This is a genomic window from Roseovarius faecimaris (genome assembly GCF_009762325.1).
Taxonomy (GTDB): domain Bacteria; phylum Pseudomonadota; class Alphaproteobacteria; order Rhodobacterales; family Rhodobacteraceae; genus Roseovarius; species Roseovarius faecimaris.
Map to the genome: position 1 here is coordinate 3,744,339 of NZ_CP034348.1, position 113,416 is coordinate 3,857,754.

General features: G+C 61.3%; 108 protein-coding genes, 1 tRNA gene and 1 pseudogene (1 of these 110 running past the window's edge). 66 read left to right on the forward strand and 44 right to left on the reverse strand.

What is annotated here, in order from left to right; translation table 11 throughout:
- Together coaE and dnaQ are read left to right on the forward strand one after the other, a co-directional pair.
- Positions 1 to 283: the 3' end of a dephospho-CoA kinase gene (gene coaE / locus EI983_RS18625; RefSeq protein WP_157708830.1), read on the forward strand. The gene continues 311 nt to the left of window position 1, outside the view; 283 of the gene's 594 nt are visible here — the last part of the coding sequence; its start codon lies beyond the left edge, outside the window; its stop codon occupies positions 281 to 283.
- Positions 276 to 962, forward strand: coding sequence for a DNA polymerase III subunit epsilon (dnaQ, locus tag EI983_RS18630; RefSeq protein ID WP_157708831.1), 687 nt, complete (start codon positions 276 to 278; stop codon positions 960 to 962). Before coaE ends, dnaQ begins: the two co-directional genes overlap by 8 nt.
- Before the next feature lie 49 nt (positions 963 to 1,011).
- Here dnaQ and secB read toward each other — a convergent pair whose 3' ends face one another.
- Both secB and EI983_RS18640 read right to left on the reverse strand, forming a co-directional pair.
- Positions 1,012 to 1,533: a protein-export chaperone SecB gene (gene secB, locus EI983_RS18635; RefSeq protein ID WP_157708832.1), complete on the reverse strand. Its 522-nt coding sequence runs from the start codon at positions 1,531 to 1,533 to the stop codon at positions 1,012 to 1,014.
- A 76-nt stretch (positions 1,534 to 1,609) separates the two neighbouring features.
- On the reverse strand, positions 1,610 to 2,107 hold the full coding sequence (locus EI983_RS18640; protein WP_157708833.1) for an FxsA family protein: 498 nt from the start codon (positions 2,105 to 2,107) through the stop codon (positions 1,610 to 1,612).
- Between the two features lie 123 nt (positions 2,108 to 2,230).
- On the opposite strand from EI983_RS18640, the gene EI983_RS18645 reads away from it, so the two are divergent.
- Genes EI983_RS18645 through EI983_RS18655 form a run of 3 tightly spaced genes read left to right on the forward strand, consistent with a single transcriptional unit; the run spans position 2,231 to position 4,508 of the window.
- Positions 2,231 to 2,893 (forward strand): Tim44/TimA family putative adaptor protein, encoded by a 663-nt coding sequence (locus tag EI983_RS18645; RefSeq protein WP_157708834.1) that lies wholly within the window; start codon positions 2,231 to 2,233, stop codon positions 2,891 to 2,893.
- A complete protein-coding gene (gene mltA / locus EI983_RS18650) occupies positions 2,890 to 3,918 on the forward strand; it encodes a murein transglycosylase A (protein ID WP_157708835.1) in 1,029 nt (342 codons plus the stop codon). The genes EI983_RS18645 and mltA overlap by 4 nt, the downstream gene beginning before the upstream one ends.
- Positions 3,918 to 4,508, forward strand: coding sequence for a Smr/MutS family protein (locus EI983_RS18655; RefSeq protein ID WP_157708836.1), 591 nt, complete (start codon positions 3,918 to 3,920; stop codon positions 4,506 to 4,508). The genes mltA and EI983_RS18655 overlap by 1 nt, the downstream gene beginning before the upstream one ends.
- Before the next feature lie 30 nt (positions 4,509 to 4,538).
- Here EI983_RS18655 and EI983_RS18660 read toward each other — a convergent pair whose 3' ends face one another.
- The 12 genes from EI983_RS18660 to regB all read right to left on the reverse strand — a co-directional run bounded on the left by EI983_RS18660 (position 4,539) and on the right by regB (position 21,019).
- Positions 4,539 to 5,753, reverse strand: coding sequence for an MFS transporter (locus EI983_RS18660; protein WP_198389344.1), 1,215 nt, complete (start codon positions 5,751 to 5,753; stop codon positions 4,539 to 4,541).
- A gap of 149 nt (positions 5,754 to 5,902) precedes the next feature.
- Entirely contained in the window at positions 5,903 to 7,213 is a 1,311-nt protein-coding gene (gene hslU, locus EI983_RS18665) for an ATP-dependent protease ATPase subunit HslU (RefSeq protein ID WP_157708838.1), read from the reverse strand.
- Positions 7,214 to 7,215: 2 nt separating this feature from the next.
- Positions 7,216 to 8,277 (reverse strand): hypothetical protein, encoded by a 1,062-nt coding sequence (locus tag EI983_RS18670; RefSeq protein WP_157708839.1) that lies wholly within the window; start codon positions 8,275 to 8,277, stop codon positions 7,216 to 7,218.
- Complete coding sequence (gene hslV / locus EI983_RS18675) at positions 8,274 to 8,837, reverse strand: ATP-dependent protease subunit HslV (protein ID WP_157708840.1); 564 nt, start codon at positions 8,835 to 8,837, stop codon at positions 8,274 to 8,276. The genes EI983_RS18670 and hslV overlap by 4 nt, the downstream gene beginning before the upstream one ends.
- Before the next feature lie 311 nt (positions 8,838 to 9,148).
- Entirely contained in the window at positions 9,149 to 9,469 is a 321-nt protein-coding gene (gene trxA, locus EI983_RS18680; RefSeq protein ID WP_157708841.1) for a thioredoxin, read from the reverse strand.
- A gap of 60 nt (positions 9,470 to 9,529) precedes the next feature.
- Positions 9,530 to 12,886, reverse strand: coding sequence for a double-strand break repair helicase AddA (addA, locus tag EI983_RS18685; RefSeq protein ID WP_425500889.1), 3,357 nt, complete (start codon positions 12,884 to 12,886; stop codon positions 9,530 to 9,532).
- Positions 12,886 to 15,831, reverse strand: a complete 2,946-nt coding sequence (gene addB, locus EI983_RS18690) for a double-strand break repair protein AddB (protein ID WP_157708842.1) — start codon at positions 15,829 to 15,831, stop codon at positions 12,886 to 12,888. Before addB ends, addA begins: the two co-directional genes overlap by 1 nt.
- Positions 15,832 to 15,835: 4 nt before the next feature.
- Complete coding sequence (locus EI983_RS18695) at positions 15,836 to 16,516, reverse strand: nucleotidyltransferase family protein (protein ID WP_157708843.1); 681 nt, start codon at positions 16,514 to 16,516, stop codon at positions 15,836 to 15,838.
- Positions 16,492 to 17,517 carry an aminoglycoside phosphotransferase family protein gene (locus EI983_RS18700; RefSeq protein WP_157708844.1) on the reverse strand — a complete coding sequence of 342 codons (1,026 nt, stop codon included), beginning with the start codon at positions 17,515 to 17,517 and terminating at the stop codon, positions 16,492 to 16,494. Before EI983_RS18700 ends, EI983_RS18695 begins: the two co-directional genes overlap by 25 nt.
- Positions 17,510 to 17,986 (reverse strand): tRNA (adenosine(37)-N6)-threonylcarbamoyltransferase complex ATPase subunit type 1 TsaE, encoded by a 477-nt coding sequence (gene tsaE / locus EI983_RS18705; RefSeq protein WP_157708845.1) that lies wholly within the window; start codon positions 17,984 to 17,986, stop codon positions 17,510 to 17,512. Before tsaE ends, EI983_RS18700 begins: the two co-directional genes overlap by 8 nt.
- A 40-nt stretch (positions 17,987 to 18,026) precedes the next feature.
- The gene (locus tag EI983_RS18710; protein WP_157708846.1) at positions 18,027 to 19,535 is read right to left on the reverse strand and encodes a PAS-domain containing protein; all 1,509 of its coding nucleotides are present in this window, start codon (positions 19,533 to 19,535) and stop codon (positions 18,027 to 18,029) included.
- A gap of 92 nt (positions 19,536 to 19,627) precedes the next feature.
- Entirely contained in the window at positions 19,628 to 21,019 is a 1,392-nt protein-coding gene (gene regB, locus EI983_RS18715; protein WP_157708847.1) for a sensor histidine kinase RegB, read from the reverse strand.
- An 88-nt stretch (positions 21,020 to 21,107) separates the two neighbouring features.
- Between regB and EI983_RS18720 the strand changes: the two genes are divergently transcribed.
- Positions 21,108 to 21,737, forward strand: coding sequence for an SCO family protein (locus EI983_RS18720; RefSeq protein WP_157708848.1), 630 nt, complete (start codon positions 21,108 to 21,110; stop codon positions 21,735 to 21,737).
- A gap of 73 nt (positions 21,738 to 21,810) precedes the next feature.
- Positions 21,811 to 22,362 carry an ActR/PrrA/RegA family redox response regulator transcription factor gene (locus EI983_RS18725; RefSeq protein WP_157708849.1) on the forward strand — a complete coding sequence of 184 codons (552 nt, stop codon included), beginning with the start codon at positions 21,811 to 21,813 and terminating at the stop codon, positions 22,360 to 22,362.
- A gap of 103 nt (positions 22,363 to 22,465) precedes the next feature.
- Here the strand turns inward: EI983_RS18725 and EI983_RS18730 are convergent, their stop codons facing one another.
- Positions 22,466 to 22,951 (reverse strand): GNAT family N-acetyltransferase, encoded by a 486-nt coding sequence (locus EI983_RS18730; protein ID WP_157708850.1) that lies wholly within the window; start codon positions 22,949 to 22,951, stop codon positions 22,466 to 22,468.
- Positions 22,948 to 23,547, reverse strand: a complete 600-nt coding sequence (locus EI983_RS18735) for an HD domain-containing protein (RefSeq protein ID WP_157708851.1) — start codon at positions 23,545 to 23,547, stop codon at positions 22,948 to 22,950. The genes EI983_RS18730 and EI983_RS18735 overlap by 4 nt, the downstream gene beginning before the upstream one ends.
- Before the next feature lie 153 nt (positions 23,548 to 23,700).
- On the opposite strand from EI983_RS18735, the gene ahcY reads away from it, so the two are divergent.
- From ahcY to EI983_RS18750, 3 genes are all read left to right on the forward strand, one after another.
- Positions 23,701 to 25,089 (forward strand): adenosylhomocysteinase, encoded by a 1,389-nt coding sequence (gene ahcY / locus EI983_RS18740; RefSeq protein ID WP_157708852.1) that lies wholly within the window; start codon positions 23,701 to 23,703, stop codon positions 25,087 to 25,089.
- A complete protein-coding gene (locus EI983_RS18745) occupies positions 25,055 to 25,549 on the forward strand; it encodes a DUF922 domain-containing protein (protein ID WP_157708853.1) in 495 nt (164 codons plus the stop codon). The genes ahcY and EI983_RS18745 overlap by 35 nt, the downstream gene beginning before the upstream one ends.
- Before the next feature lie 268 nt (positions 25,550 to 25,817).
- Entirely contained in the window at positions 25,818 to 26,159 is a 342-nt protein-coding gene (locus tag EI983_RS18750) for a DUF2853 family protein (RefSeq protein ID WP_157708854.1), read from the forward strand.
- A gap of 242 nt (positions 26,160 to 26,401) precedes the next feature.
- On the opposite strand, the gene EI983_RS18755 is transcribed toward EI983_RS18750, so the two are convergent.
- From EI983_RS18755 to tsaD, 5 genes are read right to left on the reverse strand one after another with little or no spacing between them, the layout of a single operon-like run.
- Positions 26,402 to 26,794 carry a DUF1761 domain-containing protein gene (locus EI983_RS18755; protein ID WP_157708855.1) on the reverse strand — a complete coding sequence of 131 codons (393 nt, stop codon included), beginning with the start codon at positions 26,792 to 26,794 and terminating at the stop codon, positions 26,402 to 26,404.
- 57 nt (positions 26,795 to 26,851) lie between these two features.
- Positions 26,852 to 27,271 carry an EVE domain-containing protein gene (locus tag EI983_RS18760; RefSeq protein ID WP_157708856.1) on the reverse strand — a complete coding sequence of 140 codons (420 nt, stop codon included), beginning with the start codon at positions 27,269 to 27,271 and terminating at the stop codon, positions 26,852 to 26,854.
- Between the two features lie 3 nt (positions 27,272 to 27,274).
- The gene (locus tag EI983_RS18765; protein WP_157708857.1) at positions 27,275 to 27,544 is read right to left on the reverse strand and encodes a YciI family protein; all 270 of its coding nucleotides are present in this window, start codon (positions 27,542 to 27,544) and stop codon (positions 27,275 to 27,277) included.
- Entirely contained in the window at positions 27,544 to 28,500 is a 957-nt protein-coding gene (locus EI983_RS18770) for an NAD(P)H-dependent glycerol-3-phosphate dehydrogenase (protein WP_157708858.1), read from the reverse strand. Before EI983_RS18770 ends, EI983_RS18765 begins: the two co-directional genes overlap by 1 nt.
- The gene (gene tsaD, locus EI983_RS18775; RefSeq protein ID WP_157708859.1) at positions 28,497 to 29,594 is read right to left on the reverse strand and encodes a tRNA (adenosine(37)-N6)-threonylcarbamoyltransferase complex transferase subunit TsaD; all 1,098 of its coding nucleotides are present in this window, start codon (positions 29,592 to 29,594) and stop codon (positions 28,497 to 28,499) included. The genes EI983_RS18770 and tsaD overlap by 4 nt, the downstream gene beginning before the upstream one ends.
- Positions 29,595 to 29,666: 72 nt before the next feature.
- Between tsaD and EI983_RS18780 the strand changes: the two genes are divergently transcribed.
- The 6 genes from EI983_RS18780 (at position 29,667) to EI983_RS18805 (ending at position 36,951) form a co-directional block, all read left to right on the forward strand.
- Positions 29,667 to 30,398, forward strand: a complete 732-nt coding sequence (locus EI983_RS18780) for a uroporphyrinogen-III synthase (protein ID WP_157708860.1) — start codon at positions 29,667 to 29,669, stop codon at positions 30,396 to 30,398.
- Positions 30,399 to 30,447: 49 nt separating this feature from the next.
- Positions 30,448 to 31,752: a COG4223 family protein gene (locus tag EI983_RS18785; RefSeq protein ID WP_157708861.1), complete on the forward strand. Its 1,305-nt coding sequence runs from the start codon at positions 30,448 to 30,450 to the stop codon at positions 31,750 to 31,752.
- A 19-nt stretch (positions 31,753 to 31,771) separates the two neighbouring features.
- Positions 31,772 to 33,271, forward strand: coding sequence for a heme biosynthesis protein HemY (locus tag EI983_RS18790; protein WP_157708862.1), 1,500 nt, complete (start codon positions 31,772 to 31,774; stop codon positions 33,269 to 33,271).
- 182 nt (positions 33,272 to 33,453) lie between these two features.
- Positions 33,454 to 33,529 (forward strand) — tRNA-Thr (locus tag EI983_RS18795).
- 216 nt (positions 33,530 to 33,745) lie between these two features.
- Positions 33,746 to 35,683, forward strand: a complete 1,938-nt coding sequence (locus EI983_RS18800) for a DNA cytosine methyltransferase (RefSeq protein WP_157708863.1) — start codon at positions 33,746 to 33,748, stop codon at positions 35,681 to 35,683.
- Positions 35,680 to 36,951, forward strand: a complete 1,272-nt coding sequence (locus EI983_RS18805; protein ID WP_157708864.1) for a hypothetical protein — start codon at positions 35,680 to 35,682, stop codon at positions 36,949 to 36,951. Before EI983_RS18800 ends, EI983_RS18805 begins: the two co-directional genes overlap by 4 nt.
- A gap of 128 nt (positions 36,952 to 37,079) precedes the next feature.
- On the opposite strand, the gene EI983_RS18810 is transcribed toward EI983_RS18805, so the two are convergent.
- From EI983_RS18810 to EI983_RS18860, 11 genes are all read right to left on the reverse strand, one after another.
- Positions 37,080 to 37,439, reverse strand: a complete 360-nt coding sequence (locus EI983_RS18810) for a hypothetical protein (RefSeq protein WP_157708865.1) — start codon at positions 37,437 to 37,439, stop codon at positions 37,080 to 37,082.
- Positions 37,439 to 38,239, reverse strand: coding sequence for a hypothetical protein (locus EI983_RS18815; RefSeq protein ID WP_157708866.1), 801 nt, complete (start codon positions 38,237 to 38,239; stop codon positions 37,439 to 37,441). The genes EI983_RS18810 and EI983_RS18815 overlap by 1 nt, the downstream gene beginning before the upstream one ends.
- Positions 38,240 to 38,251: 12 nt before the next feature.
- The gene (locus tag EI983_RS18820) at positions 38,252 to 39,610 is read right to left on the reverse strand and encodes a phage terminase large subunit (RefSeq protein ID WP_157708867.1); all 1,359 of its coding nucleotides are present in this window, start codon (positions 39,608 to 39,610) and stop codon (positions 38,252 to 38,254) included.
- Positions 39,607 to 39,831 (reverse strand): hypothetical protein, encoded by a 225-nt coding sequence (locus tag EI983_RS18825; protein ID WP_157708868.1) that lies wholly within the window; start codon positions 39,829 to 39,831, stop codon positions 39,607 to 39,609. Before EI983_RS18825 ends, EI983_RS18820 begins: the two co-directional genes overlap by 4 nt.
- Positions 39,815 to 40,282, reverse strand: coding sequence for a hypothetical protein (locus tag EI983_RS18830; protein WP_157708869.1), 468 nt, complete (start codon positions 40,280 to 40,282; stop codon positions 39,815 to 39,817). Before EI983_RS18830 ends, EI983_RS18825 begins: the two co-directional genes overlap by 17 nt.
- A 463-nt stretch (positions 40,283 to 40,745) precedes the next feature.
- Positions 40,746 to 43,322, reverse strand: coding sequence for a primase-helicase family protein (locus EI983_RS18835; protein ID WP_157708870.1), 2,577 nt, complete (start codon positions 43,320 to 43,322; stop codon positions 40,746 to 40,748).
- Between the two features lie 6 nt (positions 43,323 to 43,328).
- Positions 43,329 to 43,604 (reverse strand): helix-turn-helix transcriptional regulator, encoded by a 276-nt coding sequence (locus EI983_RS18840; RefSeq protein ID WP_157708871.1) that lies wholly within the window; start codon positions 43,602 to 43,604, stop codon positions 43,329 to 43,331.
- A 148-nt stretch (positions 43,605 to 43,752) separates the two neighbouring features.
- Positions 43,753 to 45,063, reverse strand: coding sequence for a tyrosine-type recombinase/integrase (locus EI983_RS18845; protein ID WP_157708872.1), 1,311 nt, complete (start codon positions 45,061 to 45,063; stop codon positions 43,753 to 43,755).
- A 325-nt stretch (positions 45,064 to 45,388) separates the two neighbouring features.
- Positions 45,389 to 46,468, reverse strand: coding sequence for an ABC transporter permease (locus EI983_RS18850; RefSeq protein ID WP_246162230.1), 1,080 nt, complete (start codon positions 46,466 to 46,468; stop codon positions 45,389 to 45,391).
- Positions 46,469 to 46,513: 45 nt separating this feature from the next.
- Complete coding sequence (gene rbbA, locus EI983_RS18855; protein ID WP_157708874.1) at positions 46,514 to 49,207, reverse strand: ribosome-associated ATPase/putative transporter RbbA; 2,694 nt, start codon at positions 49,205 to 49,207, stop codon at positions 46,514 to 46,516.
- Positions 49,204 to 50,199 (reverse strand): HlyD family secretion protein, encoded by a 996-nt coding sequence (locus EI983_RS18860; RefSeq protein WP_157708875.1) that lies wholly within the window; start codon positions 50,197 to 50,199, stop codon positions 49,204 to 49,206. Before EI983_RS18860 ends, rbbA begins: the two co-directional genes overlap by 4 nt.
- Positions 50,200 to 50,582: 383 nt before the next feature.
- Between EI983_RS18860 and EI983_RS18865 the strand changes: the two genes are divergently transcribed.
- From EI983_RS18865 to EI983_RS18945, 17 genes are all read left to right on the forward strand, one after another.
- Positions 50,583 to 51,050 (forward strand): GtrA family protein, encoded by a 468-nt coding sequence (locus tag EI983_RS18865; protein ID WP_157708876.1) that lies wholly within the window; start codon positions 50,583 to 50,585, stop codon positions 51,048 to 51,050.
- Positions 51,047 to 52,633 (forward strand): NAD(P)/FAD-dependent oxidoreductase, encoded by a 1,587-nt coding sequence (locus EI983_RS18870; RefSeq protein WP_157708877.1) that lies wholly within the window; start codon positions 51,047 to 51,049, stop codon positions 52,631 to 52,633. The genes EI983_RS18865 and EI983_RS18870 overlap by 4 nt, the downstream gene beginning before the upstream one ends.
- A 406-nt stretch (positions 52,634 to 53,039) precedes the next feature.
- On the forward strand, positions 53,040 to 54,509 hold the full coding sequence (locus tag EI983_RS18875) for a hypothetical protein (RefSeq protein ID WP_157708878.1): 1,470 nt from the start codon (positions 53,040 to 53,042) through the stop codon (positions 54,507 to 54,509).
- Between the two features lie 146 nt (positions 54,510 to 54,655).
- Positions 54,656 to 55,168 carry a tetratricopeptide repeat protein gene (locus tag EI983_RS18880; protein WP_157708879.1) on the forward strand — a complete coding sequence of 171 codons (513 nt, stop codon included), beginning with the start codon at positions 54,656 to 54,658 and terminating at the stop codon, positions 55,166 to 55,168.
- 13 nt (positions 55,169 to 55,181) lie between these two features.
- Complete coding sequence (locus EI983_RS18885; protein ID WP_157708880.1) at positions 55,182 to 55,676, forward strand: prepilin peptidase; 495 nt, start codon at positions 55,182 to 55,184, stop codon at positions 55,674 to 55,676.
- 70 nt (positions 55,677 to 55,746) lie between these two features.
- Complete coding sequence (locus EI983_RS18890) at positions 55,747 to 57,453, forward strand: TadE/TadG family type IV pilus assembly protein (RefSeq protein ID WP_157708881.1); 1,707 nt, start codon at positions 55,747 to 55,749, stop codon at positions 57,451 to 57,453.
- Positions 57,454 to 57,841: 388 nt separating this feature from the next.
- Positions 57,842 to 58,060 (forward strand): Flp family type IVb pilin, encoded by a 219-nt coding sequence (locus EI983_RS18895; RefSeq protein WP_157708882.1) that lies wholly within the window; start codon positions 57,842 to 57,844, stop codon positions 58,058 to 58,060.
- A 215-nt stretch (positions 58,061 to 58,275) separates the two neighbouring features.
- Positions 58,276 to 59,403, forward strand: coding sequence for a Flp pilus assembly protein CpaB (gene cpaB, locus EI983_RS18900; protein WP_157708883.1), 1,128 nt, complete (start codon positions 58,276 to 58,278; stop codon positions 59,401 to 59,403).
- 166 nt (positions 59,404 to 59,569) lie between these two features.
- Positions 59,570 to 60,919 carry a type II and III secretion system protein family protein gene (locus EI983_RS18905; RefSeq protein ID WP_198389345.1) on the forward strand — a complete coding sequence of 450 codons (1,350 nt, stop codon included), beginning with the start codon at positions 59,570 to 59,572 and terminating at the stop codon, positions 60,917 to 60,919.
- Positions 60,897 to 61,100 carry a hypothetical protein gene (locus tag EI983_RS18910; RefSeq protein ID WP_157708885.1) on the forward strand — a complete coding sequence of 68 codons (204 nt, stop codon included), beginning with the start codon at positions 60,897 to 60,899 and terminating at the stop codon, positions 61,098 to 61,100. Before EI983_RS18905 ends, EI983_RS18910 begins: the two co-directional genes overlap by 23 nt.
- A gap of 109 nt (positions 61,101 to 61,209) precedes the next feature.
- A complete protein-coding gene (locus EI983_RS18915; RefSeq protein WP_157708886.1) occupies positions 61,210 to 61,680 on the forward strand; it encodes a TadE/TadG family type IV pilus assembly protein in 471 nt (156 codons plus the stop codon).
- The gene (locus EI983_RS18920) at positions 61,674 to 62,312 is read left to right on the forward strand and encodes a TadE/TadG family type IV pilus assembly protein (RefSeq protein ID WP_157708887.1); all 639 of its coding nucleotides are present in this window, start codon (positions 61,674 to 61,676) and stop codon (positions 62,310 to 62,312) included. Before EI983_RS18915 ends, EI983_RS18920 begins: the two co-directional genes overlap by 7 nt.
- A 19-nt stretch (positions 62,313 to 62,331) precedes the next feature.
- The gene (locus EI983_RS18925) at positions 62,332 to 63,477 is read left to right on the forward strand and encodes a P-loop NTPase family protein (protein WP_157708888.1); all 1,146 of its coding nucleotides are present in this window, start codon (positions 62,332 to 62,334) and stop codon (positions 63,475 to 63,477) included.
- Complete coding sequence (locus tag EI983_RS18930) at positions 63,474 to 64,049, forward strand: L,D-transpeptidase (protein ID WP_198389346.1); 576 nt, start codon at positions 63,474 to 63,476, stop codon at positions 64,047 to 64,049. Before EI983_RS18925 ends, EI983_RS18930 begins: the two co-directional genes overlap by 4 nt.
- A 15-nt stretch (positions 64,050 to 64,064) precedes the next feature.
- Positions 64,065 to 65,474 carry a TadA family conjugal transfer-associated ATPase gene (locus EI983_RS18935; protein ID WP_157708889.1) on the forward strand — a complete coding sequence of 470 codons (1,410 nt, stop codon included), beginning with the start codon at positions 64,065 to 64,067 and terminating at the stop codon, positions 65,472 to 65,474.
- A gap of 3 nt (positions 65,475 to 65,477) precedes the next feature.
- Positions 65,478 to 66,440: a type II secretion system F family protein gene (locus tag EI983_RS18940; protein ID WP_157708890.1), complete on the forward strand. Its 963-nt coding sequence runs from the start codon at positions 65,478 to 65,480 to the stop codon at positions 66,438 to 66,440.
- Positions 66,441 to 66,470: 30 nt separating this feature from the next.
- Positions 66,471 to 67,394, forward strand: coding sequence for a type II secretion system F family protein (locus EI983_RS18945; protein ID WP_157708891.1), 924 nt, complete (start codon positions 66,471 to 66,473; stop codon positions 67,392 to 67,394).
- A gap of 18 nt (positions 67,395 to 67,412) precedes the next feature.
- Here EI983_RS18945 and EI983_RS18950 read toward each other — a convergent pair whose 3' ends face one another.
- The 3 genes from EI983_RS18950 to EI983_RS18960 form a co-directional block, all read right to left on the reverse strand.
- Entirely contained in the window at positions 67,413 to 69,878 is a 2,466-nt protein-coding gene (locus tag EI983_RS18950) for a spermidine synthase family protein (RefSeq protein ID WP_157708892.1), read from the reverse strand.
- Between the two features lie 41 nt (positions 69,879 to 69,919).
- Entirely contained in the window at positions 69,920 to 70,885 is a 966-nt protein-coding gene (locus EI983_RS18955) for a hypothetical protein (protein WP_157708893.1), read from the reverse strand.
- A 358-nt stretch (positions 70,886 to 71,243) separates the two neighbouring features.
- Positions 71,244 to 73,040: a hypothetical protein gene (locus EI983_RS18960; RefSeq protein ID WP_198389347.1), complete on the reverse strand. Its 1,797-nt coding sequence runs from the start codon at positions 73,038 to 73,040 to the stop codon at positions 71,244 to 71,246.
- Positions 73,041 to 73,265: 225 nt separating this feature from the next.
- On the opposite strand from EI983_RS18960, the gene EI983_RS18965 reads away from it, so the two are divergent.
- Positions 73,266 to 74,534, forward strand: coding sequence for a P-loop NTPase family protein (locus EI983_RS18965; RefSeq protein ID WP_157708895.1), 1,269 nt, complete (start codon positions 73,266 to 73,268; stop codon positions 74,532 to 74,534).
- Here the strand turns inward: EI983_RS18965 and EI983_RS18970 are convergent.
- On the reverse strand, positions 74,531 to 75,580 hold the full coding sequence (locus EI983_RS18970) for a LacI family DNA-binding transcriptional regulator (RefSeq protein ID WP_425500909.1): 1,050 nt from the start codon (positions 75,578 to 75,580) through the stop codon (positions 74,531 to 74,533). The two genes, EI983_RS18965 and EI983_RS18970, sit on opposite strands and share 4 nt — an antisense overlap.
- Positions 75,581 to 75,755: 175 nt before the next feature.
- On the opposite strand from EI983_RS18970, the gene EI983_RS18975 reads away from it, so the two are divergent.
- The 15 genes from EI983_RS18975 to EI983_RS19045 all read left to right on the forward strand — a co-directional run bounded on the left by EI983_RS18975 (position 75,756) and on the right by EI983_RS19045 (position 89,135).
- Positions 75,756 to 75,938, forward strand: coding sequence for a hypothetical protein (locus EI983_RS18975; RefSeq protein WP_157708897.1), 183 nt, complete (start codon positions 75,756 to 75,758; stop codon positions 75,936 to 75,938).
- Positions 75,939 to 75,968: 30 nt separating this feature from the next.
- Positions 75,969 to 77,114 carry a TRAP transporter substrate-binding protein gene (locus EI983_RS18980; RefSeq protein ID WP_157708898.1) on the forward strand — a complete coding sequence of 382 codons (1,146 nt, stop codon included), beginning with the start codon at positions 75,969 to 75,971 and terminating at the stop codon, positions 77,112 to 77,114.
- Between the two features lie 107 nt (positions 77,115 to 77,221).
- A complete protein-coding gene (locus EI983_RS18985; protein ID WP_157708899.1) occupies positions 77,222 to 77,737 on the forward strand; it encodes a TRAP transporter small permease in 516 nt (171 codons plus the stop codon).
- A gap of 15 nt (positions 77,738 to 77,752) precedes the next feature.
- Complete coding sequence (locus tag EI983_RS18990; RefSeq protein ID WP_157708900.1) at positions 77,753 to 79,084, forward strand: TRAP transporter large permease; 1,332 nt, start codon at positions 77,753 to 77,755, stop codon at positions 79,082 to 79,084.
- Positions 79,085 to 79,096: 12 nt separating this feature from the next.
- Positions 79,097 to 80,404, forward strand: coding sequence for a histidinol dehydrogenase (hisD, locus tag EI983_RS18995; protein ID WP_157708901.1), 1,308 nt, complete (start codon positions 79,097 to 79,099; stop codon positions 80,402 to 80,404).
- 2 nt (positions 80,405 to 80,406) lie between these two features.
- Positions 80,407 to 81,150, forward strand: coding sequence for an SDR family NAD(P)-dependent oxidoreductase (locus EI983_RS19000; protein ID WP_157708902.1), 744 nt, complete (start codon positions 80,407 to 80,409; stop codon positions 81,148 to 81,150).
- Positions 81,147 to 82,118, forward strand: a complete 972-nt coding sequence (locus EI983_RS19005; RefSeq protein ID WP_157708903.1) for a zinc-dependent alcohol dehydrogenase — start codon at positions 81,147 to 81,149, stop codon at positions 82,116 to 82,118. Before EI983_RS19000 ends, EI983_RS19005 begins: the two co-directional genes overlap by 4 nt.
- An 18-nt stretch (positions 82,119 to 82,136) precedes the next feature.
- Positions 82,137 to 82,442: a UxaA family hydrolase gene (locus tag EI983_RS19010; RefSeq protein ID WP_157708904.1), complete on the forward strand. Its 306-nt coding sequence runs from the start codon at positions 82,137 to 82,139 to the stop codon at positions 82,440 to 82,442.
- A 12-nt stretch (positions 82,443 to 82,454) separates the two neighbouring features.
- Positions 82,455 to 83,633 carry a UxaA family hydrolase gene (locus EI983_RS19015; protein ID WP_157708905.1) on the forward strand — a complete coding sequence of 393 codons (1,179 nt, stop codon included), beginning with the start codon at positions 82,455 to 82,457 and terminating at the stop codon, positions 83,631 to 83,633.
- Between the two features lie 88 nt (positions 83,634 to 83,721).
- A complete protein-coding gene (locus EI983_RS19020; protein WP_157708906.1) occupies positions 83,722 to 84,138 on the forward strand; it encodes a universal stress protein in 417 nt (138 codons plus the stop codon).
- Between the two features lie 32 nt (positions 84,139 to 84,170).
- Complete coding sequence (locus tag EI983_RS19025; RefSeq protein ID WP_425500910.1) at positions 84,171 to 85,085, forward strand: lysophospholipid acyltransferase family protein; 915 nt, start codon at positions 84,171 to 84,173, stop codon at positions 85,083 to 85,085.
- Positions 85,086 to 85,222: 137 nt separating this feature from the next.
- Positions 85,223 to 85,684, forward strand: a complete 462-nt coding sequence (locus EI983_RS19030; RefSeq protein WP_157708907.1) for a (2Fe-2S)-binding protein — start codon at positions 85,223 to 85,225, stop codon at positions 85,682 to 85,684.
- 3 nt (positions 85,685 to 85,687) lie between these two features.
- Positions 85,688 to 87,985, forward strand: coding sequence for a xanthine dehydrogenase family protein molybdopterin-binding subunit (locus tag EI983_RS19035; RefSeq protein ID WP_157708908.1), 2,298 nt, complete (start codon positions 85,688 to 85,690; stop codon positions 87,983 to 87,985).
- Positions 87,986 to 87,993: 8 nt separating this feature from the next.
- Positions 87,994 to 88,359, forward strand: coding sequence for a hypothetical protein (locus EI983_RS19040; RefSeq protein WP_157708909.1), 366 nt, complete (start codon positions 87,994 to 87,996; stop codon positions 88,357 to 88,359).
- Positions 88,360 to 88,430: 71 nt separating this feature from the next.
- Positions 88,431 to 89,135, forward strand: coding sequence for a hypothetical protein (locus tag EI983_RS19045; protein WP_157708910.1), 705 nt, complete (start codon positions 88,431 to 88,433; stop codon positions 89,133 to 89,135).
- 96 nt (positions 89,136 to 89,231) lie between these two features.
- Here the strand turns inward: EI983_RS19045 and EI983_RS19050 are convergent, their stop codons facing one another.
- Positions 89,232 to 89,879 (reverse strand): response regulator, encoded by a 648-nt coding sequence (locus EI983_RS19050; protein ID WP_157708911.1) that lies wholly within the window; start codon positions 89,877 to 89,879, stop codon positions 89,232 to 89,234.
- 140 nt (positions 89,880 to 90,019) lie between these two features.
- Between EI983_RS19050 and EI983_RS19055 the strand changes: the two genes are divergently transcribed.
- Positions 90,020 to 90,307, forward strand: coding sequence for an EF-hand domain-containing protein (locus tag EI983_RS19055; protein WP_157708912.1), 288 nt, complete (start codon positions 90,020 to 90,022; stop codon positions 90,305 to 90,307).
- A 120-nt stretch (positions 90,308 to 90,427) separates the two neighbouring features.
- A complete protein-coding gene (locus tag EI983_RS19060) occupies positions 90,428 to 90,835 on the forward strand; it encodes a hypothetical protein (RefSeq protein ID WP_157708913.1) in 408 nt (135 codons plus the stop codon).
- A gap of 80 nt (positions 90,836 to 90,915) precedes the next feature.
- Here the strand turns inward: EI983_RS19060 and EI983_RS19065 are convergent, their stop codons facing one another.
- Positions 90,916 to 91,353, reverse strand: a complete 438-nt coding sequence (locus tag EI983_RS19065; RefSeq protein ID WP_157708914.1) for a hypothetical protein — start codon at positions 91,351 to 91,353, stop codon at positions 90,916 to 90,918.
- Between the two features lie 176 nt (positions 91,354 to 91,529).
- Here EI983_RS19065 and EI983_RS19070 point away from each other — a divergent pair, with 176 nt between their 5' ends.
- The 10 genes and pseudogenes from EI983_RS19070 to EI983_RS19530 all read left to right on the forward strand — a co-directional run.
- Positions 91,530 to 93,482, forward strand: a complete 1,953-nt coding sequence (locus EI983_RS19070; protein WP_198389348.1) for a sensor histidine kinase — start codon at positions 91,530 to 91,532, stop codon at positions 93,480 to 93,482.
- Between the two features lie 42 nt (positions 93,483 to 93,524).
- A complete protein-coding gene (gene dld / locus EI983_RS19075; RefSeq protein WP_157708916.1) occupies positions 93,525 to 95,219 on the forward strand; it encodes a D-lactate dehydrogenase in 1,695 nt (564 codons plus the stop codon).
- Positions 95,220 to 95,241: 22 nt separating this feature from the next.
- The gene (locus EI983_RS19080; protein WP_157708917.1) at positions 95,242 to 96,024 is read left to right on the forward strand and encodes a (Fe-S)-binding protein; all 783 of its coding nucleotides are present in this window, start codon (positions 95,242 to 95,244) and stop codon (positions 96,022 to 96,024) included.
- A complete protein-coding gene (locus tag EI983_RS19085; RefSeq protein WP_157708918.1) occupies positions 96,021 to 97,430 on the forward strand; it encodes a lactate utilization protein B in 1,410 nt (469 codons plus the stop codon). Before EI983_RS19080 ends, EI983_RS19085 begins: the two co-directional genes overlap by 4 nt.
- Entirely contained in the window at positions 97,427 to 98,077 is a 651-nt protein-coding gene (locus EI983_RS19090) for a LutC/YkgG family protein (protein WP_157708919.1), read from the forward strand. The genes EI983_RS19085 and EI983_RS19090 overlap by 4 nt, the downstream gene beginning before the upstream one ends.
- A gap of 140 nt (positions 98,078 to 98,217) precedes the next feature.
- Positions 98,218 to 99,081: an FAD binding domain-containing protein gene (locus EI983_RS19095; RefSeq protein ID WP_157708920.1), complete on the forward strand. Its 864-nt coding sequence runs from the start codon at positions 98,218 to 98,220 to the stop codon at positions 99,079 to 99,081.
- Positions 99,078 to 99,554, forward strand: coding sequence for a (2Fe-2S)-binding protein (locus tag EI983_RS19100; RefSeq protein ID WP_157708921.1), 477 nt, complete (start codon positions 99,078 to 99,080; stop codon positions 99,552 to 99,554). Before EI983_RS19095 ends, EI983_RS19100 begins: the two co-directional genes overlap by 4 nt.
- A 1-nt stretch (position 99,555) precedes the next feature.
- Complete coding sequence (locus EI983_RS19105; RefSeq protein WP_157708922.1) at positions 99,556 to 101,796, forward strand: xanthine dehydrogenase family protein molybdopterin-binding subunit; 2,241 nt, start codon at positions 99,556 to 99,558, stop codon at positions 101,794 to 101,796.
- Between the two features lie 5 nt (positions 101,797 to 101,801).
- Positions 101,802 to 102,047 (forward strand): MoaD/ThiS family protein, encoded by a 246-nt coding sequence (locus tag EI983_RS19110; protein ID WP_157708923.1) that lies wholly within the window; start codon positions 101,802 to 101,804, stop codon positions 102,045 to 102,047.
- Positions 102,048 to 102,138: 91 nt separating this feature from the next.
- Positions 102,139 to 102,237: pseudogene (locus EI983_RS19530) on the forward strand (chemotaxis protein MotB); the annotation flags it as partial.
- A gap of 206 nt (positions 102,238 to 102,443) precedes the next feature.
- On the opposite strand, the gene EI983_RS19120 reads toward EI983_RS19530, so the two are convergent.
- Both EI983_RS19120 and EI983_RS19125 read right to left on the reverse strand, forming a co-directional pair.
- A complete protein-coding gene (locus EI983_RS19120; RefSeq protein WP_157708925.1) occupies positions 102,444 to 102,803 on the reverse strand; it encodes a flagellar protein FlgN in 360 nt (119 codons plus the stop codon).
- Complete coding sequence (locus EI983_RS19125) at positions 102,796 to 103,032, reverse strand: rod-binding protein (RefSeq protein ID WP_157709166.1); 237 nt, start codon at positions 103,030 to 103,032, stop codon at positions 102,796 to 102,798. The genes EI983_RS19120 and EI983_RS19125 overlap by 8 nt, the downstream gene beginning before the upstream one ends.
- 1,062 nt (positions 103,033 to 104,094) lie before the next feature.
- Between EI983_RS19125 and EI983_RS19130 the strand changes: the two genes are divergently transcribed.
- The 3 genes from EI983_RS19130 to EI983_RS19140 all read left to right on the forward strand — a co-directional run bounded on the left by EI983_RS19130 (position 104,095) and on the right by EI983_RS19140 (position 106,186).
- Entirely contained in the window at positions 104,095 to 104,856 is a 762-nt protein-coding gene (locus EI983_RS19130) for a flagellar hook-length control protein FliK (protein WP_157708926.1), read from the forward strand.
- Positions 104,857 to 104,866: 10 nt separating this feature from the next.
- Positions 104,867 to 105,541 (forward strand): flagellar hook capping FlgD N-terminal domain-containing protein, encoded by a 675-nt coding sequence (locus EI983_RS19135; protein ID WP_157708927.1) that lies wholly within the window; start codon positions 104,867 to 104,869, stop codon positions 105,539 to 105,541.
- Between the two features lie 402 nt (positions 105,542 to 105,943).
- Positions 105,944 to 106,186, forward strand: a complete 243-nt coding sequence (locus EI983_RS19140; protein ID WP_157708928.1) for a hypothetical protein — start codon at positions 105,944 to 105,946, stop codon at positions 106,184 to 106,186.
- Between the two features lie 185 nt (positions 106,187 to 106,371).
- Here EI983_RS19140 and EI983_RS19145 read toward each other — a convergent pair whose 3' ends face one another.
- From EI983_RS19145 to ubiE, 4 genes are all read right to left on the reverse strand, one after another.
- Positions 106,372 to 107,052: a YjbF family lipoprotein gene (locus tag EI983_RS19145; RefSeq protein WP_157708929.1), complete on the reverse strand. Its 681-nt coding sequence runs from the start codon at positions 107,050 to 107,052 to the stop codon at positions 106,372 to 106,374.
- Between the two features lie 2 nt (positions 107,053 to 107,054).
- Complete coding sequence (locus EI983_RS19150) at positions 107,055 to 109,169, reverse strand: YjbH domain-containing protein (protein ID WP_343038619.1); 2,115 nt, start codon at positions 109,167 to 109,169, stop codon at positions 107,055 to 107,057.
- Positions 109,170 to 109,303: 134 nt separating this feature from the next.
- Entirely contained in the window at positions 109,304 to 110,836 is a 1,533-nt protein-coding gene (gene ubiB / locus EI983_RS19155; RefSeq protein ID WP_157708931.1) for a 2-polyprenylphenol 6-hydroxylase, read from the reverse strand.
- A 3-nt stretch (positions 110,837 to 110,839) separates the two neighbouring features.
- Positions 110,840 to 111,583 (reverse strand): bifunctional demethylmenaquinone methyltransferase/2-methoxy-6-polyprenyl-1,4-benzoquinol methylase UbiE, encoded by a 744-nt coding sequence (gene ubiE / locus EI983_RS19160; RefSeq protein WP_157708932.1) that lies wholly within the window; start codon positions 111,581 to 111,583, stop codon positions 110,840 to 110,842.
- A gap of 98 nt (positions 111,584 to 111,681) precedes the next feature.
- Between ubiE and mutM the strand changes: the two genes are divergently transcribed.
- Positions 111,682 to 112,533 (forward strand): bifunctional DNA-formamidopyrimidine glycosylase/DNA-(apurinic or apyrimidinic site) lyase, encoded by an 852-nt coding sequence (gene mutM / locus EI983_RS19165; protein WP_157708933.1) that lies wholly within the window; start codon positions 111,682 to 111,684, stop codon positions 112,531 to 112,533.
- Between the two features lie 64 nt (positions 112,534 to 112,597).
- Positions 112,598 to 113,374, forward strand: coding sequence for an enoyl-CoA hydratase (locus tag EI983_RS19170; RefSeq protein WP_157708934.1), 777 nt, complete (start codon positions 112,598 to 112,600; stop codon positions 113,372 to 113,374).
- Positions 113,375 to 113,416 lie beyond the last annotated feature (42 nt).

The following is a 113,416-nucleotide window of genomic DNA, read 5'->3' on the forward strand; positions in this document are numbered from 1 at the left end:
TATCACGGTTCTGGACATCCCGTTGCTTTTCGAGACCGGCGGCGAGGCGATGATGGACGCGGTGGCCGTGGTGAGCGTGGACGCGGCCGAACAGCGCCGCCGCCTGATGGAGCGGGGACAGATGACGCCGGAACAGTTCGACCAGATCATCGCCAAGCAGATGCCGGATGCGGAGAAGCGCGCGCGGGCCGATTACGTGATCCTGACCGATACGCTTGAACATGCGCGCGCACAGGTGCAGGCTGTGGTGCGAGAGATCAGGGCGGGGCTGTCAGATGCGTGAGATTGTGCTTGATACCGAGACGACGGGGTTTGAGCCCGAACAGGGCGACCGGATTGTCGAGATCGGCGCGGTCGAGCTTTACAATCACATGCCCACGGGCCGGACCTATCACCAGTATATCAACCCCGAGCGGGCCATGCCGCAGGAGGCGTTCGAGGTGCATGGTCTGGGCGATGATTTTCTGCGCGACAAACCGGTTTTTGCCAGGATCGCACAGGAGTTTCTGGAGTTCGTGGAAGACGCGAGACTGGTGATTCACAACGCCAGCTTTGATATGAAATTCCTCAATGCCGAGCTGGGCTGGCTGAACCTGCCGCGCCTGCCGATGGACCGGGCGATTGATACGCTGGCGATGGCGCGGCAGAAATTTCCCGGCTCGCCTGCGTCGCTCGATGCGCTGTGCCGCCGCTTCAACATCGACAATTCGGCGCGCACGCTGCATGGGGCGCTGCTCGACTCGGAAATCCTGGCCGAGGTTTATCTGGAACTGATCGGTGGACGGCAGCCGGATCTGGTGCTGGCCGGGGTCAGCGGGTCGGGTGCGGCGCAGGGTGGCGCAGAGTGGCGGCCGATGCCGCGGCCAACGCCGTTGCCCCCACGCCTGAGCGATGCCGAAGCCGCCGCGCATAAGGCGATGGTCGAAAGCCTGGGCGACGCAGCACTGTGGAAGAAGGTCTGAGCAGGGGCGGCGGCCCCGGATCAGGTCCGGGGCCAGCGCGCTTTGGCGATCAGGCCTGGGGCTTGTCGGCGCCTTCGGCGGCAGCCGCGGCCTGCTGACGCCGGGCAAGCTCGTTGCGGTAGAGCGCCATGAAGTCGATGTTTTCCAGGTTAAGCGGCGGGAAGCCACCATCACGGGTCACATCCGAGACGATCCGGCGCAGGAACGGAAAGAGCAGGCGCGGACATTCGACCAGAAGGAACGGATGCAACTGCTCATCCGGCAGGCCTTCGATATGGAAAACGCCGGCATAGTCGAGCTCCATCAGGAACAAGGCCTGACCGTCGCCCTTGTTCTTGGAATCGACCTTCAGCTTGATGTCGACCTCGTATTGATGATCGGGCTGGCGCTTTTTCGGCTCCAGATTGACCGAGACGGTGACATCGGGGGTGACTTCGCCACCCTGACCGCGCTGGGCCATGATGTTTTCAAAGGACAGGTCGCGGACATATTGGGTCAGGATGCTCATCTTGACCTGGGGCGGTTGCTGCTGCTGTTGCGGCTGCGCGGCACCGTTTTCTTTTTCAGCCATCGGGGTCTCCAGAGGAATGCTTCGTTTGGCGCAGAGCCATAGCAGGATGGCCGACGAGCCTCAATGCCTGTAGGGCTTAATGCTTGGTCCAGCCTGATGGCGTATGGGTGGGGCGTTTCTCGGGCGGAACCTCGGTATACTCCGCCTCGATGATATCGTCGTCCGATCGTGGAGGATGTGGAGGATACGGGTCGCGCGGACCATCCGGGCCCATCTCGAAGCGCTGCACCTTGACCCGCTTGCGCAGCCAGGCAAACACAGCACTGCGCACCGGCGGCATCAGCAGAGCAAAGCCGACCGCGTCGGTGAAAAATCCAGGCGTAAGCAGAAGGGCGCCCGAAACAAGGATCATCGCGCCATGGGCCAGTGGCTCGGACGGGTCTTCGAGCCGGGAAAAAGAGCCGCGCAGGTTGTTCATGGCCAGCGCGCCCTGGGTTTTCACCAGAACTGTCCCAAGAATGGCGGTCAGAACCACGATCCCAAGCGTGGGCCAGAGGCCAATTGCCCCGCCGACCTGAATGAACAGGGCAATCTCGATCAGCGGCACGGCGAGAAACGCCAGAAAGAGCCACATAAGCACATCTCCTTGCGATTGACCGCGCATTTGCCACTGTCGCATGGTGGACTTGGCCCGGTCCCTCACCTACATAAGGGCCAACCGGGCATGTTTCCATGCCCTGCCTGAAATGAGGTCCAAATGAACTCGCCCCTTTTGCAGCTCTTGGTGCTGGCTGGCATCGCTGTTTTTCTGATCCTGAGGCTGAAAAGCGTGCTGGGCACGCGGGACGGCTTTGAAGGCCCGCCGCGCAGCGCAGGCCAGGGCGAGGCGCAGGAGCGCCGCGCCGGTTTCGAAGTGGTCGAAGGCGGGCCGGATCTGGATATCACGGATCACATTGCCGAAGACACCGATGCCGCTGGTGCGCTGGCCGATATGAAGCGGGCCGATCCCAGCTTTGGCGTGGCGGATTTTCTGCAGGGCGCGCGCGGCGCTTATGAGTGGATCCTGATGGCGTTTGAAAATGGCAAACTTGATGAGGTGATGCCGTTTCTGTCGGAAGACGTCTATGACGCCTTCGTGCAGGTGGTCGATGCCCGGCAGGAGCAGGGCCTGACCATCGATGCCGAGTTTGTCGGCGTGCGTGAGATCACGCTGACCGACGCGCATTTCGACCAGTCCAGCCAGCGCGCGGAGATCACCGTCCGGTTCGTGGGTGAACTGATCTCGGTGGTACGCGATTCCACGGGGGAGATCGTCGAAGGCAAGCCGGGCAAGTCGAAGCGCCAGAAAGATACCTGGACCTTCGAGCGGATCATGGGATCGGACGATCCCAACTGGCGGCTTGTCGCCACGGGCGAATGATCCGGGTCTGGGCAGCGGCGATATTGATTTGGGGGAGTGTTACAGCTCCCCTTTTCGCATCCGATCTGACCCATACGCTTCTGAGTTTCGAAGAATTGCAGGGCTGGGACGAAGACCGCCACGAAGAGGCGCTTGAGGTCTTTCTGAACACCTGCCCCGACATGCGTGACCCCGACTGGCGTTCGCTTTGCGCATTGGCGCAGCAGCGCCCGCCGGCCAAGTCATTTTTTGAGCTGTTCTTCCGGCCGGTGAAAATCGAAGACGATCGCCGCCCGTTGTTCACCGGCTATTTTGAGCCCGAGCTGAACGGGTCGCTTACTCCAACCGTGCGCCATCGCTATCCGATCTATCGCGAGCCCGCAGAGGCCAAGGCCGCGAACCCGTGGTACACGCGGCAACAGATCGAGACCGGCGATTTCATGCGCGGCTATGAGATTGCCTGGGTGGATGACCCGGTGGAGCTGTTTTTTCTACAGATCCAGGGCTCTGGCCGGATCCGGTTGCCCGGGGGGCGGATGATCCGGGTGGGGTATGGCGGCTCGAACGGGCATGAGTACCGCTCGGTCGGGGTCGAGCTGGTGCGGCGCGGGGTTTACAAGGCGCATCAGGTTTCGGCGGAAGTCATCAAGAACTGGGTGCGGCGCAACCCGGTGGAGGGTCAGGCGCTTCTGTGGCACAACCCGTCCTTCGTGTTTTTCCGCCGGATTGACGATGTTCCCTCTGATCAGGGGCCGAAAGGGGCGATGAACCGCTCGATCACGACGATGCGCTCGATCGCGGTGGATCCGGCCTATACCCCGCTAGGCGCGCCGGTTTGGATCGAGAAGGGGGGCGCGACCCGGATCAACCGGCTGATGATCGCGCAGGATACGGGCTCGGCCATCAAGGGGCCGCAACGCGCGGACATTTTCTTTGGCACCGGCGCCGAGGCCGGACGTCAGGCGGGCAAGCTGCGCGATCCGGGAAGGATGGTGGTTCTGCTGCCGATCCAGAGGGCCTATGCGATGTTGTCGGAGCAGCTCTGATGACCCGGAGGAAACTGCGCCCGGACGAGGTGGAGCTGTGGCGCAAGGTGGCCCAGACCACGCAGGCGATGCACCCCGAGCGCAAAGCGGGCGATTTGCCCTTGCCCAAGCCGACGCCGGTGAAAGCGCCGCGCGCGCCGGTGGAGCGGTTTACCCTGGGAGAGCGGGCGGTGGCGCGCCTGCCCGGGCACGATGTGGCCCCCGATTTGCGGGCGCAGGTGGCGGCCAGCCCGTTGCAGATGGACAAGAAAACCTTCGGGCGGCTCAAACGCGGTAAGCTGAGCCCCGAAGGCAAGCTTGACCTGCACGGGATGACGCTGGACCAGGCGCACCCGGCATTGACCCGGTTCATCCTGAGCGCGCAGGCGAGCGGTAAACGGCTGGTTCTGGTGGTCACTGGCAAAGGCAAGCCGCGCGACGATGGCGGGCCGATCCCGACGCGGCTGGGCGTGCTGCGGCACAATGTGCCGCACTGGCTGGCGCAGCCGCCGCTGGCGCAGGCGGTGTTGCAGGTGAGCGAGGCGCATCTGAAGCATGGCGGCGGCGGGGCCTATTATGTCTATCTGCGGCGCAATCGGGGCGGTGCGTGAACCTGCATTGACATGCAGAACCACGGCACCCTACGCCAGGTCGAGACGGTAACGCCCGACACCGATCGCCATCATGACCGTGGTGAAGATGAAGTATCCGGCGACAAGGATATACTGCGCCTCAATCCCCATACCGAGGTCGATGCCGAGGCCGGTGATGCCCGGTCCGAGAGCCGAGCCAAGCACCATGACCGCGGCGGCCATCGCCTTGATCGATCCAAGATGCCGTGTGCCGAAGAACTCGGCCCAGAAGGCATTGGGCAGGGTGGTGTTGGCCCCGGTGGTGAGCGCCAGGCAGAAGAAGCCGAGCAGCATCGCGCCATAGCTCTGCGCGAAGGCGAAGACGAGGAAGGCCGCGACCATCGGCAACTGGAACCAGGGGATCAGACGGGGTGTGCCGAACTTGTCCAGAGCAGCGCCGGAGAGGACCATCGCGCCAATGCTGATGCCGGTATAGAAGGGGAACATGGTGACCAGCTCTATATGGGTCATGGCTTTGACCTCGGCGAAATGGACCTGGTGGAAGAAAAACGCGGTGTTGAAGGCCCCGGGCCCGAGAAGCGCCGGCACCATGAACCAGAAGAGCGGGTGGCGGAAGGTCTGGTTCCGGGTCCAGTGCAGTGCGGACATGCCGAGCGCCTGGCTGCTTTCGGCCATGGATTGCGGGGTGCGTTCCTGCCGCAGCAACAGGAGCAGAACCGGTACGCCCGCGATGGCGATCACCCCGGCCACGACCCACAGCAACCGCCAGTCGATCCAGACCAGGAGCGCCACGAAAATGAGCGGCAGGAGCGCCTCGCCCAATGCAAAGCCGAGCGTGGCGACCGAGAGCGCCCTGCCGCGGGTGGCGATAAACCAGCGGGACATGGCGACAACGGCGATATGGCTCGTCATACCCTGCCCGGTGAAGCGCAGGCAGAAGATGACCAGCGGCAGCAGCCACCAGACCGGGTTTAGCGCCATGAAGAGGCAGGCCCCCATGAGCATGGCCAGAATAACGGTGCCCAGCGCGCGGACGCGGAACCTGTCGGTCAACCCCCCGGCCCAGACCATCGTGATGGCCGAGGCGGTGGTGCCCAACGCATAGATGCCGCCCCACTGGCCATGGGAGATCTGAAAGGTTTCGCGGATCTCACCGGCGAAGATCGAGATGAAGAAGGTTTGGCCGAAGGAACTGAGGAATGTCAGCAACACCCCTGCAGAAAGCCAGGGGGCGTTTTCGCGGAGGAAAGAGAGCACGGCCATGATCCTCTGTCGCGTGAAACGCAGGGAATGGGAAGGAAATTCAGCTGGTGCGGATAAGAGAGTAATGCCTCCGGCGGGAGTATTGTGAGAACAATGAAAGCATGGGCGAACAGGCTTTCATTGTTCCTCAAATACTCATGCCCGGCCTGTCACAGAACGTATCGGCTGAGATCGGCGGATTTGGCCAGATCCCCCAGATTGGTTTCGACGAAATCCGCATCAACGGTCACCTTTTCGCCGGAGCGGTCCGGGGCGGTGAAGCTCAGCTCTTCGAAGACGCGCTCCATCACCGTGTAGAGCCGCCGCGCGCCGATGTTTTCGACAGATTGATTAACCTCTGCGGCGATGCGGGCCAGGGCGGCGATCCCGTCTTCGGTGAAGCTGACCTCAACCTCTTCGGTGCCCATCAGCGCGGTGTATTGGCGGGTCAGCGCGTTATCCGTTTCGGTCAGGATGCGCACGAAATCCTCTTCGGTGAGCGCGCGCAGCTCGACCCGGATGGGCAGGCGGCCCTGAAGCTCGGGCAGAAGATCCGAGGGTTTGGCGATGTGGAAGGCGCCGGAGGCGATGAACAGGATATGATCGGTTTTGACCGGGCCGTATTTGGTGGACACGGTGGTGCCTTCAATCAGCGGCAGCAGGTCACGTTGTACGCCTTCGCGGCTGACATCGCCGCCGCGCGCGTCCGAGCGGGCGCAGACCTTGTCGATCTCATCGAGAAAGACGATGCCGTTCTGTTCGACCGCTTCGAGTGCGGCCTTGTTCACGGTTTCATCGTCCAAGAGCTTGTCGGCCTCGTCCGAGATCAGCACGTCATAGCTTTCGGCGACAGTCATGGATTTGCGCACGGTACGCCCGCCAAAGGCCTTGCCGAAGAGATCACCGAGATTCATCATGCCCATCTGGCTGCCGGGCTGGCCGGGGATATCCATCATCCCGCCCATCGGGTTGGAGCTATCGGCGACGTCCAGCTCGATCACCGTGTCGTCAAGCAACCCGTCCTTGAGCTTTTTGCGGAACATTTCGCGGGTAGCGTCGCGGGCGTCTTCGCCGGCGATGGCGTCGATCACGCGTTCTTCGGCCTGTTTGTGGGCGCGGGCCTTCACATCCTCGCGCATCCAGTCGCGGGTCTCGACGATGGCGGCATCCACGAGATCGCGGATGATCTGCTCGACATCCCGGCCGACATAGCCCACTTCGGTGAACTTCGTGGCCTCGACCTTGATGAAGGGCGCGCGCGCCAGTTTGGCGAGGCGGCGGCTGATCTCGGTTTTGCCCACGCCGGTTGGGCCGATCATCAGGATGTTCTTCGGGTAGACCTCATCGCGCAGATCGTCGGCCAGTTGCTTGCGCCGCCAGCGATTGCGCAGGGCGACGGCGGTGGCACGCTTGGCGTCCTTCTGGCCGATGATGAACCGGTCCAGTTCGGATACGATTTCGCGGGGGGTGAGGTCGGTCATGGTCACTCCGAATAGGGGGGCAGGCGGTGCTTGCCGGGGAAGTCGGGCAGGGCGCGCATCAGGCGCACACGCAGGTTGGTCCAGAAAGTGCCGAGATAGGTGACGATCGCCCCCAGCACAAGCATCAGGGTCGGGATCGACAGGTCGGCTTCGCCGTAGTTCAGGAAACTGAAGATCACAGCGGCGAGATAGCCCAGACCGGCGGTCAGGAACGAGCGGCGGTCGATGATCAGGGCGAAACAGGTGACGAGGGTAAGCCCGATAATCGTCAACAGCATGCCCAATGCGCCCTGCACGTTATAGGCCGTCATCATCACGGTGTTGACCAGAGCGGGGGCGGCCAGAAGATGCAGCCAGAAGGCCGAGCGCGCCATGCGGCCGACGCGATGCGGGTCACGCAGGTCGAACCAAAGGCCCGCGAGGAAGGCAAGCAGGCCGAAGATCAGCGTGGCGATGGCAAAGCTGCTGCCCTGGCGCAAATCGAGCAGGGTTTCCAGATCGTCGGTAAACAGGTTTTCAAGACTGACCTCGGCGGTGAAGCCGAAGACGACCAAAAGGCCGTATGTGCCCGCTATAAACATGGAAAACGGCACCCGGAACGTCCGAAAATGCAAGAGCATGGCCGCAATTCCGAGCAGGCCCAGAAGCACGATTCCAAGCCCCGAAGACCCACCGATTCCGATCATCTCGATCGCCCAGGCGAGAAACCCGCCGATGCCGGTGGAATAGCCCGAGACCAGCACGATGGACGGCAGGGTCATCCGGCGTTTGAGGGTGAAATAGGTGCCCGCGAACCAGCAGAGCGCGGCAAGGCCCAGGGTGATGGCAAACACCCCGCCGATGGCCGCGGCAAAGGCCATGGCGCTGCCAATCAGCAGGATCAGCCCGAGTGAGACGAAGATTTCGGAAAACCCCTTGAACAGCTCGAACGGCTCGTCCTCGGGCAGACCCCTGGCCAGTCGGCCGGCGCGCTGATGCGCCAGCGTGGTCAGGCGGGCGGCCTGGGCATCGTCAATAATGCCCGCGGCGGCGGCGGCGCGCAGGTCGTCTTCGGTCAGGCTCATGCGCCGGGCCCGATCCGTTCCACGGTCAGGTTGCCGTTGGTGTAGACGCAGATATCGGCGGCGATGGCCATGGCGGCGCGAGCCACCTCTTCGGCGCTCTTGTCGCCGTCCATCATGCCCCGAGCGGCGGCCAGCGCGAAGTTGCCGCCCGAGCCGATGGCGGTGACGTCATGCTCGGGCTCCAGCACGTCGCCGGCGCCGGTGATCACGTAAAGCTCGGTTCCATCGGTGACGATCAGCATCGCTTCGAGCTTTTGCAGGTATTTGTCCGTGCGCCAGTCCTTGGCGAGCTCGACGGAGGCGCGTTGCAACTGGCCGGGGGTGGCTTCGAGTTTCGACTCGAGCCGTTCCAGCAGGGTGAAGGCATCGGCGGTGGAGCCGGCAAAGCCCGCGACCACGTCATAGCCACCGGGGGAAAGGCGGCGCACCTTGCGGGCGGTGCCCTTGATCACGGTCTGACCCAGGCTCACCTGACCGTCGCCTGCAATGACAACTTCGCCGCCCTTGCGCACGCCGATAATGGTGGTGCCGTGCCAGCCGGGGAATTGATTGTCTGCCATGGATGTGCCTTTCCAATAGGTTTGGCCCTATATGGCGTTTGGCGGGAAGGGTCGCAAGGGAAACGGTTGAGCGCGAAGATCAACAGGCCGGTTAACAGCCGCGCAGCGCCCGGCCCATAGCTCGCACTCCTACCTGGGCTGGCTATTGGGTGACGCTGGGCGCATCGCTCGTTCTGCGCGCGGATTTGACAGGGATAAAGTGCACTAGAACGCCCGTCAGGATCGCCATCCCGGGGGCTGACTATGGACCTCGCGGTGTGGAAAAGAAAAGGGCGCCCGGAGACGCCCCTTTTTAGCGATGGTTTGATCCATCAGATCGATTCTTCGATCCAGCTTTGCAGCGCGGCCTTGGGGGCGGCGCCGGCGCGGTTCGACACGACTTCGCCATTCTTGAAGATGAAGAGCGCAGGGATGCCGCGCACGCCCATGGCGACGGCCGAGTTGGGGTTGCTGTCGACATCGACCTTGGCAATCTTCACCTTGCCGCCCAGCTCTTCGGACAGCTCTTCCAGGGCCGGGCCGATCTGTTTGCAGGGGCCGCACCATTCGGCCCAGAAATCCACCACGACGGGGACATCGGAATTTTTGACTTCGGCATCAAAGGTTTCGTCGGTGACGGCAACGGTGGCCATGGGAATCTCTCCTATAGGGGGCGGGCAACGGGGAGAACCTAGGAAGGCCAGCCCGGAACGTCAAGATATATGGGTGCTGACAAGGGCATCAGTCACAAGATCGTGTGGCAGCACCATAAGGCTGGCGGTTTTGGTCCAGAGGAAAGCCGTCTCGACCGGGCGGTCGGGATAGATCTGTTGCAGGGCGTCGGCATAGGCGCCCATCTGCTGCAAGAGGCCCAGGGGGCAGGCGTCGGGGGTGTCGGGCACCAGGGCGTTCGACTTGAAATCGACCGCCAGCACGCGGTCGGCCGAGATATGCAGAAGGTCGATCACACCGTGGATGCGTCTGCCGCCAAGGGCGGGCAGATCGGCGGTGACCGGAACCTCGGCAAGAATGTTGCCGCGGAAAAGCCAGGCCAGGTCGGGCCTGGTGAGCACATGCGCGACTTCGGGCAGAAGGGCCGCGCTGTCGTCTCCGATCAGAGCGGCGGCGATCTGGGGCCATTCTGCCGGATCATGCTGTGGCAGGATTTCGAGCAGCTCATGGATGCGCCGCCCGCGCGATTTGGCCTCGTCTTCATCAAGCCCTTCCTCACCCGGCAGCGCCTTGGCCCCGCCAAGGTCAGAGGGGCTGAGTGTTTTGACGGGGGCGGCGGGCATCGGCGCGGGGCTGAGGAACATGGCGGGCAGGTCAGGCAGATCTTCGGCCCTGGGCGGGGTGGAAACAGGCTCTGTTTCAGCCCAATTGCCATGCGACAGGCGCAAACCTTCGCCTCGGGCAAAGGCATGCGGACGGGCGCCTGCGGCCTGCATTCCGGCGGTGATCTTCTCATACCAGCTTTCGCCCTTGGTGCCCGGTTCACCGGCGGCGGCGACAATCAGCCATTTCTCGGCCCGGGTCATGGCGACATAAAGCAGACGGTCACGTTCAGCGCGTTCGGCGGCCTTAATCTCTTCCGTTGCGGTGATGATCGCGCTGGGCGCGCTTTCGGCGCGGGAACGCCAGAGCGGCGTATCGCCAGACTGGATCACCTGGTCGCGCAGTTCGAGCTTGCGCGGACCGGTATCGGGCAGAATGACGATGGGCGCCTCCAGACCCTTGGCGCCGTGCACCGTCATCACCCGGATGCGGTTGCCCGCGCTGTCCATCTGTCGCTTGATCTCAAGTTCATCCGCTTCGAGCCAGACGAGAAACCCGGTGAGGCTGTCCACGGCGAGCCGCTCATAGGCCATCGCCTGCGCAAGCAGCGCGTCAATCCCGTCTTCGGCTTCGGGTCCGAGCCGTGCAAGGATGCGCCGCCGCCCGTCATGGCGGGTCAGGATGCGCTCGATCAGCTCGTAAGGGCGCAGGAAATCCGCCTCATCGCGCAGATCCTGCAAGATCGCGACGGTATCCGGGAAATCCGCGGCCCGGTTGCGCAGCTCGGCCCAGAGATAGGCGTCCTCGCGGCCCTGGGCGAGGTCGTAAAGCTGCGCTTCGCTCCAGCCGAAAAGCGGGGATTTGAGTGCCACGGCAAGGGACAGGTTATCCTCGGGCGTGGCCAGGAAACTGAGCACCGCCGCAAGGTCGCGCACAGCGAGTTCCGCACCGACCTTGAGCCGGTCGGCGCCTGCAATCGGCAGGTTGCGCGCCTTGCACTCGCGGATGATCTCGTGAAACAGCTCTGAACGGCGCTGCACGAGGATGAGGAAATCGCCCGGCTGCACCGCACGGCTGAGATAGGGGCCGCCGTGTTCCGGTTCGGCCGGGATGGGGTGTTTGCTGTCGATCAGCTCCCGAATATGCCGGGCGATGTCCTGGGCCAGAAGAACCGCCGGATCGTTCGACGCCTTGACATCGACCGGCATGTGCCAGGCCGGTTTGTCCTCTTTCTCGGGCTTTGGGATGATGGGCCAGAGATCGACCCGTCCGGGCATGTCGGCCTTGAACGCTTTGTGGCTCTGTTCCTGCGCAAAACCGCTTTGTTCGGCGTCGCTGAACGTGTGATCCACCAGACTGAGGATCGCGTGGGAGGAGCGGAAGGAATACCCCATCTCCATCTCTTGCAGGGGAGAGTTTCCGCCTGACAGACGCGCGGCGAACTCGGCGCGCATCTGGTCGAAGGCACGCGGATCGGCGCCCTGGAAGGAATAGATCGACTGTTTCTTGTCGCCCACCACGAAGATGGTGCGCAGCACGTCGCCGCGCGCACCCTGCCCCGAGGTGAATTCCTGTGCCAGACGTTCGATCACCTGCCATTGCACGGGGCTGGTGTCCTGCGCCTCGTCGACAAGGATATGGTCGATCCCGCCATCGAGCCGAAACAGCACCCAGGCCGCAACATCGCGATCGGTCAGCAGGTCGCGGGCCTTGAGGATCAGATCGTCAAAGTCGAGCAATCCGCGCCGCTGCTTGGCCGCGGCATAGGCGGGCAGGAAGACATTGGCGAAGGCGTGCAGGGCGCGGGTGCGGGCAATGACGCTTGCGGTGAGGCGTTTCTCCCGGTTTGTTTCGACACGGGCCATCCACTGCTCCAGCTCGGGCATGATATGCGCCAGCCCCTTCTGACAGTTTTTGGTTGGAAAGCTGCCGATCTTGGCCGTGAACGGCTCGTTTGCGCCTTTGCCGGTCAGAAACACATCCTCCAGCAGCGGCAGTGCGCGATGATCGAGCGCAGAGATCAGGCTGAGTTTTCCGGCGGCTTTCTGGTCATTTGTGCTGCTTGCGCGCAGCGCCGGAAGAAGTGTGGTCAACAGGGCCTGTTCTCCGCCCAGAAACACCTGCGCGGCAATGTCCTTTTCACTGAGCGACGGATCCTGACCGAACCGCGCGGCCAGGGCGTCATCGGTCAACGGGAGGGCGAATTGCGCACGGTGGCGGCTGATCTCGGCGGTGAGCGCCTCGAAACTGTCGCCGCTGTAATGCCGCGCCACGTCATAGAGCAACGGGGCCTGGTCACTTTCGGCGATCCGTTCGGTGATCTCGGACCGCAGAAGGGCGGCGTCGCGCTCTTCCATCTCCTTGAATTGCGGGGTCACCCCCGCCTCCAGCGGAAAGCGGCGCAGAAGGGCGGAGCAGAAGGAGTGGATCGTCTGGATCTTCAGCCCGCCCGGGGTTTCGATCGCGCTGGCGAAGAGGCGGCGGGCACGGCTGAGGGCGTCAGCATCGACCGGGCCGTCAAGCCCCAGCTCGCGCAATTCGGCGCTTAGGCGGTCATCGGGCAGCATTGCCCATTCGCCCAGACGCTTGAAAAGCCGGTTCTGCATCTCGCTGGCGGCGGCCTTGGTATAGGTCAGGCAGAGGATATGCTGTGGATCGACCCCGCCCAGAAGCAAAAGCGCCACGCGGTTGGTCAGCACACGCGTCTTGCCCGAGCCGGCATTGGCCGAAAGCCAGGTGGAGCGGTCGGGTTGCGCGGCCTTTAACTGGGTCAGGGTGGCATCATCGCGCTGCATCAGCCCACCCTTTCCTTGTTGGGATCGGTGGTGATGTCCCACTCGCCGAACCGCGCAAGCTGATCGTAATCGCCCGCATCCTTCTTTGATTTCATGGCGCGGCGCGATGTGAAGCCCATGGCCGGGTCGAGATAGGCGGCGATCAGCTCTTCGAACTCGGCCCAGACTTTGGCGGGCGGCTCATCGGCAAGCGGTGCCTCGATCTCTTTCGGGTCGGAGGTCAGGCCGATAAAGACCGCGCGCGCCACGGGGCTTGGGGGCAGCTCTCCGAACCCGGCCTGCTCGGCGATGATGGCTTCGAGGAGGAGCTGCTTGTCGAAATAGGTTTGTTCATCTTTCGACGGGGGCGCGCCGGTCTTGTAATCATAGATATGCATCTGCCCGTTGGCGTCGATGTCAATCCGGTCGGCCTTGGCGGTCAGGGTGAAGCCCAGCCGTGACAGGTTTGCCTGGCCCCCGGCCTCGTACCCGGCGGGCCGGGCGATGGCACGGCGGGCGCGCTCGGTCTCGACAAACCAGTCGGCGACGCGTTCCAGCCGCGCGAGCCAAGTGGCGCGGGTTTCAGCCCAGGGGACATGTTCGGTCAGGTGATCAAGCGCGATCTGCATGAGCCTCTCGCGGGTGCATTTCTCGGGCGCCTCGGCGCTTTCCTTGATGAACTGCTCCAGCACGCCATGCAGGACGATCCCGCGCAGCAGGGCATCAGGCGCACGCATGAGCGGATCAAGCGGGCGCAGGCGCAGGACATGTTTGGCATAAATCGCGTAAGGGTCGCGGATGAGCCGCTTGATCTCGGTCACCGAAAGCTGCCGGGGCCGCACATCGGCGGGCGGGCAGGGCGCGGGGCGTGGGGCCGGGTCGGCCTGGGGCGGTGTTTCCAGAGCCCGGGCAAGGTCCTGCCAGTGTTGTCCGCGGCCACGCATTGCCTTCAGCGCCTGCGGCCCGTCCTGGCCGGAGAGCCCGTCCATGAGGTTCGTCAGACGGTTCAGCCAGCGCGACGGGACCGTTTCGGCATCATCTGACCGGACCGAGCGTGTGAGCCACACCTCTTTCGCCCCGATGGCCTGTTGGAAATCATGCGCCGAGAGTCCGATACGCCGCTCTGGCAGTAACAGCCCGGCCTGATGCCGCAGGGCGCGGTTGAGCCAGGGGTCGGGACTGGGTGCGGAGGGCCAGCTGCCTTCGTTCAGCCCGGCCAGGATCACCAGATCGGCCCCCTGGACACGCGCCTCCAGCGTGCCCCAGATCAGGATACCGGGGTGAACCTCTTCAGGGTTGCGCACCTCGTTTTGGGACAGAATAGCGTGAAACAGAGCCGCATAATCCTGTGAGGAGATCATGCCGCCATGCGGCGCATGTTCCGAGAGGTTTTGCACCGTGTCCGAGGCTTCGCGCCCGGCGGCCTTCAGCCAGAGTTCGCTGACATGCTCGGGGGTGGCCCCGTTGGCGATATGCTCGGCAAGCGCGAGATGCCGGGTGACAAGATCGCTGAGCGACATGTCGCCTTCGAGCTGCTGACCGGCAAAGCAGGCGGCAAGCCACGCCGCCCATTCTGGGGCAAAGGGATCTTTTTCGGCGGCAGCCCATGCGTTGAAATCATCGGCGCCGGGGTAGGGCAGTGCCTCGCGGCGCAGGTGCAGTTCCAGCTCGCGGGTCAGGCGCAGATGCGCACCGCGCCGGCCGCCCGTATGGGTTAGCGGGTGTTTGAGCAGGGTCAGCAGGTGCTCGGCGGTCAGCGGCGCACGGAACAGATCGGCCACGTGCCGCAGGAAACGGCCGGGCGGTGACAGGTGTAGCGGCTGCCCGGCGCTGTCGTCGGGCCGGATGTTCCAGCGGTCGAGCGCGGCACTGACCTGACGGGTCAGTGTGCGGTCGGGCGTGATCAGCGCGGCGGTCACGCCGTTCTCGGCCGCGTCGCGCAGGCGCAGGGCGATGGTGAGGGCCTCGATCCGGGTGGAGGGTGCCTCGACAAGGGTCATGGTGTCGGTCGCGGGGGCGAGCGGGCCAAGCGTAGGGCCGTCGCGCAGCCATTGGTCGGTGACAGGCACAGGCCGCAGCGCGAGGGACATCAGCCGGTTGCGCGCGGGGTTTGGCGCGGGCTGGTCATGCCAGGGGGCAATATCAGCGCGGCCGAGATCGAGCACCTGCATCAGACGGTGAAACCGGAACTGGGGGTGGTCCTCGATCGGCATCGCCTTGTCCGAAGCGCTCATCGCGGCCCAGGTTTCCGGCGGCATCTCGAAGTCGAAGCCGGGCAGGACAACGGCACCCTGCGGCAGCCGCGCCACCGCTTGCATGAGCAACAGCGTTGTCCCGCGCGACCCGGTGGACCCGGCGACGATCACCGGGTGCGCGGGCGGATTCTGCTCCCAGCGTTCGATCAGGCGCAAGACCGCGCTCCGTTGCCTGGCTTCGGGGTCCGGGGCGTCGCTGCTATCGTCAAAATAGTGTCTAACTATGCCCAAAAAGGCCAGAATGCGCGCCCAATGGCCGGACTGGTCCGAGATATCCAGCTGCGAGATCACATCGGGCGAAACACCTTCGCCCTGCATCTCGTCCATCAAACCGGCGAGGCTGTCGGCAAGATCGTAGAGCGCCGCGCGCGGGGCGAGGTCGGGCTGCTGGTCCAGCAGACGGGCGATGAGCTGGGTCAGTTCCAGCCGCCGCCGCAGGGGCGGGACCGCTTCGGGCAGGTCCCAGAGGCCGAAGGGCTGGACGAGATCGGTGACGAGGCTGATCCGGGGCAATAACCGGGCCGGGCCGCTGTCATAGAGATCGCGGATGCGCCGGGCCATGCGCCTTGTGTTGACGATAAGCTGCACCCGCGCGCGCGCCTCGGCATCCGCGCCGTGCAACCGCGCCTCCAACCCGTCGATCAATGCGCGCGGAAAATCCACGCCGGGCGGCAGGCCAAAGAGGCGGTGCTGATCGGAGGGGGCAAACATCCGTCTATTCAAGCATGTCTTCGGCCAGAGCGATACCGCCGGGATGTCCCACATCGCACCAGTGTCCGGGATATTCCGCGCCGAAAAGCCGACCCTGCGACAGCATCTTGTCCCAGACCATGTTGAGCGAGAAAACCCGGTCCTCGATCTCGTGCAGCAGGTCGGGCTTTATGATCTGCACGCCGGTATAGATCAGCCCCGGACCGCGGGTGATCCGGCCTGCGTCGCCGAGCACAAAATCACCGCCGCCCTTGTGGCCGACGGCCTGCGCGGGCGGCACGCAGAGCAGAAGGGCGTCCATTTGCCCGGGGTGCCAGAGCCTTGCCAGATGGGTCAGCGGGTTTGGCCCGCGCCAGACCGCATCGGTGTTCATGGTGAAATGTGGGCCCTCGCCCAGCAAGGGAAGGGCGGCACGCAACCCGCCGCCGGTCTCCAGAATATCCGGCGTTTCATGGGAAAACAGCACGCCGGTGCCCGCCAGGTGTTGTTCCAGCATGTCGGGCTTGTAATGCAGATTGGCGACGATCCGCGTGGCGCCATACCCCTCGATCAGTGCCAGAGCATGATCGATCAGCGGCTTGCCCGCCACCTCGATCAGCGGCTTGGGCCGGTCCGCGGTGAGCGCGCCCATCCGCGTGCCGAACCCGGCGGCAAAGAGCATCACTGAACCCGGAGTGTCGCGCATTTGTCTTTCAGGTCCTTGCAGAGGTCGGCGCCGGGCGGGGGCAGGTCCGAAAGCACGATCCGGCGAAGCTCCTCCAGCGCGGGATGGGCGAGGTCGCGCAGCAGAAGGCCCCAGACACGCGGGATAAGATCAACATAATGCGCCTTCCCGTCGCGTAGGCAGAGCCGGGCGAACACGCCCAGAATGCGCAGGTTCCGTTGCGCCCCGAGCGCGTGATAGGCGGCATCGAAGCGGTCCTTGTCCTGACCTGTGGCGGTGCAGTAGCGGGCGATCATGGCGCGTTCGATCTCGGGCGGGACATCACGGCGCGCATCCTGCAGGAGCGACACCAGATCATAGGCGCGGTGCCCGAGCATGGCATCCTGAAAATCGAGCAGGCCGACACGGGCGACCCCTTCGCGGCCGGACAGCCAGAGCAGGTTTTCGGAGTGGTAGTCGCGCTGGATGAGAACATCCTGTTCCGGAGCCTGGGCCGTGAGGCACGCGCCCATTGCCCGAGCAAAGCGCGCCCTGGCGGCATCATCCGGGCCGAGGCTTGCCGTGCGGTACCAGTCATAGGACAGCGCGGCCATCTCGGTCATGACCGAGATGGAATAGGTGGCCAGACCATCCGGCGGAGGCGTGTCGTGCAGCCTCACCAATACGTCAGTTGCGCAGGAATAGAGACTGTTTTCTAGTTCTGGCTCGGATGGGATCACACGGGCGAAGAGGTCATCGCCAAGGTCTTCGAGCAGGAGAAACCCCTGCCCTTCATCGGCGGCATAGATCACCGGCGCGCTGAAGCCGGCGCGCGCCAGATAGGTGGCGATGGCTATGAAGGGGCGCACGTCTTCGCCCTTGTCTGACGGGGCGTCCATCAGAACCGCGCGGCCCGGCGGTGCGTCGCGGGTCAGGCGCAGATATCGGCGGTTGGACGCATCGCCCGCAAGCGGGGCGAGGGTGGCATCGGACCATCCGGCATCTTCCACAAAGGCAGCAATGGCCGCATCGCGGTCAGGCATCTGCAAGCTCCTTCATCAGAGAGGACCAGCGGTCACTGTTCCAGTCAAAACGGATCTGGCGAGCGTCATCCGCAGCGCCCTGTGCAAAGCTGAGCGACAGGGCCGAGGCAGGGGCGAGATCCCCCAGGCGGTCGGGCCATTCGACAAGGCAGATTGCGGTGTCGAAGGCATCGAGCAGGCCAAGCTCCTCGATCTCGGACACATCCGAGAGCCGGTAGAGATCGGCATGCCAGACCTCTCCGCTTGCGGTCTCGTAGCTTTGGATGAGCGTGTAGGTGGGTGACGGGATATCCTCGGGCACCGTCAGCAGGGACTGGATCGCCGAGCGGGCGAAATGGGTTTTGCCAGCGCCGATATCCCCGGACAGAAGCAGCACATCGCCGGGCTTCAGATCGGCGGCGAGGTGCCGCGCGATCCGGGCGGTATGATCCGGGCTGTGAGACAGAAGAACTTGGGGCGAGGCGGTCATAGCGCGACAATATACGCGCCGGTCCGGCCTGCAAGCGGGTTTACTCGGCCGCGTTGACCGATGCGTCCATGGCCTGTTTCGAGCGGACCGAAAACGACAGGAGCCGCGCGCCGCCGGTGAGGGGCTTGATATCATAACAAAGCCGCTCTCCCGCTAGGGTGGAGAGGTAGCGGCCCGGGCCTTTTTGATGGGAGGCGCCGTCCCGCAGGTCGGCTTCGAAAACGCTCCAGAGTGCATCACCGGCAAACCGCAGTTTGCAGGCTCGAAGCAGATCCTGCAACGCCATGTCGGCAAAGCTTGCGCCCGGGTCGATCCCGAGCAGCTTTGACGCCGCCGTATTGCACATCAGCACAAGGTTGGTGGAGGAAAGCACGACAATTGCCTGATCGAGCCCGTCGATGACCGATTGGCTCAACTCAAGTTGCGAGCGGAACGTCCGCGTCTGCATCACTTCGGCTGAAATGTCCTGGAACAGGAATGCGACGGCGCCGTCGGGATGGGGCCGACCCGTGACGCGATAGGTGACGCCGGCCGGCAGGTTCCAGATCTCTGTATAGGTGCCGTCATGGGCCTGGACGATCACATCGCGGATCTGGGCGCGCCAGTCGCCATAGTTCTTCGGCTCCGGCAGGACCTGACGCTCGCGCAGTTCATCGAAGAACCGGATCACGTCGGGGCGGGCGCTAAGGAAGGTGACCGGCAGGCCCGAAAGGTCGATTAGTGCCGGATTGAACAGCGCGAGCCTGCGGTTTTTGTCGAAGACGGCAAGGCCGGTGGTCAGGTGGGCAAAGGTCTTGGCCAGGGTTTGCACGAAATCGCGCTGGGCCGATTCAGCCTGGATGACCGATGTGATATCAGTGGCGCAATGAAGTTCGCCTTCGTCCAGCGGCAGCCTGGTCAACTCAAAGCAGCGCGGCAGACCGGCCCCATCGTCCGGAACGGTGAAGCGACGGCTGTTTTCGTCGGGTTCGGGCGGTCCGCCGAGCATCTGCTCGATTTCGCGGCTTTTGGCATTGCGCCAGATCACGCGGCCCGTGTCATCGGTTTTCCATAGGGGCAACGGTGCCTGGTCCAGCAGGTCGCGGGCCTGATGGCCGCTATCCCCCCGGGTCAGGGCCTCGAACCAGTCGAAGGGCGACGGCATGGTCTCGGAGTGCATGGTGACCAGAACGGCGCTTTCGGTTCTGTGCAGAACAAGCTGGAAGGACGCGCCGCTGATCTGCGCGTCGAATGTCCGGGGCTCGCCGACAGGGAGGTTGGTGAGGCTATGCGGCAACCCGTTGAACCGATGGTCCAGAACATGCCGAAGGTCGGTCCAGGTGACGAGGGTTTCAGTGAAACCCGGGCGGTCTTCAGGCGCGGGGATGTCATGGTGAACGAGGGTGTCGCCATGAAACAGGAAGCTGCTGATACGAGACCCCTCGTCGGGGTTTGGCGAAACCAGGCGGGCAGACCGGCTCATCCGGCTCAGTCCCCAAAGCACCGCCAGCGAGGCCAGTATCGACACCGCCAGCACGGCAAAAAGCTCTGGCACCGTCAGCGCGGTCATGGGCGTGCCCTCATCGTCCGTGTCACGGCACCAGACTGCGATGAGGGGGTTAACGTTGAGTTAACGGATGGTTAATCGGGGGGCGTTGACGGTCATTGGAAGGGGCGGTTTTCGCCCAGGGCCATGCGCGTGCTTGTGCCCTGCCCTTCGAGCCGCGCGCGGGGCCATTTGAGCTCGACCACGGCGCCGAAGCTGTCGGCGCTGGCCTCTTTTCCGCTGGCCGTGTCGAACCCGTTGGCAAAACTCAGCTCGGCACCGGAGCGTTCCAGCAGCGTCTTGGCGATGAACAGGCCAAGGCCCATGCCCTCGTATCCCGGTCGGCGGTGTTCGTTATCGGCGCTGCGGCGGCGCACGAACGGGTCCCCGATCCGGCCGATCAGGCTGGGCGGATAGCCGGGGCCGTCATCCATGATGCGGATGGTGATCTCGTTCTCGGTCCAGTCGGTTTCAACCCAGATCATCTTGTCGGCGAAATCCACCGCGTTCTGGATCAGATTGCGCAGCCCGTGGATGATCTCGGGCTGGCGCAGGATGGTGGGCGGCCCGGATTGCTCTCCGGGCTGAACACCATGGTTGAAGTGGATCTGGATACCGCGGTCCATATGCGGCTCTGCCGCTTCTTCGATCACGGCGGTCAAAGGCGCCTTGCGCACCAGAAGATCATCCTTTCCGGCCCGGCCCATCGAGCGCAGGATGTCGCGACAGCGGTCGGCCTGTTCGGAAATCAGCAGCGCATCCTCATGCAGCTCTTCATTATCGGCAAGCTCATGGGCAAGCTCGGCGCTGGTCAGTTTGATCGTGGCGAGAGGCGTGCCCAGCTCATGCGCGGCGGCGGCAACCACCCCGCCCAGGTCGGTCAGTTTCTGCTCGCGGGCGAGCGCCATTTGCGTGGCTTGCAGTGCGTCAGACATGGAGTGCATCTCGGTGATGATCCGGCGCGAATAGGCCCCGAGGAAAACGACCGAGATCACGATCGCGGCCCAATTGCCAAAGAGGAAAACGTCAGGCACCCTCAGGATGAACCCCTGTTCTGTGCGCAGGGGCAGGTGATACTCCATCAGCACCGAGACGATCATGATCGTCAGCGCCCCGAGAAAGAGCGTCGCCCGCGTGGTCAGTGCCGTAGCCGAAACGGTGACAGGCCCGACGATCAGGATCGAGAACGGGTTATGCAGACCGCCGGTGAGATAGAGCATCAGCCCCAGTTGCAGCATGTCGTAGAGCACGAGAAAGAAGGTCTCGGTTTCGCTGAGCCGCTTGGTTTCGGGATAGACAAAGGTGGCGATGATATTGGTGATGACCGTCACACCGATCACCAGATAGAGCAGGCCCACCTCGAGTGTCAGGTTGTAGAGCCATTGCGCCACGATCAGCGCCGAGACCTGGCCGATGATCGCCCACCAGCGCAGCATGACCAAGGTGCGCAACCTGATCCAGTTGCGGTGGGGGGCTGCGCCGAGCAGCCCTTCTCGTATCTCGGCCATGTGCGCGCTCGGGTCCCATTGCATGTTCTATCGGCGATGTTAGATGTGCCATAGACCAAGCGCCAGCCCCAGAGCGAAGGAGAGCGAGATGACCCGGACAATTGCGATCATTGCGGCGCTGGCCGCGATTGGCCTCATGGGTGCTCTCTATGTGCTGACGATGCGCAGCGGCGGCGCGGATCAGTTTGCCCAGTGCCGTACCGCGCAGGTGGCGGGTGGGGCGTCTGCCATTGGCGGGCCGTTCACGCTGGTGGATGAGAATGGGCAGACGGTGACCGACGCCGATGTGATCGATCAGCCGGCATTGCTGTATTTCGGGTTCACTTACTGCCCGGATGTCTGCCCGCTTGATTCCGCGCGCAATGCCGAGGCGGTGGATATTCTCGAAGAGCGCGGCACGATGGTGAAGCCGGTCTTTATTTCCATCGACCCGGACCGGGATTCGCCTGAGGTGATGAAGGAGTTTACCGACAACCTGCACCCGCGGATGCTGGGCCTGACCGGAACGCCCGAACAGGTGAAGGCGGCAAGCCAGGCCTACCGGACCTATTATCAGAAGCAGGAGCCGGAAGAGGGCGACGAGGAGTTCTATCTCGTCGATCATTCGACCTTCACCTACCTGGTGCTGCCCGAGCATGGATTTGTCGAGTTCTTCCGCCGATCCACCTCGGCCGAGGAGATGGCCGAACAGGTCCAGTGCTTTATCGATGCGAGCTGATGCGCTGCGGGTTTGACGGGTTCCGGTACGCGGGCTAAAGATTGGATAACCCAAGCGCGCGACAGGAGAAATCATGAGCGATGTAACAGCTGAGATTGGCCCTGACCGGTCCCTATTGCTGATTGACGACGATGAGCCTTTCCTGCGCCGTCTGGCCAAGGCGATGGAGAAACGCGGCTTTGAGGTTGAAACGGCCGCCTCGGTGACGGCCGGAAAGGCCATCGCCACGGCGCGCCCGCCGGCCTATGCGGTCTGTGACCTGCGGCTGGAGGATGGCAACGGGCTGGATGTGGTCGAAGTGATCCGCGAGAAGCGGCCCGACAGCCGGATCGTGGTGCTCACGGGCTATGGCGCCATTGCCACGGCGGTGGCGGCGGTCAAGATCGGGGCGACGGATTACCTGTCGAAACCCGCCGATGCGACGGATATCACCAACGCGCTGCTGGCAACGGGCGATGACATGCCGCCGCCGCCCGAGAACCCGATGAGTGCGGACCGCGTGCGTTGGGAGCATATTCAGCGCGTCTATGAGCTGTGTGATCGTAACGTGTCAGAGACCGCGCGGCGGCTGAACATGCACCGCCGGACATTGCAGCGGATATTGGCCAAGCGCAGCCCGAGGTAAGGGACGCCCCTTTTCAGGCAGGCTCCCGCCCACCCACCCCGCCCGCCCGAAAAGGGGCGGTGCCTGCGGCGCGAGTATTTTTGGAACAATGAAAGCGGATAGGCTAAAGGTTGTAGCGTTTGGAAATCTTGTCGACCAGTGTGCCGTCATCGAGGCGGATGTTGCGGTGGGTGGCGTAGGGCTCGAACCCACGGCTCTGGTAATAGGCCAGCCCGCCTGCATTGTCGGCGCGGATGGTGGCGTTGATCCATGAATAGCCGAGCTTGATTGCCTCAAGGCGGGTGCGCTCGAAGAGGGCGGAGCCGATGCCCGACTGGGTGCGGCCGAGCCGGGTGAAGGTGCCGATATCGCAGGCCTCGGGCGGCAGGGTGTCCATCGGTTCGATCAGCTGAAAGCCGAGCAACGTGCCCGCATCATCCTCGGCCACGAGCCAGGCGGCGCGCTCGGGGTCTTTCGACATGAAGGCGATGATATCCGTGCGCGTGACGGGGGTGGTGTGCGCCGTGGTGCCGCCCCTGGCGATGATGGCGTTGAGCAACTCCGCCATGGCGGGCGCGTCCAGGGCGCCGGCGGGTCGGATATGGATCATGCGGTGGCGTCCATCAGGGCGTGATGCCGGGCGGTGAAATCGGCGCGGGTCTGCATGGGCGGACGCAGCAGAATGGAAAGCCCGTCGATCAGGGCCGGATCGGGCGCGCCGAAGAACCTGTTGGCCTCGGCCTCGTCGAACCCGGCGATTTGTGTGGATTCCATCCAGGCGCTGACGCGGTCGGCTTTCTTGATCTGGCGTTTGATCTGAGCCGGGATCGCGGCGGGCAGGCCAAAGCGGATGTGGATCGCGGCCGAAAGCCGCTTGTCAAGCTCGTCATAGCCAGGGCCGACGGCCGATTTCACCGGCGAGATCATATCGCCGATGACATATTCGGGGGCATCATGCAGGAGGGCCGCGAGTTGCCATTTCGGCTCGGGCCGCGCGCTCATCCGGGTAAAGAGCGCCTCGACCAGGAGCGAGTGTTCGGCGACGGAATAGGCGTAATCCCCCTGGGTTTGTCCGTTCCAGCGCGCGACGAAGCTGAGCCCGTGGGCGATATCCTCGATCTCGATATCCATCGGGGTGGGGTCGAGAAGGTCGAGTCTGCGGCCCGAGAGCATCTTTTGCCAGGCGCGGGGCGGTTTGGGGGGCATGAGGACACCTTGTGTTGATCCCAGTGTGCATACTCAAGCGCATCGGGCCGTGCAATCCGCCACACGCCGGGCACAGGCCCAATCGTTCATTGCCCAAGCGGGGACACGGTGCTATCTGCCCTTTCAAACAGAGATTGCAAGGAACCTGATCAAATGGCGAAGGACTATATTGTAAAGGATATCAACCTGGCTGCGTTTGGCCGTAAGGAACTGGATATTGCGGAAACCGAAATGCCGGGCCTGATGGCACTGCGCGAAGAATATGGCGAGAGCAAACCGCTCAAGGGTGCGCGGATCGTCGGGTCGCTGCACATGACGATCCAGACCGCTGTTCTGATCGAGACGCTGGTGGCGCTGGGGGCGGATGTGCGCTGGGCGTCGTGCAACATCTTCTCGACCCAGGATCACGCCGCCGCCGCGATTGCCGCGGGTGGCGTGCCGGTTTTTGCCATCAAGGGGCAGACCCTGGAAGAGCATTGGGATTACCTCGACAAGTCGTTCCTGTTCCCGGAAGGGGCCAATATGATCCTCGACGATGGCGGCGATGCCACGCTTTACGTGCTGCTGGGTGCGCGGGCCGAGGCGGGTGAGGATATCATCCCGGTGCCGTCCTCCGAGGAAGAGGCCGTGATCAAGGCGCAGATCATGAAGCGGATGGCCGAAAGCCCCGGCTGGTTCACCAAGACACGCGATGCAATCATCGGTGTGTCGGAAGAGACCACGACCGGTGTGCATCGCCTGTATGAGCTGCAGCGCAACGGGCAACTTCCCTTCCCGGCGATCAATGTGAATGACAGCGTTACCAAGTCGAAGTTCGATAACAAGTACGGCTGCAAGGAATCGCTGGTCGATGGCATTCGCCGCGCGACCGACACGATGATGGCGGGCAAGGTGGCTGTGGTCATGGGCTATGGCGATGTGGGCAAGGGTTCGGCCGCGTCGCTGCGCGGGGCTGGCGCGCGCGTGAAGGTGACCGAGGTCGATCCGATCTGTGCCTTGCAGGCGGCGATGGACGGGTTCGAGGTGGTCCGGCTTGAGGATGTGGTGAGCACCGCTGATATCTTCATCACCACCACCGGCAACAAGGACGTGATCCGCATCGAGCATATGCGCGAGATGAAGGACATGGCGATTGTCGGCAACATCGGCCATTTCGACAACGAGATTCAGGTGGCCGCGCTGAAGAACCACAAATGGACCAACATCAAAGAGCAGGTGGACATGATCGAGATGCCGAACGGCAATCGCCTGATCCTGCTCAGCGAGGGCCGTCTGCTGAACCTCGGGAATGCCACGGGCCACCCGTCTTTCGTGATGAGCGCGTCCTTCACCAATCAGGTGCTGGCGCAGATCGAACTTTTCACCAAGGGCGACGAATACCAGAACGATGTCTATATTCTGCCGAAACACCTGGATGAGAAGGTGGCCCGGTTGCATCTGGACCGTATCGGCGTGAAGCTGACCGAGCTGCAGCCCGAGCAGGCTGCGTATATCGGGGTCAGTGTCGATGGGCCGTTCAAGCCGGAGCATTACCGCTACTAAGATCATCGCCGTCTGGGCCTGCCTTTGGGCGGGCCCTCCGGCACTGGCCAACCCGACGATTGAGATCGTGGAGCGGCCTTACAAGGTTGATGCCACGACCATTGCAGGCCTGCGCCGCCAGATGAGCACGCGCGGGCCTGTTGGCTATTGGGCCTATACGCGGGGGCATGTCGTCTGGCGCGGGCACTGCGAGGTGACGGTACGGGTGCGTTATTCTCTCCCGCAGCATACCCGGCCTGAGGCGATGCCTGCGGATGTGCGGGCCAAGTGGGACAGGATGCTGAAGGCCATGCGCGCCCATGAAGAGCAGCACGGCCAACACAGTATCAATGCCGGGCGCGAGATAAAGGCGGCCGGGTGCCGCAACGGGCTGGCGATCCTGCGCAAATGGCGGGCGCAGGACAGGGCCTATGACGCACGCACGGGCCACGGTAAAACCGAGGGCGTGGATCTGCGGTGAGGCATCTGGTGAATGGTGCCGCTGTCCCCTGATCACCTTATGGACGTTACGGCGCGTGCCGGCAAGCGACAGGGCCTGTGCCGCTGAGCCGGGATGCCGAGCGAGGCGCCGTTTGACGTTGCATGTGACGCAACGTTTAGCGGGGAGAAACGGCCCAAGTTTTCCCTTTGAGCAAGCCTGATCTGCCGTTATCGTGCAACCAGCGCCTGTGAAGGGGCGACGTGTTCATTTGAAATCCGGCATCGGGCCGACCAGTGGGAGAAGACTTATGGGAAAACGCGACGATCTTATCGCGCAATATGCTGATGATCTGAAAAACAAGTGCGGGATGACGCCTGATATGGACCTTCTGACGAAGGTGACGATCGGCTGTGGCCCGGCGATCTATAATGCAGATGCCTCGACCGTTGCGGCCAGCCAACCCGGAGAGCTGGAAACCGTGAAAAACAATTTTCTGATTAAGAAACTTGGCCTGGCCGATGGCCCGCAGCTGACCGACGCGATCAACCAGGTGATCGAGACCTATGGCAAATCCGAGCGTAACAAGTATCGCGCCGTGGTTTACTACATGCTGACCAAGCATTTCGGCAAAGAGTCGGTCTACGGCTGATCCGGGGCAATCCCGAAACGAAGCGCCCGCCGGTTTGGCGGGCGTTTTGCGTTTGTTTGGTTGGATCGGGCTGATTTGATAGCAATCTTAACTACTTGGTGTTTGCCACAGACGCGAACAGCTCGTAATGTTCTCTGGATCAGGCCAGGATGGCCGAACCATATCTCCAAAGATACGTGTGGTGCGTAGGGATCTTGAGGGGAAGAAGGGTTCAGGCGTCCAGTCTGAACCCTTCTGCAGTTTCAGAACACTGTCAGCACTGCGCCGATGAGCGCACAGCCGAATGTGGCATATCCGCCGTCGATCAGGGTCAGCTTGAAGGGCCGGCCGCCATAGGCGTTGTTGATCATGATCCAGGGCGAGATGAAAAAGAGCCCGATCCCGAGCCCCGATATCAGCCCTTTGTCGATGGTGTCGATCCCGGCAAGCGAAAACACATGTCGCATCATGCCCGCGACGAAAAGCATCGCGATGGCGGCCATGATGTAAGGGCCAGCACTTTCGTTGACCGGTCGGCCGTTTTCATCCACTTCGATCCCGGCGGCTTCGGTCCAGGGTTTTGCCAGCGTCATGTACCAGCCCGCGCCAAAGGCAAAGCCTGCTGCTGCGGCCACGATCACGTTGATGAGTTCCATATCAGACCCTCCTCCGTTGGTTCCCGGAGAAAGGATGCCTGAAAAGGCCGACCCGGCCTAGGCGGAAATGCCCGCCAGACCGCAGACCACCTGCCATTCCTCAGCCGTCACCGGCTGCACCGAGAGGCGCGAGTTGCGCACCAGCACCATCTCGGACAGGCGCGGGTCGGCCTTGATCATGTCGAGCGTGACCGGGGTTTTGACAGGGCCGACCGCCTTGATATCCACGCAGTCCCAGCGGTCGTCATCCGTGGTGCTGTCCTGATGCGCCTCGGCGATCACCTCGACGATGCCGACCACGGCCTTCTCTGTCTGGCTGTGATAGAAAAACCCCCGGTCGCCCACCGCCATGTCGCGCATGAAATTGCGGGCCTGATAGTTGCGCACGCCGTCCCATTCCTCGCCCGCATCGCCCCTGGCGACCTGATCGTCCCAGCTCCAGGTCGATGGCTCGGATTTGAACAGCCAGTAGCGCATGGCTCAGATCACCTTTTTCCAGGGGATCAGCTCGACCGAGGCAAAAAGCCCTGCCTTGGCATAAGGATCGTCTGCCGCCCAGGCCTGTGCGGCGGCCATGTCGGGCACATCCAGGATCACGAGCGAGCCGATCATCTGTTCATCCGCGTCCAGAAGCGGCCCGGCCTGAGAGACAACGCCCGTGCCCTTGAGATAGGCAACATGCGCGTCGCGATTGTCGAGACGGGTTTGCAGCGCGCCGGGCTTGTCCCGGCCAATGAGAGCGATCAGCATCATTCTTCCTTCTGTGGTCGTGAGAGCAGCATATCCATCGCTTGCGCCACCTGCAATTTACCAGTTGAGAGCGCTGTGACGGCATGGGTGATGGGCATGTCGATATTGGCCTTTTGCGCCTCGGTCAGAACGGCTTGGGCCGTGGCCGCGCCTTCGACGGTGATCGTCGGGTCAAACGCCTCGCCCCGGCCCAGGCTGAGGCCGAATTGATAGTTGCGCGACAGCTCGGAGGTACAGGTCAGGGCAAGATCGCCGAACCCGGACAGGCCGGCCAGGGTGCTGGCGCGCGCCCCTTTCGCTTCGGCCATGCGGCACATTTCAGCAAAACCGCGTGTCATCAATGCGGCGCGTGCGCTTTCCCCGAGCCCCGCGCCGATCACCGCCCCGCAGGCGATGGCCATGACGTTCTTGAGCGCGCCACCCAGCTCGGCGCCGGTCACATCGGTGCTGCGGTAGAGCCGCAGCGCCGTTGTGCCCAGCTGTGCCTGCAAATCCTCGCCAAGCGTGGCATCGGCGCAGGCCAGCGTGAGCGCCGTGGGCAGGCCGCGGGCAATATCGGCGGCAAAGCTCGGCCCGGTGAGGATTGCAGTGCGCGCGTCGGGGATCACCGCACGGATCACCTCGGTGGGGCGCAGACCGCTGTCAAGCTCGATCCCCTTGCAGCAGGCGACCAGTACCTGCCCGGCAAGTGCCTCTTTATGCGCCTCCAGCCCGGCGCGCAGCTTTTGCATCGGCACCGAAAGAAGGTAGGGCGCACCGGACTGGCGCGGCAGATCGGCGGTCACCTGCACATGGTCCGGCAGATCGATACCGGACAGGCGGCGCGCATTCTGCCGGGTCGTGCGCATCTCTTCGGCCTGCGATCTATTGCGCGCCCAAAGCGCCACCGGCCCGGTCTGCGCGAGTGAAATCGCCAGCCCTGTCCCGAATGCTCCTGCGCCCATCACGGTGATCATGCCTTGGCTCCTTTCTTGCCGCTTCCAAGCATCGCCGGGCTTGAGCGATCCAGTGGCCAGCGCGGCCGGGCGGCCAATGTCATATCGTCCAAATGGCCCGCCGCAAAACGCTCGGCCCCGGCATAGGCAATCATCGCCGCATTATCGGTGCAGAGCGCCAGAGGCGGGGCGGTGAAGCGCGCCTCGAATTCGGTCGAAACAGTCTCTAACCCGGCCCGAATGGCCTGATTTGCCGCAACACCGCCGGCCACGGCGAGGGCGGGCTTTGTCGGCTGCTCCTCCATGTAGATCGCAAGCGCCCGGCGTGTTTTTTCCGTCAGCACATCGCAGACGGCCGCCTGAAACCCCGCACACAGATCGGCGCGATCCTGGCGGGTCAGACCACCTTGTTCTGCGATCAGGTGATCGCGGGCGCGCAGGACGGCGGTCTTGAGGCCCGAAAAGGACATATCGCAGCCGGGCCGGTCAAGCAGCGGGCGCGGGAGGGCGAAACGTGCGGCATCTCCGGCCTGCGCCTCGCGTTCCACCGCAGGTCCGCCGGGCTGACCCAGCCCGAGGATACGCGCGGTCTTGTCGAAGGCTTCGCCGGGGGCATCGTCGATTGTGCCGCCAAGGCGGGTGAACTCTTCGGCCCCGTGCACGATCAGGAACTGGCAATGTCCACCGGACACAAGAAGCATCAGGTAGGGATAATCCAGCTGATCGGTCAGACTGGGCGTCAGCGCATGCCCCGCCAGGTGGTTCACTCCGACAAGGGGCAGGCCGGACCCGGCGGCGAGTCCCTTGGCGCACATCACGCCGGACAGCACACCGCCTATCAGACCCGGCCCGGCGGTGACGGCGATGGCGTCCATCTGGCCCAGGGTCTTGCCGGATTGCGCCAGCGCTTCGGCCACGCAGATATCCAGCTTTTCCGCATGAGCGCGCGCGGCAATCTCGGGCACCACCCCGCCAAACGGCGCATGCAGCCCGTCCTGACCATAAACCACCGAGGCAAGAATCTGTGCGCTGCCCTTGCCGGGGATATGCACCACGGCGGCGGCGGTATCGTCGCAGCTGCTCTCAATGCCCAGAATGGTGAAGGGTGCCGCCATCGTGCCGCCCGTTGCGTGATCGTTCCAGCGCAGGTAACACCGGAGGGGTCGCAAAACAACTGCCGAGCCATTATGAGCGTCACCGTCCTGATCACCCGGCCCGAGCCTGCGGCCATCGAGCTTGCTGATACGCTGCGCGGCCGCTGGGGGTGTGGGGTGAACATCGTGATTTCGCCGGTGATGCAGATCGAGTGGGCCGAGGCGCTGCCCGATCTGAGCGGCGTTGGCACGCTGATTTTTACGTCGCGCAATGGGGTTGCGGGCTTTGCCCGGCTGAGCGAGCGGCGCGATCTGCCCTGCTATGCGGTCGGGTCCGCCACGGCAGAGGCGGCGCGTGCGCTTGGCCTGGTCACGATGGACGCGGAGGGCGACGCGGACGCGCTTGTTGACCGGATACGCCGGGACGCGCCAACCGCCCCTTGCCTGCATCTGCGCGGAGAGCATGCGGCCGGGGATGTCGCGCAGCGCCTGACCGAGACCGGCATCGAGACGCGCGAGGCGGTTTTGTACCGGCAAAAGGCCCGCGCGCTCTCGGAAGAGGCCCGCGCTTGCCTTGGTCGGGACACACCGGTGATTCTTCCCCTATACTCTCCCCGCAGTGCCGCCCTATGTTTTGACAGGATGGACGCGGAAGCGCCTCTCGTCGTGGCTGCGATCAGCGCCAATGCGGCCAAGCCTGTTCCGGATGGCTCCGTGATAGGGATCATTGTCGCGCAGACCCCGGATGCGGAGGCGATGCTGACCGCTCTGGACGCTGCGTACGAAATGGCCATTCGGGTTGAGGGCGCAAAAGGGGCGCAGTAAAGTCAATGAGGGCCATGCGCGCCCCAGATTCGATCAAAGGTGGTTTCAAGTGGCACGTAAGAAGACATCGACCTCCAAGACTGACGCCGAGGCGGATGCGGTCGAAACCGCTCAGGAGGTCGAGGATCAGGCCAATGCCGCCGCCGACAATGGCGCGGATGACGGGGTGATCGACGCGGATGTGATTGCCGAAGAGGTCCCGGAAGAGTCGAGCGAAGGCGCAAAAGCCGGGGCGGATCCGGCAGATACCGACACTGAAGAGTCAGAAACCGCGCCGGATGAGGCAACGCCCGCCGATGAAGACATCGTAACGCCGAGCGAGTCGTCCGATAGCGGAACGACCTACGTTACCGCGCCGCCTGCCCCGGTCCATTCCGAGCCTGTGGCGGAGCGCAAGAGCGGTTTCATTCCGATGCTGCTTGGCGGGCTGCTGGCCGGTGGGATCGGCTTTGGCGCGGCTTATGTGATGCAACCGCAGGCGGGGGGCGATCTGGATGCTCTGCGCTCGGATATGGCTGGCAGGATTGACGCGCAGAACGCCAAACTGGCCGGATTGAGCGACACGGTCGATGCCCTGCCCACGGCAGATACGAGCGCCCTGGAGGCCGAGTTGGGCGACGTCAACGCGTCTCTGGGTGCTCTTGCCGACAGGCTGACCGGTGTCGAAGACGAACTTGCCGCGCTGGGCGTCCGCCTTACCGAGGTGGAGAAACGCCCGATGACAGAAGGCGCATCGGACGCGGCCATTGCAGCGTATGAGCGTGAGCTGACCGCCTTGCAGGACGCGATTGCCGCGCAGCGCTCGGAGATCGAGAATATTGCCGCCGAGGCAATGAGCGCCGAAGCCAATGCCGAAGAAACCGCGCAGGCCACCCTGCGCCGCGCCGCCTTCACACGCATTCAGACCGCTCTGGACACCGGCGCGGGCTTTGCCGCGGCGCTGGGCGATCTGGAGGCGGCAGGGGTCGCCGTGCCCTCTGCACTGACGCAGGTGGCCACCGATGGCGCGCCGTCCCTGACCGACTTGCAGCAAAGCTTTCCGGATGCGGCCCGTGCGGCGCTGGCGGCGTCACGTCAGGACGCCGCCGCGAATGGCGAGGAAAGCGGTTTCTCGGCCTTTCTGAAAAATCAGCTTGGCACCCGGTCGCTGGAGCCGCGCGAAGGCGATGACGCCGACGCCGTGCTGTCGCGCGCCGAAGCGGCCGTGCGCGAGGGTCGGCTGACCGATGCGCTGGCCGAGATCGAGGCCTTGCCGCAAGTGGGCCGCGAGGCACTGACAGACTGGACCGATCAGGTCGCCACAAGGCAGGCTGCTCTCGCAGCCGCCGAGGCGCTTGGTCAGGACCTGAATTAACGCGAAAAGGGCGCAACATATGCTTTGGTCGATTATCAAGATTGTTGTTTTCATCGCCCTGGTCGCGGCAGCGGCATATGGCGCCGGGCATCTGCTGGAGCTGGAGGGCGGGGTGCGCATCCAGATGGCGGGTCTGGAGTTCAACCTGACGCCTCTGATGTCGGTGATCGTCCTGATCCTGCTGGTGCTGGCGATCTGGATCCTGCTCAAGCTCGCATCGCTGCTGATCGCAGTGCTGAAATTCATCAATGGAGATGACACGGCGCTGTCGCGATATTTTCAGCGCAACCGCGAAGAAAAGGGCTATCGCGCCCTGTCCGAAGGTGTGATGGCCCTGGCCTCGGGCGAGGGTGACGTGGCGATGGCGCAGGCCGCCAAGGCCGAGAAATACCTGCGCAAACCCGCGCTGACCAATCTGATCACCGCACAGGCGGCTGAGATGAAAGGCGACCGGCGCAAGGCCGAGGAGGTCTATAAACGGCTTCTGACAAACGAGAAGACCCGCTTTGTCGGTGTGCGCGGGATCATGCGGCAGAAGCTGCAGGACGGCGATACCGAAACCGCGCTGAAACTGGCCGAGACCGCCTTTGCCCTGAAGCCCAAACATGTGGAGGTGCAGGACACGTTGCTGCAATTGCAGGCCCGCAAGGCGGACTGGAAAGGCGCACGCGAGACCCTGAAGGCCAAGCTGAAACATGGCAGCCTGCCGCGCGACGTGCACAAGCGCCGCGATGCGGTGCTGGCCCTGTCCGAGGCCAAGGGGGTGCTGGACGAGGGCAATACGATCGAGGCCCGCGAAGCGGCAATTGAGGCCAATCGCCTTTCACCGGATCTGGTGCCGGCCGCCGCCATGGCCGCGCGCAGCTATATTGAGCAGGGTTCGAAACGCTACGCCACGCGGGTTCTGAAGAAAGCCTGGGACGCGCAGCCGCACCCGGACCTTGCCGCGGCCTTTGCCGAGATTGAGCCTGATGAGACCCCCGAAGCCCGGATCAAGCGCTTTGTGAAGCTGACCAAATCCATGCCGGATCACCGCGAGACCAAGCTTCTGAACGCAGAGCTTCACATCGCCGCCGAGGATTTCCCCGCCGCGCGCCGCGCCCTTGGAGATCTGGCGGAATCGGCCCCGGACGCGCGCGCCCTGACCATCATGGCCGCGATCGAACGTGGCGAGGGAGCCCCGGATGCGGTTGTCAAAGGCTGGCTGGCGCGGGCGCTGTCTGCCCCGCGCGGTCCGCAATGGGTTTGTGACAAGTGTCACTACGTGCATGCCCAATGGGCGCCTGCCTGCGAAAACTGTCACAGCTTCGACACGCTGAGCTGGACCACACCGCCCGAGTCGCCAGTGAGCACCGCGACCGGTGTCGAGATGCTGCCGCTGATCGTGGGAACGATCGAAGATCAGTCGAAAGACGCCGCCCCCGAGCCAGACGAGACGGAGATTGTTGACGCCGAACTGGTCGACGACGCCGAGACAGATCCCTCCGACGCCTCTGAGGCCGAAGTGGAGAAAAAATAGTCCTTTCCCCGCTCAGGTTCGGGTGCTATAGCCCCGCCCCGAGAGGCCGCTGTAGCTCAGCTGGTAGAGCACGTCATTCGTAATACGGAGGGCGAACTCGCATAACCCGTTGACCGGCAACGGCGAAAGATTTTAAGACGGAGCCGTAAGACGGTTCCTAAGACGGTGATGGCCGTTAACAGGCCGATGTAGCTCAGCTGGTAGAGCAACGCATTCGTAATGCGTGGGTCGGGGGTTCGAGTCCCTTCATCGGCACCATATTTCATTTGAAATCAATGTCATTGCGTTGCGGATTTGTCGCTGCCGAATTTGTGGTGCCGATAGCGGCTAAAGCAATCGAAACTCGGCGAGATGCACTGGACGGCTCTCAATGGCCAAAAAAAACACAACATTCAGTCCAACCTGTTGATGCGAACACAAGTTATAGGTACACAGTTTTAGGGACCCTGACATCTCATCGGCTCGGAGAATCTTGTGAACAGCCATCAATCTGCCTTTGTGTTTGAGCGTGACGATGATGGCCCCAGCACGATCTGGCCAATTGATGAACAGACAGCCAATTGGAGCGATAAGTTTGGCTGCGTTTTACGGCAAAATACAAGCTTTGCCGTAAAGCCCAAGGTACTAAGCCTCTTTTCTGGTGCGGGTGGTCTCGACATCGGTTTTCACGATTGTGGTTTCGAAATTGTTGAGACCGTCGAGTTTGAGCAGAAATTTGTTGACACACTGGAGGCTAACACGCGCCAAGGCGGATACTTCGACACAAATACAAAGAACACTTGCTGCGATATCCGCGAATTTGAACCCAATTTTTCTGACATAGACTTCATAATCGGTGGCCCACCATGCCAGCCATTTTCTGCTGCGGGTGCTAGGGCTGCCGGTGTGTCCGGAACGAAGGACGCCCGTGGAACTCTTTTTCTGGAGTATGTAAGGCTCCTGAGACTATTCAAGCCGCGTGGATTCCTATTCGAAAATGTTTACCGAATACTTGGCGCTAATGGAGGCAAGGACTGGGCCGCTATTGTCAGCGAGTTCGAAGCAGCGGGCTACAGACTAAAATACCGCATTCTGAACAGTGCCGACTATGGCGTGGCACAATTGAGAGAGCGACTGATTATCGTAGGTGTCAGGAAAGATCTGGCCGAAAATTTTGACTATCAGTTTCCACGTCCCACCCACGGCCCTGACAGTGATGGCAAAATCGAGAGGTTCTGTGCGGGCCTGGCAATAAGTGACATTTCTCAACCCGTCCCAAATAGCGGGTTGAGGGGGCGATATGGGAACCTACTTTTCGACATACCCCCCGGTTTGAACTATTCTTTTTATACTGAAAAACTGGGACACCCAGAGCCGGTTTTTGCTTGGCGATCTAAGTTTTCCGACTTTCTTTACAAAGCGGACCCGAAGCGCCCGGTTAGAACAATAAAGGCTCTAGGGGGGCAGTACACTGGGCCCTTCCACTGGGATTCGAGGCCATTCACCGTAGCTGAGCTTAAAAGGCTGCAATCATTCCCAGACAAATATGAAGTTGTCGGCTCAAGAGCCACAGCAATTCAACAACTTGGAAACTCGGTACCCCCGCAGTTTGCTCGAATTTTGGCAGCTTCAATCGCGGAGCAAATCTTTGAGGCCGTCATTCCAATAAAACTGAGCTACCTCGGTACAAATGAAGAACTGTCCTTCACAAAAGAGAAGAGACTGTTGACGAAGTATTATGAGAAGTTAGCAATTGAAGCCAATACTCGGGAAATCCCTCCCTCAAGCTTATCAGCTCCATCATACGAGAAGTATAACGCGCGAATGGAGTTGGACCACTCTTGGCGGATTGGGAAGCTGTCTGACTATAGCCACCGAGTTCTGGAAAGCGAAGATAATGGTCAACTCTTGATCTGCGTGAAGTCCAAGTCTTCAAAACGGAGAACGGGTATTGACTGGAAATTCGTCATAACTCCCGTGAAAGACTGGTCTCTACCATTCGCGAAAATCGTTGTAACTTCGTCAGGTGAAACCCTGAATGATGTCCAGGCAGCGTGGAAGGCTTTTGAACGTTTTTTAATTAGAAACTCGCTCAAAGCTGACCTAGTCCAGTTGTTTAACTACTATCAGTATGCACCAGCGGCTATAATCAAATGTGATTTATCGCCCGACAGTCTCGAAGGCAGAATTATTAAACTTATTTGTGATAGAACTCTCGTCGCAGAAGAATTTTCAATTGACCAGTTGTCGGCTGAAATGAACGTCGACGATGTAACGGCAAGGTCACTTTTGTCGCAATTAAAGGACTCCGGCTTTGAAGTGCGAAGCAACAACACCAATGCTGCAATTGAGCGCGGCTTCCATCTTATTCCTTATTCCTTTCCAACACTAACGCGGATGAGCGTTCAACGGAAAAAGGTTCTTTTCGCATGAAACTCACCATATACGCCGACCGGTCCGTCTTGGAAACTGATGGCACGACTTCCGAGTTTGTCGAAGGGGTGCAGACTAACCGCGCCAAGAATCGCGCCAGCAAGATCCAAACAGCATTTTCTGATGGGTATCTGGAAGATTTGATATCAACGCTCTCCGATAATCCGGCCTCGGACTTGTCACTAAGCGACAATGCCAAACGGTGCTTAGATGAACTTGTGGACTCAGTAACCAGTGAGGTTGGTCGGGCTCTCGTCGGTCTTTCGGTCCTTCAGGCGGCAATAAAGGCTATCGAACCTGAGCAGTCCATTAGGCTCCATAAAGGCGGACGGTCTTCCGCAGCATTTTCGTGGACTGAGGGTTTGTCCATGCGCGTTTTGGATAAGAACTACATTACGCCAACACTGCGGAGACATAAGCTTTTGAGTCTCAATGCAGACGGCTTTATGATGACCCGTTCTTTGGCCGAGAACTATCCGTATAGCAAACTATACAAAGCGCAACTTCGAGGTGCGAGAGCAGCTTGGCTAGACTTGGTGGAGGGTCTAGAGGATGGGTCAATTGATGGCCTCGAGGGATTGACGTACCTATTGTCTAGGCTGATCAATAAAAGCTCCGACCTCGAAGAACTGGCGGAAAAAGCAATTGCAAAGGCCGAAAATCTGTCTCGAACGCTCACGGCGGACGAGATTTACGCATTAGTGCAGCGTTATGTTTACAGAGATAGCTACTCAGCACGCTTGTTTGAAGTCATGTTGCATGCGGCATTTCAGGTCTTGGATGAGAAGGGACAGTTGGATGGGTCCCTGAAACCACTTTCACAAATGCGTTCGGCAAATAAAAAGCACAAAAACGTCGGAGATGTTGAAGTCGAAACGAGGCCTGGTTCACGGTTGATACTTGAGTCTTGGGATGCGAAGTTCGGAAAGTCCCACCTTCGCGAAGAGGTGGAAGAGCTTTACGAGAAACTAGCTGATCAGCCTGAGTGCTTTACCGCCGGGTTCGTAACGAATGGAGCGCCGGTAATAGACGAAGAAATTCGCGTGCGGATTGCAGAACTGGAGGATACGCACGGTACCGACCTCAAAATTCCTATTTTTGATTTCGACATGTTTTTGGAAAAGGCGATCTATACCCGCGTCTCTAAGACGGAGTTCGCGCCTCAGTGGTTAGTTTTCTTTGTGTCCAGTCTCGCCCAAAAGCGGAGGCACATTGCGCCAATTGACGAGCCATGTGAAGCGTGGTTACGGCGCTTTCTGGCGTTGTAGAAAAGACGAATCCTCCAATTGTGGTTTATTTTTTTGGCCTGCGGAATTTTGAGTTCCTAAAATGCAGGAGCTATCGCATTTTGGTTGTGTATTTAACGTCCTTAGCAGATTTGCGCTCTATACACCCGCTAAGGGTCCGTTTTGTTCCCGCAGAGACCTGCAAGTATAGCCGCGTTCAGGTCCTCCTCAGTAAGCCCGTTCGGCAACCCTTCGGGCGGGATCAGAACTGCTTCGCCTTTGACGTAGCTGCCGGTGACCGCACCCGGGACCTTGGCCCATAGCGCGAGCCGGATGGCCTCCCGCAACTTGTCGTCAACCAGCGCGCGCTGATGAATCGCGGCGATTCTCTCCTCGGTGCGAGCTATCGCCAGTTCGTTTTCGCGGATCTTTCGATCTAACTCTCGAGCCGCCTTGTCGCGCTGGGCTTGTTCTGCCCGACGCCGGGCGGCCTTCTCATGGTCGCGCCCATTGGAATAAGCCCACGCCATCACGCCGCTCCTTTCTTGAGTTTTGCCAGTTCGCGGTTTGCGCGCGCCCGGGGTGTGTCGGCCCCACTTCGAACCTTTGTGTATCGGGCGATAACTTCCTGACCGGCCAAATCGACGGACTGCAGGAGCTTGGTGACAGCCTCCCGCTCCTTAACTGATTGTGGTGCGAATGCCTGTGTGGCGAGGATACGGGCGTTATTCCACTCCTCGTGCTTCAGGCCAGAGAGGAAGGGCTGGCCGTCGAGGACCGCCGCAACCGTGGTCAGATCGTGTGCCTTGATCGCGATTTGGACGAAGTCGAACCTGTCGCCCTGCTTCATCGACTTGACGTGCGCGCGTACTTCTGCGGCGAGCCCAGAGCCCCGAACGGTTTGGGCCTCATCGTCGGTGAGCGCGAAGGCGATAGCCTTGTCGAGTGTCGCGACGGTTCGCTCAAGCTCACCTCGGGCGGCGTCGATCTTCTTTGTGACACGCTCCATGTGGACACCCGCTGCCTGGGCCAGTTCTTCCTCATGACCCGAGAACTGGCGCAGACCAACCCGGGTCAGTCGCAGGTCGCCCAGATACTCGGACCGGCCCGACGGCTGTTGCCGCCGTTTTGCCGGGGCCTCCGATGCGGCAAGCGCCGTCAGCGCCCGCTCGGCGTCATTGACCGCGCCGAGCCAGCGGTAAGCGTCGCCAAGTGCGGCCTGCGCGCTGGTCAGCGCACCGGGTTTGCGTTCGAGCGCATCGGCAAAACCAGCTAGCGCCTCGGGATGAAGGGACGGCGAGATGTCGCCCCGGATCGGCAGATCAGACATTTTTGTCTCCTTTCATGTCATGCCGTAGTGCCGCCCAGAGCCGTAACGGCGGGCGGTGGTGATGTGCGCTTCGAGGTATCGAAGCGCGTCTGCCGCGTGATCGTTCGCGCCGGTGTCCACGTCTTCGGGCCGGTTCGGATCGCGCGGAAGCACAGGGAGGGTTTCGAGCAGGAGTCCACACCGTCCGGTGATGTAGAGGCCGGGGCCGTCACGCGTGACGGACCGGGACAGGCGCTGCCGGATACGCTGCCATCCCGCTAACCGGGAGCCGGGGCCTTTAGTGGGTTTTGTCAGATAGACGCCCTCGCCGCGCAGCACGTCGATCAGGCTGTCATCGAGGCCCACGGCATCGTCGCCGACGCCATAGGGCCGCATGTTCCAGAAAGCACAGCGTTCGCGGATCGCGTCGGCGAGCTTGCCGGGGGGCCAGCGCAGGCCTTGCGATATATCCGCCGGATCGGCGGTCTGCACCTCATCGAGGATCAGGAGCGACCCGCGTGGAAAGCGCCCATCGTCGCCCGGGGTCTGGACGCCCAGCAGGCATACCGCCGGGGCGGCACTGCCCCAATCTAGACCGATGGCTGTTCGGTTGCCCCGGAGGGGCCAGGGTGGGCGGTAATCGACCGGCAGGACGTGGACCGATGGATCCCAGACGTCGCCGAACATCGCGCCCCGGGCAATATTCCAGTCGCCGTCTGTCCATGCCCTGAGCAATTCTGCGTCGCCAGCCGTCGCGGCCTTGAGGCGGCGTAGATATTGCTCGCCGTCGAGGTGCATGTTGTCACGAAACGTAGACGGAGCGTTCACCCACGTTTCGCCGTCGTCGGTTTCATAGGGTGCCCAAGGCGGGGCGCGGTTCACGTGCTCCCGGGCGAGGAGCGCGTGGGCGACGCCGCCGGGGTTTGCAGTGCGGACCTCGCGCAGCGGAACGCCCTCGGCAGCGCGCAGGTTGGACCTGAGCATCCGAACCCAGCGCAATTCGCGGATCAGGCCGATTTCGTCGACAACAAGAAGCGTAAAGCTGCGGCCCTGATACTTCGCATAGGCGTTCGGGCCGTCGAGTTGGCCGACCTCGATGACCGCGCCGTTGGCGACGCGGAACACGTTGTCGGCTTTGTTGTATCGGACCGCGCGCCGCCCGTATGCCGCGATCAGCAGCATGTGCAGGGTCTCGGCCAATTCCGACGCCGCTTTGTACGTTTCGCGGACGATCAATGGGCGCGCTCTGTCGCGGTGCTGCTCCACGTGGCGCAGGACAAGCAGGAGCGCGCCATAGGACTTACCCCCGCCGCGCCCGCCGCCCATGAAGAGATTGAAGCTCTCCGGCACAGCGAGGCAGCGCGCCTGATATGGGGTGGGCTCGATCTTCATCGCTGCCACGGGTCCTTGTCGCCGTCGCGCCAAGACTGGCTGTAGCGGTTGCGGTTCGATTTACCCGCAAGCGGGCCGTCGATGGCCGCGCGTACCTTGGCAAAGACTGGCGCGCCGGTCGATGTGACGCCCACCTGCCGGTAATCCGGGTTGCCGAGATAGTTCGGCGGATTTATTTCGGCGGGCGGATCGATGTTTGGGGGCTTAGGCGTTGCAGCCATCGTCTTGTCCTTTCGGCTTGGTCGGATCGGGCGTCACGTCGATCAGGCGTGCGTAATCCTCGGGCGACGCCGCCCCAGGTAGGTTGATGGTGATGTTAGGCTTGTCGGTTTTCGGCTCGACCGGCGTGCTGTCACGAAAGTGACGCTTGGCCTTCAGCAGGAAGATTGCCGCCGTGACATTGCCGTCGCGGGCGTGTTGCAGGAGATGCCCAACCAGTTCCGTCTCAAGCGCGCCGTCGCCCCGCTCAATTGCTGTCGCAAGTTCAGGATCGCGCCCGGCGGCGGCCGCAAAGGCGGTTTCCGAAATGCCAAGTGCGGCCGCAACCGTCGCTCGACTGCATCCGTTGGCCAGCATTTTCTCGGCAACCTCCCGGCCCGGGCCGGTTACGCTATATGGGCGTCCTGGGCCGCGCCCGCGCGTGACTAGGGCGAGGACTCGTTTCGCAGTCATTTTCCAGCCTCCGACCGTCTGAATTGCCGTCTTAGGTTTGGCTTGAGACGCCGAAGCCTCTGGATTGGTTGCACTTTCTGGGTATCGACCGGATAAGGCGCGATAACGAGGTCTGGCCTGCAGCCTTTTTGTCCATCGGAGAAGACGGTCACGCGAGCGGCCTGAAGCGCCGAGACCCTGCCCCGGGTAGAAGCCCAGAAGGAGAACGCCGAGACACGTCTACCCAGATGTCTACGGATTTTCTCTATTCTCCAGATACTTACCTTCTCGGTAGACAGGTAGAAGGGTAGATATCTGGCTCGCATGGCCGGGGAACAGCTGGCGGCGACACCGCCGTCGGTCTGCGCGGACACAAAAATCCCCATAGAATTTCGAGCGCCATTTACGCACCTACCCGCGTACCGCGCCGGTTTTCGAAGCGCGGTCAATGACTTAGACATAGATGGGACGTAGAGGGGCATCATCAGAATGGCACCCCCACCTGTTTCGCAGCCTCGATCGTCTCGGCATCTTCGGTTTCGCGCTCGATCCAGATCCATTGCCGAGGCTCTGCCGGGAACTCATAGCCGGGATGCGCGGCGCGGAACTTGTCGCGCGATCCTTCGAGATTCACGCCGAAATCGACGCCCGCCAGCTGCGCACCCCGGCCCGATCCCCGCGCCTTGCCGAAATATCTGCTCAGGCGCTTCGAGAAACCGTCATAGCTGCAATCGCGGCGCAGGGGCGGGAATTGACCTTGTGCGGTCTCCCAGAGCCCGTCGCCCCACGGTCCGCGCCCCTTCGGTCGCGTGTTTTCGGTCCAGCCGCCTTCATCAGGCACGGCCATCGGGATTTCCCCGCTTTCGAGCACCATCGCGATCCACTGGTCATAGGGATCAAGGGTGGCCCTGATCTGCGCGCCGCGCGCCTCGGTCCGGGGAATGTCGTGCCACGGCTGCCAATCGCCGAGCGACATCTTCAACAGCTTGCAGAGCAGGCCGCGCCCGCCGTCCTCTCTCATCTCGGCATAAAGGGGGCCGAAATAGGCGGCATCGTTCTTGAAGGCGTCGGACACCTCGAAGATGGCATAGCGTTCTTCGTCCGAGGTGTTGGGGACAACCCATTCCTCGTTTGACGCCATCATGACCTTCAGGTAGTTCGGCCCGCTCTCGGTATCGACGCCCTTGCGTTCGAACATCAGGGTCGGCTCGGTCAGCAGCACCCGCTGCGTTGCCGCGCCCTGCTTGTCGCCATTCTCGAAGGTCTCGTCGGCGAACAGCCCGAGGCAGTCGCGGAGATGCGCGTTGAACTTGCCGGACAGGTGCTGCTTGTTCGACGTATGCAGCCCGTGCTGGCCGTAGAGGCCGACCCAGGTGCGGGCGAGGGTGCCCTTCCCGGTCCGCTTGCCGCCTTTGAAGACCAGCGCGACGCCCTGCGGCTGGGCGAGCTTCTGAACAGAATAGGCCATCCATCGCCAGATGTATTCAGCGTGGCTCTCGCGCCCTTTGGCGAGCACGTCGAGCACGTGGCGTTCCAGCAGCGGGATAGGCCGGTCCTCGGGGTCAATCGGCCAGCCGCGATACAGGTTCATCCGATTGCCGGAGAGCACCGCCGGGGCACCGGGCTCAAAGCCCGTAGACAGGTATTGCTTGCGACCCGGATCGCGCCGGTAGAGCGTGCCGAGGTCGACTTTTACGGGCTCGCCCGACTTCGGGTCCTCGCCGATCTGCACCTGCTTATGCTCATAGGCCGACTTGAGCGCACCGAGGCTGTCATAGACGATCCGCGTGCGGTCGGTCTCGCCGAGCCGCTCGTGCAGGTAGGTGAGATATTGCGGCCCCGAGCCGGACCCGGCCTGAATAATTGGGTGCCTGGCGCGCATCCAGATCAGCGCCTTTTCCGGGTCCCAGATCGGCGGGTCAGGCATCTCGGCGATCTCCGCCGCCTCGGCCATAGCCTCGGCATAGCCGTTTAGCGCCTCGGCCTGAGCGTAGCGGTCTGCCGCCTCGGCACCCTTGTCCACCTCCAGCTCCATCGCGATGGCTGAGATGCCGAAGTCGGGATTGCGGATCACGCCTGCGATCTTGTCCACCGCCACCCCTTTTCGGGCGAGCGCGCAGCACACCGAATAGACGACCCGCGAGCGGTCCGGAATGTCACGATCCTTCCACATCTGAGGCTCTTTGCTGATCGGCGCACAGGACAGGATCGCCTGCGCCAGCGGATTGTTCGGCTCGGTCAGGCCGGGCAGGCCTAGCTCGGCGAGCGAGCGAACCAGCGTGACCTTCGAGGCGTCGCCGGGCATGTCGAGGCGCGCACGCGCGCGGTCTTTGTCGATCTTCCGGGTGTAGCGGCGGGCGCGCCCTTGGTTTTCGAAGGTTCGGGTGTTTGCGTAGTCGATCTGTCGATCCGGGCGGACGCTGAGCACGGTCGCCTGCGTCGGGACCCGCCCTCGGTCGCGTTTTCGCTGATCCGGCCAGTTCGTGGTGTACGGCACCCGCATGAGCCGGTCAGCGTTTTGCGTGCCTTCGTCAAATTCGGAGCCGATGGCTTCGCCGATTACAACGCCGAGCCCTCGGTTTACGTCTTCCAAGCGGTCAATTTCATCGGCGGCATTGATAGGGACCGGCTCGGAAAGGCGATAGAACGCCTGCAGGCCGTTGCCGGAAGAGCACAAAAGCGTGGGCGCGTTGTATTCGAATTCAATGATCTTCTCTGCCGCCTCCTTCCGCCATCCGTCATATTCATCCGGGCTAAGCTCAGGCGGCGGGTCGAGATCAATGTGGAGGGCCCGTGCGTGGGAGCAGTGGTCCTTCCTAGGTTTGGGTTTCACCGGCGGCGTGGGCACCGCTGCAGAGGTGAAGTAGATGTTGAATCCTGCAGCATTCTTCGCCGCGATCCATACCGCTACGGCGGTCCGATTGCTGTCGCTGTCCCGCAAGCGGATACGAGCCATCGGTTGCTCGCGATCGCACTGGATCGCTGTCAGCTCAATGTCGCCGGAGGGGAGCAACTGCCGGAGGGCTTTCAGCCCCCTTTCGTCTGCTTTCGTCTGCGCCATCCGGGATCACCCCCCGGGAGCGATCAGGTGGGCTTCGAGATAGGCGTCGAGGTCAGCCTTGCGATATCTCAGAACCCGATGCGACGGACGCGAGAACTGTGGCCCACGACCTGCGCGGCGCATCTCCTCCATGCCCTTGTCGGTCAGGCCAAGATATGACGCCGCCTGTGCTGACGTGAGCCACTCGGGTTGCACGAAGCATTCCGGATTCTCGATAAGCGATACGACCGTCCGTTTGACGGTGTCCTCGATCAGTTTTTCAATTCTTGGAGCGTCTGACACGCGCCACCTCCTCCCCTTTCGGGGTCTCGGAGGCTCCGACTGCGTGCCACGGAGGTCGGATTTCGGGGGTGCCTTAGCAAACACCCCGCCAACTGCGATTTCACTCTAATATAGCGGCGAGTTTGAGCCTAGAAAACCCCTAACAGGTTTACTTCTCAACGTTTTTCACGAAATTTTCTTGTTGACTCTCCCCGGGCATAAACGGCGCATCTGTTAACCGTTCCATCAAAAAGGCGCTCATTTTCTCCTGCATGTCGGCGAGAAAATCTCCGCCCATCGCCTCGCGAACGTTGTAGCCGCGCGAGACCCCGCCTTGAGCGTGGTTCTGGAAGAGGTCGGCGATGAACTCGGGCATCCCTGCCTCCTTCGACAACGTCTTGTAGGTGCGCCGCAGATCGGACCCCCAGTGCGAGAGCTTGTCCCGTTCTTCCTTATGCTCGACCATGTGTGGCGATGGATCGCCGCCGTCGGCGCGCCCGTTTGAACGGCTGGGGTCGCTTGGAAACACCCACTCGTGCGCCGAACGCGGGTTGAGCATCTCGCCCGCCGCCTTCGCCCGGCGCAGGCAATCCGCCATCGCGTCGCTCATTGGGATCGTGTAGGCGCGCTCGGTTCCGCCTTTCGGCTTCGGGAAATGAACCGTACCGGCTTCGAAATCTACGTCCTCCCAGCGCAACTCTTTGAGTTGGGTTTGGCGCGATCCGGTTAGCAGATTGAACAGATGAAATTCCTGCCGCACCGGATTCGGTAATGCGCGCAACTGGGCATACCACCCGGGCAGGTCTTTCGCCGATAGGGCGCGCTTGCGGCGCGGCAGGCGGTGGACTTCCTCCTTTACTGCGAGGCTCGGGATGTATCCGGGGAGGTCCTTCTGCAAGCCGCTATCGCGGACATATCGGTACACCCGACCAATGAACCCGGCCACGAGGTTGGCGGTGCCTTTGCCCCCCTTGAGGTTTGACTCGATGGTGTCGCCACGGCTGATCGCGCGAAAACGAGCCTGAACCAGATCGGAGCGATCCGACAGTTCAGCCAGCGGCTTGTCCGCCCAATCCCGGACGTGAGCGAAAGCGCGGTCGTAGTTCTCCAGCGTCCACGGCGACCGCTCGCCCGCCTCGACCTTGGCGACCATGAGCTCGCGCAGCGCCGCCCAGCCGGAGCCCAGTGTATAACTGGGGCGACCGCTCCGCATGGGTTCCGCCCGCAGAATATCGACCTTGGCCGCCGCCGCCAGTCTCCGCGCCTCCTCGGCGGTCATCTCGGGATACCGGCCTAGCGCCAGCTTGCGGGTCCCGCGTCTGCCGTCGGCCTTTCTCACGTCCACCTGAACCGTGAAGGTGATCGCCTTCTTGCCGACGACGGCGAAGAAGCCGGGCAGCTTGTCGTCGCGCACGATGTATTGCCCTGTCTGCGCGGGTTCGAGACGAGCGAGCGTCTGCATGTTAAGCTTCTTGTTCATGTTTTGTTCCTTATGCTTTGCCGCGCTAAGACGGCGATTAAGACGGTGGTGGAGGGGTTTGCAGTTAGGGGGTGACGCCCCGATTAACCCTCGGCAAGGCCCGAGATAGTCAATCAAGATCAATATCTTGAGTGTCTTTCGCCGGCCTCCCCCGGACTATACCGGTGCAACCATGGGTAGAAAAGCCCTTATTCGTAATGATGGGGTCGGGGGTTCGAGTCCCTTCAGCGGCACCACAGGAAACCCATACTCCGTACAGGCTTGAGATGTTTGGCCGGTGATTTGCAATCACCGTGCGGTTCGCCTTGGCGCTGGCCCTATGCGCTTAGCTGTCGTGAATGACCGATTTTCGGAATCGCAGGAGGCTTGTCGCCAGCAGAAGGATGCCAAGACCGGTCAGCCACAGGAATTCCGGCCAGACAGTCTCGAGCCCGGCGCCTTTGAACACGATGGCCTGGCTGGCCGCCATGTAGTGACGAGATGGCAGGATCAGAGTGGCAATCTGCAGCCACTCGGGCTGCCCCTCGACGGGCGTTTCGCCTCCGGACAGCATCAGCATGGGCAGGATGATCAGCATGACCAGAAGCGCGAACTGCGCCATGGATCGGGCGATTGTCGCGAGGAACACCCCAAGTGCCGTCGCGGTGAACAGAAACAGCGCCGTACCCAGCAGGAAAAGCGCCTTGGACCCCGCGATGCTGATCCCCAGTGACCCCTGCATCACGAAGGTCAGGGAAAGCGCCGCCGCAACCAGCACCACCGCCGCGTTGGCCCAGATCTTGGCCACGGCAATGTCGAAGGCAGACAGCGGCATCGCCAGAAGGTGCTCAATGGTGCCATGCTCGCGTTCCCGGATCATGGCGGCACCTGTGAGAATCGTGGTGAGCCACATGATCTGGCCGATCAGCGCCACGATCCCGGCAAAGCGCACCGTGTCCCGGTTGGGATTGAACGCGCTGCGCAGGATGATTTCGACAGGTGGCGGGGCGGTGATCTCTTTCCCGATCGCGTATCGGGTGATCTCGGTGCTCAGGATGTTCATGATGTAGTTGGCGCCGATCCCGGCCTGTTCCATCGCGGTGGCATCAATCAGCACCTGGATTTCCGGCGCGTGCCCGGCGCGTACGTCTTTTTCAAAGCCGGGGGGAACCGCGACAACGAAGATGAACCGCCCGGCGTCCATGTCGGCGGCGCCTGTGCCGGGCTCGATCTGAACGACCGGTTGAAACTCGGGCAGGAAAAATCCCGCAGCGAGCGCCCGGGACAGTGGCGAGTTGTCTTCGTCCGCGAAGGCAATCGAGGCGTTGTTGACCGAATTGGCAACGCCCGTCGCTTCCATCACCGGCGACAGGGTGAAGGACCAGACCAGCAGCGCCATCATCACCCAGTCGCGCCGCAGGCTCATTATTTCTTTCAGGCCGAGCCAGAATATGCACGCAAGCCTTTGCATCTACTTTTCCTGCGCGCGCAGCGCCAGCGCTGCGATGAGGGTGAGGGCGGGCCCGAAACAGGCCAGCGCAAGGATATCCGGCGCCAGAGCCTCCCAGCCCAGCCCCTTGGTGAAGGCCCCCACATTCAGGTGCAGGAAGTAAGAGGACGGCCAGAACGATCCGATCACCTGTGCCCCGCCTTCGAGGGTCGAGACCGGTTGCAACAGGCCCGAAAACTGGATCGTTGGCACGACCGATGCAATCGCGGTGGCGAATGTGGCGGCGACCTGGCTGGAGGTCATGGTCGCAATGAGAAGCCCATAGGCCGTGGTGGCCCAGACATAAAGAAACGCCCCAATGGCAAGCGGAATGGGGTCGCCCTTGAGCGGCACGCCGAAGAGAAAGATCGTCATACCGGTCAGCAGAAGGAAATTGGCATAGGCCACGACGATATAAGGAAGCTGTTTGCCGATCAGAAACTCGAACCGCGTTGTCGGGGTCACGTAGAAATTGATGACCGAACCAAGCTCGCGCTCGCGCGCCACACTGACCGCCATGAGCACGGCAGGCAGCATGATGAGCAGGATGGCGGGCATTGCGGGCGCCATCGCGGCGATGCTCTCAAAGCTTTGATTATAGCGAAAGCGCGGCTCGATCCGGGCCAAGCCAGAGGGCGTGACGCCGCTCTCCTCAGCCAGAACGCCCAGGAAGGTCTGGTGCAGCCCGGCCACGTAGCCTTCGACGGTTTCTCCCTTGAAGGGGATTGCGCCATCAACGGTCGCTAGCACCTCGGTCCGCTCTCCGGCGCGCAGTTTGCGCCCGAAATCCGGCGGCAGTTCGACGACCAGCGATACCTCACCGGATTTCAGCCGCGCGCGGCCCTCTTCGGCGCTTGTCAGAGGCTCTGTCGGCTTGAAGTACCGTGACCCTTCGATTTCCGCGATATAGGCCCGGCTTTCGGGGTCTTGCGACAGGTCGAGCACCGCGAAGCTCAGCTCGTTGATGTCCAGCGTGATCCCGAAGCAGAAGACAAGCATCAGGATGGCCGAGCCCAGAAACGCGAAGGCCAGCCGAACGCCATCGCGCAGCACCTCCACCATCTCTCTGCGCGCATAGGCCAGCATACGGCCAAACCCGCCCCGGTTGGGTGATTTCATCCCGTCCAGCGCAACATCCGGGGCTTTGACCGGTGCGGGCGGTTCGGCCGTTTCGAGGATCGAGATAAACGCGTCTTCGAGGCTGTCGGCCTGTTCCCGCTCGATCAGCTCTTCGGGCCGCCCCTCGGCCAGAACACGGCCCGCATGCATGAACGAGACACGATCGCAGCGCTCGGCCTCGCCCATGAAATGGGTCGATACGAAGATCGTCACGCCATCCCCGCGCGACAGCTCCAGCAAAAGCGCCCAGAAGGCATCGCGCGCGGCCGGATCAACACCCGATGTCGGCTCGTCCAGGATCAGCACCTTCGGGCGATGGATCACCGCCACCGCAAGTGACAGGCGTTGTTTGATACCCAGGGGCAGGGTGGCGGCAAGCTTGTCCTTGTGCGTGCTCAGGCCGAACCGGTCCATCAGTTCTTCAATGCGGCGCGCCGGGTCAGGTATCGCGAAAATGCGGGCGTGCAGCCGCAGGTTTTGCAGAACGGTCAGCTCTCCATATAGCGAAAACGCCTGGCTCATATATCCGATATCGCGGCGCATCCCGCGATTGCGCGCATCAACAGCGCGGCCAAACAGATATGCGTGGCCGTCACTGGCGGGCAGCAGGCCGGTCAGCATCTTCATCGTGGTTGATTTGCCGCAACCATTGGATCCAAGAAAGCCGAAGATTTCACCCTTGTGAATATCGAAATCCACCTGATCGACGGCGGTGAAATCACCAAAACGCCGGGTCAGCCCGCGTGCGGTGATGACGGGGCGTCCGTCAAGTTTAACCCTTGGTGGCGCTGCGGGCAGGGGGGATGCCGCACCGTGGTCCTGAAGGCGGCGATAGGCTGTTTCAAGATCCTTCGCCTCGCCCTTCAGTTCGTCGGGCCTGCCCTCGAACAGTACCCGCCCCGCATCCATCGCCACGATCCAGTCAAAGCTCTGCGCTTCTTCCATATACGCGGTTGACACCAGGACTGTCAGATCCGCGCGGTCCTTGCGGATCGCGTCGATCAGTGCCCAGAACTGTCGGCGCGATACCGGATCGACGCCGGTCGTGGGTTCGTCCAGCACCAGAAGTTTCGGGTCATGCACCAGCGCGCAGCAGAGGCCCAGTTTTTGCTTCATGCCACCTGAAAGCTTGCCCATCAGCCGATCTTCGAACGGTGCCAGGCCCGTGGCCGACAAGAGTGCCGCGATGCGCATCTCGCGTTCGGCCTCGCCCTGACCAAAAAGACGCGAGAAGAATTCGATGTTTTCGCGCACCGTAAGCTCGGCATACAGGTTGCGGCCCAGCCCTTGCGGCATGAAGGCGATGGACGGGCAGATGCGCCGCCGGTGCCGGGCATTGTCAATCGGCCCGCCCAAGACATTGATGCCCCCGGATTGAAGCCTCTTGGCGCCCGTGATCAGGCTTAGAAGTGTTGACTTGCCCACGCCATCTGGCCCGATGAAGCCAACCAGCTTGCCGGTGGGCAGATCGAGTGACACCGCATCGAGGGCAAGCTGCTTGCGATAGCGATGGGTGACGCCATCAATGCTCAACGGAGACGCAGCAGCTTGGGTCATTCGAAAAGTTCGGGCGGAATGCGCCGTTCCAGCGCCTCGGGCCAGATCGCGCTCTCATCGAGCCGGATCACGGCGACACCGCGCAGCCCGGTCTTCACATGTTCGATCCGCCCCTGAACCAGGTTTGGGGGAATGCGGACGCGGACGCGAAAAACGAGCTGCTCGCGCTCGTCCAGCGTTTCGACCTGTTTCGGGGTAAACTGCGCCTCGGGCGAGACAAAGGTCACAGCTGCCGGGATCGCATAATCGGGCAGGGCGTCCAACACGATCCGCGCCTCCGCCCCGATCGGCAGCAACCCGGCCTCGCGGGCGGGCAGGAACACTTCCATATAGACATTCTCAAGGCTCAGAAGGGTGAGGATCGGACCACCAGCGCCGACAACCTCGCCGCGTTCCGCCAGCCGGTACAGCACGCGTCCCTGCATCGGCGCGGTGAGTGTGCTGTCCTCGATCTGCGCCGTAATCCGCCGGGCTTCGGCTTCGGCTGCGGTGATCTGGGCCTCGGCTGTTGCAACCCGCGCCTGCGCCGCGCCCAGAACGGCCTTGGCCACTTCATGCGCGGTCTGTCGGTCCTCGAACGTGGTCTCGGAAATGGTGTTGCCGCCCAACAGCACCGTCGCCCGCTCCAGCTCGTGCTGCGCGCGACGCTCCTCGCTTTGCCGTTGGACCACCACGGCTTCGGCTTCGGCTTTTGTCTGTCGCGCCAGGGCGACTTGCGCCTGCGCACGGTCCAGAGCCGCTTTCAGCTCATCGGTATCCATTTCAACGAGGATATCGCCCACGGCGACCATGCTGCCCTCGGACACCAGAACATCCGCGACACGTCCGGGGATGGACGGAGCAATCTCGACCTGTTCGGCCTCAATCCGGCCATTGCCCTGGACAAAGCCCGCAGGCAGGGTTTCGTCATTTCCATCGATGTAGGTGTGAACCAGTGCGCTCGCCCCGAGGAGCAGAGCAGCAACCAGAATGAAACTTGACGTACGATTCATGCCCCTAAGTCCCCACGATCAGATTGGATCAAAATACTATCTGGAAAGAAGAGCGCCCGCCTTGCGTTGAATCAAATCGCCGGCCGCGGCTTTGGCGACCTGCGGTAAAGCTTGGATAAAGTTGATGAGGGGTTTGCGGACCGCCTGTTGAACAGCTTGTGAGCTCTGCCAGAGGCGCGCGTAAAACCAAGGCGGACGCGGTAATTCGCAAAGTCTGAACCGTTCTTGAGAGGTGGAGATTTTGATCGGCGAAACGTAGAATTTCCAAAAAATGACTTGCCCGAATATCTTTCAGCCGCCTAACGTGCCGGAAAAGAACCTTTTTATGGTAAAATTTCGGTCGGCTCGGGCCGCCATTTAAGAAGCACACAGGCAGACCGTTCATGTTTCATATCTTTCTCGTTTGTTCCGGCTGTGCCGCCGCCGTCAATATATGCGTCGGTTTTGTCCTCTATGGTCTGTTGGGACTTGATGGTTTCATCACCTATCCTATCAGTGTCGCGCTTGCGTTTTTGGCGGGGATGAGTGTCAGTTTTGTGCTGAACCGGCGCTTTACCTACCCGCCTTCGGGTCGGACTCGGCGCCAGGAACTGGCTGATTTCACGGGTGTTTCGGTCATCGGTCTGTTGCTGACCACCGGGATGGCCCACTTGCTGCGCTGGGGGGCGACGGACACGCTTGAGGCGATCGGGTCGGGCGTACTGATGCCGGAAACGATGGCGCATGTGATCGCGGTCGGCCTGACGGCGATTTATTCCTTCCTTGCGCATAAGTACGTCAGTTTCAGGCGCGAGGAGGCTGTGCCCGCTGCATTGGACACCACGGCGCTCAGAAGCGGATCAGGCCAATGAGCAAGGCCAAAGCGCTTATCATCGGGGCCGGACCGGCCGGGCTGACCGCGGCGCATGAGCTGGCGACGCGCACGGATATAAAGCCGATCATCTTCGAGGCGGATACCCAGGTGGGCGGCATTTCCCGCACGGTCAACTACAAGGGCAACCGCATCGATATCGGCGGGCATCGTTTCTTTTCCAAGTCTGATCGGGTCATGGACTGGTGGGCGCAGATCCTGCCGTTGGAGGCCGGGGCCGTGGAAGCGGGCGAGACGATCACCATCAGCTATCAGAACAAGAGCCGTGATCTGTCGGGGGCATCGGACGGGCCCGACCCGGATGTCACTGATGAAGTTATGCTGGTGCGCTCGCGGGTCTCGCGGATCCTCTTTGGGCGCAAATTCTATGATTATCCGATCAAATTCGCGCCGAAGACATTTCGCAATCTTGGGCTGGCGCGGACATTGCGGATCATTGGCAGTTACGGCAAAGCCCGGCTCATGCCGATCAGACCTGAGGTCACGCTTCGGGATTTCATCATCAACCGCTTTGGCCGCGCGCTGTATGAAACGTTCTTTAAGAATTACACCGAGAAAGTCTGGGGCGTGCCCTGTCGTGAGATACCCGCAGATTGGGGCGCTCAGCGCATCAAGGGTGTGTCGATCACCGGACTGATCCTTCATGGGATCAAGAAACTGCGCCCGCGCCGCGGCTCGATCTCTCAGAAAGGCGTGGAAACAAGCCTGATCGAACGGTTTCTCTATCCCAAACACGGGCCTGGCCAATTGTGGGAAGTGGTGGCGCGCAAGGTTCAGGAGGCCGGAGGTGAGCTGCACCTTGGCCACCGGGTGATTAAGGTACACCACGAGGCGGGACGCATCACGGCGGTTGATGTGCTGCGCGACGATGGCACGGTAGAGACGCATCACGGCGATCTCGTGTTCTCGTCGATGCCGGTCCAGGAGCTGATCGGTGGCTGGCAGCCGGAGGCCCCGAAGCCCGTGCGGGAGGTCTCGGACGGGCTGAGCTACCGCGATTTCATCACCGTCGGCGTATTGCTGAAACGCCTGACACTCGGGCAGGGTGCAACCGCGGCCACTCTGGCGGAAAGACTGCCCGATAACTGGATCTACGTGCAGGAACCGGATGTGAAAGTTGGCCGGTTGCAGCTCTTCAACAACTGGTCACCTTATCTTGTCGCCGATCCCGAGACGATTTGGATGGGGCTCGAATACTTCGTGAATGAATCAGATGATTTCTGGCAGTCGGCCGACGAGGACATCATCGCCTTCGCGGTGAAGGAGTTGGAGCAACTTGGCGTGTCCACCCCCGAAGATTTGCTGGATGCGGTGGTGGTGCGCACCAAGAAGGCCTATCCGGCGTATTTTGGCAGCTACGAACGGTTCGACGTGATCCGGGATTATGTCATGGAGTTCGATAACCTGTATTGTGTCGGGCGCAATGGGATGCATCGCTACAACAATCAGGATCATTCCATATTGACGGCGATGGTGGCTGTAGACGGCATTGCCAGCGGTCAGGATACTCGGGCCGAAACATGGGCTGTGAACACAGAACAAGACTATCATGAGGGCAAATAGCAGCGGTATTGGTGATATCCTTGCGCCGGCCCTCTGGCAGCGTCTTGTGCTCTGGCTCATTCCCGTCGCGCTGCTGCTCACGACACGACCGTTTCGCGGGATCTATCACGATGCGCATCTCTATAGCGTGCAGGCCCTCAGGCGGCTGAATGACGAATATCTGAACAACGATATTTTCTTTCGATATGGCAATCAGGATGACTTCTCGGTCTTCACGCGGGTTTATGCGCCGCTGATAGACGCGATCGGGCTCAATGCTGCCAACATCCTTCTGTATGCAATCGGCCTGGCCTGCTGGTTCGCGGCACTTGCCTATCTTGTCTGCTGTCTGTTCGAGACAAGGCGCGCGCGCCTTCTGGCGTTCTTCGGCGCGCTTGCCCTCACACCCGGGTACGGGATCGGCATCTTGTCTTATGGCGAGGGCTTCGTCACGCCGCGTGTCTTTGCAGAGGCGCTTGGCGTCGCAAGTCTTTGCACCGCGCTTCAGCGGCGCTGGTGGCTGACGGCCGCGCTGCTGCTGATGGCGACGGTCCTGCACCCGTTGATGGGGCTGGCGCTGCTCGCGGTGATCATCTGGCTGCTGATAGAAAATATCCCACGATATCTCGTGCTGAGCGCGTTTGGATTACTGGTGCTTGCGGGTCTGGGACTGACCGGACTGGCACCGTTCAGTTGGGTCTGGGAGCAGATGGAAACTGAGTGGTTCGCAATTGTCAGAGCGTATAACCCGATTGTTCTTTTATCGAACTGGGGGGCCAATGGATTTGCAAGCACCTTCCTCAAATTATTGATACTAATCATTATTCTGAAAAAAGACTCTGACCCGCGCAAGCGCCTTGCCCAGGCCGCGCTTGTGGTTACCGCACTTTTTTTAGCGCTTTCCTTTGTGTTCGCAGATCTGCTGGGCAACCGGCTTTTCATCGGATTGCAGCTTTGGCGGGTGCTGTTCCTCTTTGCTCTGCTCGCCAATGTCATGGCGTTTCATGCCGTTCAGTGTGTTCCTCAGGGGCGAGGGCGACAATTTTTAATGCTTGCTTTGGTGGTGAACCTGCTTGAGATGGCCTTTTTCATGACGCCGCTCTTCTCGGGTCTGCTCGGTGTGATTGCGGCGGTCGTTCTCTGGGTCGAGGACCGCAAGGGGCCGATCCTTGCGTTGAAGTATCGGCTTCTGTCATCGGTCCCGATCTTTGTGCTTTTGCTTGCGTTTGCCGCTGCGCTTATTCAGATCCTGATTTCCGAACCACCGGAAGACCTCATGCCGTGGCTGAAGACGGCGCTTTGCGTAGGGGCTGTCATTCTCATTCTCAAGGGCAGCGCAGTTACTGCCATTGCAGGCGGGTTTGCGGCTGTTGCCCTGATCCTGGGCCTGATCACTGTCGATGTGCGCTCGGACTGGACACGCTTTACCGAGACGGCACACCCACCCCCAGAGGAGCTGAGCAGTCTGCTGGAAGACAAGACGGTTTTTTGGGACAGTGGGCTTCAGGTGATGTGGTTCAGCTTGCGTCGGCCGCATTTCTACTCCTGCCGACAGAAGGGCGGGATGGTCTTTTATCGCGATCAGGCCGTTGAAATCATCAGGCGTGGAATGGTCCTGTCAGCACTCAACAGCGATGAGTTTCCGGCAGATCAGACATCGCAATGCCCACAAAAACAGGACAAATACGCAACTTTGCCTTCCGGCAAAGCGACGTTTGAACGCGTTTGCGCCGCTTTGCCCGAGCTTGATCTCATCGTCCTGCGATCGCGGCTTCCCGGGCTTTACCGCGCTGTCTGGGTCGCACCTGTGACGGTCGGAGTGCCATTGGCGGACGGCACGCTGAAACAGGCGCAAACACCGTTTTTCTTCTATCAATGTGCGGACTTTCGAAGCTGAATAGTGCAAAAAGGGCGCATTTTGCGCTGTTGTTAATTTTTTACCTATTCGCGGCGGTATTTATTCGGCACTTTCTGCTTTGATTTACGTCGGTCGAACCATAAAAGAAGAGCAGGCGGCCGATATTTTCGCCGAGGGATTACGGGATGGGACCGATGAGAGTTGTGCTGGGCTTTATACTTGTGACTGCTTTGGCCAGTTGCGAGACCTCGCCGTTCAGCGATGTCTTCTCAGCCACACAGGATACGTCGAACCGCAGCTACTATCAGGACGAAGATCCGCTGGTCGCTGCGAAAATACAGTTCCGGGAAGGCAATTACGGGCGGGCGTACAAGCTTTTTGACAAGGCCATAGACGTTACCCCCGAAGATCCGGCGGCCTGGCTGGGCTTTGCCGCGGCTTCGGACATGCTGAACCGTTTCGACAAGGCCGATGTGGCGTATCGCAAGCTGAAGCCGATTATCGGGAACAGGATCGAGTTCCACAACAATTACGGGTACTCCCTGTTGTTGCGTGGCGATTTGCGCGGGGCGCGCAAGCATTTCATCAAGGCGTATGAGATCGACCCCTCTAACGAGCGGGCAGCGAACAATCTGGAAATGCTGCGCAACTCCATCAACTACGTGAAGCGCTCTCCGGGCGATCTGCAGGGCATCTGATTAAGAGCTTTCGGTGAGCGTCTTGGATCTGCCCGCCCTTGTCGTGGGGGCCATGGCCCTAGGGCTTATCCTGCATGTCGCCTGGTATGATTTTCGTCATCTGACCATCCGCAACAGTGCGGTTCTCCTGCTTCTGGCTCTCTACGGCCTTTATGCGGCTCTGACCGGTTTTTCCGCTCTGGCCAGTGATCTGGCGGCTGGGGTTGTGTTGTTCGTCCCCGGACTGGTGATGTGGCTCATGCGGTTGATGGGCGCGGGTGATGTGAAGCTGTATTTCGCACTTGGCCTGTTCATCGGATTGGACCGGCTATGGCTCTTCGCGGTGCTTCTGCTGGGGGTGTCGGTCATGTTCCTGATCGCTTTGCAGGCGGCGCGGATCTTCCGAAACAAGTCTGTGCTTTGGCAAAGGCTTGGCGAGATACGTACAAGCGGAAAGGCACCTTATGCGGTAATCATGGGCGCCGCTGCGATCCCCGTTATTCTGTTGCGCCTTTTTTCTCAGGCTTGAAGAAAACGGGGCTGTGTGGGATATTCGTTAGCAATTTGACGGGAAAGACTTTTTAGGGGAGAGGCGTGCGATGCGCTCATTCTGCAGGGATCGCCGGGGCTTTGTCCTGGTTTTTGCGCTGCTTGTGATGCCGGTGTTTATCGGCTTCGCCTTCATCATTATCGACATCGGCCGGGGCAACAACGCGCATGCCGACCTCGCGGCGGCGGCGGATGCCGTAGCATTGGCGGGCGCGAGAGAGCTCGATGGTGGCCCCGATGCCATTGACGACGCCAAGGCCGCGATGGCGAATGTGAGCAACACGGTCAGCATGCTTGTCTCAACCGGGACCGACGTGGAAATCGTGCTGACCTATGAGGATACATCCGGAAACGAGTTCGGGGTGACCTTTCTGACGGATATCCCTGAATTCGATACGACTCCGATCGATGCGGCCTGGCTGACCACCTATTCCACCACAGATGGCGAAGATGCCGAGTATGTTTATGTGCAGGCACAGTCGCGCAACCTTGAAAACGTGTTTTTCAGCCCTCTCAATGCGCTGTCTTCAATTCCGATTGCGGCGACTGCGGTGGCAAAATCCACCTCTGCAGTCTGCGATATTCCACCGCTCTATATCTGCAATCCGTTCGAATTCGATGCATCGGGTCAGTATGTGGGCGATGAGCTTCAGGCAGCTTTTGCCCGCGGCGATCTGCATGGGCGGATGGTCCGCCTGCACCCGGCGGGCAATGACACGCATACCCCGGGGAATTTCGGATTTCTCAGCGTGAACGATCCGGATGTGAACAACGGCGCCCGGGCTATCTCGGACCTCTTTGCCGGGGCGCCCAACGGAACCTGTTATGAAGCCGGCAGTGTTGAAACCAAGCCAGGGGCGAGCAACAGCATCGCGGCCGGGATCAACACGCGGTTCGATATGTATCTGTCGCCCTACCAGAACGGAGGTGCGTCAGGAGCGAACGGCTTTACGGCGCGGACCTCTCGCAATGTGCGCAAGGGCATTCATCCGTCGTCGTCCGGTCCGAATGTTGACAATTGTGTAACCCAGGGCGGCAGTATTCCAACCAGCGGTGGAAACGCCGTGGTTGTCGGGGACGATCACGTCTGGGACACGAACTCGGGTACGTTCAACCTGAATGGAACGATCGATCCGGCCTATGGCCTGCCTGATAATCTGACCATGCAGTCACCGAACACGGACGGGTCACTCGGGATGAATGCGGGGGTCGCGGGGGCCTATATCGGATCCGGGGCCTGGGATGTGCAGGAATATCTGGACCGTAACTATGGCACCAACAACGTTCTGGCCTCTACGATCACCAGCAGTTTTCCTGGTGCCGACCCCTCGACATATTCGGGCCCGGGTTTTACCGGACCGTCGCGCTATGATGTCTATCTGTGGGAACAGTCTTCGGATAACACCACCGGATTTGACTATCAGTACCGGACCCTTGGAAGTACGACGGGCGAATCCGGTGAAGCATTGTGCACACCCGGAACGGTCGCTCCGTGGGACCCCGATGATCCCACGACCGGGCCAGACCCCCGTGTCATGGTTGCGGCTATCGTGGATTGCGGCACGTATTCCAACAATAACGGGCGGACCAATTTCCCGGTGAACGCCTATGCGAATATCTTCATGACCCGTCCTATGATCAACTATGCCCCGAGTACAGACATGACGATTGATATCGAAATCATCGATATTACCGGCGTTGGTGGAAACGGGAATCTGGAAACCTTCATTCGCGACGAGGCGATACTCGTTCGCTGATCGCGTTCACCTTCGGTATGCGGATCGTGACTCGGACGAATCATCTCTCGGTAGAGCTCGATGATTCTCGTCAGATCAAGAATCACGCCTGATCAACACAATCTTAACAAGTTATTAAAAAATACTTAACAACCTATGCGGTTTCTACCGTTGCTGAATTGAGCGAAATAATCCTAAAAACCAGCAATTGTATTAGAAGTGATTAGAAATGCAGGCTTTTCCCCGTTCATTCCTTGATCTGCTTTCGTACTATGGCAACAATGTGTCCTCAATGAGGTGATATTTGTTCGCTCTGTGTTTCGCGATCGATATTGGGGGTCCTCATCGAGTTTGGTGAAAGTTGAGTGAATTGTTCGCCGATTTCACGGCAGAAAATGGAGAAGGGCTTATGCTTAATAAGGTAAACCACTACATTGTGGATTTGTTCCGCAGATTTCAGAGCGACGAAGATGGTCTGGCGCTCACCGAATATCTCATCCTGCTTGGTCTTCTGACCGCTGCGGTGATCACCGCAGTGCTCGCCTTCGGTGGGCAGCTGGGTACCCTCTGGAATGGCTGGGCGACTTGGATCAACAGCCTGACGGGTGCGCCGCCGCCGATCACCTGATCGCAAAAGGGCAAGTTTTGGAGAGCCAGAGCTTTGCCGGTCTGAGTAAATGGGCATCCCGGTCTTTGACCGGGGTGCGCGATTGTAAAACCCCGCACTTGGTAGCCATGTGAATTTTTTAATGATATTGCGGGTCAGGCAATATGCCGATTTTATCCCTGGTGCCGTCAGCTTAGCATAATTGACGATCCGGCCGTATTTCCAGGAGCAGTCAAATGCGGTTTTCAACGATCGCTAGCCTTTTAATCGCAGTTATCCTTGCCGGGCTTGCTGTCTATGGCGCACAGAACTGGCTCGACTTAGAGCGCCAGCAGTTCGCCAGTGACCTTCTGCAACGACAATCGCAGGCTGAAGCCGAAGCGAAGCCTGAAAACACGATTGTCGTGGCCAACGAGGCCATCAGCTTTGGCGAGCGGATCGACAACACCAAGGTGAGAGAAATCGCCTGGGCGGGCGACCTGAAGCCGGAAGGTTCTTTTGACACGGTTGACGCGCTGGTTGTCGGGACAACCGAGGATACAGCGCGTTTTGCCCTGACCAGCATGGCGCCGGGCGAGCCCATTCTTGCGTCGAAAGTCACCGATCCCGGACAGCGCGCAAAGCTGTCCACTGCGCTGTCACCGGGGAAAAAGGCGATTTCGATCCGCGTCAACGACGTGCTTGGCGTTGCCGGCTTTGTCCTGCCGGGTGACCGGGTCGATATCTTGCTGACACGCAAGGACGGAAAAGGCGGTAGCTTTGTCGATGTGCTGTTGCAGGGCGTGAAGGTTCTCGCCATTGACCAGATTGCCGATGACCGCAAGGACAAGCCCAGCGTTGTGCGGACGGTGACCTTTGAGGTCGACACATCCGAAGCCCAGAAACTGGTGCTGGCGTCGAATGTCGGCACGCTGTCCCTGGCGCTGCGCAACGTCGCGTCCAACGATATTGAGGCGAACGAGCGCATCACGATCAACGATCTGAATGAATTCGATGTCGCCGAAGACCTGTTGCAGGCGGCTGTCGAAGAGCAAAACAGCGCCACAGAAGAGGCGGATCCGTCCCTTGAGCGCATCGAAAACATCGAAATGTTGCTCAAAAACCTCTCTGACGGCATGGCAGAGCAAATTCGCGGCGTTGAACAGAAGATTAATGAGCAAGAACCGGTTATTGTAGAGCGCGAAGTTATTAAAGAGGTTGTGGTTGAAAAAGAAGTACAACCAATCGTGCCGATCATCCCGGTGAAACGCACTGTGGGTGTGATCCGCAATGGTACGCGGGATGAATACAAGGTCGATGCGAACAATTCGGAAAATGGCGAAGAAGAAGAAACAACCGCCGTCCCCGAAGAGACTTCGCAATAAGAAGGGGTCCAATTCCTGTGTTCGTGGTGAAAAGAGTTCGAAAAGATAATGTGACGGATGCGGGACATATACAGGTCGGAACATGAGACATAGACGAGACAGCCTTGGCGCTGGAGTCGCCGTGCTAGAGTGCGTTAAGTTGGGGATCGCCGCGTTGACAGTGGCGATGCTTATGCTGAGCAGCATTGCCTCTGCACAAACAAGAACAATCATCGTCGACGATGGGCGCGTCAGCAACATCGTGATGGCCGCGGGCCAGACACTGACCGTTGAGACAGATCAGCCATTCGCCGACATCCTGATCGGCAATACGGCCATCCTGGACGTTTTTCCGCTGACCGATACGTCGCTTTACATCCAGTCCAAAGCAAACGGCACCACGAATATCACGCTGTATTCGGTGGAGAAGCAGCTGCTTGAAGTGATTGATGTCAAGGTGCGCACTGATTTCAGCGATCTGAAGAAGGCCATTCAATCGGCGGCACCGTCGGCGCAGATCACCGTGACCAATGTGAACGATCGCGTCAGATTGTCCGGCAAGGTGCGTGACAATGTGGAACTGCGCCGCGTTCTGGATATCGCCTCGCAATATACCGAGCAGCCGGTGATCAATGCCGTGCGCGTCGAAAGTGCGCAGCAGGTTGAGCTGGACGTGCGGATCATCGAGGTGGAACGCAATTCAGGTCGCGAGCTTGGCGTGGAACTCAACGGATCAAATGACAGCGGTTCAAATACGCTGGACACCGGCGCCACTCCGACCGATGCGCCCTTCGGGATTGCAATTGGCAGCCTTCTGGAGATTTCCGGCTTTCAGATCGACCTCGTGATCAACGCACTCGAAGCACGGGGACTTGCCCGGCGTCTGGCAAATCCCAAGCTGGTCACGTCGAGCGGAAACGAAGCCAATTTCGTGGTCGGTGGTGAAGTGCCGATTTCGGTTTCTACCGCGGATGAAAACGGGGTTGTCACCACCAGCACGGATTACCGGGAGTTTGGTGTCAGGCTGAACTTTTTCCCGATCGTTCTGGATGACGAACTGATCCAGCTTCGTATCAGCCCGGAAGTCAGCGATATCGACCCGTCAATTGACGTGAACGGTCAACCCGGGTTCATCTCGCGCAAGGCTGAAACTACCGTGTCGCTGCGAAGCGGCCAAAGCTTTGCCATCGCCGGCCTGTTGCAAGCCAACAATGCCCGTAACGTGAGCCAGGTGCCGTGGCTTGGCCAGGTGCCGGTCCTGGGTGCGCTGTTCAGATCGACCCGCTTCCAGAAGCGCGAGACCGATCTGGTCATCCTGGTGACGCCGCGCCTTGTGCGCCCCGCGAAACCGGGCGAGCCTCTGGCGACACCGCTGGATACCACGCGGCCGTCCAACGATGTCGAGCTTTTCCTCCTCGGAATGCTCGAAGTGGACAAAAAACTGATCCGCAAATTCCAACAGGGCGACGGTGTCGTCGGCCCCTATGGACACATGATTGATCTGGAGTTTGAAGATGGCATTATCACCAAGAAATAAAGTGGTCGTCTTCGCGGTCTGCGCCCCGTTGCTGACAGCGGGATGTGCTGCGGAATACATCAATCGCTGGGACACGGTTTCGAGCCGGGCCGGCAACGCGAACCAGGCGAATACCGCAATACAGGAAATCACCGCCTGGCCGAAAAATGTTGAAGACACGGATATCGAATACGGCGGCTAAGTTCCGCTCTGAAGGCGGCGCCTAAACCCGCCGCCCCATTTTATTGACGATTTGAAGGACGGTTACGTCAGCCGAGCCTTTTGGGGGCGAATCTGTAGGGGGCGAAGGGATGTTGACCCGGCGCGGCAGATCATTTCGGGAAAACGAAGACGGGGTTGTGCTGATCGAGGCCCTGTTGGCGCTTCCTATTCTTCTGATCCTTGCCGTGGGGATCCTGGAGTTCGGCAATATGATGTGGCAGCGCCAGCAGTTGCAGGTTGGTGTGCGCGACGCGGCCCGCTACTGGAGCCGTTGCAGACCGTTGGCCAACGGTGCGACCTATATGCCATGTACGATCGACAAGGCGCGCAACATCGCCGTGTTCGGAAACCCCGATGGCACCGGAAACCCGCGCGTGCCGGGATGGAGCATTTCCGATGTCACCATCACACCCGCCACACCCGATCCCGTGCCGGATGACACCGATATGGTCACAGTCAGCACCTCAACCGACTATCAGGGATCGCCGCTGTTCAACGCGGTCCTGACGGGGACGGTCGAAATCGGTTACTGGGCCCAGATGAGATATATCGGATGGTGAGCGTATCGCTGAAACGTTTCTGGACGGATGAACGCGGCCTTTCGCTGACCGAAACGCTGCTGATCATGCCCATTGTCCTGACCATCCTGATCGTGATGGTTGAGGCGGGTGTTGCCGTTTTCCAGTGGAACCAATCCACCAAGGCGGCGCAGATCGGCGCGCGAGTGGCTGCCGTTTCATCGCCCATCGTGGGCGATACCGCCTATGCCGCGCTGTCGGCAGACTGGACATCGACGGGCGAGGGCGATTCCGTCAACGGAAGCACAATCGCCGTGTCCTGCGGCCCGAGCGGCCCGGCTTGTGACCAGCAGCGCCTTGCCCGGCTTCTGACCGGGAGCGATACGAATTGCGACCCGCTTCAGACGACACTGGGTGCTGTCGTCGGTATGTGCGACGTGGCGCCCTTCATTGGACTGAATAATGTGCAGGTTACATATTATCGCTCGGGGCTGGGATATATCGGACGGCCCGGCGGGCCGGTGACCAACATCACAGTCGAGTTGCGGAATCTGACCTTTGATTTCCTGCTTCTGGACGATCTCATCCCGGCCTTCGGAACTCTCACAATGCCCGCTCAGCCGGTGAGCATCACAAGCGAAGACGTCAACGATTGCAAAGACACGTGCCCCTAAGAATCAAGAGCAGAGTAGTATGAAACTTTCCAACAAAACCAATATCTTGTTGATCAATGCCGAGGGGACGCATCAGGATGATGTGGCGGCGCACCTCACCAGTAAGGCGAATTGCACGCTGAACCGGATCACGCCCGACCAGCTTCCGGATCAGTTGTCGGAAGACGCGGCCGATGTGGTTATCATCGACCTGTCCAAACTGGAAAACGAGGAAGACAGGCTGCTTTCCGAAGTTCGCGGACAGGCACCGTCCATTCCGCTGATCGTAGTGTCGCATGAGCTTGGCTCGGAAGCGATGCGCAAGCTGTTCAAGTACAATGTGGAGGACTGGCTCAACAAGCCTATCAACGGTGAGGAGCTGATCAATGCGATCAACGCATCGGTGCGCAGCAACAAGGCCAGCCACAACCGCGTTCATGCCGTTGTCTCCTGCGTGGGTGGGGCGGGCGCCTCCACGATTGCGGTGTCGATGGCGGGGATCGCGGCCAGCAACCTTTTCCGGAAGAAAGCCGATATCGCGCTTTTCGATCTGGATTTTTCGACCGGAAACTGCAGCTACCTGCTGAACATGGTCAGCGACGTCAATCTTGGCAATGTCGTTTCATCTCCGCGCCGGATCGACTCCGAGTTCATCAGCGTGATCCAGCAGCGACATGATGCGGGGTTTTTCCTGTATTCCTTCAAACGCCCTGAGCTGAGCACTGAAATGAACGGGTATGAACTGGTACTGCGGCTGCTCGATGCGGTGACGCTTGAGCATCGGCATACCTTCCTCGACCTGCCTTATTATGAGACGGATTGGAAAGACGAGGTGCTGTCGGCCGTCAACACCTGCACTTTGGTGACCGAGCTCAACTTGCCTGCCCTGAAACATACGCTGGATCTGGTGACACGGGTGAAAGGGCTGAGGGGTGAAAGCTTTCCGGTCAGGGTGCTGATCAACAAAAGCACGCGGAGCCTGTTCAGCCAACGTATCGGCAAGCGCAAGCTCAAGGAGCTTTTTGATGACACGCCCTTCAGCTTCGTGTCTTTCGATCCGGGTCTGATCGGCGAGGCCGCCGATCGCGGCATGCTTCCCGACGAAATCTCCAAGCGCAACAGCTTTACCAAGTCCTTGACCAAATACATGAAAACCATTGAACTGAATGCAGAGGCTGAAAGATGAATAGTCCCAAGTCCATTCAGACAAGACTGAGGCGGCGCGCCGTGCTGGCGGGTTTTACCGGCCTTGCCCTCAGTCCGGCCGCGGCCCTTGGCGATGTAAAGAAGATTCCCCGATCCCACGGTCAGAAAACCATGGAGGTCGTTCCATTTGCCAGCAATGAAAAGGCCGGAACGATCATCATCTCGAACAAAGAGCGGACGTTGCATCGCGTACTCGGCAATGGAATGGCAGAACGCTATTCTATTTCGGTCGGGCGTGATGGGTTTGTCTGGACCGGCACGACCGTTGTCGGCCGCAAGGCCGAATGGCCAGCCTGGCGGCCGCCTTCGGCCATGCGCCAGCGGGATCCGTCGCTGCCTACCGAAGTGCCGCCGGGCCCGTATAATCCGCTCGGGGCGCGTGCGCTGTACCTCTATTCCGGAAACCGGGATACGCTTTATCGCATCCACGGGACCAACAGCGCCGGCACCATAGGTGGATATGAGACATCCGGCTGTTTCAGGCTGACCAACACGGATGTGATGTATCTGTTCAATCAGGTCAGAAATGGCACCAAGGTGATTGTCAAATAACGCGCAGGAGCTCCGATGGCCGGTCGATTTTTCAGACGTAACAGCAATACAAATCAGGCATCGCCCAAAACCAATGACGGGGTTCTGGTGCTTGAAGAGAACATGCCTTCCGAGGTCAAATCCGCCGCGGTGGCACCTGCGGCGGCGCCCGAGCTTCCTGACTTCGTGAATGAGAGGGTCGCATTACACCGGTTCCTTCTGGATAAGATCAACCTGTCGATCCTCGATACGATGGAAGAGGATGAGATCCATGACGAACTGCGCCCGCTGGTGCGCGACTACGCAAAGACCAACAACTTTCCGCTGAACTCGACCGAGCTGGAAAAGCTGATTTCGGATATCGGCGACGAGATGATGGGCCTCGGCCCGATCGAGCCGCTTCTGGAAGATGACACGATTTCCGATATTCTGATCGTCGGCTCGGGCACTGTCTTTATTGAGCGCTTTGGCAAGGTCGAAGCGACCAAGGTCCGCTTCAAGGACGAAGATCACCTCATGCGCATCATCAACAAGATCGTCGCCTCGGTCGGTCGGCGTGTTGATGAAAGTTCGCCGCTTGTCGATGCGCGGCTGGCCGATGGCAGCCGTGTCAATGTCGCGGTGCGCCCGGTGGCCGTCGATGGCCCGCAAGTGTCGATCCGGAAGTTTTCGAAGAAACCCTATTCGCTGGACCGGCTGGTGGATAACGGCGCGCTGGCACGCGGTATGGCAGAGCTTCTGGCCGCAGCGGTCGAAGGCAAAGTGTCGATGATTATCTCGGGCGGTACGGGTTCGGGTAAGACGACCATGCTGAACGCGCTTTCGGCATTTATTCCGCATGATGAGCGGCTGGTGACAATCGAGGACGCGGCCGAACTTCAGCTTCAGCAACCGCATGTGGTGCGGCTGGAAACCCGCCCGCCGACAGTCGATGGCCGCAACGAGATCATGCAGCGCGACCTGGTGAAGAACGCGCTGCGGATGCGGCCTGATCGGGTGATCATCGGCGAGGTGCGCGGCTCGGAAGCGTTCGATATGCTGCAGGCCATGAACACCGGACACGAAGGGTCGATGTCGACGGTTCACGCAAACAGCCCGCGTGACGCCATCGGTCGTATCGAACAAATGGTAGGCATGGCCGGGATGCCCATGTCACAAAGCTCGATCCGGGCACAGATCAGCTCGGCCGTGCAGCTCTTTCTGCAGCTCACCCGTCTCAGAGACGGCACCCGCAGACTTGTCTCTATCTCCGAGGTCACGGGCATGGAGGGTGACATCATTCAGTTGCAGGAAATCATGAGGTTCCAGCGCCTTGGGGTTGACGATTCCGGCAAGATCCATGGCGAATTCCGCGCATCCGGTATCCGGCCCAAGTTCCTTGAAGATCTGGAAACCATGGGCCTGCGACTGAACTCCGAATTTTTCGATCCATCCAAGGTGCTCTGAGACATGTTCAGCAATCCGATTGTCTTTTATGGTCTGATTTTCGCGGCAACGCTGCTGCTGATCGATGGCATCATTCGCCTGGTCGCGTCTTCGCGCAGGAAAAAATCCGATGTCGTCAACCGGCTGGAAGCAATCAAGAAGAAGACCGGGGTGGAAGAAGCCTATGGCGAGCTACTCAGGCGGCGTGGCATGGGTGGCCGCGATGGTGAGCAGACAATCGGCAACCAGATCAGCAGTTTCATTGGCCAGACTGGTCTGGAGCTGAGCCTGACCACACGCGTCGCCTTCTTTTTCGGAACGCTGTGCCTGGCCTACCTTCTGTCGGTTTTGTTCTTCCGGTTCGGGACGGTGATGACCTACGTATTCACCATTTCATTTCCGTTTGTCATGGCTTTCCTGGCTCTCAATTACGTCCGAAACCGCCGGATCAAGACCTTCACGCGGCAATTACCCGAGGCGATCGATATCGTGGTGCGCAGTCTGAATGCGGGGCATCCGCTTACTGCGGCGATCGGATTGGTGGCGCGGGAAATGCCTGACCCGCTTGGATCTGAGTTCGGCATTCTCAATGACCAGATGACGTTTGGCTCTGAACTGGAACAGGCCATGTTGAATATGTATGACCGGGTTGGTGCGCCGGAGCTGAACCTGCTGACGGTCAGCGTCAGCGTTCAGCGTGGTACGGGCGGGAACCTCGCGGAAATCCTGAGCAATCTCGGCCAGATGATCCGCGACCGGCTGACGATCAAGGCCAAGATCAAGGCGATTTCTGCCGAAGGCCGGATCACTGCCTGGATCATGCTGCTGTTTCCCTTCGCGCTTTTCTATATGATCCTGTTTCTGGTCCCGACCTACTACGACAAGGTCTGGGAAAGCGGCTATGGCGCATACATCGTCACGGGATGCCTGATTGCCATCTTCATGGGCATGCTGGTGATCCGGCGGCTCGTCAATTTCGATTTCTGATTTGCGCGGCTTGGACAGAGACCTGATACAATGAACGAAACTATCTTCCTCGTTGCGCTGTTTGTGGCGGTTCTGATCATCGCCTATACGATCATCAGGTATATTCTGAACCGTCGCCAGATCGCCCGCAACCTGGCCAGCACAAAGCGCAAGCGGAAGCAGTCGAACGAGGATATCAACAAGGTTCTCGGCTCCGGCAACGAGGAAATACGGTACTACCTCGACGTGGTGCAGAATGAACCGCAGAATTCCTTGCGGATGCGGCTTGTGCAGGCCGGATATTTCTCAAAATCGGCTCTGGCATATTTCAATATCATCCGATTCACCATTGCGGCGATCGCCTTCGGCGCCGTGCAATTCGGTATCGGTGCAATGGCACCGTCGATCAGCCTTGCTTTGCTTCTCATGATGGCCATGGTTGCGGCGGGTGTGGGCTTCATCCTGACGTCGGCTGTCCTTGAGAACATGGGCAAAAAGCGCACGCGCGAGTTTCGCAAACTGTTTCCCGATTTCATGGATTTGTTGCTGGTCTGCGTCGATGCGGGGCTGAGCATCAACGCGGCGATCGACCGCGTCACACGCGAGTTCCTGCTGACGACCCGCGATTTTGGCGTTCAGCTGAGCATCATCAATCTTGAGATCCGCGCAGGCCGTCCGCTGCACGAAGCGCTGAGCAATTTCTCGAAACGCATCGCTGTCGAAGAAGCACAAACCCTGGCCGTGTTGTTCAAACAATCCGAAGAGCTGGGGGCCAGCGTAAGCAAGACATTGCGGGTCTTCAGCAAGGAGATGCGGCAGATGCGTCTCATCAGGGCCGAGGAAAAGGCCAATGCTCTTCCGATCAAGATGCTGTTTCCGATGGCTCTTTTTATGTTCCCGGTCAACCTGATCATCGTGCTGGTTCCGATCCTGCTGGTTATTCTCGAGATGCTTTCGGGTCTTGCCCCGCGTTGATTGGCGGGAGGGCGCAGGTCAGCTGACGGCCGGGGTCGCATCCACCGGCTGCCGGGCCAGCGGGAGCAGGAAGGCCAGCGCATAAAAACCTGCACCGATCACATAGAGCGCGGTGAAACCCGTGGCCTGTGCGATCAATGGCGCGATACCAGCCGCCGCCGCGCTCATCGCGCCGTTTATGGCCCAGGCCCAGGGGACGAGGCTTGCATCTTCGGCTCCGGCCAGTGCCAGCCCCTGGGGAAAGAGTTGACCCATGGCCAACCCGCCCGGAACGATCAGAATAGCGGTCACGGCCAGCTTGACCGCCAGATCCGCGCCCATCACGGAGTCCACAGCCAACGGGCCCAGTACAGCCGCCGCAATCGCATAGAGACAGACCAGTACCACGCTGCGCCTGATCGTGAGGCCCTTGTCAAAGCACCAGTTGCTGCACAGGCTGCCCAGCCCCGTTGACAGGATCACCAGACCAAGCACGATGGCGATGGTGAGCCCGGGATTGCCGTAGAGCAGGGACGTGCTCTGAATCAGTCCGATTTCGACAAACATGAAGCCCGCCCCCAGGGCCACGAAATAGATGAACCAGACGCTGCTGCGCCGTCGGGATGCGGGTTTCTTGCGGCGAAGGGCAAGCGGCGCGAGCGCAAGTACGAAAGCAAGCAGGGCAACGGCTAGCGTATAGACGACGCGCATCAGGTGAAACGTGTCTTCATAGGCCACGACGCCGGTAGTTCGCAGCTGCCAGAAATCTCGGCTGAGATAGCGGGTAGGATCGAAGTGATCGAGGATAAAGGGACGGTTGTCCGGCAGGACGCCCAGCCGTTTTGTCGTGCGTTCCGCCGCCGCGCGCACCGCCGCATCGGGATCGTCGGCCTGCAGGATTTCGGCATAGGCCCGGTAGGCCTCTGGTGTTTCTCTGCCGGGGGCATAGGCAATCTCGAACCCGTATGCGCTTGCACGTTCGCTGACTTCCGAGATTTCCGTATCGGTCCAGCCATCCAGCCGGATAAGAAGCGGATTGTCGTCCCAGGACGCATCCCACTGGTTATTGGTGCCGTCCTTGTAAAGCACGATCGCGGCACGATCCGGTCCGGGCAGGCCGCGCTCGGCCATATAGCGGCGAAGCCCGTGAAGCATGTCGAACTTGTTGACCTGAAGGATCACGGCTGTGCCGTTCTCCGCCACACGGTCCAGAAGCGCCGAAAGGCCTTCATAAGTGAAAACATATTGTGTGGTGCCGCCAAGCGCGCCGAAATGATAGATCGCCGTCGCCCCGCTCCATGACACCATCACCATGTCATAGAGCGTTTCGTCGCGTTCCAGAAAGCTGCGCGCTTCCGCAATAAGAAGCTTCGCCGCGTCTTGCGCCATGAAACCGGCCAAGCCGTAATCCGGAAGGGCAAGTGCGGCCTCGACCAGCCGCGCATTCAGCTCGATCCCGGTCACCGACCGGCTTCCATGATCGATCAGCGACATCATGTCGGCGCCGGCACCGGCAAAGACGATCAGGGCGGTCTCTGGCACACCGGCGATCAGCGCCGGGATGACGGGTGGATGGGTGCGCGGCCCTGCGCCCTCACGCCGGTCAGCCATCAGAAAGGCCATGCCGTCGCCATTCGCCAGTGACAGGACAGCGCCTGCGCCGGGCTTTCCGGTCTCTTCGATCGCTGCCACACGCGTGAAACTGTTCCAGCCAACCCATCGCTCTGAAGGCGCTGTTTCATGCTTATAGTCGCGCACCAGATAATTGGGATCGCTGCCGGGTTCGATCAGTGCGCGATACCCGTCCCACAATGGCAGAAGGGCGAAGGCCACAAGCCCGAGCGCGGCGGCAAAGCGCAAGCGGGCATGGTCTTTGCGGGCGAAACACATCGCGGCCCCAAACCCGGCAAGCACGGGCAGGCTGACAGAGAAGGCGTATCCGGTCCATTCCATCGCCGCCACGATACCGGCGCATCCCAATGCAGCCCCGATCAGATCGGCAGCGTAGAGTCGCGAATATTCCTCGGGCGCGGAGGTCGCGAAGAGAAAGGACAACAGCGCCCCGAAAAGGAAATAGGGCAGTGTCAGCACAAGGCCGATCTGCATGGCGTGAAGCGGGCCGTGTATCAGGTTGGCTCGGACCACACCATCGAGCCCGTTTTTCATACCGGCAAGGCGTATCGCCTCATTCAGGCTTTCCTTGGCGCTGACCACGGTGGAATGTGTGAGTAGGATCAGCAGGGATATGGCGATGCACAGCAGGGCCAGAATGACAGACCGGCGATGCCGATGCCGGGTCAGGTCGAAAAGCGACAGGACCGACCCCGCGGTGGTCAGCCCCAGCATCGCAAGCGAAATAGCCACGAAAATATAGCTTGGCCCGATTGCGAAATTGATCGTCCGGACCGTCGAAATCTCGAATGCCAGCAGCGCGGCACAAATCAGAAAGGTTCCGCTCAGCAGGCCAAAACGCCCCGCCGTGTCCTGATCCGGTACCGAATTCATTCTATATCCTCTGGATGGTGCCTGCTGTGTTACGTATCTGCTCAGCTGAATAGATGTTCCTTGATCGTCGGATTATCCCGCCGCCAGATCACATTATCCATGAAATAGTGGTGTATGTTGATGAAAACCCAGATGGCGAACAGGAACATCGTGGTTCCGAAAACCTCTTCGCGATAGGCGATCGCCAAATCTAACGCAAAAGGAATGGCATAAAAAAATATTACACCAAGTACCATGCCCAGAAGGATGAATTTCAGGGTAGCGGCGCGCGCGGGCGTGGTACGGACAAGACCGCCAAAAAGAGAGCCGTCGCCGTCGGCATCGTACTCATTCTTGTTGAGCTGGTAGCGCCAGACAATGGCGAGATACTGCAACGAATGAAAGGCCGGGATCACCAGCGCAGTCAGCGGATGAACATACCCGATGATGAGCCAGACATAGGATGAGGTTGCATAGGCAAGAAGCCCGTTCAGCGGCAGCCTTGTCTTGAGGGCCTTCCGGATCAGCATCCCGGCGGTCAGAACACCGGCACCCACGCAAAACACCAGAGTGGGTAGATACACCGCGTCCGGAACGGAAATGGCATAATAGGTGAACCCGTATATCTCGAATTCGCCAAGCAACCGGTTGAAGTACATCCATGAGGCCAGCCAGACGCTCAGCGCATTCCACCGCAGCAGGCGCTTTTCAGGATCACTGAAAAAGGCGCGCTTGAGCACCGATTCAACGATGAGAATGCCATAGCCCTGCTTTACATAATGCCAGCCGACAAGGAAGAGCATGACATTCGCGGCCTGGGCCATCAGGCCGACATTCAAGGTGACAATGCACCAGAGATAGAAAATCACTGCTATCACCGGCACGCCGACCCCCGCCACAAGATAACGCCACCGAAGTGGCGCTTCGGGGGCGGTCTTGGAGCCGAAATCGCTGTAGAAGATCTGATAGGAATGCATGAAATGCGGGTTGTTGATCAATGTGGTCATCGCCAGAACCAGCGCCAGCACATAGATCCGGTACTCCTCCGGGGGAAGTAGCATCAGCAGCACGAGAAAGGGCAGAGAGCCACCTCCCAGGCACAGGATGTCTATGGTCTTGCCAAAGAGATAACTGCGCGGCTCCTTTCGCACCTGAATTTCTGCGTTGTCCGTCGCTACCATCTCAACCCTGTTGACGACCTCGGTCTTCCACGGGGATCATCATGCGTGGAACGACCTGAAAAGGCAAAGTTTTTCATGGAAAACACCCGAGAGCTTCCCTGCGCCTCGCCAGCAGGGAAAAACCGCACAGCTGGAGTGATGCGGTTTGAACTCAGAAATCGTCAGCGGTTCAAAGGAAGTTTTCGGTTGGCCTGGGTTGGCGCCGTCACTCGGCCACTTCATACAACAAAAGAGGCGGGGCAATGGTGTCTACCGGCACGAGCCAGTCCGGTGCCTGTTTTGCTGACAGTCTGGAGCCTGCACCATCTGGCGTGCCATAAATCTGATCCGCGCAGACCAGCACGAATTTTGCTCCGGTGGTTTCGATCATGCGCCTGAGCTCTGGCATGTCACCGGAGAAGGGCAGTACCCCATTGAGCATTGCATCCGTGCTGCGATGATACGGCGCGGATGTGACGGAATGAGCTGTGTGGATCAGTATGCCCGTGCTCAGGTTCAGGGGCGATGCAATCAGGGTGGCTGGAATATCCGACAAGCTGCGCAGCAATGACGCTTGATCGCAAGCTGCATCCAGCTCGACCAAATCGACCTGAATGGTCGCGCCGCCTGTATCGTAAAGAGCTGCCTTTATGCTCTTGATGCCCAAGGGAACAAGCTGCGGAAGAAAAACGATTGCAAAGAACACTATCATGGCAACGACCTTCACAGCGCGAGGGATCGGCCAGGGCCGGTTCAGAAGATGTGCCATCACGGCCCCGAAACCGACAGCCATCACCGCATGTCCCCAGATCATGGCCCGAAGCTGCAGGAAGGCACCAACGCAACCGAGCGCCAGAAACAAAGTGAGCAGCCCCCAATGCCCCGGGTCGCGACGCGCCGCGACCTCACGAAGCCAGATTGCCCCGGACAGAAGGGTGACAACAGCCAACGGTCCCAGAAGCACGAAAGCCATGGCAGGTGCCTGCCGGATCATTTGCGCTACCGGAATGGATTCTCCGATGCGGGTGATCACCTGGTCGCGGACATCGTTTGAAACATCCGCAAACGGCCCGCCGAAACACGGGGCGAGTATTGGCACAACCACAATGCCCATGCCGACCGTCGTGACCAACAAGATCAGCGCGCGAGAGCGCATGGTCAGCAGATGCTGCCGTGTGGCCAGGATCAAAAGCCCCAAACCCGCAGCAGATCCGACCAGCGCCAGATAGGGAAGAGAAAGCTGGTCGCAGACGCGCAGCCCCCAGAGGGCCGGGTCCGTTTGCACGACAAAGAGTAGAACAGCGGTGAGGCCAAGTGTCAGGCCGAAGGCCGCCAGGGCCTCCTCGCTCTCCGGCTTGCAGCGCAGATAGCGCCAAACCCACACAAGGCCAGCTATTCCCAGAAACGGAAGGCTTTCCATCCCGATGGCCATGGACAATGCTGCAAGCGCCCCGGCCAGTGCCGCCGCTTTCCACCCCCGCGACAAGAGCAGACCAAATACCGCCAGCATCAAAACAAGCTGAATGTTGTGATGATCGAGACGGCCAATCGGAAAGTAGCGCGTGTAATAGGATTGCAGAAACCAAAGCGACACCAATGTCAGAACCGCCGCCGGCACACCGAACCCCGCACGCGCGACTTTCATATTTGTCCAGGCGCACAGCAGGAACAGTGTCATTGGCCAGAGCAGAACGAGCAGGCGCTCTGCCGCGTCCCTGTCCAGCATCCACTCAAGTATGCTGAGCAGTCCCGCGATTGGGGCATCAACCAGACGCGACCAGTGCAGCGATATCCCCTCGGGCGGCAGGACCCTGTATTGACGTGTATCGAACCATCCCTGCCCGGCCAGCATGTCGCGCACCGATTGCAGCCGCATCGCATCATCGGCACCCGGCAGGATGAGGTTGTCACTGAAATTTGGCGCGACGACCAGCTGCTTCATGAAGTAGATGAGCGCGACACCGAAAAACATGATTGGCAAAAGTCTGGGTTTGCCAAAAAGAATCTTCTGTTGTTCATTCATTCTCATGTTCCAGTGCCGGATCCCGGGCAGCCTCAGCATGATCCATATCCGGCATGTGGGGAAGTGCGGGCAACAAGTTGAGCTCAAAGAGTTGCACGAACGCGCTTGCCCGACGCAGGTGCATCAGCCGGTGCTGCGCCTGGTTGGAAAAGCTAGCGCTTGGCACCTTTGACCGAATGATGCAGAGTCGGCACCATTCCGATCATGCCCGTCCGGGAGGCACCTTTGAACACATATGAATTTTTCACCCCACCCAGAACGATCGAAGAAACCGGTCTGAGCTCCAGTTACCTGATCGGGCTTGTCTGCAAGATCATGCATGAGAGCGGGACAATCACGCCCGAGGGCATTTCGACGCAAATCAAACTACCGAAACTGGTTTGCCGTCAGCTGATCAAGGAAATGACGTCCCTCATGCTTGTCGAAGCGCAGGGTCTGGAAAGCAGCGATATCAAATCCGATATCCGCTACACCCTGACCGATCTGGGACGCAAATGGGCGCTTGAGGCGATGTTGGTCTCGCAATATGTCGGCCCCGCCCCTGTGACGCTTGATATGTTCGAGCGCCAGACGCGGCGCCAATCCATCAAGCACGAGGAAATTCACCGCAGCGAACTGGAACGGTCGACACAGCATCTGGTCCTGCCGAAAGGCATGATGGCCCAGCTTGGCCCCGCCGCCAATTCGGGGCGGTCGGTTCTGCTGTATGGAGAGCCGGGCAATGGCAAGACGTCACTGGCCGAAGCCATGGGAAACTCTTTTCAGGATGTTGTCTATTTTCCCTATGCGCTGCTGGTGGGCAACCAGATCATCCGGTTCTTTGACGAGACCCTGCACGAAGTGACCGAGATGCCGGAAAGCGACCTGAAGCTTGACCCGCGCTGGGTGGCCTGCAAGCGCCCGGTGGTGATTGCGGGGGGCGAACTGACCCTTCAGATGCTTGACCTGTCGTTTGATCAGACGGCACGATTCTACGAAGCACCGATGCACCTCAAGGCGCTCGGTGGCGTGTTTGTTCTTGATGACTTCGGGCGTCAGACAGCAAAACCGCAGGATTTTCTGAACCGCTGGATCGTTCCGCTGGAAAAAGGGTTCGACATTCTGTCGCTTCACACCGGCAAGAAGTTTACTGTGCCGTTCGATCAGTTGGTGGTGTTTTCCTCCAACATGATGCCCGATGAGTTGGGCGACGGGGCGTCACTGCGGCGAATCTACTTCAAGATTTTCGTACCGAGCCCGACACGGGATGACTATATTCAGATCTTCGAGGCGGCCTGCAAACGCGTCGGACTGGAATGGCGCCGTTCAGTCGTCGAAGATTTCTTTGAGCAGCAATATGTCGTCAAGGACACGGTGACATCCGGTGCGCATCCTGAATTTCTGCTTCAGCATATCGTTTCGGCCTGTCGGTATCTGGATCGGCCCGCTGAACTCACCCCGGAACTGTTGGAGCTTGCCAGCCGCAATGTCTCGGCGGCCAAGCGATCAGCCTAGGCCATCGATGCCTTTGACAGATCGCCGCTGCGCGCCGGGCCCAGAGATCGGCGCAGGCGGATATCCGTGGGCAGTTCCACACTTTGGCCAGTGTCGCCATCGCGCAGCATCTGGATCATGAGGGTGGCGGCGCGGCGCCCCATTTCGCGGTGCGGTACATGTACGGTGGTCAGGGCCGGCTCGGCCAGCATCGCGATTTCGATATCGTCAAACCCGGTGACCGACACATCCTCGGGCACGCGCACACCCATTTCACGCGCCGCCCGCAATGCGCCGATAGCCAGAACGTCATTGGCGCACATCACCACGGTGGTTTCGGGCGTGTCGGCCATCACCTGACGAAAGGCGGCTTCGCCGGTTTCGATGCCATAGGGCGTTTCGATCAGCAGAAGATCGTCGGGCGCAAGCCCCGCTTCTGTCATCGCATCGCCAATGCCCTGAACACGTCCGCGCGCCCGATCGTTCGATGCGATAGGGGCAGAAATGCAGGCTATGTGCCGATGGCCATGGCCGATCACCAGCCGGGCAAGCTCGGCCATGGCGGCGCGGTTGTCAAAGCCGATGGCGGGTTGTTCCTTTTGCGCGGCATAGGACCAGGCCACCAGGGCGGGCACCTTGCGCTTGGCGAGAAATGCGTAAAGCTCGGAGCTTCGGTCATACCCGATGAGCAGCAGACCGTCCGCCCCACGGGCGACAAGCGCGCGAACCTGTTCGTCTTCCAGCGTTTCGTTGTAGGCCGACGAAGCCACCAGGAGCGTCTTGCCGTGGCGGCCAAGCTCTTCCTGAAACGCCTGAAGCCCCCGCGCGAAAACCGCGTTTTCCATTGTCGGGATAACCGCGCCCACGGTGTTGGTGTGCTTGGCTGCCAGCGCCCGCGCGCCGAAATTCGGGGCATATCCCAGTTCACGCACGGCCTTGAGGACGCGCTCGCGGGTTTCGCCCACAACCTGATCCGGCGAGTTGAGGCAACGCGACACGGTGGCGGTTGAAACATTCGCATGCCGCGCCACATCGGCGAGGGTCGGCACGGAGCCGTTTGACGTCAGTTGAGCCATAGGCGTTCTGTCTTTTCCTTCAATACACCGGTCAGTGCGCCACCTTCTGGCGAGTCTTCTCATACAATAACCTACTATGATCGCAATGTAAGCGCTTGCATGAAATTATGTAAGCGCTTACATTTAGAAACGACTCACCCGTAAAATCGGGGGGCAGGGAGGAAACATGCCATATGTAATCGCATTAGTGCTGCTGGTGATGTTTGTTGGAAATGTCGTCATTGGCGCTGTGGGCCAGGCACCGGTTGTGGGCATCGTGGCGGAGATGCTGATTCTCTTCGGTGCAGCCATCGCCTTCTCTGTCGGTATCCTGCGCAGCGAAGCGCGCGAAAAATCCAAGCAAGAATAACGGAATACATGTCCTAAGGGAGGAAAACACATGGACAAGACAAAACAGGAGCTGGCCTCGGCCGAGCGCCGCAACTTTCTGAAGCTGGCAGGCTCGGGCGCGTTTACGGCGGCCATCGTCGCCGGTGCGAGCGGGGTGCTCTGGTCATCCGAAGCCGCTGCACAGACCGCCGCTGAGGAGCGTGACCGTGAGGCGGCGGCGGAGTACACCATGACGCTGGCCACGGCCTATGTGCTGGGTGCGTCGCGCAGCTATCCGATCATGCAGCTGGATCTGAAAGAAAACATCCAGAACATGACCAACGGCAAAGTCTATGTGAAACTGGCCCCCGGCGGTCAGCTTGGTGCCGGCGGCGCACTGGCCCAGGCGGTTCAGGGCGGCACGATCCAGTGCGCGCAGCACTCGCTGTCGAACTTCGCCCCCTTTGCCAGCGTGGTCGACCTGATCAACCTGCCGTATTTCTGCGGCTCCAACCAGCGCTTCACCAACCTCACGTCGTCGGCAGCGTGGAAAGAAGAGGTGGACCCCAAAATCGCCGCTTCCGGGTTCAAAGCCCTGTTCTACATTGTCATCGACCCGCGCGTTGTCGCGGTGCGCAAGGGTGGCAACGCAATCATCACCCCGGGCGATATGTCTGGCGTGAAGTTCCGCGTGCCTGGCTCCAAGATGCTGCAGCAATACTACTCGATGGTCGGCGCGAACCCGACTCCGGTGGCCTGGGGCGAAACCCCGTCGGCGATCCGTCAGGGCGTGGCCGATGCGCTTGACCCGTCGGTGGGTGCGCTGCATGTCTTCGGCTTCGGCGAGATCCTCAGCCACGTCACCTTCACTCAGGCGGTGCCGGACAGCCAGGTCTACTCTATCAACCTCGAATGGTTCGACAGCCTGCCGATGGACGTCAAGGAAGGTATCGAGTTTGCCGGGGAAGTGACCCAGCACCAGAACCTCTCCAAAGTTCCGTCGGCACGTTCCTATGCCATGTCGCAGCTGATCGCGAACGGGGTGGAATTCCACTCGCTCACCGACGATCAACTGGCCGAATGGAAAGATGCCGGCGGGTATCAGAACAGCGAATGGGACAGCTTCAAAACCGAGCTGGCCGGGTCCATGGACACCTTCGCCAAGCTGGAAGAAGCCGCAGGCACCCGCGCGCGCTACTACGTGCACGACGCCTGATACAAGATCAGAGCCGGCGCTCAGTCGCAGCGCCGGCTCCCCCCTGAATTCCGCACCCTAAAATCCACGAGAGCCGGCCGCCGTGACGCGACCGGAGGGAGGACCTCATGTCACAGCTTTACAGAGCAATTGATGCCAATGCAGAACGATGGTTGCTTTTGATCTTCTACGTCATGCTTGTCGGCACGATGTTCATCGAAGTGGTCCGGCGTGAGGTGTTTGCCTATTCGTCGATCTGGGGTGAGGAAATCGTCCGTTATTCCTTCATCTACCTCGCCTGGATCGGGGCGGCGGCAGCGGTCAAGGAACGGGGGCACATCCGCATCGACGTTCTGATGCATTACGTGCCGCGGACCATCAAATCACTGCTTTATATCTTTGGCGACATCGTGATGTTCATCGTGGCCCTGATCGCCATCTACTGGTCGTGGGAAACGGTGCATGTGTCCTGGAAATTCGGCTCGGTCACGCATGGGCTGCGCATCAGTCAGGTGTTTTTCCTTTTCGCCGTGCCCTTCGGTTTTGCGCTGGTCATCTTCCGGCTGACGCAATCCTTCCTGCGCGACCTCTCTGACCTTCGTAACGGGCGTCCCGTCTACGAAGGCGACAAACTGTTTGATTAAGGGAGGGCCGGGACCATGATGTGGCAAACCCTTGGCGCCCAGACGCTTGAACTGGGCTGGGACTTCTACGCCTCCGTACTTCTCTTTGTGCTGCTCGTCGCCCTTGCGGTGCCGGTCTGGGCCGCAATCGGATCGGCGACGATCGTGATGCTGGTGATGTCCGGCGCCCTGCCGCTGAGCCTGGTGGGTGAAAAGCTCTTTTCGGGCATTGACGCCTTCGCTCTGACCGCTGTGCCGCTCTTCATCCTGACCGGTGACGTGCTGGTGCGCACAGGGCTCAGTCGAAAATTCCTTGATGTGGCCGAGGCGCTGACCTGCTGGGCCAAAGGTGGCTTTGGTTCGGCGACGGTGCTGGTCTGTGGCATGTTCGCGGCAATCTCGGGCTCGGATGCTGCGGGTGCCGCAGCGGTGGGCCGGATGACCATCGACCGGCTGGTCGAAAGCGGTTATCCCCGCCCCTACGCCTGTGCGCTGGTGGCAGCAGGGGCCTGTACCGGCATCCTGATCCCGCCCTCGATTGCCTATATCATCATCGGCCTTGTGCTGGGTGTCGCGGTCTCGACCCTGTTCCTCGCCGCGCTGATCCCCGGGCTTCTGATCCTGCTGGCTATCCTGATCACCAATATCGTGATGAACCGCCTGAACCTCTGGGAAGGGGGCGGCATGATGACCGCGGCAGAGTGGCGCGCGAACCTGTGGCGGACGATCAAATCCGGCTGGTACGCCTTCCTGGTGCCGGGCATCATTTTCTACGGTATCTTCTCGGGTCGGCTGACCCCGACCGAAGCGGGTGCCGTGGCGGTTGTCGTCACCATCGCCATCGGGTTCATCCTGGGCACGCTGAAGCTGTCGGACTTTCCGGCGATGCTGGTCAGCTCGGCCAAGGTGAACGGGGTGATCCTGCCGATCATCGCCTTCTCGATCCCGCTGGCCGAGGCGCTCGCCATCATCGGTGTGCCGCAGGGCTTTGTCGGGGCACTCACCTCTGTCAGCACCAACGAATACGTGCTGATCGGGATGATGGTGCTGATCCTCATCATCGCGGGCTGTGTGATGGAAACAACGCCCAATATCGTGATCCTCGCGCCGATCCTCTACCCGCTGGCGCAGGAAATCGAAATGAACCAGATCCAGTTCTGCATCATGATGATCACTGCGCTGGGCGTCGGCTTCATCACGCCGCCGCTTGGGCTCAACCTTTTCGTCGTGTCGGGTATTACGGGCGAGTCGATCCTCAAGATCGCCTACCGTGCGATCCCCTTCGTCTTCTTCATGCTGATCGTGACGTTGATGATCGCCTATATCCCGGCCTTCTCCACCTCTCTTTTGCCAGATGTCTACCGATAGGACGCGAACACCATGACCCTTGAGTACCTGAAGAAAGCTGCTCTGACCGCACGTAGCGGAGCCTCCGATGTCAACGAAATCGTACAGGGGATCCTGAACGATATTGAGGAAGGCGGCGACGCGAAAGCGCTGGAATATGCTGCAAAGTTCGACAATTACGACGGCAACGTGCTGTTGACAGACGCCGAAATCGAGGCTGCCATCGCCGCTGTGCCGGAAAAGCTGAAACGCGATATCGAGTTCAGCCACAGCAACGTGAAGCGGTTCGCCGAGGCGCAGAAAGCGTCGATGAGCGATATCGCGGTCGAAGTTGTTCCGGGCATGACCGCCGGTCAGAAACTGATCCCGGTGGATGCCGCGGGCTGCTATGTGCCGGGTGGGCGTTATAGCCATATCGCAAGCGCCATCATGACAGTGACCACAGCCAAGGTGGCGGGCTGCAAACATATCGTTGCCTGCTCGCCGCCGCGTCCGGGCGTGGGTATTGCTCCCGCCATCGTCTATGCCGCGCATATCTGCGGCGCGGACAAGATCATGGCGATGGGCGGGGTGCAGGGCGTCGCTGCGATGACCTTTGGTCTCTTTGGGCTGCCCAAGGCGAATATCCTTGTCGGGCCGGGCAATCAGTTCGTGGCCGAGGCCAAGCGCATCCTGTTTGGCCGCGTCGGCATCGACATGATCGCAGGTCCGACTGACAGCCTGATCCTCGCCGATAGCAATGCCGATCCGATGGTCGTGGCCACCGATCTCGTGGGCCAGGCCGAGCATGGCTATAACTCGCCCGTGTGGCTGGTCACGGATGACCGCGCGCTGGCCGAAGAGGTGATGCGCCTCGTGCCCGTGCTGATTGAGGACCTGCCGGAGGTGAACCGCGAGAACGCCACCGCCGCCTGGCGCGACTATGCCGAGGTCATCCTGTGTGCCGACCGCGAGGAAATGGCGGCAACTTCGGACAAATACGCGCCCGAACACCTCACGGTGATGGCCGATGATCTCGATTGGTGGCTTGACCGGCTGACCTGCTACGGTTCGCTCTTCCTTGGCGAAGAGACCACTGTAGCCTTCGGCGACAAGGCGTCGGGTACGAACCATGTTCTGCCGACCTCACGCGCGGCGACCTATACCGGCGGACTGAGTGTGCACAAATACATGAAAATCGTGACCTGGCAGCGCTCTACCGCCGACGCGATGAAACCCATCGCAGAGGCCACGGCACGCATCTCGCGGCTGGAAGGAATGGAAGGTCATGCCCGCACGGCGGATATCCGTCTTGCCAAGTATTTTCCGCATGAGACTTTCGATCTGACTGCCGAAGACTGACCATGAGCGCGCCATCCCACCCTGATCTGACCGGGCATGTCGCCCTTGTGACAGGCGCCAGCTCCGGTCTTGGCCGCCGTGCCGCAGAGGTTCTGGCGCGCGCCGGTGCTCAGGTTGTGGGCGTGGCGCGCCGTGCGGAGGCCCTGGATCAGCTTGACGGGGTTGCGGCGCTGCCCTGGGATCTGTCGGACCGTGACAGTCTGGCAGAGCTGGCCGCCGCCGCGCGCGTGCCTTTTGGTGCGCCGGACATCCTGGTTCATGCCGCCGGGATCAACACCCGCGAGGTGGCCGATGAGGTGACACCTCAAGGCTGGGACGTGACACTCACGCTCAACCTCGCCGTGCCGTTCTTCCTCTCGCAGCATCTGGTGCCTGCGATGAAGGACAAGGGCTGGGGCCGGATCGTCAATTTCGCGTCGCTGCAAAGCAGCCGCGCCTTTCCGGGCGGGCTCAGCTATGGGGCCTCGAAGGGCGGTATCGCTCAGCTGACCCGCGCCATGGCCGAAGCATGGTCATCGAGCGGCATCTGCGTCAACGCCATCGGTCCGGGTTTCTTCCGCACCGAGCTGACGGCGGCGGTGTTCAACGACCCCGAGCGCGCCGCGCGGAATGCCGCGCAGACCTGCATCGGGCGCAATGGCGAGCCCGAAGACCTTGACGGCCCGCTGCTGTTTTTCTGCTCTGACGCCTGCGCCTATGTCACGGGGCAGGTTCTGATGGTCGATGGAGGCTTCACCGCAAAATGAAAGCGCTTGTTTATACCGGTGTTGAAACGCTTGAGCATCGCGCCGTGCCGGACCCTGAGCCGGGCGAGGGCGAACTTCTGGTGCGGATCGACAGTGTCGGCATTTGCGGCTCGGACATGCATGCCTTTCTTGGCCATGACGATCGCCGGCCCGCGCCGCTGATCCTTGGCCATGAAGGCGCCGGGGTGACGCAGGATGGCCGCCGGGTGACAATCAATCCGCTGGTGACGTGTGGAACCTGCCGGTCTTGCCGCGCGGGCCGAGATAACCTGTGCAGCACACGTCAGATCATCTCGATGCCGCCGCGGGAAGGGGCCTTTGCCGAAGCGGTGGCGATGCCCGAGCGCAACCTGGTCGAGGTGCCGGACCATGTCACTCTGGAGCAGGCCTCGCTGGCCGAGCCGATCGCGGTCAGTTGGCATGCGGTGCGCCTCGGGCTTGAGGCTGTACCGGACGACATGCGCCAGAATGCGCTGGTGATCGGCGGAGGGGCCATTGGCGTGGCCGCCGCTCTGAGCCTGCTGGCCCAAGGTGTCAAGGACGTGACCCTGACCGATCCCAACCCGCTGCGCCGGGCCTTCCTAGGGCTGGAGGCGGGCTATCGCGTGGCTGATCCCGATTCCGTGCTGGGTGCGCAGTTTGACATCACAGTGGATGCGGTCGGGTTCGATGCGACCCGCGCCGCAGCCAGTGCTGCCACGCATCCGGGCGGGGTGATCCTGCATATCGGCTTGGGTGGGGGTGCCGCGGGGTTCGATATCCGCCGCATCACCCTGCAGGAGATCACCGTGATCGGCACCTATACCTATACCGCCCAGGATTTCCGCGACACCTGTGCCGCCATGTTCGACGGGCGCCTCGGCCCGCTCGACTGGGTCGAAACCCGCAGCCTTGCCGAGGGGGCCTCGGCCTTTGCCGATATTCGTTCCGGCAAAACCTCGGCCCCCAAGATTATTCTTAAACCCTGAAGACAACCGGAGACGCCAATGTCTAATCCATCCCCAAATGAAATCCCGCACCTTCTCGTGCATGAAGAGGCCGACAATGTCGGTGTGGTCGTGGTCGAGGGCCTGACCGCGGGCACCGATATGCTGTGCTGCATTACCCATGACAATTCGACCTTCCGCCTGACCGCCGGCGCGGATGTGCCCATCGGCCACAAGATCGCGCTGACGGATCTGAAGGACGGCGATACGGCCATCAAATACGGCGAGGATATCGGAAAGATCATCGCCGACATTCCGAAGGGTGGGCATGTCCACACCCACAATTGCAAAACGAAGCGCTGGTAAGGAGAGCCGACCATGAGCAAGTATTCCAACATCACCGTCATGGGTTACCGGCGCGAAAACGGCCGTGTGGGTGTGCGCAACCATGTGCTCATCCTGCCCGTCGATGACATTTCCAACGCCGCCTGCGAAGCCGTGGCAAACAACGTCAAAGGCACTCTGGCCATCCCGCATGCCTATGGCCGCCTGCAGTTCGGCGAAGACCTTGAGTTGCATTTCCGCACCATGATCGGCACCGGGGCCAACCCGAACGTGCATTCCGTCGTGGTGATCGGGATCGAACCGGGCTGGACCAAGCGTATCGCCGATGGCATCCGTGAAACCGGCAAGGAAGTGGCCGAGTTCTCCATCGAGCAGAAAGGCGACTTCGAGACCATCCGCGCCGCCTCCTGGGCCGCGAAGGATTTCGTGCACAAAGCCACCGAGGTGCAGCGCGAGGAATGCTCGATCAACGAGCTGTGGATCTCCACCAAATGCGGCGAAAGCGACACGACCACCGGCCTCGGCTCCTGCCCGACCGTCGGCAACATGTATGACAAGCTCTTGCCCGAAGGCATCACCGGCTTCTTTGGCGAGACCTCCGAGATCACCGGGGCCGAGCATATCTGCCAGAAACGCGCCATCAACGAAGAGGTGGGCGAGCGCTGGTACAAGATGTGGAAGGCCTATCAGGATGACGTGATCTTTGCCCACCAGACCGATGACCTGTCGGACAGCCAGCCCACCAAGGGCAATATCGAAGGTGGCCTGACTACCATCGAGGAAAAAGCGCTGGGCAATCTCGAAAAGATCGGCCGGACCTCGCAGTATATCGACATTCTGGAGCCTGCCGAACGGCCCAACTCCGGTGCGGGGCTTTACTTCATGGACAGCTCATCAGCGGCGGCGGAATGCGTCACGCTGATGGCCGCGGGCGGCGCTGTGATCCACACCTTCCCCACCGGGCAAGGTAATGTGGTGGGCAACCCGATCGTCCCCGTGATCAAGATCACGGCGAACCCGCGCACCGTGCGCACCATGGGCGAGCACGTGGATGTGGACGTGTCCGGCATCCTGCGCCGCGAACAGACCATCGACGAGGCGGGCGATGCCCTGATCGAGATGATCCGCCGCACGGCCAATGGCCGTCACACTGCCGCTGAGGCACTTGGTCACCGTGAGTTCTCGATGACCAAGCTCTATCGCAGCGCGTAATACCACGATGGGCTGCGGCCGGATTACCTCTGGCCGCAGTCTGCAAGTTTCCCGGTACTGGCCTTGATCTCATAAGGAGTTGCCAAACATGCCGACCTCGATCCTCATTCCCGTTGCCATCGATCACGAACCGCTGGTGGAACAAAAGCTCGCCACCGCGCGCGAAATGCTGAAGCCCGGCGGCGTGATCACCTTGCTGACCGTTCTTGAGCAGATCCCCGGCTTTACCGCCGAGTTTGTCACGGTGAAGTCAGAGAACCACCTGTCCAACAAGATCATGAGCAACCTGAAGGCTCTGGCCGGAGATGCCGAGGATATCAAATGCCTTGTCACCACCGGCAAGCCGGGCCTGCGGATCACCGAAGTGGCGAGAGAGATCGGCGCGGACCTGATCATCGTGGGCGCGCATCATCCGTCTGCGATGGACTATTTCCTTGGCTCGACGGCATCGCGTGTGGCGCGCAGGGCAACCTGTTCCGTTCTGATCCAGCGCCCGGCAAGCTGACCGGCCGGACAAGGACCGGATAGGTGGCACAGATCACCAGACCCCGAAGGCAGGCGCTTACGCCCGTGCCCGCGCCAAAGGACGACAGTCTGCCCGGGCAGGGCGACGGCTCGGCGCTGAGCGATCAGCCATATGACGGCCGTCGGCTGTCTTATGCCAACACCTTTCCAAACCCACTGCAGCAGCGGCTGATCAAGCTGATCGAGCTGGCAACCGCCAAGATGAGCCTCCTGCGGCGCATCAGGCGGTTCGAGGCCATGGGGGTGCCGCATGGGCAAGCGTTCTGGGCGCAGGCACTCGGGGTCATGGGGATCGAGCTTCAGACCCCGGCAGAAGAGATCGCCCGCATTCCGCAAACCGGGCCGCTGGTGATCACCGCCAATCATCCGCATGGGCTGGTGGATGGCATGGTTCTGGCCGAACTGATCGGACGGGTCCGCACCGACTACAAGATCCTCACGCGGTCCCTGCTGACCGGTGTCGGGGAAATCGATGAATTCATGATCCCTGTTCCCTTCGCGCATGACCCGGACGCTCTGGAAAAAAGCATCGAGATGCGCCGCCAGGCCATGGCACATCTGACCCAGGGCGGCGTGATCGCGCTTTTCCCTGCGGGTGTCGTGGCCTCGGTCGACACTTGGACCGGCCCCGCGGTCGAGCGCGAATGGAGCGCGTTCACCGCCAAGATGATCCAGCGGTCCGGCGCCGCGGTGCTGCCGATCCGCTTTCCGGGCCAGAACAGCCGCGCCTATCAGCTTGCCAGTCTCACCTCGCAGACCCTGCGGCAGGGGTTGCTGCTCTACGAGGTCAAGCACGCCCTTGGCAAACCCCAGCGTCCCCATGTGGGAGAGCTTGTTTCCCCCGAGGAGATCGCCGCCTGGTCAGGCGATCCGATGGGGCTGATGCGGTGGCTGCGCGCCCGGACATTGTCGCTCGGCCAGGGCTGAGCCGATAATCCCGTCAGCGCGCAGACATGCGACGCAACGGCATCGCCTGTTTTCCAGGAAACCGGTTGATAATCCCGAGATCATTCTCAACTAAGGCAGCATGGGCATGACGGCGCTCGGGTGAATGGGACGATGCGATGAAACTTTCGATCAACGGGCAGATGCACGAGGTCGATGTTGAAGAGGAGATGCCACTCCTCTGGGTGCTGCGTGATGAGCTGGGTCTGACCGGAACCAAATACGGATGCGGTATCGCGGCCTGCGGGGCCTGCACGGTTCATATGGATGGCATCGCGGTACGCTCCTGCCAGATCGAGGCGGGCATGGCCGAGGGCAGTGAGATTGTCACCATCGAAGGTCTGGGCACGCCCGACATTCTGCATGCGGTGCAGGCGGCCTGGATCTCGCATCAGGTGGCGCAATGCGGATATTGCCAGTCCGGCCAGATCATGCAGGCCGCGGCACTTCTTGCGGAAACACCAGCCCCCACTGACGACGAGATTGACCTAGCGATGAACGGGAACCTCTGCCGCTGTGGCACCTATCCGCGTATCCGCGCGGCAATCAGGGCCGCCGCCGAGAGTTTGCGGGAGGGCTGAGCGATGGGGCGCCTTCGGACGATCACCCGCCGGTCTTTCCTCGTCGGCTCGGCGGCTGTGCTGGGGGGCGTGGCATTCGGCACCTATGTTGCCAAACGCCCGCAGGACAACCCGCTCACCGCCGGTTTGCGCGAGGGCGAAGCAGCCTTCACCGCCTATATCAAGATCACCGCCGACCGCATCACCCTCATCGCGCCGCATGCCGACAAGGGCCAGGGCGCGCAATCGGCGCAGGTCATGCTGATCGCCGAAGAGCTGGATGTGGAGCCCGATCAGGTTGAGGTTAGTTTCGGTCATCCTGCCCCGGCCTATTACAATACCGCGCTTGCCGACGGACAGGCGCCCTTCATGCCGTTCGACCAAAGCCTGACTGCACGGACCGTGCGCACTGTGATGGGTGTCGGAACCAAGGCGTTGGGGGTGATGGCGACAGGCGGCTCAACCACCATTCCCGACAGTTACACCAAATTGCGTGTGGCCGGGGCCGTGGCGCGCGAGACGCTCAAACGCGCGGCGTCCGGGCAAACCGGTATCGCGGTGGACCAGCTTACCACCGCGCGCGGGGCCGTGATCCTGCCCGATGGGACAGCGCTGTCCTATACCGCGCTGGCGGTTGCGGCGGCCGGGATCGAGCCTGTGCAGCAGGTCACGCTGCGCGACCCGTCCGAATGGCGCCTGATTGGCCGACCTGCGCAAAGGCTGGATATCGTGGCCAAGTCCACCGGCACCCAACGCTTCGGGATCGACCGCAAGATCGACGGAATGGTCCACGCCGCCCTGCGCCTCAACCCGCGCAAGGGTGGCGAGATGCGGAGCTATGACGCCAGTCTCGCCAAAGACATGCGCGGCGTGCAGGCCATTGTTCAGATCGAGGGAGCGATCTGGGAGCTGGACCGCTCGGGCAAACCTTTCGCGCGGCGCGGTCCGGTCGGAGTGGCGGTGATCGCCGACAATACCTGGCGTGCCTTTCAGGCGGCCGATGCCATCAGCATTGACTGGGCCCCCGCCCCATATCCGGCCGAGATGGAGGCGCATTGGGCTGCCGTGGAAGAGAGCTTTACCGAAGACAGGCGCGAAGCGACCTGGCGCGATGAGGGCGATACAGAGGCCGCCCTTGCGCAGGGGAGCGTGATCGAGGCGGAATACCGCGCGCCATATGTGGCCCATCAGCCGCTTGAGCCTCTGAATGCGATCATCCGGGTGGACAGCGCCGGGGCCGAGGTCTGGGCCGGGCACCAGATGCTTCGTTTCGCACAACAAAAGATCGCCAGGGCAGCAGGGCTGGACGACCCCGAATCCGTGATTTTCCACAATCAGTTTATCGGCGGCAGTTTCGGGCACCGGCTGGAGTTCGATTTTCTCATTCACGCGGCGGAAATCGCCCGGCAATTGCCTGGCGTGCCGGTGAAGCTGACGTATCGGCGAGAGGAAGATTTCGCCCAGGATTTTACCCGCCAGATCAGCATGGCGCGGATGCGTGGCCGTGTGGCGGGGGGCCGTGTCGACACCTATGCCGCCGATATTGCCAGCGTTTCGGCCATCGGTTCACAGACGGCGCGCCTCGGGTTACCGGCGGTCGGCCCGGATCAGGAAATTCCCGCCGGGATCTGGACCATGCCCCTGGCCATCCCGAACCTGCGGGTGCGCGCCTATCGGGTGCCCGGCCTCGCTCCGGTGAGCTCGTGGCGGTCGGTGGGGGCGTCAAGCGCGGGGTTCTTCGGCGAAAGCTTCATGGATGAACTTTGCCATGCCGCCGGGGCTGACCCGATGGAGGAACGGCTGCGGCTGGTCACTAACGATGTGCATCGCCAGGTGCTGGAGGCGGTGGCGGATCTCTGCGACTGGGGCTGCAAGCTTGGCCCCGGACGCGGGCGCGGTCTGGCCCTCGTCGAAAGCTTTGGCGTGCCGGCGGCGGAGGTGGTGGATGTGACCGCGACCGAGGACGGGATCCGCATCGATACGGTTTATGTCGCGGCCGATGTAGGCCGCATCATTGACCCGGTGAATTTCGATGCGCAGATGCGCGGGGGCGTGATCTGGGGGCTGGGCCACGCGATGAATTGCGAAATCACCTATTCGGACGGCATGGCCGAGCAGAGCAATTTCGACAGCCATGAGGGGATGCGCATGTCGCAGACGCCAGAGATTTTCGTGCGCGGGCTGGAGAATGCAGAGCATATCCGTGGTATTGGCGAGCCGCCCGTGCCACCCGCCGCCCCGGCGCTGGCCAATGCGATCTTTGCCGCGACGGGTCAGCGCCTGCGCGAGATGCCGTTCAACAAGTTCATCGACTTCGTGTGAGCCATGCGATGACACCGCTCAGCCAACGCCCCTTTGCCCCTGTGCTTCCCCTTCTCTGGGTCGCGATCGCATTGCATGTTGTGGCCCTGCTGCTGGCCTTTGGCGCGGCGGAGGCCTGGCGGTTCATGCCCATTGCCGTGGTGTATCTTGCCTTGCTCGCCTGCCTTGCCCGTGGCTGGCGCTGGGCGGGATACGTGACCTTTTTCGCCAGCGCGGTCAGCGGGATCATCGTGCTGTCGACGCTCTGGAGCGTGAACGCCTTGCCCGGATGGTGGAAACTCGCCACGCTCTCGGCGCACTGGCTGACGGCGGGGGCGGTGTTTACAGTGCTCTGGCACGCCGCACCGTCCGACCCGGATCAATTGGGGGATTGACCTCATCCCTTGTGCGATCGGGCTGGGCTACTCCTTGGGACATCAAGACATGACACCCAAGGAGACTTACAATGTTTACGCAACGCTTCCCCAAACTGACCGCCACGCTTTCGACCCTTTGCCTCGGCATCGCCGCGGCCACCGGCGCCACCTTCAGCACCGCCAGCACGGCACAGGCTGACTCGGCTCACGGTTTTCCGGTCTGCTTCTATGCTTCGGTCGCCGCATACGAGAACAAGAACAAGGAGCGCCGCGCCTGCTTCCGCCTCGGCGCGCATAACGACCTCGACGATCCGCTCTATCGCAACATCACCAAGCATGGCGCGGGCTATGTCGATATCAAGCCGGGGTATTCGGTCAAGCTTTACCGCAAGGATTTCTGGAAGGGCGAGCCTGTACATCTGCGCAAGGACAAGGCGGTGGATATTCCCAAACACGCGCTGCGCTCAATCCGGGTGATCAAGAACGAAATCGGTGATGTGGAGGGTTACCCGCTCTGCCTCTACCGCTCGGAAGAGGACTTCATCGACGCCAAGATCAATGGTCAGAAAGTGGATCGCGCCTGTTTCCCCTTCGGCGAGTACCAGACCTTCCAACTTGAACAGTTCGGTTACTTCAACGACCTGGCCACCTATGTGGACCTGCGCGAAGGTTACAGTGTCCGGCTTTTCGAGCATGAGAACTTCGGCGGCCGCTCGGCCATCGTGCGCGAAGACGGCCAACTCTATGGCAAGAAAGCGCGCAAAGCCTCTTCCCTGACCATCATTCAGGACTGATCCCTCCTCCCCCCAAGGCGTATCGTGAGCCTTCCCCTGTCCCTGACGATCACGATGCGCCTCACCTGGCGGCCCCGCGTGGGCCGCCCTTTTTCGTCAGAGTTCGGTCGAGGGGTCGATCAACCCTTCGCGCAGGGCCAGCGCGATAAGCTGGGCCACCGAATGCACATCGAGCTTCTGCATCAGGCTGGTGCGGTGGCGATCCACGGTTTTGACACTGATGCCGAGGATCTCGCCCATCTCCTTGTTGGAGCGCCCCGCAACGATCAGGTTGAGGATCTGCCGCTCCCGGTCGGTCAGCGGCGAAATTCGCGGTGTTTCCTCCAATAGCCCGGCAATATGCGAGGCCACATGCCGCCACCCGCGCAGGATGTTGGGCAGCTTCTCATACAGCTCGTCATTCGAGGTGGCCTTGGAGAATATGCCATCCACCCCGATCTCGACCAGCTCGCTCAGCTTGCCCACCGCCGAGATACCGGTGAGCACGACGATCTTCGTATCGGGTGACCAGCGCCGCGCCTCAACCAGCACCTCGGTGCCGCCCGCCAGGGGCATCTGCACATCGAGCAACATCAGATCGGGCCGGTGCTGGCGCAGCGCCGCAATGGCCTCCAGCCCGTTGGCCGCTTCGGCCACGACCTCGATCCCGTCTTCCTCGATCAGCCCGGGCGCTTCCAGCGCGCTGCGCAGGCCGCTGCGCACGATCGCATGATCGTCGGCGATGATGCATCTGTAGCGTGTCACGCGCTCTCCCCTTCTGACTGCGCCAGTTTGATCAGACGCAGGCACCGCTTGGCAACCGAAACCTCGTGCGGCGGATTTTGGTTGTGTCGGCGCGGTGCGCGCGCCTAGGCTGGGCCATGCGGTGGATGTTTTTCATAGCTATGTTTTGGGCCGCGGCTGCGCAGGCTCAGCAGCTCAACCCGACGGGGGATGAGATTGACGCCTTCGTGCTGGCCGATGGCAACAAGGATCAGCAGCTTAGCCGTACAGAATTCCGCACCTTTGTTCAGGCCATGGCCAAAGCCGGGCAATCGACGGCCAGGCAAATCCGCTTTTTCGGGGCCTATGATTATGCGTTCAACATCGCAGACGCGGATGGGAATGGCATCTTGACCCCGATGGAAATGCGTCAGGCCGATGACAGCCATCGCGCAGGCGAAGGTGGCTGAAAAACGCATTTTTTTCAGCCTCATATGGGGGATCGACCTCATGTAGCTGCGGCAGGACATGCCGCAAAGTCTTCCTATCGAAACGCTCGATGACAACCCAACCCGATAGGAGAAAAACTCATGAACACCCGCGTTATGACCGCCGCCGCAACGGCTCTTACCCTCGCCCTGACGGGCCTTGTCGGAGGTGCCGAACCCGCCCAGGCCTTTGGCTTTGACGTCTGCAAGAAGGTCAAGACCAAGATCGTGAACCGCACCGGCGAACAGGTGAAGATCTATGACCTGGATTATCACGATTACGGCTCGGACCTGTGGCGGTCGGAACCCGTGGACGATTTCTACATGCCCGCCAATGAGGTGCGTTTCATCACCCGCAATCTTGAGAACGTGAACGAGGCCCGCACGCAGATCCGGATCAAGTACAAAAAGCTCGACAGCGATGGCGAGTATCGGATCAAGGCCAAGGACTGGTCCGCCTCTTCGACCTGCTCCAAGAACAAGACCTATGTCGTCTATCTGGACAACTGATTTCGCTCCACCCGATTCATCCAAGGCCGCGCTTCCCTCCCGGGCGCGGCCTTTTTCGTGCGTTTTGAAAGGGAAATGACTTAGCGGGGCCGGTCCTGAACCCAGTCGAAGAGCAGGATCGAGCCCTTCAGCGTCTTCAGGTTGACCCGGTAGGAGAGCACCACGCGCAGCCCCGCGCCGCTGTTCTTCGAGAAGTAGAACACCTGCCGGGTGGGTTCGAACCGCGCGCAGCGCCGCCCGCCAAAGGGCACGATGAACCGCGCCCGCCTGTCCCGCTGGCTGTCAAACGCCTTGCGCTGACCCGAACCGGCCTTGTCACGTACACAGACATGCACCAGCCTTGCGGCATCGTCGGGCTCGGCCGTGGGAAGCCAGGCATCCCCATCAAGAACCCTGACGATCAGCCTGTCATGCTGCCCGCTTTGCAGCTCCAGCGGCGTGGCCGGGCCGATACCGGCCAGGCTGAGGACCGCCGCGACAAGCAGCGCGCGCAAAGAGCTGGTTCGGCGCAGGGTCATGGGCAGGCTCCGGTCAAAGGGGTGTCCTGCCCAAAATGAGGGGCGCCGATGCAACGCGGTATGAGGTCGATCCCCCAATTGCCACGGCGCGCGAACCGAAAGAGTTGCCAAGGGCGCGCGCTTGCCTGCATTCTGCGGCCATGGAGGCCCACCGCCTGAAAGGCCAGAGCTTTGCAATGACCCGTCGACTTCTGCGCCTCTGCCTGTTTCTGGCGCTCCTGCTGGCCCCGTGGCACGCGGCTGCGGTAGAGCTGCGGCCCGGGCAGGGCGTTCCCGATCTTGCGGCGCATCTGCGCTATGCCAGCGATCCGGGCGCCGATCTGGCCACCATGCTGAACCGGTTTCGAACCGGGCAATTCGGCCCTGATCTCGACATTCACATGCTCGATAGCAATTACGCCCCCGAAGCCTGGGCCGCGACAGAGCTGATCAATGCCAGCATCGCCGATGGCCGCGCCCCCGATCCGTTCGCCATCACGCTGGACATCCCCGTGGTGAGCGAGGTGGACCTCTATCTTATCCGCGAGGACGGGTTGACCGAGAACCTCTTGACCTACTCCATCTTCTCGGCGTTCGACCCGGCGCAGCATGCCGCCACCCGCCTGCGCACGCCGATCTTCGAGATTGCCCCGCAGGAGCGCGTGATCCTTCTGGCGCATATCAAGTTCGGTCCGTTCCAGTCCTTGCAGATGGCACTTGAAACACCCAGCGAGCTGGAAGGTTCGACCTTCAGCTCCGGTATCGCGCTGGCGGCGTTCTATGCGTTCAGCGTGGCCTGCCTGGTGTTTTTCGTCGGCTTCTTCCTGGCACTGCGCGACTGGACCAGCCTGTTCTACGCGCTGCTTTATTTTTTCGGGCTCGGGCTGGTGGCGGTGACAGACGGGCTGCTGTTCCGGTTTCTGTACCCGAACCGGCCCGATCTGCAATCGGCGGTGGGGTTCTTCATCCTATTTGCCCTGTCCGGCTCGGGCTTCCTTCTGGCGGGGCACGGCTTTGGACAAAACGGGGCTGTGCGCATGGCGCGCAGTGTGCGGGCGCTGGCGCTGCTGTCGGCGCTTGGGTTTCTGGCATCACTTGCCTCGCCCGGCACCTATGCGGCGATGGCGGCCTATGTGCTGCTGGGTTTGATGGTCGTGCTGGCACTGGCAAGCGGCGGTGCCTGGCGGCAGCGGCAGGGGGCCACGCACGCGATATCGCTCTGGCTGGCGGTGGCGACGGTGCTGGCCATTCTGGCCGTGCTGGTGCTGACGGTGACGGGTTGGGGTGGCAATGCCGTGCAACCGGCACTGGCGATCAAGCTGGTCTATGCCACGCTTCTAATCGCCACGATCACCAGCTTCGCCGCCCAATTCATCATGATCCGCCGCCAGCATGCCCAGGCCGTGGCCGAAAAAGTCGCGGCGCTGGAGCAAGAAGCCAAGCGCAGTCAGGAGCTTCTGGAGGCCGAACAGAACTATTCCCGCGCCCGCGATCTGGCGCAACTCAGGCAGCGGCAGCTTGCCACCGCCAGCCATGATTTCCGGCAGCCGCTTGCCTCTCTGCGGATGACGCTGGACGGGCTGGGCGACCAGGTTGATCCGGAACTGCGCAAGAGACTGGGCGAGGCATTTGACTATATGGAGGAGCTGACCGGCGATTACCTGTCGGAAACCGCCCCCGATGCACCGCCCCCGTCTCACAGCGGTGGCGAGGATGAGCCCTATGCGCTCTCCCTCATCCTGCAAACGGTGCACCAGATGTTTCATGATGAAGCGGTGTCGCGCGGGCTCAGGCTCGATATGGTCGAGAGCAGCGCGACGGTGACAGTGCCGCCCATTGTTCTGATGCGGATCGTCAGCAACCTCGTATCGAACGCGGTGAAATACACCCGTCAGGGCCGTGTGCTGATCGGGGTGCGGCGGCGGGCGACCGGCCCCGAGCTCTGGGTCTGCGACACCGGGCCCGGTATGACGGCTGAGCAGATCGAGACGTTCCGGCAGGAGGGCCAGAAAGGCGCGCAGTCAGAGGGTCATGGTCTGGGCCTCGCGGTATGCTTCGGGTTGGCTCAGGAACACGGTCTGCATTTGCGTGTTCACTCGCTTCCCGGGCGCGGCACGGTCTTTTGCCTTGCGGCCCCGCCTGCGGCGTGATGGCGCTGTGACTCCGGGCGGCGAACAGTGGCATAATGCGGCATGGATAACGCTGCCCTGATTTCCCGCCTCAAGGCCATCTGCGGCCGTCGTCATGTCCTGACCGGAGAGCGCTCCACAAGGCGGTTTCGCAAGGGCTTCCGCTCGGGCGAGGGCGAGGCACTGGCGGTGGTGCAACCCGGCACGCTGCTGGAGCAATGGCAGGCGCTGCAGGCCTGTGTCGAGGCCGACAAGATCGTGATCATGCAGGCGGCCAATACCGGGCTGACCGAAGGCTCCACCCCGAAGGGCCGCTACGGGCGCGACGTGGTGCTGATCAACACCCGCCGGATGGATGACATCCAGCTGATCAATGACGGCCATCAGGTGATTTCCTTCCCCGGCTCGACCTTGTTCAAGCTCGAAAAGCTGTTGGCCCCGCTGGGCCGCCAGCCGCATTCCGTCATCGGGTCGTCCTGTATCGGCGCGTCCGTGGTGGGTGGCGTGTGCAACAATTCCGGCGGCGCGCTGGTCGAGCGGGGGCCGTCCTATACCGAGTTGTCGCTTTACGCGCAGATCACCGAGGATGGACAGCTTGAACTGGTCAACCATCTTGGCGTGAAGCTGGGCGAGACGCCGGAAGAGATACTCACCAACCTGCAAAACGGCACGTATCCGCCTCAGGCCATCGAGAACGGCAACCGCAAGGCGTCGGATACCGACTATGCCCGCCGTGTGCGCAATATCGACGCCGATACGCCCGCGCGGTTCAACGCCGACAAGACGCGGCTTTACGAGGCAGCCGGTTGCGCGGGCAAGCTTGCGGTCTTTGCGGTCCGGCTCGATACCTATCCGGTCAATCAGCGCGAGATGACCTTCTATATCGGCACCGATGATACGTCGGCGCTGACCGACCTGCGTCGGCGCATCCTGTCCGAGTGCGAGACCTTGCCGGTGAGTGCAGAATACATGCACTCGGATGTGTTCGATCTGTCGGATGTCTATGGCAAGGACACGATGATCATGATCGATAAGCTGGGCACGGACCTGTTGCCCACCTTCTTTGCCCTCAAGGGGGCTGTCGATGCGCGGCTCGCCATGATCCCCGGCATGGGCAATTTCACCGATCGGTTCATGCAGCTTTTCTCGCGCCTCTGGCCCAATATTCTACCCAAGCGGCTGCGCGACTATCGGGGAAAGTATGAGCATCATCTGATCCTCAAGATGCGCGATGGCGGGATCACCGAAGCGCAGGCGCTGCTGGGCGATATGCAGGCGGCGGGCGCGCTGGATTTCTTTGAATGCACCCCGCGTGAGGGCAAGATGGCGGGCCTGCTGCGCTTTGCTGCTGCAGGGGCTGCCGTGCGTTACATGGCGGTGCATTCGAAAGAGGTGGAGGATATCATCGCGCTCGATATCGCGCTGCGCCGGAATGACCGTGACTGGTTCGAGGAACTGCCGCCAGAGATCGGCGATCAGCTCGTCGCCAGGCTCTATTACGGGCATTTCATGTGCCACGTGCTGCATCAGGATTACATCGTCAGGAAGGGCGAGGACCCCAAGGCGCTGAAGGCGGCGATGCTGAAGCTGCTTGATCAGCGGGGCGCGGAATACCCGGCAGAACACAATGTGGGCCATCTCTATGCGGCCAAACCCGACCTTGCGGCCTTTTACAAATCCGTGGACCCGACCAATTCGATGAACCCCGGGATTGGCAAGATGTCTCGCTGCAAGCATTATCTGGATGAAACCGCCTGAGACCCCGCCCGAAGGAGGCCACATGACCGACGCACGCCCTGCACGGCCCATGGTTGGATTTTTCGTCACCTGCATCGTGGATGCCATGCGCCCCAATATCGGTTTTGCCAGCCTCAAGGTACTTGAGGCGGCGGGCTGTGATGTGGAGGTGCCCGCCGCGCAAACCTGCTGTGGGCAACCTGCCTTCAACAGTGGGGACGATGCCGCCACCAAGGCACTGGCGAAACAGGTGATCGCGGCGTTTGAACCCTATGACTATATTGTTGTTCCCTCTGGCTCCTGCGCCAGCATGATCCGCAGCCATTATGGCGAGCTGTTTGTCGGCGATGCCGAGTGGGAGGCGCGGCAACGTGCGGTTTCGGACAAGACCTGGGAGATCCTGAGCTTTCTCACCGACGTGATGGGCTATCTGCCTGAGGGGGTGCGCTATGACGGGGTGGCCACCTATCATGACAGTTGCTCGGGCCTGCGTGACCTCGGTGTGCATGACCAGCCGCGCAAGATGCTGGCCGCTGTGGAAGGGCTGAGCCTGACGCCGCTGGAGGGGCATAACGAATGTTGCGGCTTTGGCGGGACGTTTTGCGTGAAATACTCGGATCTGTCCAACGCCATTGTCACCGACAAGTCCGAGAAGGTTGAGGCGACCGGGGCCGATATGCTGCTTGGCGGGGATATGGGCTGTCTCATGAACATGGCGGGCAAGCTGAACCGGCGCGGCGCAGAGGTGAAGGTCTATCACACGATCGAGGTGCTTGCGGGGATGGCCGACGTGCCCGCGATCTGCAAACCGGAGAAAATGCGATGAGGCAGCAATCGCATCTGTTCAAGGAAACGGCGAAACAGGCACTGGCCGATCCCACGCTCAAGATCGCGCTGAACCGCACCACGGGCCTGTTGCAACGCCGCCGGGCGCAGGTGATTGACGAGTTCCCGGAATATGCCGAGGCGCGGGCCGCCGCGGAGAAGATCAAGACCCACACGCTTGAGCACATGGCGCATTATCTGGCGCAGTTTGAGGCCAATGCCATTGCCGCCGGGGCGCAAGTGCATTGGGCCCGCACCCCGAAGGAAGCAAGCGAGATCGTCATCCGCATCTGCCGCGAGGCGGGTGCGACATCCGCCACGCGGGTCAAATCCATGCTGGGCGAAGAAATCGGCCTGCCCGACGCGCTGTCCGAAGCCGGGATCGAACGGGTGGAGACGGACCTGGCCGAGCATATCATCCAGCTGGCCGGCGATCCGCCCAGCCACATCGTCATGCCCGCGATGCACAAGACGCACGAGCAGGTGGCCGAACTCTTTCGTGAGAAACATGCCGAACCATCCGAAGACGACGATGTGACCAGCCTTGTCGAAAGCGCCCGGCGCGAGCTTCGGCAGAAGTTTCTCGGGGCGGATGTGGGCATTTCCGGCGCGAATTTCCTGATTGCCGAAAACGGCTCCATCGTGACCGTCACCAACGAAGGCAATGCCGAGCTGACCGTGACCCCGCCCAAGACCCATATCGTGACGGCAGGGATCGAGAAACTCGTGCCGAGTCTCGCCCATGCCACCGTCTTCCTACGGCTTCTGTCTCGCGCGGCGATCGGCGCGGAGATCACCCAGTACACCACCTTTTATAATGGCCCCAAACGCAAGGATGACGCGGACGGGCCGGAACAGATGCATATCGTTCTGGTCGACAATCACCGTACCGAGATGCTGGGCAGTTTCCTGCGGCCCATGTTGCGCTGTATCCGTTGCGGCGCCTGCATGAACCATTGCCCGGTCTATGCTTCGGTCGGCGGGCATGCCTATGGTGCGGTCTATCCCGGTCCGATGGGCTCGGTCCTGACGCCCGCGATGCGCGATTTGAAAAGCACCAAGCACCTGCCCAATGCCTGCACGCTGAATGGCCGCTGCAAGGAGGTGTGCCCGGTCAACATTCCGCTGACCGATATGCTGCGCAGCCTGCGCGCCCGCCAGCATGACGCGGGTCTGACCCCGCCAGTGACGAAATGGGCGCTGCGCGGCTGGGGCTGGCTGGCGCGGCGGCCAAAGCTCTATCACCGGGTCACAGGGTTGGCGGTTTTTGTCATGCGGGTGTGGTCGATGAACAAGGGCCGCATCCGGCGCTTTCCGATGGCGGGGAACTGGACCAGACACCGCGACCTGCCGCAGCCCGAGCTTGGCACCTTCATGCAGCAATATAAACGGAGGCAGGGCAAATGAGCGATGCACGCGCGGCCATTTTCGCCGCCATTCGCGCGGCCAACGGGCCAGAGGGCGATGCCGCCGGAATTGCCGCCGAGGCGCAGGCGTTACTTGAGGGCATCGATGCGCGCCGTCCGGGTTTCACCGGGCAGAGCAATCTGGACCGGTTCATCGAAAAGGCCACGTCGGAGCGGGTCACCGCCACGGTCGCGCAGGTGCAAAGCTTGTCTGACGTGCCGGGTGCCGTGACGGCCTATCTGGAGGCCAAATCCCTGCCGCGCCGCGTGGCGATGCAGCCGCGCGCCGTGCTTGCCGGGCTTGGCTGGGACGGTTTCAAAATCCATCACAGCCCCGAGGCCAACGAACCGGTGGCGGTGTCCATCGCCGATCTCGCCGTGGCTGAAACCGGCTCGGTCGTATTCCGCTCCGCCGCCGATGCGCCGGTGCTGATGAATTTCCTGCCGCTGCATCACCTAGTCGTGGTCGAAACCGGCAAGATCCGCCGCCATCTGGAGGATGTTTTTGCCGAGTTTGGCGCCGATCAGGCGACCCAGCCGCGCAACCTGAGCATTGTCACCGGCACCAGCGGCACGGCCGATATCGAGGCCAAGAATGTGCGCGGCGCGCATGGCCCGCGCTTCATGCATCTCATACTTGTCGGCTGATCAATCCTCCTATGTCGCGCAGGGACCTGCCGGGAGTCGTTCCTTGGATTGACCCTCGGGCCAAACATGGCCAGTATTCCCCCAGCGCGCGACTGAATGCGCATTCAATAGTGAGATTCGATGGGGAGCGAACGGATCAGATGAAATATGTGAAACCCGAAAGCCTTGAGGCCGCGGCGACACTGCTGGCCGCAGAAGCGGGCACTTCCCGTATTCTGGCGGGGGGCACTGATGTGCTCGTGCAATTGCGGTCAGAACTGGTCGAGCCGGACCTGATCGTGGATATCAAGCATCTCGACGGTCTGCGCGATATTGTCGAAGAGAATGGCGGCTTCCGCATCGGTGCCGGTGTTTCCGGCGCGCAGATGGGCGAACATGCCGCGCTGTGCGCAGCCTGGCCCGGCGTGGTCGAAGGGGCCGAACTGATCGGATCGACCCAGATCCAGGGGCGCTGTACCATGGTGGGCAATCTCTGCAACGGGTCGCCCGCGGCAGACAGCGTGCCGGGTATGGTGGCCGCAGGCGCCGTGGCGCGCGTGCATGGCCCTGATGGCGAACGCGACGTGCCGGTGAAAGAGATCCCCGCAGGTCCGGGCAAGACAAACCTCGGCAAGGGTGAATTCATCACCTCGATCTTCCTGCCCGCGCGACCCGCAAACGCATCGGACGCCTATCTGCGTTTCATCCCGCGCACCGAAATGGACATTGCCGTGGCCTCGGCTGGCGTGAACCTTGAACTGGCTGAGGATGGCACCGTTTCCGCGGCCCGCGTGGCCGTGGGCGCTGTTGCCCCAACCGTCCGGCTTGTCCCTGATGCAGGGGCGGCTCTTGTGGGCTCCAAGCTGGACGACGCCGCGATTGCCGCGATGGTCAGCGCGGTCGAAGCCGCCTGCTCACCGATCGACGACAAGCGCGGCACGGTGGAGTACCGCACCACAACCGCCGGTGTGCTGGCCAAGCGCGCCGCCCATATTGCCTATGACCGCGCCGGAGGTGCGAAATGAAGAACCTGCATGTAACCACAACGATCAATGGCGACGCTGCCGAGTTTGTCTGCGAGCCGGATGAGACGCTGCTCGACGCCCTGCGCAACCGCCTCGGGCTGACCGGGGCCAAGGAAGGTTGCGGCACCGGCGATTGCGGCGCTTGTTCGGTCACGCTCAACGGGCGGCTGGTCTGCTCGTGCCTGGTGCTGGCGGCCGAGGCCGAGGGTGCCGAGGTGGCCACGATCGAAGGCATGGCCGATGGCGATCAGCTGCATCCGCTGCAACGGGTGTTTATCGAGAAGGCGGCCCTTCAATGCGGTGTCTGTACGCCCGGTATCCTGGTGGCCGCCAAGGCGCTGCTGGAGAAAAACCCGGATCCGTCCGAGAGCGAAATCCGCTACTGGCTGGCCGGCAATCTCTGCCGCTGCACGGGATATGACAAGATCATCAGGGCGGTGCAGGACGCTGCCGCCGAAATGAGGAGCGCGTGAGATGGCTTTCGACGAGAATGTGAAAACGGAATTCAAGGTCGTCGGCACGCGGGTGAAACGCCCCGACGGCATCGACAAGGTCACCGGCCGCGCGCTTTATGGCGCGGATTTCAACGCGCCCGGGATGCTGGTTGGCCGCATCCTGCGCAGCCCGCACGCCCATGCCCGGATCGTCAGCATCGACACATCCGAGGCTGAAAAGCTTCCAGGCGTGAAGGCGATCGTGACCAGTGCGGACCTCGCGGACCCGGAAGATGATTTCTTCCGCGATATCCGGGATAACTGCCTGGCGCGGGACAAGGTGCTGTATGATGGCCATGCCGTCGCCGCCGTGGCCGCGACCAGCCGCTCGGCCGCCAAAGCCGCCGCGCGGGCAATCAAGATCGAATATGAAAAGCTTCCCCATGTCACCGACGTGGACGAGGCAATGAAGCCTGACGCGCCGGTGGTGCAGGCGGGGCGCTCCGACGAAAGCGTGCCCGAGGGCCTGTCGGAGAATGTGACCAGCTATTTCGAGTTCGGTCATGGCGATCTCGACGCAGGCTTTGCCAAGGCCGACAAGATCATCGAGCGCAGCTTCAAGACCGCCGCGACGCATCAGGGCTATATTGAACCGCATGCCTGTCTGGCCACGATGGGCTCGGACGGGCGCGGCGATCTGTGGTGCTGCACCCAGGGGCAGTATTTCGTGCGCACGATCTGCTCGGAAGTCTGCGGGATCGAAGCGACGCAACTGCGCGTCACCGCATCCGAGATCGGCGGCGGCTTTGGCGGCAAGACCACCTGCTTCATCGAGCCTGTGGCGCTGGCCCTGTCGAAGAAATCGGGCCGCCCGGTCAAGATCGTGATGAGCCGCGAAGAGGTGTTCCGCGCAACCGGGCCAACCGTATCTTCCTCGTCGGATGTGAAGATCGGGATGACGAAGGATGGCCGGATTACAGCGGCCACCGCCAAGCTGCGCTATCAGGGCGGCGCGTTTCCATGCGGCACCGTAGAGTTCGGCGCGCAGTCGGCCTTTGCCGCCTATGATCTGGAGGCGGTGCGCTCCTATGGCTGGAACGTGCTGACCAACCGCCCGAAAGAAGCGGCCTATCGCGCGCCCGGTGCGCCGATGGCGATCTACGCGGTGGAAAGCGTGGTCGATGAGCTGTGCCAGGAGCTGGGTCTTGACCCGCTCGACGTGCGCCTGAAGAACGCCGCACGCAAAGGCACGCTGGCCTCTTACGGGCCGACCTTCAACGATATCGGCCTAGTCGCCACGCTGGAGGCCGCCCAGGCGCATCCGCACTATGCGGCCCCGCTGGGTGAAAATCAGGCGCGCGGCCTCTCCTGCGGGTTCTGGTTCAACTTCGGGGGCAACACCTGTGTGTCGCTCAATGTGAACCATGACGGCACCGTCGGCGTGGTTGAGGGCAATCCCGATATCGGTGGTTCGCGCGCGTCGATTTCGATGATGGCCGCCGAAGAGCTGGGCATTCCATACGAGAAGGTACGGACCGTCATCACTGACACCAACTCGCTTGGCTATAACGACGTGACCGATGGCAGCCGCGTGACCTTTGCCGTGGGTCTGGCCACGATCGAAGCCGCCCGCGCCGCCAAGCGCGAGATGTGCAAGCGGGCCGCGCAGATCTGGGGCATCGACGAAGAGGCGGTGGTCTGGGAAGACGGCGCCGCGCGCCCCTCTGGCCCCAACGCCGGAGAGCACCCGCCGATGAGCCTGGCCGATATCGCCGCCGTGATGGATCAGACCGGCGGGCCGATTGCCGGCCACCACGAGGTGAATGCCGACGGTGCCGGTGTCAGCTTTGGCGTGCATCTTGTGGATGTCGAGGTCGACAAGGAGACCGGATCGACCAAGGTCCTGCGCTACACCGTATTCCAGGATGCGGGTAAGGCGGTGCATCCCGACTATGTCGAAGGCCAGATGCAGGGCGGCGCCGTGCAGGGTATCGGCTGGGCGCTGAATGAAGAGTATATCTATGGCGAGGACGGGCGGCTGCAGAACCCGGGCTTCCTGGATTACCGCGTGCCGGTCGCCTCGGACCTGCCCGCCATCGAGCCCGTAATTCTCGAGATCCCCAACCCGGGCCACCCCTACGGTGTGCGCGGTGTGGGCGAAACCTCGATCGTGCCGCCGCTGGCCGCGATTTCCAACGCCGTGTCCCGCGCCGCCGGGGTGCGCATGACCGAGTTGCCGATGTCGCCGCCGCGCGTGCTCAAGGCGCTCTCGGGGGGCTGATCCGCATGGTCCGGGTCAAACTGTGGGGGTCTCTCCGCGACCTGGCTGACGGGCAGGAATATGTCGAGGTAGAGGCCAGCAACTTCAAACAGTTGCTGGACCAGCTCGAAGAGAAGTATCCGGCCCTCAAACCTCAGATCAAGCGCGGGGTCTCCCTCGCGCTTGATGGCGTGATTTATCGCGAGGCATGGTTCACCAAGATCAGCGAAGACAACGAGGTCGTGCTCATGCCTTACATGGTGGGCGGCTGACGCCCGGTTTGTTCAGACAAGTTTAATCGTTAAGCCGCGCGCAACATCTCTCTGCTAAGCCTTAACCCGGGTGAGTAAAAAGGTGGTGGAGATGAGCGCGCAAGGCAATGTCGCGCCTATCATCATCAAAAAGAAGAAAGTCACCGGCGGCGACGGGCACCATGGCGGTGCTTGGAAGGTCGCTATAGCATATTCCTTTAGCTTAGGCGCTTTTGCGCCTGTGAAACGTCCCGCCCCCGATTGAGAGACGGACTAAGCTGTCGTTCTGAACTTTGCGCCGCGGCGATAGATGCGCGGCGCGCCACCCGATTTCAGATGCAGGCTCAGGATGAACCGGAAAATGCTAATGGAACATGAAATGCGCCGGACCAACTCCCGGGCATTTAAGACAAATCTTCAGGCGCGCTTCTCAACCTTGTGGTCCACCTCGCCCTGAATGGTCTGTTTGCGCCCGGCGGCGTCATACGTCTCCAGAGTCCGGCGGATCCGGCGAAGGGCCGCCAGCCGGGCCGCGACCTTGCGAATCCCCTGCAGCGCGCCGTCCAACAGCACCTGATTGCGCGCCACCTTGCTCTGCAGGTCTTTCAAAGGGGGTTGCTGTTCCGGCTGAATGGCGTTCAGCGCGTCGATCAGCTGCTCCTTCTCTTCTGCAATCGCGGCGATGGCGTCGAGCTCTCCGTTCAGCAGCGCCCGGCGTTCGACATCGAGAAGACCGTCCAGCTGGTCGATCAGATTTTGCGGGGTCGGATCAGTCATCTTTCGTCTCCATCATCGCTTTGTAAAAACTTTCGGCCAGTCCGATTCCGCCCCGGCGCACCATGGCCTCGGCCAGCGCCTGACGATGAAACGACGCGAACTGATCCTCGCCCACCCCGCCGCTGAAGCTGTTCGGCTGCGTGCCAAGCCCGGCGGATTTCAGCATCTCGGCCAGAAACGTCGCTTCCAGCTTCTCGGCAGCGGCGCGGGCATCGAGCCGGGGCACCATGCGCGCCGTGGCGGGGACGGGGGGAAGGGGTAAAAGATCGGTCACCGGAATACCTCGAATTGCAGAAACTCGGGTGTATTTGACCGCAAATCGGTAAAGAACCAGTAACTCGTGTCTGCCATTCTGCCCTGAACGGAAGAATTCCCGGAGGCTCGAATGCAGCAGATATCTCTCTCTGTCCCTAAGCTCATACGCCCGGACACGCCGTCATTGGCCGCGTATCCCGACCAGGCCCACGCGTCTCGTGATGCGGGGGCGAGTGGCCAGGGCAGGGCAAACTTTGCCGACCTGCTCGCGGAAGAGGTGCTGCCGCCCGCGGACCCGGACGATCCCGCGCATCCGGACCCGGCCGAAGCGGTGACGGAAGATGAGGCTGAGACCGGGCCGCACCCGGTCGCCTCCGACTCCGATTCAGATAGGGTATTGGCAGAGGGGGAGGCACCGCCTCAATCCGTGGCAGCTCTGCCCATGCGTGGTGAGCATTCCGATGCCGCCCCCGCGGTCCGCACAACGCCCGCCGATCCCGCGCAACCCGTCCTGGCGGCGCAAACATCGCCCCCGGCCCATGCTCAGGGCCATCCGTCCCGGCCCGCCGCGCAGGCAGACAACGATCGCAGCGTACCGCGCTCCGAATTGCCAGATCGCCCCGATCTGCCCGCCAAGGCCCGGTCAGCGGATACTCCCGGGCTGACACGCACCGGCGCCACCCCGGGAAACACCCGGTCGCAACAGCTCGCGCCGCCCCGGGTCGCCACCGCACAGGTCGCCGCCCAGGCCAATGTAACGCTGCCCTCGCAAGAGCCATACAGCCCCCGACCCCCCTCATCAGCGCCCCCCGGCCCGGAGCCATTGACCGCTATGAACCCGGCCGATCGCCAGATGGTGCAGGCCGATCCAGATGTGCGCCCCGGTCTTGAAACGGCGCGGGAAACTGTGCGCAACAATCTGAATCAAAATACGTTCTCTGCACCTGCTGGCGGTCATGCCAGCCCGTTATCGGCGCCTCCCGGGCCGCAGGGCGCACCGGACGCCGCGCCTCGTCTGACCGCTCCGGGCCAGGTCATGCAGGCCGCTCCCGAGCAAAGACAGCCGGGCGACTCCTGGCAGCCCGGGCAGGCCGGGCGACTGCTGGCGGCCCTGCATGCGGCCCCCAACGCGGCCCTGAACGGCGATCCAAAAGGCATGTCCGTTGCGGTGGAGGTGCAGGCGCAGCAAGCGACGCAGCATGTCGCCCAGGCGCAGCCTGCCACCCTCTCGTTGCAAGGCGCGGCAAGCGGTGCGCCCTCCCTGGTGCCCACCCCCGCCGCAGCCCGTGACCCTGCGGGTGACGGGCCCCTGCAGGTGGATGAGCTTCGGCTTTCGGCGGAGCCTGGCACTGCGCCGCTGCGCCCCGTCGCCGCGGGCCATCTACAGCGTCCTGGCACGCCACCCCATATTGCCGCGCAGATCGCGGGGGCCATTCAGCGCGGCGGGCCAAACCCCACGATCGACCTCTCGCTGAACCCGGCCGAACTTGGCCGCGTCAAGATCAGCCTGCAGCCCTCCGATGGTGTCGTTCTGGTGCATGTCGTCGCGGACCGCGGTGAGACGCTGGATCTCCTGCGCCGACATGCAGAGCAGCTGGCGCAGGAGTTCCATTCCATCGGATATGGTGAAGCGCAGTTTTCCTTTTCCCGGCAATCGTCCGATCAGGGCCCCGCGAATGAAGCAGGACCGCATGTTGAGGGGTCCCGTGAACACCCGCTCGCCCCCGGAGAGGGTACCCCTCTCCCCCGTCCTTCGATCGGTCTGACCATGTCTGACCGGGTCGACATCCGCGTTTGAAAGGCAGCTCATGGATATCGGATCAACCCAATCGACCAACCCCTTCGCCACCGGGCAGACGGCACCGGCCAGCGATCAGGGCAGCACGGTCATCAGCTCGGATTTCGAGACCTTCATCAAGATGCTCACCGTACAGATGGAAAATCAGGACCCGCTCAACCCCGTGGAAGCGACGGATTTCGCCGTTCAGCTCGCGCAGTTCTCAACGGTGGAGCAACAGGTGCTCACCAACTCCCTGCTTACCAATCTCGGCGCGCAGGTCGGCGCGCTCAGTGTGGCGCAGCTCTCTGGCTGGGTCGGGATGCAGGCCCGTGCCGAAATGCCGGTGGTGTTTGACGGCGCGCCCGTCACGCTGACCCTTCGGCCCGACAGCCTGGCCGACACGGCCGAGCTGGTGGTGCGCAATGAACAGGGTGCGGAGGTGGCGCGCCAATCGGTTCCGACCGGATCTGGCGCGTTTGACTGGGCCGGAACGCTCGCCGACGGAACGCCGCTGCCCTATGGCACCTATGATTTGAGTGTTGAAAGTTTTTCCGCCGGGCAAACCATCGCGACAACCCCGGTCGAGGTACATTCATTGATCGTCGAGGCCCGAAATGATGCGGGCGTACCGACGCTGGTGATGGAGGGAGGGCAGGTTGTGGCCGCCTCCCAGATTCTCGGACTGAGCGAGTCGGCCCCCTGAAATCATGCCTTCACCGGGCCGCTCAGGCGTGGCGTAACAGCCTGGTTAGACGCATCTTTTCCACGCTGACACCGATCCGGACCATGGATCAGGCGACTTGGTCGATCAGAATCAAGCCGAATTGCTGCAAGTGAAAACGGCATTCCGCGCATTTTTTTTGGCCATACGCATGTTTCCGCTAACTGAATTATGCTGCATATGCATAAAAAACCCTGCCTCCTTCGGATATTCCCCTTATTTATCAGGAGATTGCCAAATATGTGGCATATTTGCGCAAGTTCACGTCTATCGGGATTTTCCAATGAAAAACTGGGTTTTAAACTGTTTCTACTTATGCAATAGTCCCACCGATCCTATATCAACGGGGTCTAAGGATCTCAAAATACCGGTTTGGAGAATGTGATGAAAAAGATTACCACGATTGCTGCTGTTGCCGCCATGATGGCTGCTTCCGCAACTTCGGCACTGGCTGGCACGCTGGAAGAGCCCGAAGATCCCTATATCGCTCCCGCGGTTCCCGCTGGGTCCAGCGGTAGCCTGGGTGGTGGTGCTGGTGCCGTGATCGCAGGCGTTGCTGCTGCTGCTCTGATCGCAGCCGCTGCAAGCGACAGCGACGACCCGATCACCACGACCACCAACAACTGATCCGACCGGGCGTAAGCCCGACGATCCGTTGACGGAATAGAACGGCCTGGTCCAGTTGTGACCAGGCCGCTTCTTTTTGTGCTGCGAATCGGTGCTTTGAAAACGCGCCTTGCCGGGCAACGACGCCCTTGACCCACGCGCCTGGACACGCGGGCTATCGTTGGTTGAAAGGGGTGTTCTGGGTCTTAACGCAGGGTCTGAACCACGGTGAGCCCGTAAAAATCGCTCAGCCACTGGACCGATTGCACCACACGGCCCGATCCATCGACCCGATAGATATTGCGGAACGTGCGGTCACCGGACTGACAATTCTCGGTCATCTCGACGGTCATCCGGTCAATCGCGCCCACCCGCACCCGCGTCGAGGCGCCCCGGCTGATGCTGCACTGCGCACGCATCTCGACAATCTGATTCTCGCCATCGAGGTAACGCTGCACCCGCGTGGCATTTCCCGACGACCGGGACGACACCAGCGCCAGCGTCTGATCGACATCCGACGACATCAGGTCATTGCGAAGCCCGCGCGTGGCCGTGATCAACCCGTTGCGCGTGGTGATGCTGCGCCGCTCGGTATCTTTCGTCCAGCTCGTCCAGGTCCGGTAGGGACCGTTGCTGGCGATCTGGCGCAGGATCACGTTGTTGTTGGTCTTCTCGAACGTGGCCAGGGCCAGCGGGCCATCCAGCACGTTCAGCGCCTCATTCACCGCCACCTGCACCTGCGCCGGGTCTTCAACCACCACAGCCGTCTTGGGCGCGGTCGCGGATTTCAGGAAGCTCAGGGCATCCACATCCTTGCGCCCGTTGGAGCAGCCCGCCAGGGCCAGGCCCGCCACAAGAGCGGAGGTCAGGTAAAGAAATCGTGTCACGTTCATCTCCAGAACTTGCCCCAGCTCTTCGCGATCTCGGGCTCGTGCGAATCGCGGATGGTTTCGTAAAGCCGCCCCTGTACAGACAGCCGCGCGCCGCCGTCACGCGTGATCGGCTTGAGCGTTATGCTGGAGGTTTTCTGCGTCGGCGTACCAAGCGCCCAGGACAGCGGGATCGTCAGGCGGATCCCTTTGTCAAACGACCCTTCGCCAAACTCGGCTGCCGAAACATCGGTTTTGGTCATGTAGGCGCCGACCTTCCAGCCGTTCGCAAACTCCCGGTCAAGCGCGACCGTCGCGCCCCAATCTCCGGCCAGGTACCGCCCTGCATCCACCTGCCCGTGAAAGCCGTTGCCAAAGTCGTAATAGGCCGAGACATGCCCGCTCGCCCGCGGGATCACCCCGCCCGGCGTGGTGCGCGACCGGAAGCCCAGAAGCTGATCAAACTCGCGCGGCTCGACATAGTTGGCCTCCACCCCGAAGGCGAGGCGGCTGTTCACCGGCTTCCAGAGCATTTCGGCCGACACCCCGGCATACATGCTCTCCAGATAGCCCACCGTGACCCGGCCATAGAGGTTCTCTGCCGGGCGGAAATATTTGGCCAGTGTCAGATTGTCGATCACCGGCTCATCCGTGCGCACGTAAAGCTGCGCATCGGACCGCACCCGCGGCAGCACCGAGTTGTTGATCTGGTTGATCTCATCGAGGTTGCCCACCAGCTTCTGCGAAAGCGAACCCTGCGCAATCCAGCCCCCGCCAAACTCATAAGACGCCTTCAGGCGCACGCCCGCATCGGCGCGCACAGGCTCGCTCGGATCAAAGAAACTGGTGCGCACATAGGGCCCGAGCGACCAGTTGAATTTCGGATAGAGCCCCGGCAGCGCATCGGGGAAATCCGAAAAGCGCAGCGTATCGCTGAACGTGGCGGCCGCCAGCGCGCTTGCGGCGGGCTCATTCTCCAGCCGCTCAAGCTGCGACCGGCTGATGGTTATCGTGCTGGCCGGGATACCCTTGGTCATCTGCGTCACATGGATCGTCTCGACCGAGGCGGGCAACGTCCGGCTCAGATTGCGCAGCGTCCGGCCAAGGGCCTGCGCCCCGGCGTCATAGGTCTCATTGCGGATGCGCACATGCGCGGTGCGCCCGCTGACCGAGATACCGTCCAGGTCAATCCCGTCGCGATCGAGGCTCTTGTCGACCGAACGGGTGATCACATCCACATTGCCGGGCTCTGTGGTCCAGCCCAGATCGGCGGCCGACCCCGGCGCACGCACCGCCACGGGCATGGGCGCGCCCTCGGCCCCGCCCGGCGCAGGGGCGTTTTTCGGATTGAGCGTCAGGTTGATCCGCGCCCCGAATTCCGAGCCATGAAGCGAATAGGCGCTCAGATGCACATCATCGGTGATCTTGTAGCTTGCCCCGAAGTTCCACGGCGTCTTGCGCTCGAATATCCCCGCGCCGACCTCCTGATCATAAGCGTCCGAGGAATATTCCGCGCTAAAGCTAAGCTTGTCGGTCACATCGAAGCTCGCCCCGCCAAAGAACGAATAATCGCCGCGGAACCAGTCATCGACCGAAAAATCCCCCCCCGTCGACAGCGGGTTGAACCCGGGCCGTGTTCCGGTGTTGCCAAAGCTGTTATAGCTGCCCAGCCGGCCCCAGCCGACACCGCCCGTCACGCGCAGACGGTCGCCGATGGATTTGGTGGCGACGATGTATTCCCCACCCAAAAGCCCGGTGCCGACAAAATCCTGCAGGCCCACGGCCACCGCAGGCGTCCAGTCCGTTTCGTTGAAGACCCTGAAACGCAGGTCGAAACTGCGGTCGTAATAGGTGGAAAACTGCGGCGTCAGGTTGTCCGTGCCCGCATAGCGGAAACTGCCGGTCAGGCGCGGGGTCAGCTGAAAGGTCAGCGTGGTTTTGGATGCCCCGTCGAAATAGGCGAAGGTGGTGCCAAGCTGGGCATCGGGCGCCATTTCGGCCGTTGGCATGTCGATAAGCCCGCTGGGCGTACCATATGTATTGGTTAGCGTCGTCGTCAGGTTTTCCGGCACCGCGGCGACGGGCCAGGCCAATGCGGCCGCTGTCAGTGCAATCTTGCTGGTCGTCCGGGTCACGAGGAGAGCTCCCACCACGTCTGTTCTTGGCGGCAGTCTAGACAATTCATCCGTGGGGAACAACGGCGGGATGACGCAAAGTCAGCGAAGCGGGGTGTTGTTACAAATTGGTGACGATCCGGGCGTGCCGGGCGTCAGATCAGCGCCAGAATTGCGGCGCAGATACCCCCGCCCAGCGCCGCCCCGACGATCAGAAGCGCCGCCGTCTTGCGGCCATTGCGCGGGGCCGGGGCAGGCGGGGGCGAGGAATGCTGGATCAGGGCATTCTCCACGATCATCGGCAGGCGCGGCCCATAACGCGACAGCACCATCATCGTCTTGCCAAGGTCACGCACCAGTGCCGCGGGCCCGATGCTCTGCTTGATGTAGTTTTCCACCACGGGCCGGGCGACCTTCCAGATGTTGATCTCGGGGTTGAGCGAGCGCGCGACACCCTCCACCACCACCATCGTCCGCTGCAAAAGGATCAGCTCGGTGCGGGTTTCCATCCCGAAACGCTCGGTCACTTCAAACAGATAAGTCAGAAGACTGCCCATGCTGATCTTGGTGGCGTCCATCCCGAAGATCGGCTCACCCACCGCCCTCAGCGCCCGGGCAAATTCGTCCACATCGCGGTCGGCAGGCACGTAACCGGCTTCAAAATGCACCTCCGCCACCCGGCGGTAATCGCGCTTGATGAAGCCATAGAGGATCTCGGCATAGACCCGGCGGGTGTATTCGTCGATATGGCCCATAATCCCGAAATCATAGGCAATCAGATCGCCATTGGCGGCGACCTTCAGGTTGCCCTGATGCATGTCGGCGTGGAAATACCCGTCGCGCAGCGCATGGCTGAGAAAGAGCTGCAACACCCGCTCGCCCAGCGCCACGCGGTCATGCCCCGCCGCATCGAGCGCCACATTATCGCCCAGTGGCACCCCATCGGCCCAGCCCATGGTCAGAACGCGGCGGCTGGACAGATGCCATTCGATCTCCGGAAGCTGAAACCCCGGATCGTCCGAGGTGTTCGCGGCAAACTCACTGGCCGAAGACGCCTCCAGCCGCAGGTCGAGCTCGCCCATCACCACGCCCTCGAAATGCGCGATCACATCCGTGGGTCTGAGTCGCCGCGATGCGGGCGACAGAAACTCGATCACCCGTGCGGCAAAGTAAAACGCGTCGATATCCTTGCGAAACGCCCGTTCGATATGCGGCCGCAGCACCTTCACGGCCACATCCCGCCCGGTCTCGCGGTGGCGCGCCTTGTGCACCTGCGCGATCGAGGCCGCCGCGACTGGCTCGCTGAAGGCATCGAACAACTCTTCCACCGGGCGGCCCAGCGCCTGGCTGATACTGTCCTTGGCCACAGAGGTCGGAAACGGCGGCAGCTTGTCCTGCAAGACCCGCAGTTCCGTTGCCAGGTCATCCCCCACCAGATCGGGCCGTGTCGACAGCACCTGACCGAACTTGATATAGGCCGGCCCCAGTGCCGACAGGGCGCGCAGGGCGGGCGGCTGCTTAGGGTCGCCGCGATAGCCCAGCCACTGAAACGGCCAGGCCAGAAACCTGAGCGTGCCGCGCACCAGGGGCGGCGCGTCCATCGCATCCATGATCAGGCCCATCGCGCCGGTGCGTTCCAGCGTGGCGCCCGTACGGATCAGGCGCAGGATATTATGCGGCCCGCGCATGGCTCAGATCTTCCAGCCGGAGTGCAGACAGGCGATGCCCATGCTCAGATTGCGGTACTTGGCATTCTCGAACCCGGCCTGCCGCACCATGCTCAGGAAGGTCTCCTGATCGGGGAATTTGCGAATAGACTCGACAAGGTACTGATAGCTGTCCTTGTCGCCTGCAATCGCCTGCCCCATGCGTGGAATGATGTTGAAACTGTAAAGGTCATACACCTTCTGCATCAGCTCATTCGGGATCTGGGAGAACTCAAGCACCATCAGCCGTCCGCCGGGCTTCAGCACCCGAAACGCCTCGTTCAGGGCCTCCTGCGGGCGGGTCACATTCCGGATGCCAAAGCTGATCGTGTAAACATCGAACGTGTTATCTTCAAACGGCAGTGCCATCGCGTCGCCAACGATCCAGTCCAGACTGTCCGACAGGCTCTCCGCCTCGGCCCGCTTGCGCCCTTCGATCAGCATCGGCTCGGTCAGATCCAGCACCGTCGCATGCCCCGCGCCCGCGCGCTCCAGAAACCGGAACGAGATGTCCCCCGTGCCCCCCGCCACATCCAGCAGCTTCTGCCCCGGACGCGGCGCCAGCCAGTCCATCATCGCATCCTTCCAGATCCGGTGAATGCCCAGGCTCATGGCGTCGTTCATCACGTCATATTTCGATGCCACCGAGCCAAACACGCCCTTCACCCGCCCGGCCTTTTCCGACTCAGGGACCGTCTCAAATCCGAAATGGGTGGTTTTCTCGCTCATATTCCGCTCACTGGCCTTGCCGATCATGATCTCTGACCTTCTTATAGGGCGCTGATGGGGGGATACAATGCGCCCCTTTAGTCGCAGAAGGACCCTCAATGCCCGAACTCCCCGAGGTTGAAACCGTCCGCCGTGGCCTGGCCCCGGTGATGGAGGGGCAGGTGATCGCCCGGGCGGACGTCAATCGCCCGGACCTGCGCTGGCCCTTTCCGCCGCATATGGCCGCGCGGTTGGCCGGGCAGCGCGTGCTGGGCCTGCGGCGGCGCTCCAAATACATCCTGGCCGATCTCAGCTCGGGCGAGACGCTGCTTATTCATCTGGGCATGTCCGGGCGGATGCTGATCTCGGGCGACCCGCTGGGCCGGTTCGTGCATGACCACCCCGCACCAGAGAAGCATGACCATGTCGTCCTGCATATGGAGACCGGCGCGCGCATCACCTTCAACGACCCCCGCCGCTTTGGCGCGATGGACCTGATGCCGACCGCCACCGCCGAGGCGCACCCGCTCCTCGCCAAGCTTGGGCCGGAACCCCTGGGAAACAGCTTCAGCGAACCCTACCTGACCGCCGCCCTGAGGGGCAAAAACACCCCCATCAAATCCGCGCTGCTGGATCAGCGAATCGTCGCGGGACTGGGCAATATCTATGTCTGTGAGGCGCTCTTCCGGGCCCGCATCTCTCCCCGCCGCCGTGCCGGGCAGATTTCCGCCTCGCGCGTCGCCGCCCTTGTGCCCATCATCCGCGACGTGATTGCCGAGGCGATCGATGCAGGCGGGTCGTCCTTGCGCGATTTCCGCCAAACCGATGGAGAGCTTGGATATTTCCAGCACCGCTTCGATGTCTATGACCGCGAGGGCCAGCCCTGCCGCCATGACGGTTGCGCCGGGACCGTGCGCCGCATCGTTCAGTCGGGGCGCTCCAGTTTCTATTGTGTCAAGTGCCAAAGATAGGTTGAACCGTATTCCCACGGTGCTATTGATTCCCCCCGAACAGCAACAACCGGAAGCAAACCAAATGGCCTATGAGACGATCATCGTCGAAGTAGCAGACCACGTTGCCCTCGTTACCCTGAACCGCCCTGATGCCATGAATGCGCTGAATGACCAGCTCCTCGGAGAGCTGGCCCATGCGCTGCAAGAGGCGCAGGAGAATGACAAGGTGCGGTGCATCGTCATCACCGGCTCGGAAAAGGCGTTCGCCGCCGGGGCCGATATCAAGATGATGTCTGAAAAGACCTTCACCGAGGTCTTCCTGGGCGATCTTTTCGCGGATGAACCTTCGGCCATTCTGCGCATCCGCAAGCCGATCATTGCCGCCGTGTCGGGCTATGCCCTGGGCGGCGGGTGCGAGCTGGCCATGATGTGCGATTTCATCATCTGCTCGGACACCGCCAAGTTCGGCCAGCCCGAGATCAATCTGGGCGTCATGGCCGGGATGGGCGGCTCGCAGCGGCTGACGCGGTTCATCGGCAAATCCAAGGCGATGGACATGAACCTGACGGGCCGCTTCATGGATGCCGAAGAGGCCGAACGGTCCGGGCTGGTCAGCCGCGTGGTGCCCGCCAAGAAACTGATGGAAGAGGCCATGTCGGCCGCCGCCAAGATCGCCGAGAAGTCGATGATCACCACCATGGCGGTGAAGGAAGCGGTCAACCGCTCCTACGAAACAACGCTGGCCGAGGGGCTCCTCTTCGAACGGCGCGTCTTCCACTCGCTCTTCGCCACTGAGGATCAGAAGGAAGGCATGGCCGCCTTCATCGAAAAGCGCGAGCCGCAGTTCCGCGACAAATAGATGTGACAAACAGACGTAGGGTGCGTGATCTCACGCACCTTA

What these genes read in the sequence shown, in the direction of transcription:
- dnaQ (WP_157708831.1), top strand. Translation starts at nt 276, where the DNA reads ATGCGTGAGATTGTGCTTGATACCGAGACGACGGGGTTTGAGCCCGAA.
- secB (WP_157708832.1), bottom strand. Translation starts at nt 1,533, where the DNA reads ATGGCTGAAAAAGAAAACGGTGCCGCGCAGCCGCAACAGCAGCAGCAA.
- EI983_RS18640 (WP_157708833.1), bottom strand. Translation starts at nt 2,107, where the DNA reads ATGTGGCTCTTTCTGGCGTTTCTCGCCGTGCCGCTGATCGAGATTGCC.
- EI983_RS18645 (WP_157708834.1), top strand. Translation starts at nt 2,231, where the DNA reads ATGAACTCGCCCCTTTTGCAGCTCTTGGTGCTGGCTGGCATCGCTGTT.
- mltA (WP_157708835.1), top strand. Translation starts at nt 2,890, where the DNA reads ATGATCCGGGTCTGGGCAGCGGCGATATTGATTTGGGGGAGTGTTACA.
- EI983_RS18655 (WP_157708836.1), top strand. Translation starts at nt 3,918, where the DNA reads ATGACCCGGAGGAAACTGCGCCCGGACGAGGTGGAGCTGTGGCGCAAG.
- EI983_RS18660 (WP_198389344.1), bottom strand. Translation starts at nt 5,753, where the DNA reads ATGGCCGTGCTCTCTTTCCTCCGCGAAAACGCCCCCTGGCTTTCTGCA.
- hslU (WP_157708838.1), bottom strand. Translation starts at nt 7,213, where the DNA reads ATGACCGACCTCACCCCCCGCGAAATCGTATCCGAACTGGACCGGTTC.
- EI983_RS18670 (WP_157708839.1), bottom strand. Translation starts at nt 8,277, where the DNA reads ATGAGCCTGACCGAAGACGACCTGCGCGCCGCCGCCGCCGCGGGCATT.
- hslV (WP_157708840.1), bottom strand. Translation starts at nt 8,837, where the DNA reads ATGGCAGACAATCAATTCCCCGGCTGGCACGGCACCACCATTATCGGC.
- trxA (WP_157708841.1), bottom strand. Translation starts at nt 9,469, where the DNA reads ATGGCCACCGTTGCCGTCACCGACGAAACCTTTGATGCCGAAGTCAAA.
- addA (WP_425500889.1), bottom strand. Translation starts at nt 12,886, where the DNA reads ATGCAGCGCGATGATGCCACCCTGACCCAGTTAAAGGCCGCGCAACCC.
- addB (WP_157708842.1), bottom strand. Translation starts at nt 15,831, where the DNA reads ATGTTTGCCCCCTCCGATCAGCACCGCCTCTTTGGCCTGCCGCCCGGC.
- EI983_RS18695 (WP_157708843.1), bottom strand. Translation starts at nt 16,516, where the DNA reads ATGCGCGACACTCCGGGTTCAGTGATGCTCTTTGCCGCCGGGTTCGGC.
- EI983_RS18700 (WP_157708844.1), bottom strand. Translation starts at nt 17,517, where the DNA reads ATGCCTGACCGCGATGCGGCCATTGCTGCCTTTGTGGAAGATGCCGGA.
- tsaE (WP_157708845.1), bottom strand. Translation starts at nt 17,986, where the DNA reads ATGACCGCCTCGCCCCAAGTTCTTCTGTCTCACAGCCCGGATCATACC.
- EI983_RS18710 (WP_157708846.1), bottom strand. Translation starts at nt 19,535, where the DNA reads ATGACCGCGCTGACGGTGCCAGAGCTTTTTGCCGTGCTGGCGGTGTCG.
- regB (WP_157708847.1), bottom strand. Translation starts at nt 21,019, where the DNA reads ATGGCCGAGATACGAGAAGGGCTGCTCGGCGCAGCCCCCCACCGCAAC.
- EI983_RS18720 (WP_157708848.1), top strand. Translation starts at nt 21,108, where the DNA reads ATGACCCGGACAATTGCGATCATTGCGGCGCTGGCCGCGATTGGCCTC.
- EI983_RS18725 (WP_157708849.1), top strand. Translation starts at nt 21,811, where the DNA reads ATGAGCGATGTAACAGCTGAGATTGGCCCTGACCGGTCCCTATTGCTG.
- EI983_RS18730 (WP_157708850.1), bottom strand. Translation starts at nt 22,951, where the DNA reads ATGATCCATATCCGACCCGCCGGCGCCCTGGACGCGCCCGCCATGGCG.
- EI983_RS18735 (WP_157708851.1), bottom strand. Translation starts at nt 23,547, where the DNA reads ATGCCCCCCAAACCGCCCCGCGCCTGGCAAAAGATGCTCTCGGGCCGC.
- ahcY (WP_157708852.1), top strand. Translation starts at nt 23,701, where the DNA reads ATGGCGAAGGACTATATTGTAAAGGATATCAACCTGGCTGCGTTTGGC.
- EI983_RS18745 (WP_157708853.1), top strand. Translation starts at nt 25,055, where the DNA reads ATGGGCCGTTCAAGCCGGAGCATTACCGCTACTAAGATCATCGCCGTC.
- EI983_RS18750 (WP_157708854.1), top strand. Translation starts at nt 25,818, where the DNA reads ATGGGAAAACGCGACGATCTTATCGCGCAATATGCTGATGATCTGAAA.
- EI983_RS18755 (WP_157708855.1), bottom strand. Translation starts at nt 26,794, where the DNA reads ATGGAACTCATCAACGTGATCGTGGCCGCAGCAGCAGGCTTTGCCTTT.
- EI983_RS18760 (WP_157708856.1), bottom strand. Translation starts at nt 27,271, where the DNA reads ATGCGCTACTGGCTGTTCAAATCCGAGCCATCGACCTGGAGCTGGGAC.
- EI983_RS18765 (WP_157708857.1), bottom strand. Translation starts at nt 27,544, where the DNA reads ATGCTGATCGCTCTCATTGGCCGGGACAAGCCCGGCGCGCTGCAAACC.
- EI983_RS18770 (WP_157708858.1), bottom strand. Translation starts at nt 28,500, where the DNA reads ATGATCACCGTGATGGGCGCAGGAGCATTCGGGACAGGGCTGGCGATT.
- tsaD (WP_157708859.1), bottom strand. Translation starts at nt 29,594, where the DNA reads ATGGCGGCACCCTTCACCATTCTGGGCATTGAGAGCAGCTGCGACGAT.
- EI983_RS18780 (WP_157708860.1), top strand. Translation starts at nt 29,667, where the DNA reads ATGAGCGTCACCGTCCTGATCACCCGGCCCGAGCCTGCGGCCATCGAG.
- EI983_RS18790 (WP_157708862.1), top strand. Translation starts at nt 31,772, where the DNA reads ATGCTTTGGTCGATTATCAAGATTGTTGTTTTCATCGCCCTGGTCGCG.
- EI983_RS18805 (WP_157708864.1), top strand. Translation starts at nt 35,680, where the DNA reads ATGAAACTCACCATATACGCCGACCGGTCCGTCTTGGAAACTGATGGC.
- EI983_RS18810 (WP_157708865.1), bottom strand. Translation starts at nt 37,439, where the DNA reads ATGGCGTGGGCTTATTCCAATGGGCGCGACCATGAGAAGGCCGCCCGG.
- EI983_RS18815 (WP_157708866.1), bottom strand. Translation starts at nt 38,239, where the DNA reads ATGTCTGATCTGCCGATCCGGGGCGACATCTCGCCGTCCCTTCATCCC.
- EI983_RS18820 (WP_157708867.1), bottom strand. Translation starts at nt 39,610, where the DNA reads ATGAAGATCGAGCCCACCCCATATCAGGCGCGCTGCCTCGCTGTGCCG.
- EI983_RS18825 (WP_157708868.1), bottom strand. Translation starts at nt 39,831, where the DNA reads ATGGCTGCAACGCCTAAGCCCCCAAACATCGATCCGCCCGCCGAAATA.
- EI983_RS18830 (WP_157708869.1), bottom strand. Translation starts at nt 40,282, where the DNA reads ATGACTGCGAAACGAGTCCTCGCCCTAGTCACGCGCGGGCGCGGCCCA.
- EI983_RS18835 (WP_157708870.1), bottom strand. Translation starts at nt 43,322, where the DNA reads ATGGCGCAGACGAAAGCAGACGAAAGGGGGCTGAAAGCCCTCCGGCAG.
- EI983_RS18845 (WP_157708872.1), bottom strand. Translation starts at nt 45,063, where the DNA reads ATGAACAAGAAGCTTAACATGCAGACGCTCGCTCGTCTCGAACCCGCG.
- EI983_RS18850 (WP_246162230.1), bottom strand. Translation starts at nt 46,468, where the DNA reads ATGAGCCTGCGGCGCGACTGGGTGATGATGGCGCTGCTGGTCTGGTCC.
- rbbA (WP_157708874.1), bottom strand. Translation starts at nt 49,207, where the DNA reads ATGACCCAAGCTGCTGCGTCTCCGTTGAGCATTGATGGCGTCACCCAT.
- EI983_RS18860 (WP_157708875.1), bottom strand. Translation starts at nt 50,199, where the DNA reads ATGAATCGTACGTCAAGTTTCATTCTGGTTGCTGCTCTGCTCCTCGGG.
- EI983_RS18865 (WP_157708876.1), top strand. Translation starts at nt 50,583, where the DNA reads ATGTTTCATATCTTTCTCGTTTGTTCCGGCTGTGCCGCCGCCGTCAAT.
- EI983_RS18870 (WP_157708877.1), top strand. Translation starts at nt 51,047, where the DNA reads ATGAGCAAGGCCAAAGCGCTTATCATCGGGGCCGGACCGGCCGGGCTG.
- EI983_RS18880 (WP_157708879.1), top strand. Translation starts at nt 54,656, where the DNA reads ATGGGACCGATGAGAGTTGTGCTGGGCTTTATACTTGTGACTGCTTTG.
- EI983_RS18890 (WP_157708881.1), top strand. Translation starts at nt 55,747, where the DNA reads ATGCGCTCATTCTGCAGGGATCGCCGGGGCTTTGTCCTGGTTTTTGCG.
- EI983_RS18895 (WP_157708882.1), top strand. Translation starts at nt 57,842, where the DNA reads ATGCTTAATAAGGTAAACCACTACATTGTGGATTTGTTCCGCAGATTT.
- cpaB (WP_157708883.1), top strand. Translation starts at nt 58,276, where the DNA reads ATGCGGTTTTCAACGATCGCTAGCCTTTTAATCGCAGTTATCCTTGCC.
- EI983_RS18905 (WP_198389345.1), top strand. Translation starts at nt 59,570, where the DNA reads ATGCTTATGCTGAGCAGCATTGCCTCTGCACAAACAAGAACAATCATC.
- EI983_RS18910 (WP_157708885.1), top strand. Translation starts at nt 60,897, where the DNA reads ATGGCATTATCACCAAGAAATAAAGTGGTCGTCTTCGCGGTCTGCGCC.
- EI983_RS18915 (WP_157708886.1), top strand. Translation starts at nt 61,210, where the DNA reads ATGTTGACCCGGCGCGGCAGATCATTTCGGGAAAACGAAGACGGGGTT.
- EI983_RS18920 (WP_157708887.1), top strand. Translation starts at nt 61,674, where the DNA reads ATGGTGAGCGTATCGCTGAAACGTTTCTGGACGGATGAACGCGGCCTT.
- EI983_RS18925 (WP_157708888.1), top strand. Translation starts at nt 62,332, where the DNA reads ATGAAACTTTCCAACAAAACCAATATCTTGTTGATCAATGCCGAGGGG.
- EI983_RS18930 (WP_198389346.1), top strand. Translation starts at nt 63,474, where the DNA reads ATGAATAGTCCCAAGTCCATTCAGACAAGACTGAGGCGGCGCGCCGTG.
- EI983_RS18935 (WP_157708889.1), top strand. Translation starts at nt 64,065, where the DNA reads ATGGCCGGTCGATTTTTCAGACGTAACAGCAATACAAATCAGGCATCG.
- EI983_RS18940 (WP_157708890.1), top strand. Translation starts at nt 65,478, where the DNA reads ATGTTCAGCAATCCGATTGTCTTTTATGGTCTGATTTTCGCGGCAACG.
- EI983_RS18945 (WP_157708891.1), top strand. Translation starts at nt 66,471, where the DNA reads ATGAACGAAACTATCTTCCTCGTTGCGCTGTTTGTGGCGGTTCTGATC.
- EI983_RS18950 (WP_157708892.1), bottom strand. Translation starts at nt 69,878, where the DNA reads ATGAATTCGGTACCGGATCAGGACACGGCGGGGCGTTTTGGCCTGCTG.
- EI983_RS18960 (WP_198389347.1), bottom strand. Translation starts at nt 73,040, where the DNA reads ATGAATGAACAACAGAAGATTCTTTTTGGCAAACCCAGACTTTTGCCA.
- EI983_RS18975 (WP_157708897.1), top strand. Translation starts at nt 75,756, where the DNA reads ATGCCATATGTAATCGCATTAGTGCTGCTGGTGATGTTTGTTGGAAAT.
- EI983_RS18980 (WP_157708898.1), top strand. Translation starts at nt 75,969, where the DNA reads ATGGACAAGACAAAACAGGAGCTGGCCTCGGCCGAGCGCCGCAACTTT.
- EI983_RS18985 (WP_157708899.1), top strand. Translation starts at nt 77,222, where the DNA reads ATGTCACAGCTTTACAGAGCAATTGATGCCAATGCAGAACGATGGTTG.
- EI983_RS18990 (WP_157708900.1), top strand. Translation starts at nt 77,753, where the DNA reads ATGATGTGGCAAACCCTTGGCGCCCAGACGCTTGAACTGGGCTGGGAC.
- hisD (WP_157708901.1), top strand. Translation starts at nt 79,097, where the DNA reads ATGACCCTTGAGTACCTGAAGAAAGCTGCTCTGACCGCACGTAGCGGA.
- EI983_RS19000 (WP_157708902.1), top strand. Translation starts at nt 80,407, where the DNA reads ATGAGCGCGCCATCCCACCCTGATCTGACCGGGCATGTCGCCCTTGTG.
- EI983_RS19005 (WP_157708903.1), top strand. Translation starts at nt 81,147, where the DNA reads ATGAAAGCGCTTGTTTATACCGGTGTTGAAACGCTTGAGCATCGCGCC.
- EI983_RS19010 (WP_157708904.1), top strand. Translation starts at nt 82,137, where the DNA reads ATGTCTAATCCATCCCCAAATGAAATCCCGCACCTTCTCGTGCATGAA.
- EI983_RS19015 (WP_157708905.1), top strand. Translation starts at nt 82,455, where the DNA reads ATGAGCAAGTATTCCAACATCACCGTCATGGGTTACCGGCGCGAAAAC.
- EI983_RS19020 (WP_157708906.1), top strand. Translation starts at nt 83,722, where the DNA reads ATGCCGACCTCGATCCTCATTCCCGTTGCCATCGATCACGAACCGCTG.
- EI983_RS19030 (WP_157708907.1), top strand. Translation starts at nt 85,223, where the DNA reads ATGAAACTTTCGATCAACGGGCAGATGCACGAGGTCGATGTTGAAGAG.
- EI983_RS19035 (WP_157708908.1), top strand. Translation starts at nt 85,688, where the DNA reads ATGGGGCGCCTTCGGACGATCACCCGCCGGTCTTTCCTCGTCGGCTCG.
- EI983_RS19040 (WP_157708909.1), top strand. Translation starts at nt 87,994, where the DNA reads ATGACACCGCTCAGCCAACGCCCCTTTGCCCCTGTGCTTCCCCTTCTC.
- EI983_RS19045 (WP_157708910.1), top strand. Translation starts at nt 88,431, where the DNA reads ATGTTTACGCAACGCTTCCCCAAACTGACCGCCACGCTTTCGACCCTT.
- EI983_RS19055 (WP_157708912.1), top strand. Translation starts at nt 90,020, where the DNA reads ATGTTTTGGGCCGCGGCTGCGCAGGCTCAGCAGCTCAACCCGACGGGG.
- EI983_RS19060 (WP_157708913.1), top strand. Translation starts at nt 90,428, where the DNA reads ATGAACACCCGCGTTATGACCGCCGCCGCAACGGCTCTTACCCTCGCC.
- EI983_RS19065 (WP_157708914.1), bottom strand. Translation starts at nt 91,353, where the DNA reads ATGACCCTGCGCCGAACCAGCTCTTTGCGCGCGCTGCTTGTCGCGGCG.
- EI983_RS19070 (WP_198389348.1), top strand. Translation starts at nt 91,530, where the DNA reads ATGACCCGTCGACTTCTGCGCCTCTGCCTGTTTCTGGCGCTCCTGCTG.
- dld (WP_157708916.1), top strand. Translation starts at nt 93,525, where the DNA reads ATGGATAACGCTGCCCTGATTTCCCGCCTCAAGGCCATCTGCGGCCGT.
- EI983_RS19080 (WP_157708917.1), top strand. Translation starts at nt 95,242, where the DNA reads ATGACCGACGCACGCCCTGCACGGCCCATGGTTGGATTTTTCGTCACC.
- EI983_RS19085 (WP_157708918.1), top strand. Translation starts at nt 96,021, where the DNA reads ATGAGGCAGCAATCGCATCTGTTCAAGGAAACGGCGAAACAGGCACTG.
- EI983_RS19090 (WP_157708919.1), top strand. Translation starts at nt 97,427, where the DNA reads ATGAGCGATGCACGCGCGGCCATTTTCGCCGCCATTCGCGCGGCCAAC.
- EI983_RS19095 (WP_157708920.1), top strand. Translation starts at nt 98,218, where the DNA reads ATGAAATATGTGAAACCCGAAAGCCTTGAGGCCGCGGCGACACTGCTG.
- EI983_RS19100 (WP_157708921.1), top strand. Translation starts at nt 99,078, where the DNA reads ATGAAGAACCTGCATGTAACCACAACGATCAATGGCGACGCTGCCGAG.
- EI983_RS19105 (WP_157708922.1), top strand. Translation starts at nt 99,556, where the DNA reads ATGGCTTTCGACGAGAATGTGAAAACGGAATTCAAGGTCGTCGGCACG.
- EI983_RS19110 (WP_157708923.1), top strand. Translation starts at nt 101,802, where the DNA reads ATGGTCCGGGTCAAACTGTGGGGGTCTCTCCGCGACCTGGCTGACGGG.
- EI983_RS19120 (WP_157708925.1), bottom strand. Translation starts at nt 102,803, where the DNA reads ATGACTGATCCGACCCCGCAAAATCTGATCGACCAGCTGGACGGTCTT.
- EI983_RS19125 (WP_157709166.1), bottom strand. Translation starts at nt 103,032, where the DNA reads ATGGTGCCCCGGCTCGATGCCCGCGCCGCTGCCGAGAAGCTGGAAGCG.
- EI983_RS19130 (WP_157708926.1), top strand. Translation starts at nt 104,095, where the DNA reads ATGCAGGCCGCTCCCGAGCAAAGACAGCCGGGCGACTCCTGGCAGCCC.
- EI983_RS19135 (WP_157708927.1), top strand. Translation starts at nt 104,867, where the DNA reads ATGGATATCGGATCAACCCAATCGACCAACCCCTTCGCCACCGGGCAG.
- EI983_RS19140 (WP_157708928.1), top strand. Translation starts at nt 105,944, where the DNA reads ATGAAAAAGATTACCACGATTGCTGCTGTTGCCGCCATGATGGCTGCT.
- ubiB (WP_157708931.1), bottom strand. Translation starts at nt 110,836, where the DNA reads ATGCGCGGGCCGCATAATATCCTGCGCCTGATCCGTACGGGCGCCACG.
- ubiE (WP_157708932.1), bottom strand. Translation starts at nt 111,583, where the DNA reads ATGAGCGAGAAAACCACCCATTTCGGATTTGAGACGGTCCCTGAGTCG.
- mutM (WP_157708933.1), top strand. Translation starts at nt 111,682, where the DNA reads ATGCCCGAACTCCCCGAGGTTGAAACCGTCCGCCGTGGCCTGGCCCCG.
- EI983_RS19170 (WP_157708934.1), top strand. Translation starts at nt 112,598, where the DNA reads ATGGCCTATGAGACGATCATCGTCGAAGTAGCAGACCACGTTGCCCTC.